The 109,799-nt window shown below is 68.4% G+C and carries 111 protein-coding genes and 1 other RNA gene (2 of these 112 cut by a window edge); 66 read left to right on the top strand and 46 right to left on the bottom strand.

Annotated features, from left to right (window positions below; all coding sequences use genetic code 11):
• Nucleotides 1-235, top strand: partial view of a GreA/GreB family elongation factor gene (locus tag AC1RLW_RS28080; protein WP_062471040.1) — the 3' end only. It extends 248 nt beyond the left edge of the window; the window shows 235 of its 483 coding nt (coding positions 249-483); its start codon lies beyond the left edge, outside the window; it ends in the stop codon at nucleotides 233-235.
• Between the two features lie 79 nt (nucleotides 236-314).
• Here the strand turns inward: AC1RLW_RS28080 and AC1RLW_RS28085 are convergent, their stop codons facing one another.
• Nucleotides 315-1,781, bottom strand: a complete 1,467-nt coding sequence (locus tag AC1RLW_RS28085) for an aminotransferase-like domain-containing protein (protein ID WP_493195879.1) — start codon at nucleotides 1,779-1,781, stop codon at nucleotides 315-317.
• Nucleotides 1,782-2,076: 295 nt separating this feature from the next.
• Here AC1RLW_RS28085 and AC1RLW_RS28090 point away from each other — a divergent pair, with 295 nt between their 5' ends.
• Entirely contained in the window at nucleotides 2,077-2,400 is a 324-nt protein-coding gene (locus AC1RLW_RS28090; RefSeq protein WP_143599117.1) for a hypothetical protein, read from the top strand.
• 106 nt (nucleotides 2,401-2,506) lie between these two features.
• Here AC1RLW_RS28090 and AC1RLW_RS28095 read toward each other — a convergent pair whose 3' ends face one another.
• Nucleotides 2,507-2,857, bottom strand: a complete 351-nt coding sequence (locus AC1RLW_RS28095; RefSeq protein WP_493195880.1) for an immunity 22 family protein — start codon at nucleotides 2,855-2,857, stop codon at nucleotides 2,507-2,509.
• 326 nt (nucleotides 2,858-3,183) lie between these two features.
• Here AC1RLW_RS28095 and AC1RLW_RS28100 point away from each other — a divergent pair, with 326 nt between their 5' ends.
• Nucleotides 3,184-3,747, top strand: a complete 564-nt coding sequence (locus AC1RLW_RS28100; protein WP_493195881.1) for a metal-independent carbonic anhydrase family protein — start codon at nucleotides 3,184-3,186, stop codon at nucleotides 3,745-3,747.
• A gap of 187 nt (nucleotides 3,748-3,934) precedes the next feature.
• On the opposite strand, the gene AC1RLW_RS28105 is transcribed toward AC1RLW_RS28100, so the two are convergent.
• From AC1RLW_RS28105 to AC1RLW_RS28185, 17 genes are all read right to left on the bottom strand, one after another.
• Entirely contained in the window at nucleotides 3,935-4,444 is a 510-nt protein-coding gene (locus AC1RLW_RS28105) for a DUF1993 domain-containing protein (RefSeq protein WP_062471023.1), read from the bottom strand.
• A 358-nt stretch (nucleotides 4,445-4,802) separates the two neighbouring features.
• Complete coding sequence (locus AC1RLW_RS28110) at nucleotides 4,803-5,138, bottom strand: DUF4288 domain-containing protein (protein ID WP_493195882.1); 336 nt, start codon at nucleotides 5,136-5,138, stop codon at nucleotides 4,803-4,805.
• Between the two features lie 115 nt (nucleotides 5,139-5,253).
• Nucleotides 5,254-5,619, bottom strand: coding sequence for a hypothetical protein (locus AC1RLW_RS28115; RefSeq protein WP_493195883.1), 366 nt, complete (start codon nucleotides 5,617-5,619; stop codon nucleotides 5,254-5,256).
• 99 nt (nucleotides 5,620-5,718) lie between these two features.
• On the bottom strand, nucleotides 5,719-6,120 hold the full coding sequence (locus AC1RLW_RS28120) for a hypothetical protein (protein ID WP_493195884.1): 402 nt from the start codon (nucleotides 6,118-6,120) through the stop codon (nucleotides 5,719-5,721).
• 277 nt (nucleotides 6,121-6,397) lie between these two features.
• Entirely contained in the window at nucleotides 6,398-6,667 is a 270-nt protein-coding gene (locus AC1RLW_RS28125) for a hypothetical protein (protein WP_493195885.1), read from the bottom strand.
• A 466-nt stretch (nucleotides 6,668-7,133) separates the two neighbouring features.
• Nucleotides 7,134-8,105, bottom strand: coding sequence for an NAD(P)H-dependent flavin oxidoreductase (locus AC1RLW_RS28130; protein WP_062470992.1), 972 nt, complete (start codon nucleotides 8,103-8,105; stop codon nucleotides 7,134-7,136).
• A 12-nt stretch (nucleotides 8,106-8,117) separates the two neighbouring features.
• Complete coding sequence (locus AC1RLW_RS28135) at nucleotides 8,118-9,050, bottom strand: electron transfer flavoprotein subunit alpha/FixB family protein (RefSeq protein WP_493195886.1); 933 nt, start codon at nucleotides 9,048-9,050, stop codon at nucleotides 8,118-8,120.
• A 13-nt stretch (nucleotides 9,051-9,063) separates the two neighbouring features.
• Entirely contained in the window at nucleotides 9,064-9,813 is a 750-nt protein-coding gene (locus AC1RLW_RS28140; RefSeq protein WP_070060185.1) for an electron transfer flavoprotein subunit beta/FixA family protein, read from the bottom strand.
• 37 nt (nucleotides 9,814-9,850) lie between these two features.
• Nucleotides 9,851-10,849: a Bug family tripartite tricarboxylate transporter substrate binding protein gene (locus tag AC1RLW_RS28145; protein ID WP_493195887.1), complete on the bottom strand. Its 999-nt coding sequence runs from the start codon at nucleotides 10,847-10,849 to the stop codon at nucleotides 9,851-9,853.
• Nucleotides 10,850-10,904: 55 nt separating this feature from the next.
• Nucleotides 10,905-12,860 carry an acyl-CoA synthetase gene (locus tag AC1RLW_RS28150; protein ID WP_493195888.1) on the bottom strand — a complete coding sequence of 652 codons (1,956 nt, stop codon included), beginning with the start codon at nucleotides 12,858-12,860 and terminating at the stop codon, nucleotides 10,905-10,907.
• A gap of 47 nt (nucleotides 12,861-12,907) precedes the next feature.
• Nucleotides 12,908-13,906, bottom strand: coding sequence for a Bug family tripartite tricarboxylate transporter substrate binding protein (locus AC1RLW_RS28155; protein WP_493195889.1), 999 nt, complete (start codon nucleotides 13,904-13,906; stop codon nucleotides 12,908-12,910).
• 44 nt (nucleotides 13,907-13,950) lie between these two features.
• Nucleotides 13,951-15,159: a CaiB/BaiF CoA transferase family protein gene (locus AC1RLW_RS28160; protein ID WP_095743559.1), complete on the bottom strand. Its 1,209-nt coding sequence runs from the start codon at nucleotides 15,157-15,159 to the stop codon at nucleotides 13,951-13,953.
• 73 nt (nucleotides 15,160-15,232) lie between these two features.
• Nucleotides 15,233-16,048: an oxepin-CoA hydrolase, alternative type gene (locus tag AC1RLW_RS28165; protein ID WP_493195890.1), complete on the bottom strand. Its 816-nt coding sequence runs from the start codon at nucleotides 16,046-16,048 to the stop codon at nucleotides 15,233-15,235.
• The gene (locus tag AC1RLW_RS28170) at nucleotides 16,045-17,187 is read right to left on the bottom strand and encodes an acyl-CoA dehydrogenase family protein (RefSeq protein WP_493195891.1); all 1,143 of its coding nucleotides are present in this window, start codon (nucleotides 17,185-17,187) and stop codon (nucleotides 16,045-16,047) included. Before AC1RLW_RS28170 ends, AC1RLW_RS28165 begins: the two co-directional genes overlap by 4 nt.
• 11 nt (nucleotides 17,188-17,198) lie before the next feature.
• A complete protein-coding gene (locus AC1RLW_RS28175) occupies nucleotides 17,199-18,407 on the bottom strand; it encodes an acyl-CoA dehydrogenase family protein (protein WP_493195892.1) in 1,209 nt (402 codons plus the stop codon).
• A gap of 140 nt (nucleotides 18,408-18,547) precedes the next feature.
• The gene (locus AC1RLW_RS28180) at nucleotides 18,548-19,738 is read right to left on the bottom strand and encodes an acetyl-CoA C-acyltransferase (protein WP_062478557.1); all 1,191 of its coding nucleotides are present in this window, start codon (nucleotides 19,736-19,738) and stop codon (nucleotides 18,548-18,550) included.
• 32 nt (nucleotides 19,739-19,770) lie between these two features.
• Nucleotides 19,771-21,906, bottom strand: a complete 2,136-nt coding sequence (locus AC1RLW_RS28185; protein WP_493195893.1) for a 3-hydroxyacyl-CoA dehydrogenase NAD-binding domain-containing protein — start codon at nucleotides 21,904-21,906, stop codon at nucleotides 19,771-19,773.
• A 157-nt stretch (nucleotides 21,907-22,063) separates the two neighbouring features.
• On the opposite strand from AC1RLW_RS28185, the gene AC1RLW_RS28190 reads away from it, so the two are divergent.
• A complete protein-coding gene (locus AC1RLW_RS28190; RefSeq protein ID WP_159273825.1) occupies nucleotides 22,064-22,957 on the top strand; it encodes a LysR family transcriptional regulator in 894 nt (297 codons plus the stop codon).
• Between the two features lie 13 nt (nucleotides 22,958-22,970).
• On the opposite strand, the gene AC1RLW_RS28195 is transcribed toward AC1RLW_RS28190, so the two are convergent.
• From AC1RLW_RS28195 to AC1RLW_RS28210, 4 genes are read right to left on the bottom strand one after another with little or no spacing between them, the layout of a single operon-like run.
• Nucleotides 22,971-23,471 (bottom strand): hypothetical protein, encoded by a 501-nt coding sequence (locus tag AC1RLW_RS28195; RefSeq protein WP_159273826.1) that lies wholly within the window; start codon nucleotides 23,469-23,471, stop codon nucleotides 22,971-22,973.
• 15 nt (nucleotides 23,472-23,486) lie between these two features.
• Nucleotides 23,487-24,056 (bottom strand): DUF4124 domain-containing protein, encoded by a 570-nt coding sequence (locus tag AC1RLW_RS28200; RefSeq protein WP_159273827.1) that lies wholly within the window; start codon nucleotides 24,054-24,056, stop codon nucleotides 23,487-23,489.
• Nucleotides 24,057-24,075: 19 nt separating this feature from the next.
• Nucleotides 24,076-24,318: a hypothetical protein gene (locus AC1RLW_RS28205; RefSeq protein ID WP_095948131.1), complete on the bottom strand. Its 243-nt coding sequence runs from the start codon at nucleotides 24,316-24,318 to the stop codon at nucleotides 24,076-24,078.
• Between the two features lie 47 nt (nucleotides 24,319-24,365).
• Nucleotides 24,366-24,704, bottom strand: a complete 339-nt coding sequence (locus AC1RLW_RS28210; RefSeq protein ID WP_070060176.1) for a Rieske (2Fe-2S) protein — start codon at nucleotides 24,702-24,704, stop codon at nucleotides 24,366-24,368.
• A gap of 176 nt (nucleotides 24,705-24,880) precedes the next feature.
• Here AC1RLW_RS28210 and AC1RLW_RS28215 point away from each other — a divergent pair, with 176 nt between their 5' ends.
• The 7 genes from AC1RLW_RS28215 (at nucleotide 24,881) to htpX (ending at nucleotide 30,152) form a co-directional block, all read left to right on the top strand.
• Nucleotides 24,881-25,624, top strand: coding sequence for a peptidoglycan-binding protein (locus tag AC1RLW_RS28215; RefSeq protein ID WP_493195894.1), 744 nt, complete (start codon nucleotides 24,881-24,883; stop codon nucleotides 25,622-25,624).
• A 148-nt stretch (nucleotides 25,625-25,772) separates the two neighbouring features.
• Entirely contained in the window at nucleotides 25,773-25,982 is a 210-nt protein-coding gene (locus tag AC1RLW_RS28220) for a YgaP family membrane protein (RefSeq protein ID WP_159278600.1), read from the top strand.
• A 3-nt stretch (nucleotides 25,983-25,985) separates the two neighbouring features.
• Nucleotides 25,986-26,507, top strand: a complete 522-nt coding sequence (locus tag AC1RLW_RS28225; protein WP_493195895.1) for an RNA polymerase sigma factor — start codon at nucleotides 25,986-25,988, stop codon at nucleotides 26,505-26,507.
• A 37-nt stretch (nucleotides 26,508-26,544) separates the two neighbouring features.
• A complete protein-coding gene (gene pyrC, locus AC1RLW_RS28230; RefSeq protein ID WP_070060172.1) occupies nucleotides 26,545-27,576 on the top strand; it encodes a dihydroorotase in 1,032 nt (343 codons plus the stop codon).
• Nucleotides 27,573-28,391: an NYN domain-containing protein gene (locus tag AC1RLW_RS28235; RefSeq protein WP_493195896.1), complete on the top strand. Its 819-nt coding sequence runs from the start codon at nucleotides 27,573-27,575 to the stop codon at nucleotides 28,389-28,391. Before pyrC ends, AC1RLW_RS28235 begins: the two co-directional genes overlap by 4 nt.
• Nucleotides 28,367-29,131 carry a DUF3025 domain-containing protein gene (locus tag AC1RLW_RS28240; protein ID WP_493195897.1) on the top strand — a complete coding sequence of 255 codons (765 nt, stop codon included), beginning with the start codon at nucleotides 28,367-28,369 and terminating at the stop codon, nucleotides 29,129-29,131. The genes AC1RLW_RS28235 and AC1RLW_RS28240 overlap by 25 nt, the downstream gene beginning before the upstream one ends.
• A 148-nt stretch (nucleotides 29,132-29,279) precedes the next feature.
• Nucleotides 29,280-30,152 carry a protease HtpX gene (gene htpX, locus AC1RLW_RS28245; RefSeq protein WP_056575841.1) on the top strand — a complete coding sequence of 291 codons (873 nt, stop codon included), beginning with the start codon at nucleotides 29,280-29,282 and terminating at the stop codon, nucleotides 30,150-30,152.
• Between the two features lie 91 nt (nucleotides 30,153-30,243).
• Here htpX and AC1RLW_RS28250 read toward each other — a convergent pair whose 3' ends face one another.
• The 5 genes from AC1RLW_RS28250 to hmpA all read right to left on the bottom strand — a co-directional run bounded on the left by AC1RLW_RS28250 (nucleotide 30,244) and on the right by hmpA (nucleotide 35,826).
• The gene (locus tag AC1RLW_RS28250) at nucleotides 30,244-31,245 is read right to left on the bottom strand and encodes a ProQ/FinO family protein (protein WP_493195898.1); all 1,002 of its coding nucleotides are present in this window, start codon (nucleotides 31,243-31,245) and stop codon (nucleotides 30,244-30,246) included.
• A gap of 110 nt (nucleotides 31,246-31,355) precedes the next feature.
• Nucleotides 31,356-31,904 carry a VUT family protein gene (locus tag AC1RLW_RS28255; protein ID WP_493195900.1) on the bottom strand — a complete coding sequence of 183 codons (549 nt, stop codon included), beginning with the start codon at nucleotides 31,902-31,904 and terminating at the stop codon, nucleotides 31,356-31,358.
• Nucleotides 31,905-31,906: 2 nt separating this feature from the next.
• Nucleotides 31,907-33,532 (bottom strand): NAD(P)/FAD-dependent oxidoreductase, encoded by a 1,626-nt coding sequence (locus AC1RLW_RS28260; protein WP_493195901.1) that lies wholly within the window; start codon nucleotides 33,530-33,532, stop codon nucleotides 31,907-31,909.
• A 73-nt stretch (nucleotides 33,533-33,605) separates the two neighbouring features.
• Nucleotides 33,606-34,526 carry a cysteine synthase A gene (gene cysK / locus AC1RLW_RS28265; protein ID WP_062478599.1) on the bottom strand — a complete coding sequence of 307 codons (921 nt, stop codon included), beginning with the start codon at nucleotides 34,524-34,526 and terminating at the stop codon, nucleotides 33,606-33,608.
• 115 nt (nucleotides 34,527-34,641) lie between these two features.
• Nucleotides 34,642-35,826, bottom strand: coding sequence for an NO-inducible flavohemoprotein (gene hmpA, locus AC1RLW_RS28270; protein WP_493195967.1), 1,185 nt, complete (start codon nucleotides 35,824-35,826; stop codon nucleotides 34,642-34,644).
• 135 nt (nucleotides 35,827-35,961) lie between these two features.
• On the opposite strand from hmpA, the gene norR reads away from it, so the two are divergent.
• The 7 genes from norR to AC1RLW_RS28305 all read left to right on the top strand — a co-directional run bounded on the left by norR (nucleotide 35,962) and on the right by AC1RLW_RS28305 (nucleotide 43,362).
• Nucleotides 35,962-37,560, top strand: a complete 1,599-nt coding sequence (gene norR, locus AC1RLW_RS28275; RefSeq protein WP_493195902.1) for a nitric oxide reductase transcriptional regulator NorR — start codon at nucleotides 35,962-35,964, stop codon at nucleotides 37,558-37,560.
• 59 nt (nucleotides 37,561-37,619) lie between these two features.
• Nucleotides 37,620-37,988, top strand: an RNA gene (gene rnpB, locus AC1RLW_RS28280) — RNase P RNA component class A.
• 158 nt (nucleotides 37,989-38,146) lie between these two features.
• The gene (locus tag AC1RLW_RS28285; RefSeq protein ID WP_139701559.1) at nucleotides 38,147-38,605 is read left to right on the top strand and encodes a MarR family winged helix-turn-helix transcriptional regulator; all 459 of its coding nucleotides are present in this window, start codon (nucleotides 38,147-38,149) and stop codon (nucleotides 38,603-38,605) included.
• Nucleotides 38,606-38,617: 12 nt separating this feature from the next.
• On the top strand, nucleotides 38,618-40,720 hold the full coding sequence (locus AC1RLW_RS28290; RefSeq protein ID WP_493195968.1) for an FUSC family protein: 2,103 nt from the start codon (nucleotides 38,618-38,620) through the stop codon (nucleotides 40,718-40,720).
• The gene (locus AC1RLW_RS28295; protein ID WP_099795029.1) at nucleotides 40,717-40,923 is read left to right on the top strand and encodes a DUF1656 domain-containing protein; all 207 of its coding nucleotides are present in this window, start codon (nucleotides 40,717-40,719) and stop codon (nucleotides 40,921-40,923) included. Before AC1RLW_RS28290 ends, AC1RLW_RS28295 begins: the two co-directional genes overlap by 4 nt.
• Before the next feature lie 37 nt (nucleotides 40,924-40,960).
• Nucleotides 40,961-41,884, top strand: coding sequence for an efflux RND transporter periplasmic adaptor subunit (locus AC1RLW_RS28300; RefSeq protein ID WP_493195903.1), 924 nt, complete (start codon nucleotides 40,961-40,963; stop codon nucleotides 41,882-41,884).
• Nucleotides 41,881-43,362 (top strand): efflux transporter outer membrane subunit, encoded by a 1,482-nt coding sequence (locus tag AC1RLW_RS28305; RefSeq protein ID WP_493195904.1) that lies wholly within the window; start codon nucleotides 41,881-41,883, stop codon nucleotides 43,360-43,362. The genes AC1RLW_RS28300 and AC1RLW_RS28305 overlap by 4 nt, the downstream gene beginning before the upstream one ends.
• 30 nt (nucleotides 43,363-43,392) lie before the next feature.
• Here the strand turns inward: AC1RLW_RS28305 and AC1RLW_RS28310 are convergent, their stop codons facing one another.
• From AC1RLW_RS28310 to AC1RLW_RS28320, 3 genes are all read right to left on the bottom strand, one after another.
• Nucleotides 43,393-43,962, bottom strand: a complete 570-nt coding sequence (locus tag AC1RLW_RS28310; protein WP_493195905.1) for a hypothetical protein — start codon at nucleotides 43,960-43,962, stop codon at nucleotides 43,393-43,395.
• Nucleotides 43,963-44,047: 85 nt separating this feature from the next.
• Nucleotides 44,048-44,776: an RNA pseudouridine synthase gene (locus AC1RLW_RS28315; protein WP_159278590.1), complete on the bottom strand. Its 729-nt coding sequence runs from the start codon at nucleotides 44,774-44,776 to the stop codon at nucleotides 44,048-44,050.
• Complete coding sequence (locus AC1RLW_RS28320) at nucleotides 44,773-46,455, bottom strand: MBL fold metallo-hydrolase (protein WP_493195906.1); 1,683 nt, start codon at nucleotides 46,453-46,455, stop codon at nucleotides 44,773-44,775. Before AC1RLW_RS28320 ends, AC1RLW_RS28315 begins: the two co-directional genes overlap by 4 nt.
• Nucleotides 46,456-46,565: 110 nt before the next feature.
• Between AC1RLW_RS28320 and AC1RLW_RS28325 the strand changes: the two genes are divergently transcribed.
• Nucleotides 46,566-47,570 (top strand): Bug family tripartite tricarboxylate transporter substrate binding protein, encoded by a 1,005-nt coding sequence (locus tag AC1RLW_RS28325; RefSeq protein WP_095743580.1) that lies wholly within the window; start codon nucleotides 46,566-46,568, stop codon nucleotides 47,568-47,570.
• Here the strand turns inward: AC1RLW_RS28325 and AC1RLW_RS28330 are convergent, their stop codons facing one another.
• From AC1RLW_RS28330 to AC1RLW_RS28340, 3 genes are all read right to left on the bottom strand, one after another.
• Nucleotides 47,571-48,401 carry a TorF family putative porin gene (locus tag AC1RLW_RS28330; RefSeq protein WP_493195907.1) on the bottom strand — a complete coding sequence of 277 codons (831 nt, stop codon included), beginning with the start codon at nucleotides 48,399-48,401 and terminating at the stop codon, nucleotides 47,571-47,573.
• A gap of 50 nt (nucleotides 48,402-48,451) precedes the next feature.
• Nucleotides 48,452-49,399 carry a DMT family transporter gene (locus AC1RLW_RS28335; protein ID WP_493195909.1) on the bottom strand — a complete coding sequence of 316 codons (948 nt, stop codon included), beginning with the start codon at nucleotides 49,397-49,399 and terminating at the stop codon, nucleotides 48,452-48,454.
• 68 nt (nucleotides 49,400-49,467) lie between these two features.
• Nucleotides 49,468-50,235: a GntR family transcriptional regulator gene (locus AC1RLW_RS28340; RefSeq protein ID WP_159273846.1), complete on the bottom strand. Its 768-nt coding sequence runs from the start codon at nucleotides 50,233-50,235 to the stop codon at nucleotides 49,468-49,470.
• A 167-nt stretch (nucleotides 50,236-50,402) separates the two neighbouring features.
• Between AC1RLW_RS28340 and AC1RLW_RS28345 the strand changes: the two genes are divergently transcribed.
• The 5 genes from AC1RLW_RS28345 to AC1RLW_RS28365 are packed head-to-tail and all read left to right on the top strand — an operon-like array spanning nucleotide 50,403 to nucleotide 55,168.
• Nucleotides 50,403-50,630 carry a DUF3311 domain-containing protein gene (locus AC1RLW_RS28345; RefSeq protein ID WP_307695628.1) on the top strand — a complete coding sequence of 76 codons (228 nt, stop codon included), beginning with the start codon at nucleotides 50,403-50,405 and terminating at the stop codon, nucleotides 50,628-50,630.
• Entirely contained in the window at nucleotides 50,627-52,102 is a 1,476-nt protein-coding gene (locus tag AC1RLW_RS28350; RefSeq protein ID WP_493195910.1) for a sodium:solute symporter family protein, read from the top strand. Before AC1RLW_RS28345 ends, AC1RLW_RS28350 begins: the two co-directional genes overlap by 4 nt.
• Nucleotides 52,103-52,140: 38 nt before the next feature.
• Nucleotides 52,141-53,343, top strand: coding sequence for an amidohydrolase family protein (locus AC1RLW_RS28355; RefSeq protein WP_493195911.1), 1,203 nt, complete (start codon nucleotides 52,141-52,143; stop codon nucleotides 53,341-53,343).
• Nucleotides 53,340-54,653, top strand: coding sequence for a cyanate transporter (locus AC1RLW_RS28360; RefSeq protein ID WP_493195912.1), 1,314 nt, complete (start codon nucleotides 53,340-53,342; stop codon nucleotides 54,651-54,653). Before AC1RLW_RS28355 ends, AC1RLW_RS28360 begins: the two co-directional genes overlap by 4 nt.
• A gap of 20 nt (nucleotides 54,654-54,673) precedes the next feature.
• Nucleotides 54,674-55,168 carry a nucleoside deaminase gene (locus tag AC1RLW_RS28365; protein WP_447741076.1) on the top strand — a complete coding sequence of 165 codons (495 nt, stop codon included), beginning with the start codon at nucleotides 54,674-54,676 and terminating at the stop codon, nucleotides 55,166-55,168.
• 4 nt (nucleotides 55,169-55,172) lie between these two features.
• Here the strand turns inward: AC1RLW_RS28365 and AC1RLW_RS28370 are convergent, their stop codons facing one another.
• Complete coding sequence (locus AC1RLW_RS28370) at nucleotides 55,173-56,033, bottom strand: DUF7822 domain-containing protein (RefSeq protein WP_493195913.1); 861 nt, start codon at nucleotides 56,031-56,033, stop codon at nucleotides 55,173-55,175.
• Nucleotides 56,034-56,173: 140 nt separating this feature from the next.
• Here AC1RLW_RS28370 and AC1RLW_RS28375 point away from each other — a divergent pair, with 140 nt between their 5' ends.
• Complete coding sequence (locus tag AC1RLW_RS28375) at nucleotides 56,174-56,557, top strand: hypothetical protein (protein WP_369631231.1); 384 nt, start codon at nucleotides 56,174-56,176, stop codon at nucleotides 56,555-56,557.
• Between the two features lie 25 nt (nucleotides 56,558-56,582).
• On the opposite strand, the gene AC1RLW_RS28380 is transcribed toward AC1RLW_RS28375, so the two are convergent.
• The 5 genes from AC1RLW_RS28380 to AC1RLW_RS28400 all read right to left on the bottom strand — a co-directional run bounded on the left by AC1RLW_RS28380 (nucleotide 56,583) and on the right by AC1RLW_RS28400 (nucleotide 60,867).
• Nucleotides 56,583-57,005, bottom strand: coding sequence for a PaaI family thioesterase (locus tag AC1RLW_RS28380; protein ID WP_493195914.1), 423 nt, complete (start codon nucleotides 57,003-57,005; stop codon nucleotides 56,583-56,585).
• A 100-nt stretch (nucleotides 57,006-57,105) separates the two neighbouring features.
• Nucleotides 57,106-57,516 (bottom strand): hypothetical protein, encoded by a 411-nt coding sequence (locus tag AC1RLW_RS28385; RefSeq protein ID WP_493195915.1) that lies wholly within the window; start codon nucleotides 57,514-57,516, stop codon nucleotides 57,106-57,108.
• A 107-nt stretch (nucleotides 57,517-57,623) separates the two neighbouring features.
• A complete protein-coding gene (locus AC1RLW_RS28390; RefSeq protein ID WP_493195916.1) occupies nucleotides 57,624-58,562 on the bottom strand; it encodes a M35 family metalloendopeptidase in 939 nt (312 codons plus the stop codon).
• A 222-nt stretch (nucleotides 58,563-58,784) separates the two neighbouring features.
• Complete coding sequence (gene dkgB, locus AC1RLW_RS28395) at nucleotides 58,785-59,606, bottom strand: 2,5-didehydrogluconate reductase DkgB (protein ID WP_493195918.1); 822 nt, start codon at nucleotides 59,604-59,606, stop codon at nucleotides 58,785-58,787.
• Between the two features lie 58 nt (nucleotides 59,607-59,664).
• Nucleotides 59,665-60,867, bottom strand: a complete 1,203-nt coding sequence (locus tag AC1RLW_RS28400) for an MFS transporter (protein ID WP_354345761.1) — start codon at nucleotides 60,865-60,867, stop codon at nucleotides 59,665-59,667.
• 259 nt (nucleotides 60,868-61,126) lie between these two features.
• Here AC1RLW_RS28400 and AC1RLW_RS28405 point away from each other — a divergent pair, with 259 nt between their 5' ends.
• The 3 genes from AC1RLW_RS28405 to AC1RLW_RS28415 all read left to right on the top strand — a co-directional run bounded on the left by AC1RLW_RS28405 (nucleotide 61,127) and on the right by AC1RLW_RS28415 (nucleotide 63,414).
• Nucleotides 61,127-62,695 (top strand): anti-phage dCTP deaminase, encoded by a 1,569-nt coding sequence (locus tag AC1RLW_RS28405; protein WP_493195919.1) that lies wholly within the window; start codon nucleotides 61,127-61,129, stop codon nucleotides 62,693-62,695.
• 9 nt (nucleotides 62,696-62,704) lie between these two features.
• Entirely contained in the window at nucleotides 62,705-62,929 is a 225-nt protein-coding gene (locus AC1RLW_RS28410) for a hypothetical protein (RefSeq protein WP_493195920.1), read from the top strand.
• Nucleotides 62,930-63,105: 176 nt separating this feature from the next.
• Nucleotides 63,106-63,414, top strand: coding sequence for a hypothetical protein (locus tag AC1RLW_RS28415; RefSeq protein ID WP_493195921.1), 309 nt, complete (start codon nucleotides 63,106-63,108; stop codon nucleotides 63,412-63,414).
• Between the two features lie 49 nt (nucleotides 63,415-63,463).
• Here the strand turns inward: AC1RLW_RS28415 and AC1RLW_RS28420 are convergent, their stop codons facing one another.
• Nucleotides 63,464-63,613 carry a hypothetical protein gene (locus AC1RLW_RS28420; RefSeq protein ID WP_493195922.1) on the bottom strand — a complete coding sequence of 50 codons (150 nt, stop codon included), beginning with the start codon at nucleotides 63,611-63,613 and terminating at the stop codon, nucleotides 63,464-63,466.
• A 43-nt stretch (nucleotides 63,614-63,656) separates the two neighbouring features.
• Between AC1RLW_RS28420 and AC1RLW_RS28425 the strand changes: the two genes are divergently transcribed.
• Nucleotides 63,657-64,619: an AraC family transcriptional regulator gene (locus tag AC1RLW_RS28425; RefSeq protein WP_493195923.1), complete on the top strand. Its 963-nt coding sequence runs from the start codon at nucleotides 63,657-63,659 to the stop codon at nucleotides 64,617-64,619.
• Between the two features lie 161 nt (nucleotides 64,620-64,780).
• Nucleotides 64,781-65,071 carry a putative quinol monooxygenase gene (locus tag AC1RLW_RS28430; RefSeq protein WP_070060294.1) on the top strand — a complete coding sequence of 97 codons (291 nt, stop codon included), beginning with the start codon at nucleotides 64,781-64,783 and terminating at the stop codon, nucleotides 65,069-65,071.
• A 24-nt stretch (nucleotides 65,072-65,095) separates the two neighbouring features.
• Here the strand turns inward: AC1RLW_RS28430 and AC1RLW_RS28435 are convergent, their stop codons facing one another.
• A complete protein-coding gene (locus AC1RLW_RS28435) occupies nucleotides 65,096-65,941 on the bottom strand; it encodes an alpha/beta hydrolase (RefSeq protein WP_307635897.1) in 846 nt (281 codons plus the stop codon).
• A 175-nt stretch (nucleotides 65,942-66,116) separates the two neighbouring features.
• Between AC1RLW_RS28435 and AC1RLW_RS28440 the strand changes: the two genes are divergently transcribed.
• Nucleotides 66,117-66,746: a 2-hydroxychromene-2-carboxylate isomerase gene (locus AC1RLW_RS28440; protein ID WP_070060143.1), complete on the top strand. Its 630-nt coding sequence runs from the start codon at nucleotides 66,117-66,119 to the stop codon at nucleotides 66,744-66,746.
• 27 nt (nucleotides 66,747-66,773) lie between these two features.
• Here AC1RLW_RS28440 and AC1RLW_RS28445 read toward each other — a convergent pair whose 3' ends face one another.
• Nucleotides 66,774-67,685 (bottom strand): LysR family transcriptional regulator, encoded by a 912-nt coding sequence (locus tag AC1RLW_RS28445; RefSeq protein ID WP_056575757.1) that lies wholly within the window; start codon nucleotides 67,683-67,685, stop codon nucleotides 66,774-66,776.
• A gap of 180 nt (nucleotides 67,686-67,865) precedes the next feature.
• Here AC1RLW_RS28445 and AC1RLW_RS28450 point away from each other — a divergent pair, with 180 nt between their 5' ends.
• The 12 genes from AC1RLW_RS28450 (at nucleotide 67,866) to AC1RLW_RS28505 (ending at nucleotide 79,382) form a co-directional block, all read left to right on the top strand.
• Nucleotides 67,866-68,519 (top strand): hydrolase, encoded by a 654-nt coding sequence (locus AC1RLW_RS28450; protein WP_062474264.1) that lies wholly within the window; start codon nucleotides 67,866-67,868, stop codon nucleotides 68,517-68,519.
• A 29-nt stretch (nucleotides 68,520-68,548) separates the two neighbouring features.
• Complete coding sequence (locus AC1RLW_RS28455) at nucleotides 68,549-68,845, top strand: DUF1427 family protein (RefSeq protein WP_493195924.1); 297 nt, start codon at nucleotides 68,549-68,551, stop codon at nucleotides 68,843-68,845.
• 80 nt (nucleotides 68,846-68,925) lie between these two features.
• Nucleotides 68,926-70,818, top strand: a complete 1,893-nt coding sequence (locus AC1RLW_RS28460; RefSeq protein ID WP_493195969.1) for an amidohydrolase — start codon at nucleotides 68,926-68,928, stop codon at nucleotides 70,816-70,818.
• Between the two features lie 8 nt (nucleotides 70,819-70,826).
• A complete protein-coding gene (locus AC1RLW_RS28465) occupies nucleotides 70,827-71,225 on the top strand; it encodes a DoxX family protein (RefSeq protein WP_493195925.1) in 399 nt (132 codons plus the stop codon).
• Complete coding sequence (locus tag AC1RLW_RS28470; RefSeq protein WP_493195926.1) at nucleotides 71,218-72,801, top strand: MFS transporter; 1,584 nt, start codon at nucleotides 71,218-71,220, stop codon at nucleotides 72,799-72,801. Before AC1RLW_RS28465 ends, AC1RLW_RS28470 begins: the two co-directional genes overlap by 8 nt.
• 60 nt (nucleotides 72,802-72,861) lie before the next feature.
• Nucleotides 72,862-73,683 (top strand): alpha/beta fold hydrolase, encoded by an 822-nt coding sequence (locus AC1RLW_RS28475; protein ID WP_493195927.1) that lies wholly within the window; start codon nucleotides 72,862-72,864, stop codon nucleotides 73,681-73,683.
• A 76-nt stretch (nucleotides 73,684-73,759) separates the two neighbouring features.
• The gene (gene dapF, locus AC1RLW_RS28480; RefSeq protein ID WP_489059356.1) at nucleotides 73,760-74,644 is read left to right on the top strand and encodes a diaminopimelate epimerase; all 885 of its coding nucleotides are present in this window, start codon (nucleotides 73,760-73,762) and stop codon (nucleotides 74,642-74,644) included.
• Nucleotides 74,641-75,336, top strand: a complete 696-nt coding sequence (locus tag AC1RLW_RS28485) for a DUF484 family protein (protein ID WP_095948166.1) — start codon at nucleotides 74,641-74,643, stop codon at nucleotides 75,334-75,336. The genes dapF and AC1RLW_RS28485 overlap by 4 nt, the downstream gene beginning before the upstream one ends.
• The gene (locus AC1RLW_RS28490) at nucleotides 75,333-75,989 is read left to right on the top strand and encodes a YdcF family protein (RefSeq protein ID WP_493195928.1); all 657 of its coding nucleotides are present in this window, start codon (nucleotides 75,333-75,335) and stop codon (nucleotides 75,987-75,989) included. The genes AC1RLW_RS28485 and AC1RLW_RS28490 overlap by 4 nt, the downstream gene beginning before the upstream one ends.
• Before the next feature lie 40 nt (nucleotides 75,990-76,029).
• Nucleotides 76,030-76,950, top strand: coding sequence for a tyrosine recombinase XerC (locus tag AC1RLW_RS28495; protein WP_493195929.1), 921 nt, complete (start codon nucleotides 76,030-76,032; stop codon nucleotides 76,948-76,950).
• 63 nt (nucleotides 76,951-77,013) lie between these two features.
• Nucleotides 77,014-78,228 (top strand): class I SAM-dependent rRNA methyltransferase, encoded by a 1,215-nt coding sequence (locus AC1RLW_RS28500; RefSeq protein ID WP_493195930.1) that lies wholly within the window; start codon nucleotides 77,014-77,016, stop codon nucleotides 78,226-78,228.
• A 101-nt stretch (nucleotides 78,229-78,329) separates the two neighbouring features.
• Complete coding sequence (locus tag AC1RLW_RS28505; RefSeq protein ID WP_062474247.1) at nucleotides 78,330-79,382, top strand: CobW family GTP-binding protein; 1,053 nt, start codon at nucleotides 78,330-78,332, stop codon at nucleotides 79,380-79,382.
• Between the two features lie 78 nt (nucleotides 79,383-79,460).
• On the opposite strand, the gene AC1RLW_RS28510 is transcribed toward AC1RLW_RS28505, so the two are convergent.
• Nucleotides 79,461-80,999, bottom strand: coding sequence for a YdgA family protein (locus AC1RLW_RS28510; RefSeq protein ID WP_493195931.1), 1,539 nt, complete (start codon nucleotides 80,997-80,999; stop codon nucleotides 79,461-79,463).
• A gap of 379 nt (nucleotides 81,000-81,378) precedes the next feature.
• Here AC1RLW_RS28510 and dksA point away from each other — a divergent pair, with 379 nt between their 5' ends.
• From dksA to AC1RLW_RS28615, 21 genes are all read left to right on the top strand, one after another.
• Entirely contained in the window at nucleotides 81,379-82,332 is a 954-nt protein-coding gene (gene dksA, locus AC1RLW_RS28515) for an RNA polymerase-binding protein DksA (protein ID WP_253252425.1), read from the top strand.
• A gap of 48 nt (nucleotides 82,333-82,380) precedes the next feature.
• On the top strand, nucleotides 82,381-84,030 hold the full coding sequence (locus AC1RLW_RS28520; protein WP_307695608.1) for an STAS domain-containing protein: 1,650 nt from the start codon (nucleotides 82,381-82,383) through the stop codon (nucleotides 84,028-84,030).
• 104 nt (nucleotides 84,031-84,134) lie between these two features.
• Nucleotides 84,135-84,680 (top strand): ATP-dependent protease subunit HslV, encoded by a 546-nt coding sequence (gene hslV / locus AC1RLW_RS28525; RefSeq protein WP_056508874.1) that lies wholly within the window; start codon nucleotides 84,135-84,137, stop codon nucleotides 84,678-84,680.
• Between the two features lie 2 nt (nucleotides 84,681-84,682).
• A complete protein-coding gene (gene hslU, locus AC1RLW_RS28530; protein ID WP_139702997.1) occupies nucleotides 84,683-86,011 on the top strand; it encodes an ATP-dependent protease ATPase subunit HslU in 1,329 nt (442 codons plus the stop codon).
• 273 nt (nucleotides 86,012-86,284) lie between these two features.
• Entirely contained in the window at nucleotides 86,285-86,713 is a 429-nt protein-coding gene (gene mraZ / locus AC1RLW_RS28535; protein ID WP_056576192.1) for a division/cell wall cluster transcriptional repressor MraZ, read from the top strand.
• 8 nt (nucleotides 86,714-86,721) lie between these two features.
• Nucleotides 86,722-87,645: a 16S rRNA (cytosine(1402)-N(4))-methyltransferase RsmH gene (rsmH, locus tag AC1RLW_RS28540; RefSeq protein WP_062474238.1), complete on the top strand. Its 924-nt coding sequence runs from the start codon at nucleotides 86,722-86,724 to the stop codon at nucleotides 87,643-87,645.
• Between the two features lie 2 nt (nucleotides 87,646-87,647).
• Nucleotides 87,648-87,989: a cell division protein FtsL gene (ftsL, locus tag AC1RLW_RS28545; protein ID WP_062474236.1), complete on the top strand. Its 342-nt coding sequence runs from the start codon at nucleotides 87,648-87,650 to the stop codon at nucleotides 87,987-87,989.
• Nucleotides 87,986-89,740 (top strand): peptidoglycan D,D-transpeptidase FtsI family protein, encoded by a 1,755-nt coding sequence (locus tag AC1RLW_RS28550; RefSeq protein WP_062474234.1) that lies wholly within the window; start codon nucleotides 87,986-87,988, stop codon nucleotides 89,738-89,740. Before ftsL ends, AC1RLW_RS28550 begins: the two co-directional genes overlap by 4 nt.
• 1 nt (nucleotide 89,741) lies before the next feature.
• The gene (locus AC1RLW_RS28555; RefSeq protein ID WP_493195932.1) at nucleotides 89,742-91,298 is read left to right on the top strand and encodes a UDP-N-acetylmuramoyl-L-alanyl-D-glutamate--2,6-diaminopimelate ligase; all 1,557 of its coding nucleotides are present in this window, start codon (nucleotides 89,742-89,744) and stop codon (nucleotides 91,296-91,298) included.
• 5 nt (nucleotides 91,299-91,303) lie between these two features.
• Nucleotides 91,304-92,743, top strand: coding sequence for a UDP-N-acetylmuramoyl-tripeptide--D-alanyl-D-alanine ligase (locus AC1RLW_RS28560; protein ID WP_493195971.1), 1,440 nt, complete (start codon nucleotides 91,304-91,306; stop codon nucleotides 92,741-92,743).
• Nucleotides 92,744-92,758: 15 nt separating this feature from the next.
• Complete coding sequence (mraY, locus tag AC1RLW_RS28565) at nucleotides 92,759-93,937, top strand: phospho-N-acetylmuramoyl-pentapeptide-transferase (protein WP_062474230.1); 1,179 nt, start codon at nucleotides 92,759-92,761, stop codon at nucleotides 93,935-93,937.
• Between the two features lie 10 nt (nucleotides 93,938-93,947).
• The gene (murD, locus tag AC1RLW_RS28570; RefSeq protein WP_493195933.1) at nucleotides 93,948-96,212 is read left to right on the top strand and encodes a UDP-N-acetylmuramoyl-L-alanine--D-glutamate ligase; all 2,265 of its coding nucleotides are present in this window, start codon (nucleotides 93,948-93,950) and stop codon (nucleotides 96,210-96,212) included.
• Nucleotides 96,209-97,504, top strand: a complete 1,296-nt coding sequence (gene ftsW, locus AC1RLW_RS28575; protein WP_062474228.1) for a putative lipid II flippase FtsW — start codon at nucleotides 96,209-96,211, stop codon at nucleotides 97,502-97,504. Before murD ends, ftsW begins: the two co-directional genes overlap by 4 nt.
• Nucleotides 97,501-98,562, top strand: coding sequence for an undecaprenyldiphospho-muramoylpentapeptide beta-N-acetylglucosaminyltransferase (gene murG, locus AC1RLW_RS28580; RefSeq protein ID WP_493195934.1), 1,062 nt, complete (start codon nucleotides 97,501-97,503; stop codon nucleotides 98,560-98,562). Before ftsW ends, murG begins: the two co-directional genes overlap by 4 nt.
• The gene (gene murC, locus AC1RLW_RS28585; protein WP_493195935.1) at nucleotides 98,559-100,022 is read left to right on the top strand and encodes a UDP-N-acetylmuramate--L-alanine ligase; all 1,464 of its coding nucleotides are present in this window, start codon (nucleotides 98,559-98,561) and stop codon (nucleotides 100,020-100,022) included. Before murG ends, murC begins: the two co-directional genes overlap by 4 nt.
• Nucleotides 100,019-100,990 (top strand): D-alanine--D-alanine ligase, encoded by a 972-nt coding sequence (locus tag AC1RLW_RS28590; protein WP_139703002.1) that lies wholly within the window; start codon nucleotides 100,019-100,021, stop codon nucleotides 100,988-100,990. The genes murC and AC1RLW_RS28590 overlap by 4 nt, the downstream gene beginning before the upstream one ends.
• 3 nt (nucleotides 100,991-100,993) lie before the next feature.
• Entirely contained in the window at nucleotides 100,994-101,782 is a 789-nt protein-coding gene (locus tag AC1RLW_RS28595) for a cell division protein FtsQ/DivIB (RefSeq protein WP_139703003.1), read from the top strand.
• Between the two features lie 20 nt (nucleotides 101,783-101,802).
• Nucleotides 101,803-103,032: a cell division protein FtsA gene (ftsA, locus tag AC1RLW_RS28600; RefSeq protein WP_056575685.1), complete on the top strand. Its 1,230-nt coding sequence runs from the start codon at nucleotides 101,803-101,805 to the stop codon at nucleotides 103,030-103,032.
• A gap of 170 nt (nucleotides 103,033-103,202) precedes the next feature.
• Nucleotides 103,203-104,417, top strand: a complete 1,215-nt coding sequence (ftsZ, locus tag AC1RLW_RS28605; RefSeq protein WP_062474218.1) for a cell division protein FtsZ — start codon at nucleotides 103,203-103,205, stop codon at nucleotides 104,415-104,417.
• Between the two features lie 225 nt (nucleotides 104,418-104,642).
• Nucleotides 104,643-105,566 (top strand): UDP-3-O-acyl-N-acetylglucosamine deacetylase, encoded by a 924-nt coding sequence (gene lpxC / locus AC1RLW_RS28610; protein WP_056575680.1) that lies wholly within the window; start codon nucleotides 104,643-104,645, stop codon nucleotides 105,564-105,566.
• A gap of 25 nt (nucleotides 105,567-105,591) precedes the next feature.
• Entirely contained in the window at nucleotides 105,592-105,768 is a 177-nt protein-coding gene (locus AC1RLW_RS28615; RefSeq protein WP_167394968.1) for a hypothetical protein, read from the top strand.
• Between the two features lie 10 nt (nucleotides 105,769-105,778).
• On the opposite strand, the gene AC1RLW_RS28620 is transcribed toward AC1RLW_RS28615, so the two are convergent.
• The gene (locus tag AC1RLW_RS28620) at nucleotides 105,779-106,726 is read right to left on the bottom strand and encodes a LysR family transcriptional regulator (protein ID WP_493195937.1); all 948 of its coding nucleotides are present in this window, start codon (nucleotides 106,724-106,726) and stop codon (nucleotides 105,779-105,781) included.
• 114 nt (nucleotides 106,727-106,840) lie between these two features.
• On the opposite strand from AC1RLW_RS28620, the gene AC1RLW_RS28625 reads away from it, so the two are divergent.
• Nucleotides 106,841-108,163 (top strand): alpha-methylserine aldolase, encoded by a 1,323-nt coding sequence (locus AC1RLW_RS28625; RefSeq protein WP_493195938.1) that lies wholly within the window; start codon nucleotides 106,841-106,843, stop codon nucleotides 108,161-108,163.
• Between the two features lie 7 nt (nucleotides 108,164-108,170).
• Here the strand turns inward: AC1RLW_RS28625 and ruvC are convergent, their stop codons facing one another.
• The gene (ruvC, locus tag AC1RLW_RS28630) at nucleotides 108,171-108,719 is read right to left on the bottom strand and encodes a crossover junction endodeoxyribonuclease RuvC (RefSeq protein ID WP_062474210.1); all 549 of its coding nucleotides are present in this window, start codon (nucleotides 108,717-108,719) and stop codon (nucleotides 108,171-108,173) included.
• A 148-nt stretch (nucleotides 108,720-108,867) separates the two neighbouring features.
• Here ruvC and AC1RLW_RS28635 point away from each other — a divergent pair, with 148 nt between their 5' ends.
• A protein-coding gene (locus tag AC1RLW_RS28635; protein WP_493195939.1) for a tetratricopeptide repeat protein crosses the window boundary here: on the top strand, nucleotides 108,868-109,799 show its 5' portion. 1,153 nt of this gene lie beyond the right edge of the window; only the first 932 of its 2,085 coding nucleotides appear in the window; its start codon is at nucleotides 108,868-108,870; its stop codon lies off the right edge, out of view.

The raw sequence follows: 109,799 nt of genomic DNA on the forward strand, positions 1-109,799 counted from the left end.
AGGAATACGGCTCGGGGCGTTGGTCTGCCTGGTCGATTCCGACGACAAGCAGCAACAGCTCTTTCTCGGCCCGGATGGGGGCAGCATGACGTTGGTCAGCGGCACTCAGCTTGTTCAGGTCATCAGCAGCGAAGCCCCTTTGGGTAGGGCAATGCTGGGCAAATGCGAGGGTGATGAGGTGTCGATACAGGTCGCGCCAATCCGACAGCAGTTTGAGGTGCTGCGGGTTCTTTAAGCCGCGACTGGACAGAAGCGGCGCGCGTGACGTTGAGAGTCAGTCGAAGGCGGCGGACCTCGACCTGCGTTGACGCTAACTAGGGTCTCGACGAACGTTCCTCGAAGATTGGCCCCGAATTTCCAGTTGTAGATTTCAGCTGCGCGTTGGCGAGATCTCCAAGACTCCTGATAGCCCCTTCCAAGCGCGGGTCGCCGAGATACCCGTAGTTGATGCGCAGGTGCCGGGTGTATCGGCGGTCGGCTGAAAACAAATGGCCCGGCGCTACGCCTATGCCGAGCCGAAGAGCGTCCTGGTGCAGTGCGAGCGAGTCGACACCTTCTGGCAGCGCGAGCCACAGGAAATAGCCACCCTCGGGGCGCGTGACCCGCGTTCCAGTTGGAAAGTATCGATCGATAAATCGCAAGCATGCAGCCTGCTGGCGGCTGAGCGAATGCCGCAGGGCGCGCAGGTGACGATCGAAACTCTTGTGTTGCAGGTACTCCTGCAACGCCAGTTGCGAGGGGAGTGCCGTCGCCAGCGAGCTCATCAACTTGTTCCGGCCCAAAGTGGCTGCAAAGCGACCGCCCGCTACCCAACCGATGCGATATCCGGGTGCCAGGGATTTCGAGAAAGAACTGCAGTGCAGCACCCAGCCATCCCGGTCCCAGGCCTTGGCTGGTGGCGGTCTCCGAGCCCCATGCGCGAGCTCGCCGTACACATCGTCTTCGATCAGCGGTATGGCGCGGGTGGTGAGCATGCTGACCAATTGCTCTTTGGCTGCGTCGCTCATGGTGCAGCCCATTGGATTCTGGAAGGTCGGCATGAACCAGCAGGCCTTCACCGGATGCTGGTCGATCACGCGAGCAAGAGAGTCGAGATCTACGCCTGTACGCGGGTGGGTCTCAACCTCGACCGCGCGAAGACCGCGCCGCTCCAGTGCCTGCAACGCACCATAAAAGGTTGGCGTTTCGATCGCCACGACGTCGCCTGGCTGCGTCACCGATTCGAGCGCAAGATTGAGTGCTTCCATCGCCCCGCTGGTGATGACCAGTTCAGACGCAGGAACATCCATCCCGACGCTGCCGTAACGCAGGGAGATCTGATGGCGCAATTGGGCGTTTCCTGGTGACAAATCTTCGACGGTCTGCCACGGATCCATCCGCTTGAGCGCTCGCGTCAGGCCGGCGGCAAGTTGTTCGAAGGGAAACAGCTCTGGCGACGGAAAGGCCGAGCCGAGCGGGACCATATCGCGCTCGCGAGCCTGCGCAAGGACCTGAAAGACAAGCGACGAGACGTCGACCGACATGGACCGCAGGACAGGCTCGCTGGCGGCGAGTTCGTTGGCCGGCATTTCCGCGCCCGCTCGAACGAAGTATCCCGACCGCTGCCGAGCTTCGACAAGCCCTTGCGCCTCCAGCAGGTAGTAAGCAGAGAACACGGTGGACGCACTGATGCCCATTTGCGACTTCAGTTCGCGCACGGAGGGAAGGCGATCGTTCGCCTTCAGGCTACCCGCGCGAATACGCTGAGCGATGTTGTCGGCAAGCTTCTCGTAGCGGTTCATGGGCATCTCTTTCTGATACGGTCGTTCTGGACCGCTCCAGAGATTGTCATATCAGACGTCGACCTGCCCCGGCGCGACTGCCGGCCTCCTTGCATCTGATACGAAAATTTTCAGCTGATCTGGTTCTGTACGTATCAGCCTGGACGATGAACACTCGACAGCACGATGAGAGTGCTTCTGTGGTGCAGGCAGACTGCTCCGCCTTTCGACCCATGTCTTGCGTGCCTTTCGACGCGCCTTGCGGACGCCCATTTAGCTCACCGCAACCGTTTCGTTAGGTTGATTGATTGATTGATTGAATTTCCGTTTCTTCATCGGTCTATTGAGCTACTCGCCGCACTCGGGCACTTCGCCGTCTGTCACCATTGATATCCCTTCAATCATGAATTCAATCCCTATCTCTTTTGTTATCTTCAAGGTTCTCGTGCTCAGCGTGGGCATGTATTTAGCCGTCAAGTGGCATTACGAACGGGGACAGAAGGACAAGAATCAGAAGACAGCTGCAGTGGTACTGACATCCATCAAGGTGGGCGGGGCGTTCGTCGCTTCTGCGTTCCTCGTGCTCTTCCTCACCTTTGAATTTTGCAATTGGATGGGTCTGGACCTGGCCATGCAGTGATTGGAAGTTTTCGGTCGATAGCCTGGAATTCGATGTCTGGAATTGGCCGACTGTAGCCGCGCAACCTGTCAGCGCAAAGAGCGCATTGCTGTGCGCGAAGAATCAGTCAGCCCTCGAATTCGTAGGCGCCCAAATACTGAATTGAGCTTCGTTCAGGAGTCGCAACGAGGTTCGGCGGGAAGATGCATACGGCGGCGCAGAACGAGGCCTCCGTACCAATGGCGTGAGCCCAGCTTCGACCGTATGAAACCCCGGAGAGTAAGTCAGAAATCTTGCTGGGTGTATCGGAAACCATGCACTCAATGCAGGCCGGCTCATAGGAGGAGAGACCAACTTCGTTTCCAAACCTCGAAGGAATTTCCTCCCCATCTGGGGTGTACGTTGGACCTACGAATCTAGTTAGGTCAGCCTCAGAGGCAAAGTTTTCCGTCGATGCAAAGACATGTACGAGTTTCATAGTTTCGGTTTCGCATCAAAGGCGAAGGCGGCGTGGATCCAGCGTATGGCCGTTTTTTGCCGATAGTACCCATTCGCGCGAGGCCGAGGGATGTCGGCTCCCGCTGCATAGCCGTCCTTCGCGTGCGCCCGCTTCAGACTGTTGCGAGACAGGCCTGCACGCCTGGCTATCTCGCGAATGCACAACCATTCATTTCATTTGCATCTTTTACTCAGAGCAAATCAGCCGGCGCATCATGCCTTGTGCATGTCGTCTTGATGCACTTTGGGTCTCGGCTCGACCCACCCGGCCGCTCCGGTATCCAACTACTTCAATTGGAGACCCAAATGAAAAAATTCATTCCCAGCGCCATCGCCAGCCTCCTGATCGCCGGGGCAATTTTGCCGGCCGCCGCCAAGGAGAAAGTCGTCGACCGGAGCATCACGGAAGCGGAAGTCCTGGGGGCCCAGCAGGCCTGGTGCAAGGCGCTGGTCGACATCAGCGCCGCGAATTCGAGCGGAGGGCAGCCGGCCGCCAGGGCGCTGGCCGAGAAGGTCATCGACAGCGCCTACGCCTATCAGCTGGGCGCAGTGCTGTTCAAGCCGACGCTCACGACATCGCCGCAGACCTTTCGCACCGCTCGCGACGGCGCACTGGCGTACTTCGTGGGCGGCAACCCTGCCTTTCCCAACGACACCGGCTTCGCCCTGAAGGGCTGGGCCAAATGCGAGATTGCCAACACTGCCGTGCTCATCCACGGCGACGTGGCCAGCACGCTGGGTAACGTGCTGTTCACCGACCCGGACGGCAAGGTCACCACGGTCGACAAGACCTGGACTTTCGTGAAGGACGGTGCCGGCAAGCTGCGCATCGTCGTGCATCACTCGTCGCTGCCGTACGCCGGCCGTTGAACACCGCGTTCGAGTGCCGGCAGGCCCAGGCTCTGGTGCGGCGCCTTCAAGGGGCCTTCATCGGGTGATGAAGGCCCCTCGGAGGACCGTCATTGGTGGCTCAAAGGCGCGAATCGGTGGCAGCACGCCGCACGCTTGCACTTCGAGCGGCAGTGGCCAGAGTGGCTGATCTCCTGTCTGTCTTGGGTCAGTAGGCACCCATGTAGTCGCGCTTGCCGATCTCCATGCCGTTGTGGCGCAAGATGGCATAGGTGGTGGTCACGTGGAAGAAAAACTGCGGCAGTCCATAGTGCAGAAGGTATGCGCTTGCGGTCAGCTTCTTTTCCTTTGGGGTGCCGGGGCGCAACACGATCTCGCGGCTCTCGCTGGAATCAAATTGCTCAGGCTTGAAGGAGCCGATATGGGCCAAAGCTTTGGCGATCAAGGCTTGCAGGTCGGCGAAGCTGACCTCAGTGTCGGGCCAGGACGGCACCTCGGCACCCGCCAGGCGGGAGGCAATGCCCTTGGAGAAGTCTGCGGCGATCTGTACCTGACGTACCAGCGGAAACATGTCAGGGAACAGCCGCGCCTGCAGCAGCGCATTGGGATCGATATTTTTCTGCGTCGCCTGGTCTTCGGCCTTCTTGAGCACGTCGGACAGGGCGCGCAGCATCTGCTGCATGACGGGAACGGAGGCGTTGTACAGCGGGCTGGTCATGGTGAGTTCACTTCTAAAAAATTGGGCGCGATGGCCGGAGTTGGCGTGGCAGAGGCCCTGCCTACCATGCAAGGCTAACAGCACAGGGCGAACTGAATCGCCCCGGCTTTTGTGGCCAGCTTTTCTTCCTGCTGGTAGTCGGCGCAGCCGCGTTGAAGGGCAGTTCACTGGCAAGAAGCGGACGTCAATTGCAGACGCACGACAGACCGCGATCGCTGCAAAGCAGTCGGTCGACCTCTCGCATCGAAGGACCGCATCGGGCCCTGAGCGGAAGTTCGTGGTTCCGGAAAGCCGCCGTTCGCGGTGCTCGAGAATGCTGCCACTGATCTACGACGCCCGAGGTTTGGATGATGCCGGGCTACTGCCGGAACGAGCCTTTGGGACGCACCATCATCTTCAGATTTTTGAGCTTTCGGGGAGCGCGCTCGGTCCACAAGATTTCTGCGCCGTCCTGAAGCTCTTCGTAGATCGGAAGAACGTCAGTGACGCCCACCAGCTTCCACTGAACCGGCACTCCTGACGGCCCGCCCTTGTATGGCTTGGCCGCTTCGCGGGCCATCTTCAATCCCCTTGCGTATGCTTCATCAAGGGTTTGAGCACGCACAAGGATGGAGTTCTCCCACGACAAAAATCGGGCTTCGTCGTTGTCCTTGTGTTCGTCGTTGAGTTCCACAAAGCGGAGCAGGTAGGACACCAAGTACCAGCCAACCGGAGAAACGTTCTAGTCGTAAGTCATGCAGTGATCGGGAAGGATGAGTGGCCGCTGTTGGCCGCCAGTCGTCCCTATTTGGGGTTGATGGACATCGTCTTTATGGAGCCATCGTCCCCGCATCCGCCTCATCGTCACGCTGCCACTGCTCGGTCTGCTCAATGCCAGCTTCACTTTCAACAAGAAAGTGATAGGAATGGTCGAATCTGAAGGCGTTCGATTGCTTCGCTGCTCTCCACGCAACGGGCGAGTCGGCGTACTCAAAAGGAACATCCTCGGGCCGCGCGAGTTGAGCGGTAGCACGGCGAAATATTTTGCCGGTCACCTGAACATTGAATTCAAGCACCGCTCCCAACGTCCTCGGTTCGTAGTAGTCGCCACAAGCAGCAACCGCATCGGCAAAGTCCGCAAACGGGCGCCTCGCAACAATTTCGCGTTTGTCTTGGAAGACAGAAAGAAAGTACATCTTTGGCGCGCAAGATCAGAATCAAGCTCACTGTAGTTGGGGGGCCGCGGCGTTAGTGGAGGGCGTTGGCGAAGGTCCGCTGTTGGCCGCATTCGGCCTTTAGCCCCCAGGCTGCGGTGACGGCTCAAATTTCTCGCGCATCTCAAAATATGCCTTCTTGCAATGCTCGAAGTACGCCCGCTCATCGTCCGCCATACGCTCAGCCTCTCGCCCCGAAATCACCGGGTCAGTGTGATCAGTCTCGAGAATGCGAATCGTCACTACATCTCCGATCTGCAAATCGGCACGCAGCCAGTCCAAATGCTCGTCCGCCGCGCCGTTCGCGCGTGCCGTTAGTCCTCCCAGGCGCAGGTCAATGTCGACGCTCCCATCATCACGACGTGGTTCTGCCTCAGGCCCGAGCTTTCCCGTCAGAGACAGGATGGCAGAGAGCACACACAGGTCGGTCGCGCCGCCTGTGACAGGCTCCCGTCCGTTGATTGAGATTTTCAAGGCGTACATGGACAGATTCTCAAAGATTGGAGACGGGCGCTGACGGTCCGCTACTGGCCGATAGTACCCATTCGCGCAAGGCCGAGGGATGTCGGCAATGGCTGCAAAGCGGATGCTCGCATTGTCTGCCGACGATCAGCATGGAGCGCATGGCTGCCACCGAGGCCTGCACCACAAGCACCTCAACCGAACCGAATTCCCTCCATCACAAGGGCTTCAGCCGTCGCACCCCAAAGAACCTGTTCACCAGGGCGAGCCGCGAAACACGCAGCCCGCAGACCAGCCGCTAACCGCCGGTCTCCAGCGCTGTGCGTCGCGCCTTCTCGCTCAGCTGAAACAGCTCCCCCGCCTTGCGAGCGAGATCAGCCGCAAGCCAGAGAAGGTTGTCCAGTCGCCGAGGCCCGTCACCGCTGCACCAGTCGATCTCTTCTCCGTGGCAGACCCACAGAAGAGCTTCGAGTTGCGAGAGGGTGTTTTCGAGAAGATCCGCCGGGTCTTGGGCGTTGTCTTCGGAAGCTACCGGCGCGCGAGGCCGGGCTATAGTCTTGGTAGCCATTTTTGTGCGTTCCTTCCAAGGCGATTGCACGAACTTGGTTAGACGGCTGGGGTGCTAGTAACACCTCGGCCGTCGCCTTTTGATACCTCGCATCTGCATCGCTGCTTTCGCACCGACGACCTGCCGCGAGGCAAGCAGCCTTCAAACATCTCGGTGGTGGGGGGTGGCGCCTTTCTTCTTCCCTTGGTGGGGTGTCGAGTGACAGGGGCATTCACTCTAGAGAAGAACCCGGCGAAGTGGCCGGTTCATGCGGCACGAAGTCTCGGCGAGCGCCAACAAATGCAGCTTCTGCGATGCGCCGCGCACGGACCTCGTGGGCCCGATGCCGCGCCAGTCCGAAGCGGCTCTGAACGCTCACGTCGATGGGGTGCCTTGCGCAGCGAAACCAAGGAGGAGGGGCGGAAGCCCGAAGCCCGGGGGACATTCGCGGAGCAAGGCGCCCCGTCGGCGGGAGCGCGGCAGAGCTTCAGTTCATCCAGCTGCGCGCCCGGTCCAGATGCTCGCGGCACTCGCGCACCATGCGCTCCAGCAGTTCCGCGCAGGTCGGGATGTCGTCGATCAGCCCGATGCACTGGCCGGCCGAGACCACGCCGTTGTGCACCTCGCCCGACTCCAGCGCCGCGCGGCCGCGTGCACCGGCCACCAGCGGGCGGATGTCCTCGAACTCGCAGCCGCCCGGGCGACGTTCGGTGGCCACCACTTCTTCGGAGATCGCGTTGCGGAACACGCGCGCCGTGTTGTGCAGCGTGCGGAACATCAGCTTGGTGTCGCGCTCGGTCGCGGCCACCAGCGCCTGCTTGATGTTGTCGTGGATCGGCGCCTCCTGGGTCACGCAGAAGCGCGTGCCCATGTTGATGCCCTCGGCGCCCAGCGCGAGCGCGGCGGCCATGCCGCGGCCGTCGGCGATGCCGCCCGAGGCGATGATCGGAATGCGCAGCTTGCGCGCCGCCACCGGCAGCAGCACGAGGCCGGGCACGTCGTCCTCGCCCGGGTGGCCCGCGCATTCAAAACCGTCCACCGACACCGCGTCGACGCCGTTGCGCTCGGCCGAGAGCGCGTGGCGCACCGAGGTGCACTTGTGGACGATCTTCACGTCATGGCGCTTCAGGGCCTCGATGAAGTCCTTCGGGCTGTTGCCCGCGGTCTCCACGATCTTCACGCCGCTGTCGATGATGGCCTGCACGTACTCGGCGTACGGCGGCGGCTTCACCGCCGGCAGGATCGTGAGGTTCACGCCGAAGGGCTTGTCGGTCATCGTGCGCGTGCGCGCGATCTCGTGGCGCAGGTCGTCGGGCGTGGGCTGCGTGAGCGCCGTGAGAATGCCCAGGCCGCCGGCGTTCGACACGGCCGCGGCCAGCTCGGCGCGGCCCACCCATTGCATGCCGCCCTGGATGATGGGGTAGCGGATGCCGAGCAGTTCGGTGATGCGGGTCTTCATCGTCGCAGCCGCTTACAGCGTGGTCACGAGTTCCGGCACGGCCGTGAACAGGTCGGCCACGAGGCCGTAGTCGGCCACCGAGAAGATCGGCGCTTCCTCGTCCTTGTTGATCGCGACGATGACCTTCGAGTCCTTCATGCCGGCCAAGTGCTGGATCGCGCCCGAGATGCCCGCTGCGATGTACAGCTGCGGCGCGACGATCTTGCCGGTCTGGCCCACTTGCCAGTCGTTCGGGGCGTAGCCTGCGTCCACTGCGGCGCGGCTGGCACCGAGGCCGGCGTTCAGCTTGTCGGCCAGCGGAGCCATCACTTCGGTGAACTTCTCGGCGCTGCCCAGGGCGCGGCCGCCCGAGACGATGATCTTGGCGGCGGTCAGTTCGGGGCGTTCGCTCTTCGTGACTTCACGGCCCACGAAGCTGCTCTTGCCGCTGTCTGCGACGCCTTCAGCGGTTTCGATCGCTGCACTGCCACCGGTGGCAGCGGCTGCGTCGAAGCCGGTCGTGCGCACGGTGATCACCTTGGTGGCGTCGGTGCTCTGCACGGTGGCAATGGCGTTGCCGGCGTAGATCGGACGCTCGAAGGTGTCGGGGCTGACAACCAGAGTGATGTCGCTGATCTGCGCCACATCGAGCTTGGCGGCCACGCGCGGTGCGACGTTCTTGCCGTTGGCGGTCGAGGGGAACAGGATGTGGCTGTAGTTGCCGGCGATCGCCAGCACTTGGGCTGCGACGTTCTCGGCGAGGTTCTCAGCCAGCGATGCGCTGTCGGCAGCGATCACCTTGGACACGCCGGCGATCTGCGCGGCGGCCTTGGCGGCTTCAGCGGCGTTGGCACCGGCCACGAGGACGTGGACGTCGCCACCGCAAGCCAGGGCTGCGGTCACGGTGTTGAGGGTGGCCGGCTTGATGCTGGCGTGGTCGTGTTCGGCAATGACGAGTGCGGTCATGTTCGTTTCTTCCTCAGATCACTTTGGCTTCGTTCTTGAGCTTGTCCACCAGGGTGGCCACGTCGGGCACCTTGATGCCTGCGCCACGCTTGGGCGGCTCGCTGACCTTGAGGGTCTTCAGGCGGGGCTTCACATCCACGCCCAGGTCTTCGGGCTTGAAGGTGTCCAGCTGCTTCTTCTTGGCCTTCATGATGTTGGGCAGCGTCACATAGCGCGGCTCGTTCAGGCGCAGGTCGGTCGTGATGACCGCGGGCAGCGTGAGCGTCAGCGTTTCCATGCCGCCGTCGACTTCGCGTGCGACGGTGACCTTGTCGGCTGCCAGGTCGACCTTCGAGGCGAAGGTGGCTTGGGGCAGGTCGGCCAAAGCAGCCAGCATCTGGCCCGTTTGATTGGCGTCGTCATCGATGGCTTGCTTGCCCAGGATGATCAGCTGGGGCTGTTCCTTGTCGACCAGTGCCTTGAGCAGCTTGGCCACGGCCAGCGGCTGCAGCTCTTCAGCGGTCTCGACCAGGATGCCGCGGTCGGCGCCGATGGCCATCGCGGTGCGCAGGGTTTCCTGGCACTTCGCATCGCCGCAGGAGACGGCGATGACTTCGGTCACGATGCCCTTTTCCTTCAGCCGCACCGCTTCTTCGACAGCGATTTCGTCGAAGGGGTTCATGCTCATCTTGACGTTGGCAATGTCCACCCCGGTGCCGTCGCTCTTGACGCGCACCTTCACGTTGTAATCGACGACCCGTTTGACAGGCACCAGAACTTTCATGGCTGTTCCTCTTGAATGACAAAAATGGGAAAAGGGGTTACTCGAGCTTGGCGCCCGACTGCTTGATCAGGCGCTCCCACACGGGGCGCTCCTGCTTCCAGGCCGCGGCAAAGAGCTCGGGTGAGCTGTCCTTGATCTCGAAGCCCATGGCCGCCACGCGCTCGCGCACGTCGGGCTGCTGCGTGGCCTTGCGCACTTCGTCGGCGATGCGGTCGACGATGGCCTTGGGCGTCTTGGCGGGCGCGGCAATGGCGAGCCAGCCGGTCACGCGGTAGGCCTCGTCCTTCAGGCCTTGCTCGGCCAGCGTGGGCACGTTGGGCAGCGTGCTCATGCGGCGCTCGCCGGTCACGCCGACGGCCTTGAGCTTGCCCGCGTCGATGTGCGGCTTGGCCGCGAGCGCGCTCGCGTAGGCCATCTGGATCTGGCCGCCGATGAGGTCTTGCACCATCGGCGCCTCGCCCTTGTAGGCGACGTGGTTCATGTCGGCCTGCTGCGTGAGGCTCATGTGCGCGCCGGCCAGGTGCGGGTAGGCGCCCACGCCGTACGAGCCGTAGGCCACCTTGCCCTTGTTTGCGGCCACGTACTTCAGCAGCTCGGGGCCGGTCTTGGCGGGCACGCTGGGGTGCACCACCAGCACCAGCGGCGCCATCGCGATCTGGTAGACCAGCGTGAGGTCGCGCTGCGTGTCGTAGGGCAGTTTCTCGTAGAGGAACTCGTTGGTCATGAGCGAGTTGCTCAGCGACAGCACGATGGTGTAGCCGTCGGGCGCGGCCTTGGCGACCGCGTCGGTGCCGATGATGCCGGCCGCGCCGGGCTTGTTGTCCACCACGATGGGCTGGCCCATGCTGGCCGACATCTTCTGGCCCAGCACGCGCGCCAGCACGTCGGTCGCGCCGCCGGCCTGGAAGGGCACGACGAGGCGGATCGGCTTGTTCGGGTAGGGCGCCTGCGCATGCGCGGGGGCCAGCGCGAACAGCGCGGCGGTCGATGCTGCCGCGCACAGCAGGGCGCGGCGGGTCGAGGGTTGATGGGTCATGGTTTGTCTCCCGTTCGGTTGCAGAAAATCGTGTCGAAGAAGAAGCAGATCAAGATCACTTCAGCGCGATGCGCGTCTTGAAGGGCAGGGGCTCCAGGGCCTTCTGCAGCCGCTCCTGCAATGCAGCGGCTTGTGCGCCCGCCGCGGCGGCGTCGATCTGCACATGCACGAGGCTTTCGCCTTCCGTGGTCACCGCAGGTTGAGCCGCATCGCCCACGCCGAGTGCGGCGCAGACCTCGGCGACCGTGGCCGCCACCACCTGCCGCGCGGCCATGGCGCGCAGCTCGGGCTTGTAGATCTTGCCGACGTTGGTCATCGGCATCGTGGCGATCACCGACACCCACTTGGGGCGCGCAGGCGCTTCGTCGACGCGCGAAGAAGTGAAGGCCAGCAGTTCCTCTTCGGTGGCCGAGGCGCCGGGCACCAGCGTCGCGAAGATCACGGGCAGCTCGCCCGCGTAGGCATCGGGGGCGCCGACGGCGGCGCACAGCTGCACGGCCGGGTGCGCGCCCAGCGCGTCCTCGATGGTCTTGGGGTCGATGTTGTGGCCGCTGCGGATGATCAGGTCCTTCGAGCGGCCCGTGAGGTGCAGCCGCTCTTCGGCGTCCATCCAGCCCAGGTCGCCGGTGGCGAGCCAGCCGTCGGCGGTGAAGGCCTTGGCGTTGTCGGCCGGATCGACGAAACCCGAGAACACATTGGGCGACTTGAACAGCACCATGCCGGTCTCGCCCTGTGCCACTTCGCGGTCGCTGGCGTTGCCGTTCTCGTCCAGCGCCACGATGCGCACCTGCGCGTACGGCAGGCGAAAGCCGACGCAGCCCGCGGGGCCGTTCACGCCGGGCGGCGTGATGGTCGAGATGCCGGCCATCTCGGTCATGCCCAGGCTCTCGTGCACGTGCAGGCCGAACAGGCGCTCGAAGCGCGCGGCCAGCTCGGGCGCGAGCACGGCGGCGCCGGTGCGGCAGTAGGTGATGGACGAGATGTCGGCGCCGTCCAGCGGCACATTGGCCAGCGCGGCGAGCACTGTGGGCACGGCCGACAGCGAGGTCGGGCGGTACTTCTCGACCAGCTTCCAGTAGTTGGCCAGCACCTCCTTGTTGCGCAGCAGCGAGGGCGTCGGAATGATCACCTCCACGCCCGCCGACAGCGATGAGAGCGAGGCCGGCAGCACGCCCGCCACATGGAACAGCGGGTAGCCGTTGATCGAGATGCCCTGTTCGTTCATGCCCGCAAGCTGCACGCTGGCCCAGGCGGTGAACACCTGCGCGCCGTGGCTGTGGCGCGCGAGCTTGGGCGCGCCCGTGGTGCCGCCGGTGTGGAAGTAGGCGGCGATGTCGGTGGGGGCGATGTCGCGGCCGCTCACGAGGCGGTCGGACGGTTGCGCGGCGCGCAGCACGTCGAACTCGGCCACGCCTTCGGGCAGCGTGCCGGCCGCGCCGGGTGCTTCGTCGTGCGGCGCCACGCGCAGCACGGTGGTGAGCGTGGGCACCTGGCCGCGCAGGCGCATCGCCTTCGACCACATGCCCGATTCGGTGTCGGAGCCGTAGGCGATGAGCACCTTGGCGCGGCCTGCGGTCATGAGCGCGACCAGCTTCTCGTCGGTGAGCAGCGGGTTGAGTGGCTGCACGATGCCGGCGGCCTCGCCGCCCCAGAGCGCGAGGTGGTACTCGAGGCAACCGGGCAGCAGCACCGCGACCGCATCGTCGGGGCCCACACCGAGCGTGTGCAGCAGGTTGGCCGTCTGGTGGATGCCCGCGAGCAGCTGCGCATACGACCAGCGGATGGGTTCATCCGCCGGGTTGCCGCTGCGCAGGAAGGTGAGCGCGGTCTTGTCGCCGAAGGCCGCGCCGGAATTGCGAAAGAGCTCGTAGGTGCTGCGCACCGTGAGCGCTTCTTCGAGCGGCGTCTCCTCCAGCCGCCGGATGTCGGCGAGACCGCGCACCGGGAACAGGGGGCGGAACGGCGCGCTGGCCGTTCCCGTGGGGTTGTTCTTGTCGTTGCCTGTTGTCATGTTGTCTCCTTGAGGGGGTCTTGCCGGCTGCGGACGGAGGCCGTGTCTTACTGGTTCGTGATCTTGTTGTCGCGAATGACCTTGCCCCAGCGCTCGAAGTCCTGGCGCATGCGCGTGGCGGTCTGTTCCGGCGTGCCGTAGGCCGCGAAGGAGCCCACGCTCTGCAGCTTCTCGCCGACTTCCTTGTCGGCCAGCGCCTTCTTCAGCTCGGCGCTCATGCGGTCGACCACGGCCTGTGGCGTGCCGGCCGGGGCCAGCAGCCCGCCCCACGAGGTGGCGTCGAAGCCGGGGAAGCCTTGCTCGGCCACGGTCTTCACGTCGGGCAGCAGGCTCACGCGCTTGCCGGAGCCCACGGCGACGGGGCGCAGCGTGCCGGCGCGGATGTGCGGGATCACGGCCACGAGGTCGGAGAACATCGCGGGCACCTGGCCGCCGATGAGGTCGGTCACGGCCGGGGCGCTGCCGCGGTAGGGCACGTGCTGCATCTCGAACTTGCCGATGTTCTTCAGCTGCTCGGTCGTCAGGTGGCCGAAGCTGCCGGCGCCGGCGGTCGTGTAGTTGAGCTTGCCGCCGTCGGCCTTGGCCTTGGCGATCAGGTCCTGCAGGCCGTTCACGCCGGGCAGCGCCTTCGGGTTCACCACCATCACGATCGGCAGGTCGTACACCGTGCCCACGGGCGTGAAGTTCTTGAAGATGTCGTAGGGCACGGTGCCGTACAGGTGCGAGGCCAGCAGCGTCGGCGTGGCCAGCATCACGAAGGTGTAGCCGTCGGGTGCGGCCTTGGCCGCAAAGGCCGCGCCGATGGTGCCCGAGGCGCCGCTGCGGTTGTCGACCAGGATGTTCTGCTTGAGCGACAGGGACATCTTCTGCGCCACGATGCGCGAGGCCACGTCGGTCGGGCCGCCGGGCGGGAAGGGCACGACCAGCGTGATCGGCTTGGTCGGCCAGGCTTGGGCGAAGGCGCTGCCGGCCAGCAGGGGAAGGGCCAGCGCGAGCAGGGCGCGGCGCACGGGGTTGCGGGGGGTACGGAGGAACGGGAAGGCCATGGATTTCTCTTCAGGGATGCGGGCGTTGTCTTCGCTGTGTGCGATCAGACGACGCCATTCGTTTTCAGCGCTGCCAGCTTTTCATCCGACAGGCCGAGCAGGGACTTCAGCACGTCGTGCGTGCCTTCTCCCAAAGTGGGCGGCGCGCTGCGCACGGGCAGGCGCTCGCCATCGAAACGGTAGGGCGGCGCCAGCACATTGACTTCGCCGGCCACCGGGTGCGGCTGCTTGGTGACCAGGCCGGCGTCGGTCGCGCGCGGGGAGTTCAATGCTTCCAGCAGGCCCAGCACCTCGCCGCAGGGAATGCCCGAGGCGTTGAGCTTTTCGAGCAGCGCGGCGCGCGGGCGCTTCGCGAGTTCGGCGGTCAGCTCGGGCAGCAGCGCGGCGCGGTTGGCCGAACGCAGGATGTTGGTCTTGAAGCGCTCGTCGGCCGCGAGGTCGGGGCGTTCGATCACTTCGGTGCAGAAGCGCATGAACTGCGCGTTGTTGCCCACGGTGATCACCAGCGGGCCGTCGGCCGCGTCGAACACGCCGTAGGGCACGATCGACGGGTGCGAGTTGCCGTAGCGCGGCGGGTCTTCGCCCATCAGCAGCGCTTCGAGGCCGTAGTAGGCGGTGATCATCAGGCCGCAGTCGAACAGCGCCATCTCGATGTGGCGGCCGGTGCCGGTCTTCTCGCGCTGGTAGAGCGCGGCCAGCACGGCCTGCGCCGAGTACATGCCGGTGAACAGGTCGACGGCGGCCACGCCGAACTTCAGCGGCGGCTGGTTGGCTTCGCCGTTGAGCGCCATCAGGCCGGCCTCGCCCTGCACCACGAGGTCGTAGCCGGGGCGCGCGGCCTCGGGGCCGGTGCGGTCGTAGCCCGAGATCGAGCAGTAGATGAGGCCCGGGTTGTCCTTGCGCAGCTGTTCGTAGCCCAGGCCCAGCTTGTCGATGCCGCCGAACTTGAAGTTCTGGATCACCACGTCGCACTGCTTGGCGAGGTCGCGCGCGATCTGCTGGCCTTCGGGCGTCTGCAGGTCGAGCGTGACGGAGCGCTTGTTGCGGTTCACGCTGTTGAAGTAGGCGGTCTCGGTCTTGCCCACGCGCAGGCCCCAGTCGCGCGTGTCGTCGCCGCGGCCCGGGTGCTCGACCTTGATCACCTCGGCGCCCATGTCGGCCAGCACCATGCCGCACCAGGGGCCGGCAAGGATGCGGGACAGATCGAGGACGCGCACGCCGGCGAGCGGCAGCGAGGAATTCAGCGAGGGCATGGGAACAACTCCAGGAAAACGAAAGACCCCCGCATCTGCATCGGCATGCACACGCGGGGAGGGGCGCGGCGCGTCAGGACGCGTCGGGCTGGGGTGCGTGGCGCAACGCGACGAAGTCGGCCTTGCGCTTGCCGAGGAAAGCGCCGATGCCTTCGGCGGCTTCGGCGTCGGCCTGCGACGTCACCATGTAGATCGCTTCGGCCTCGAGTTGTTCCTCGAGCGTTGCACGGTGGGCCTGGCGGCACAGCGTCTTGATGCGTGCGCTTGCGCGCTGCGGGCCGTTGGCCACCTTGGCGGCGAGTGCGATGGCCTCGGCCAGCGCGCCGCCCTTGTCGGTCAGGCGGTTCACCGCGCCCATCGCGTGCAGGCGCTCGGCCGTGAGGCGGTCGCCGGTGAGGCACAGCTCGGTGAGCAGCTGGCGCGAGACGAACTCCGCGAGGAAGGCCGTGGCGCCGCCGTCGGGCGTGAGGCCGACCTTGACGTAGGCCACCGTGTAGAACGCATCGCGCGCAGACACCAGCATGTCGCAGGCCAGCGCCATCGACAGGCCGGCGCCGGCCGCGCCGCCTTCCACGGCCGCGATCACGGGCTTGCCGCAGTCGCGGAGCGCGCGGATCAGGTCGTGCAGGCCTTCGAGCTTCTCGCGGCGTTCGGCCTCGGGCAGCTCGCGGCGCTTGGCCAGCAGGTTCAGGTCGCCGCCCGAGCAGAAGAAGTCGCCCGCGCCGGTGAAGACGATGGCGCCCACTTCGGGGTCGTTCTGCGCGTCGGTGAGCGCGGCGGAGAGTTCGGCGTACAGCGTCGGCGTGATCGCGTTGCGCGCGGCCGGGTTGCTGTTGGTCAGGATGCGGACGGCGCCTTCCTGCGAGATGAGGACGGTCTTGTCCGTCATGCCGCGACCTCTTTGCCCAGAGCGATGTAGCGCTGCAGGTGGTGGTCTTCGTCGCCGAGCTGGTGGTCGATCATCACGAGGCGCTTGGCGTAGTGGGGCAGCGACAGCTCCCAGGTCATGCCGATGCCGCCGTGCATCTGGATGCTTTCCTCGGCCACCAGCGCACCGATGCGGCCGATGCTGAACTTGGCGGCCGACAGCGCGCGCTCGCGCGCCACGCGGTCGCTGCCGTCGATGGCGGCGGCGGCGTTGATCACGGCCGAGCGGGCCTGTTCGATCTCGAGCAGCAGGTCGGCCATGCGATGTTGCAGGGCCTGGAAGCTGCCGATGAGGATGCCGAACTGCTTGCGCGTGCGCAGGTACTCGAGCGTGGCGGTCTTGGCGGCTTCCATCGCGCCCAGTGCTTCGGCGCACAGCGCGAGCACGCCGCGGCCGATGGCGCGTTCCAGCGTGGCGGCGCCCTGGCCTTCGGCGCCCAGCAGCGCGTCGGCGCCGAGCGTCACGCCGTCGAGCGTGAGTTCGGCCACGCGGCCGCCGTCGATGGCGGGGCAGCCGCGCACGGTGAGGCCGGCGGTCTTGGCGGGCACGAGGAAGAGGGAGATGCCGGCTTCGTCGTCGACGTTGCCCGAGGTGCGGGCCGAGACCAGGAACAGGTCGGCCTGCTCGCCTTGCGGCACCACGGCCTTGGCACCCTTGAGCACCCAGCCGTCGCCACGGCGTTCGGCGGTCGTGGCCACGCGCGTGCGTTCGTAGTGCGTGTCGGCTTCATCGTGCGCAAAGGCCGCCACGGTCACGCCGTTGACGATCTCGCCGATCTTCTCTTTCTGCGCGTCGCTGCCGGCGGCGCTGATCGCCTCGCCGACCATCACGGCGCCCAGCAGCGGCTCGACCACGAGGCCGCGGCCCAGCGCTTCGAAGACCACGGCGATGTCGAAGCCGCTGCCGCCGAAGCCGCCGTCGGCCTCGCTGAACAGCGCGCCGATCACGCCGAGCTCGGCGAAGTTCTGGAAGATCTCCTTGCTGAAACCGTGTGCCGACTTCGCGATGCGGTCGCGCGCATCGAAGGCGTACTGCTCGGCGATGAAGCGGTTCAGGCTGTCGGCGAGCATGCGCCGGTCTTCGGTGTGTTCGAAGTTCATTGCGTCTCTCCTTACAGGCCCAGGATCATCTTGGAGATGATGTTCTTCTGGATTTCGTTCGAGCCGCCGAAGATCGACAGCTTGCGGTTGTTGAAGTAGCGCGCGGCTGCGGCCGATGCGTAGGCGGGGCCGAAGGTCTCGCCGTCGAAGCCGTCGTGCAGCGCTTCCTCGACGAAGGGACGTCCGTACACGCCCATCGCACGGCGCGCGAGCGACGAAATCTCCTGGCGGATCTCGGTGCCGCGAATCTTCAGCATCGAGCTTTCCGCACCGGGCACGCCGCCGCCGGCCACCGCCGCGATCACGCGCAGGTTGGTGGTCTTCATGTTCTCCAGGTCGATCTCGACACGCGCCAGGCGTGCGGCAAAGGCCGGGTCGTCCGCCAGCGGCTTGCCGTTCTTGGTCTGCGACGCGGCGATGCCCTTGAGCTGTTCGAGCGCGGCCACCGAGAAGCCCACGCCCGCGATGTTGGTGCGCTCGTAGGTCAGCAGGTACTTGGCGCAGGTCCAGCCCTTGTTCTCTTCGCCCACGAGGTTCTCGGCGGGCACGCGCACGTCGGAGAAGAACACCTCGTTGACCTCATGCTCGCCGTCGAGCGTGATGATCGGACGCACTTCCACGCCGGGCGAGGTCATGTCGACCAAGAGGAAGCTGATGCCTTCCTGCTTCTTCGCCTCGCGGTTGGTGCGCACCAGGCAGAAGATCATGTTGGCGTGCTGGCCCAGCGTGGTCCAGGTCTTCTGGCCGTTCACGATGTAGTGGTCGCCCTGCGCGTCGATGCCGCGCACGGCCGTGGTCTTCACCGCGGCCAGGTCGGAGCCCGCGCCGGGTTCCGAGTAGCCCTGGCACCACCAGTCGGCGCCGCTCAGGATGCGCGGCAGCCAGTACTTCTTCTGCGCTTCGTTGCCGTACTTGATGAGCACCGGGCCCAGCATGTTGACGCCGAAGGGCACGATGCGCGGCGCGAAGGCCAGGGCGCACTCGTTCTCGAAGATGAACTTCTCGACCGCGGTCCAACCCGGGCCGCCGTATTGCTCGGGCCAGTGGTTGGCCAGCCAGCCGCGCTCGTTCAGGATGGCGTGCCATTCCTGCATGTCGGCCTTTTCCAGGATCTTGCCGCCGCGCACCTTGTCGGACAGCCGCGCAGGCAGCTTGTTCGCCAGGAAGGTGCGCACTTCGCTGCGGAAGGCTTCTTCTTCAGGGGTGAAGTTCAGGTCCATGTCTTATCTCTCGGATGGAGGGTTGACGTATTCAAGTGGAACCCCGCGGAACCGGCTTTGCCGGGCCGCAGGGGTTGCCCCCGGAAGGGGGTTGGAGAAGCGACACGAAGTGCGCGAAGCCTGGGGGAGAGCGAAGGCTGTCAATAAATTTCGAACAGGCCCGCGGCGCCCATGCCGCCGGCGATGCACATCGTGACCACGGCGTACTTGGCGCCGCGGCGCTTGCCTTCGAGCAGCACGTGGCCCGTGAGGCGCGCACCGGTCATGCCGAAGGGGTGGCCGATGGAGATCGCGCCGCCGTTCACGTTCAGGCGTTCCGACGGAATGCCCAGCTTTTCCTGGCAGTAGATCGACTGCGAGGCGAAGGCTTCGTTGAGTTCCCACAGGTCGATGTCCTGCACCTTCAGGCCGTGGCGCGCGAGCAGCTTGGGCACGGCGAAGACCGGGCCGATGCCCATCTCGTCGGGTTCGCAGCCGGCCAGCGCCAGGCCGCGGAACGCGCCCAGCGGCTTCAGGTTGGCGCGCTCGGCGTCCTTGGCTTCCATCATCACGCAGGCCGAAGCGCCGTCGGACAGCTGCGAGGCGTTGCCGGCGGTGATGAACTTGTCGTCGCCCATCACGGGCTTGAGCTTGGCCAGCGCTTCGTAGGTGGTGCCGCGGCGGTTGCAGTTGTCTTCCGTGGCGGTGACTTCGCGGTGGGTGACCTCCTTGGTCTCCTTGTCGGTCACGGCCATCGTGGTGGTGCAGGCCACGATCTCGTCCTTGTAGCGGCCGGCCAGTTGCGCTTCTTCGGTCTTGCGCTGGCTCTCGGCCGAGAAGCGGTCCTGCGCCTCGCGGCTGATGTTGTAGCGCTTGGCCACGATGTCGGCGGTGTCGATCATCGCCATGTACAGCTCGGGCTTGTGCTCGACGATCCACGGGTCCAGGCTGAGGTCGCCGCCGTCGCCGGGGCTGCGGCCGCGGATCTGCGAGATGCTTTCCACGCCGCCCGCGATCATGGCCGGCGCGCCGTCCACCACGATGCGGCCGGCGGCCATGGCAATCGCCTGCAGGCCCGAGGCGCAGAAGCGGTTCACGGTGGTGCCGGCGATGCTGATCGGCAGGCCCGAGCGGATGATCGACTGGCGCGCGATGTTGCGGCCGGTGGTGCCTTCGGGGTAGCCGCAGCCGAGGATCGCGTCCTCGATCAGGGCCGGGTCCAGGCCCGAGCGCTCGACCGCGGCCTTCACCGCGAACGAGGCCAGCGTGGCGCCGGAGGTGATGTTGAATTCGCCGCGGTGCGCCTTGGTGAGCGGGGTGCGGGCGGTAGAAACGATGACGGCTTCACGCATGGGGTTGTCTCCTGGACGGTGGGCTCTAACGGTTACTCGGATTGATTCAGGCTGGCGAAATCGGCGCCGCGTTCGACCAGCTCCACGAGCAGCGGCGACGGCTTCCAGAAGATCGGATCGGCCTTGGCGAACTCGCGGATGTCGGCGAGCACCTTGGGCAGGCCCACGGTGTCGGCGTACTTCATGGGGCCGCCGCGGTGGCGCGGGAAGCCGTAGCCATAGAGGAAGGTCACGTCCACGTCGAGCGGGCGCAGCGCGATGCGCTGGAGCACGACATTGGCGCCTTCGTTGACCATGGCGGCCATGTAGCGGCGCATGATTTCTTCTTCGGTGAAGGTGCGCGGCGTGATGCCGGCGCGCACGCGCTCGGCGTCGATGATGGCCAGCACCTCGGGGTCGGGCACGCCGGTGCGCGCGCCTTCGGGGTACAGGTAGTAGCCGCGCTGCGTCTTCTGGCCGAACCAGCCGCGCTCGCAGATGCGGTCGGCCACTTGCACGTAGCGCGCTTGCGGGTCGCGCGTGGCGGCCTTGCGCTTGCGCGTGGCCCAGCCGATGTCGCCGCCGGCCAGGTCGGACACCTGGAACGGGCCCATCGGGTAGCCGAAGTTGCGCACGGCCGCGTCGATGTCGTAGGGCGAGGCGCCGTCTTCCATCATGTGGTCGGCGGCCTGGCGGTACACGGCCAGGATGCGGTTGCCGATGAAGCCGTCGCACACGCCGGCGCGCACGGGCACCTTCTTGAGCTTCTTGGCCAGTTCGAAGCCGGTGGCGACCACGTCGGCGCTCACCTTGGCGGGCACCACGATCTCCAGCAGCTTCATGATGTTGGCCGGCGAGAAGAAGTGCAGGCCCACCACGTCCTGTGGGCGCGAGATGCTGGCGGCGATCTCGTCGATGTCCAGGTACGAGGTGTTGGTGGCGAGCACGGCGCCCTTCTTGCACACGCGGTCGAGTTCGGCGAACACGGCCTTCTTGACACCCATCTCCTCGAACACGGCCTCGACCACGATGTCGACGTTGGCGAAGGCGTCGTAGCTGGTCGAGCCCGAGAAGCGCGCCATCACGGCGGCCTTGGCTTCCGGCGTCATGCGGCCCTTGGCGATGAGGCCGTCGTACACCTTCTCGACGTGGGCACGGCCGCGCGCGAGGCTGGGCTCGTCGCGCTCGACCATGGTCACGGGCAGGCCCGCGTCGAGCATCGCCACGGCAATGCCCGCACCCATGGTGCCGCCGCCGACGATGCCGGCCGAGGTGAGCGCGCGCGGGCTGGCCGAGCGGGTCTCGGGGGCCTTCAGCACTTCGCGTTCGGCGAAGAAGGCGTGGATCAGGCCGGCGCGCTGCGGGCTGTCGATGCACTGCAGGAACAGCTTGCGCTCCAGCGCCATGCCTTCGTCGAAGGGCAGCGTGAGCGCGCCTTCGACGGCTTCGACGATCTTCATCGGCGAGAACAGGCCGCGGCTCTTCTTGGCGGTGTCGGCGCGTGCGGCCTCGAGGGCGGCACGGGCTGCGTCTTTGTCGGCCAGGCCGGCGGCTTCGCGCGTGCGGCGCACCGGGGCGTGGGCGGCGACGAGTTCCTGCGCGTAGGCGAGGCCTTCGGCGCGGGCGTCGGCTTCAGCGCCGAGGCGGTCGACGAGGCCGAGCGTCAGCGCTTCCTTGGCGCCCGCATGGCGGCCGCTGAGCATCAGTTCGAGCGCGGGCTTCACGCCGATGAGGCGCGGCGTGCGCTGCGTGCCGCCCGAGCCGGGCAGCAGGCCCAGCGCCACTTCGGGCAGGCCCAGCTTGGCGGTGGGCGCGGCGAGGCGGTAGTGCGCCGACAGGGCAATTTCCAGCCCGCCGCCGAGCGCGGCGCCGTGAATGGCGGCGACCACCGGCTTGGTGCAGTTCTCGATCTTCAGGCAGACCTCGGGCAGCGAGGGCTGCTGCGGCGCCTGGCCGAACTCGCGGATGTCCGCGCCGGCGATGAAGTTGCGGCCCGCGCCGACGATCAGCACCGCCTTGGCGCCGCTGTCGGCCTCGGCCGCGTCGATGGCGGCGGCTAGGCCGCGGCGCACGTCCACGCCCAGGGCGTTGACGGGCGGGTTGTCGATGGTCACCACGCACACGTCGCCTTGACGCTGGAAGGTGACGGGACCGTTGGACGTGGAAGGGCTGGGAGTGGGGGTGGCCATGTGCGTGTCGCTTGTCTCTTGCTTGCGTGGCAGGCCCTCGTGAAGTCTCGAGGGGTCCGGGGCTCTGGGGAGCCCTGCATTCTTGGCCGGCATCGCTGCTTTGACAATTGCATAGGTGGTTGACAGACTGTCAAAGAATTTTTGACACAATCCGCCCATGGACCTGCAATCGCTCACCCTGCTGGTGGAAATCCTTGACGCGGGCAACCTGAGCGCGGCGGCGCGCCGGCTCAAGATGACCCGTGCCAACGTCAGCTACCACCTGAACCAGCTGGAGCGCTCGGTGGGCGCGCAGCTGATCCGGCGCACCACCCGGCGCGCCGAGCCCACCGAGATCGGGCTGCGGCTGTACCAGCACGGCGTGGCCATCCAGGGCGAGCTGCTGGCGGCGCGCGAGTCGGTCACCGCGCTGGGCGAGGGCCTGCAGGGCCGCGTGCGCCTGAGCGTGCCCAGCGGCTACGGCCAGCTCGTGATGGCCGACTGGCTCATCGACTTCAAGCGCCAGTACCCCGGCATCGTGCTCGACGTGGTGTTCGAGAACCGCATCGAAGATTTGCTGCGCGACGAGGTCGACATTGCCATCCGCGTGATCCCCGAGCCGCCGCAGAACCTCGTGGCGCGCGAGATGGGGCCGGTGCGCTACGTGGCCTGCGCCACGCGCGCGTACGCCGAGCGCCACCCGCTGCCCGTGCAACTGGACGCGCTGCGCGCCACGCCGGTGGTCACGGCCGCGGTCATCGGACGGCAGCTGCGCATCTCGGCCTACCAGGGCGAGACGCGGCGCGAGGTGATCCTGGAGCCGACGCTGATCTCGGAGAACTTTCTGTTCCTGCGCCAGGCCATCCTCGCGGGCCTGGGCGTGGGCCTCGTGCCCGACTACGTGGTGCAGGAAGACGTGCGCCGCGGCGACGTGGTGACCACGCTGGACGACTGGCGCCTGTCGATCTTCGGCACCCAGATGTTCATGCTCTACATGCCGAACCGCCAGCACACGCGGGCGATCCGGACGTTCATCGATTTCATCCTGGCGCGGGTGCGGCTGGAGGAATGAGCCAGGTGCGGAATCAGGAGACGGCGTTTTCGACCTTTGCCTTCAAGGTGCGGCCGGCAGCCTGCACCAGTTCGCGCAACCGCTGCTTGTCGGCCGGATTTCCGAGGCCGAGTTGCACCTTCCAGCGGCCGGAGAGCGCGAAGAATTCGTCCCAGCTCATGCATTCGACGGCCCGGATCACGGCGCGCTGCTTGCCGCTTTTCATGTGATAGATCCGAGCGCCTAGGCGGACCTTGGGGCGCCAGCCGATGGGAAAGCCGGAAACATCCGTCCAACCGCCATGGCGGTGCTCCTCGATGGCGATGTCGACCGCGAAGTCGTCGTCACCCGGCACCGCCGTGCCGGTGGCCGGGGGATAGTCGAACACCTGCGCCAGCAGGTCGACCCAACTGTCGTCCGGCTTCCTGCTACCGAAATATCCGCCCTCCAGGTGTCGAAGGAAATCCTTGCGCGGCATGACCCGAACTTCGCCGAGATGAAGCCTGATCGGCGTCTTGCGAAAGAACGAGAACATTGAGGAGGCGGTGGCTCAGCGACAGGCCCGCATGTCGGCGATCTTCCTCTGCTTGTCGCGGCGCTGCGGCTCGGTCAGGCTGATGCTGTTGGCGGAGACCTCTTCGTTCTTGATGTCGAACTCGGAAGGGCAGGCGCGCGCCTGCTGCGAGGGAGCGCGCGCCATGGCCGCGGAGGTCTGGATCGAGCGCACGACACCGCTTTCCGTATAGACGTAGAACGTGCCGTTGTCGCGTTCGTAGATGCGCTGCTCGGTGAAACCGCCTGGGTAGTCGCCGGTGTTGATGCGCGTGGGGGCGCCCATGGCCGACTGCAGTTCCTTCAAGGTCATCCCGCGCACAGGATGGCCCTGGAGGATGGCGACATTGATGGCGCTGCGGTCCGCCGGCGATCGCATGTCCTGCGCGGTGGCAGGCGATGGCGACGGTGCGGCGAAGGTCCGCACGTCGCTTTGCTTTTCCGCGCTGGCGCAGGGCGTTTCCTGGAACGCGACTTTCCCGTCCGGCGATTGGCACTTGAAGACAGCGGCAGCCGGCAGCGACAAGAGCAGCAGGGGGAGCAGGACGATCGGCTTCATCGATGGCATGGGGCTTCCTGTTTTGCTGTCAGTCGCAGCGGTAGACGACTTCCCCCGCCGGCACACCCTGCGCCGGCACCTCCGACAGCGTGCTGCTCAGAAAGCGCATCGGCGCGCCGAAGTTGCGGCAGTAGTTCTCGGCGTCCTGCGCGGTGGGCGACTTGAACACGCCGTCGGCCAGGAAGGTGACGCGCGGCGCGGGTCGCGAGACGCAGCCCGCGATGACGAACAAGGCCGGAACGAGGACGGAGACAGCAGCGAATCGGCGCATGGGGCAGGGCGGAAAGAAGAGGTCGCGACTGTAGCCGCTCGGCGGCGTCAGTCGGCCAGCCACACGCTGCCGTCCGCCGCCTCGCGCAGCGCCAGCGGCGTGAGGCGCGCGCCGCGGCAGGGGCCGCCCACGCAGCGCCCGGTGTCGGGCTCGAAGATCGCGCCGTGCCGCGCGCACATCAGGTAGCGCCCGGAGCTTTCGAGGATCTGGCCTTCGAAATCGAGCGGGCCGCCGGCGTGCGGGCACTGGTTCAGGTAGCCGTGCACGGCGCCCTGCCAGCGCACCGCGAAGGCCGGCGCGCCGCCGGGCGCGGTGAACAGGGCCGCGAGGCCGCCGTCGGCGAGTTCGGTGGCGATGGGCTGGGCGGTCGGGGCGGGCGCGGTCATGGGGAGCGAGCCTACCAAGGTCCGCCACGGGGCTGGCGCCCCGGGGGACACCCCCGCGTCATCACATGTTTCGGCTATGTCATCCGACCAATAGACGCAGGGGCGTGCCGTTTTCACAATGCATCCGCTCGCTTTCCTTCGTCCGTGCATCCTTGTCTCAAGGGGGATCCCCACCGATGAGCACGCTGAAACAGGGCTGGCGCGGGGCCGATGTCCGTCGCCTGCAGGAGGCCCTGAACCGCAAATTGCAGCCCAGCCCCGGCCTCGCGCCCGACGGCGACTACGGCCCCGTCACCCGGGCGGCCGTGCTGCGCTTGCAGGCCGCGCACTGGCTGTGCGAAGACGGCGAGGCCGGCCCCTGCACCCGCAACGTGGCCTTCGACAACGAAACCCACGCCCCCCTGCTGCACCCCGTGGCGCTGATCCCGCAGCCCGCGCCCGCGCTGTGCTGGGCGGCCGCCACCGCGATGCTCACGCGCGCCACCGTGCAGACCGTGGTGGCGCGCACGCCCTCGGAGCTGATGGGCGCCGATGGTGCCTTGCGCCGCCGCGTGGACAGCGACCGCCATGCGCAGGGCAGCGGCGAAGAGGACGACGACAACCGCCGCTTCGCCGCCGCGCACGGCCTCACGCTGCGGCCCCACGGCCCGTGGACCGTCGCCGCGCTGCGCACCGCGCTGCACGCCGGGCCGCTGATGTTCGACCTGCGCTGGGGCGCCAAGGGCGGCGCGCCCGCCGGCCAGCCGGGCCACATGGTCGTGCTCGCGGGCATCCGCGGCGACAACGACCCCGGCGGGGGCGGCACCACGCTGCGCCTGTTCGACCCCTGGCCGCCGGGCCGGGGCGCGCGCAGCTCGACCAGCCATGTGCGCTGGATGCAGGCCGTGGCCGATCGCATCTGCGGGGTGTTCCAGCGGTAGTGGCGCCTGACTGCGGTGGCCGTTGGCACCGGTGCATGAAAAAATCCTGACTTTCCGCGAACCGTTTCGGCGGGTGGCCGCCTCTTTCCATGCGGGAGGGGCGTTCTGCTCCCCCGCATTCACACGTCACGGATCGAAGGAAACCACCATGCTCTACGTCAAGAATGTTCCCGGCTGGGAACGCGCCCTGCGCATAGCCCTGGGCCTCGCCGGCCTCGCCTTCGCCGCCATGAACTGGCCGGCGAATGCCCTGGCCGTCGCGGTCGGCCTCATGGGCGCGATGCTGGCCCTCACCGGGCTGGTCGGCTTCTGCCCGATGTGCGCGATGGTCGGGCGCACCCTCGACAAGGGCCGCTGACCCATGGCCCCCGCAGCGATCGACCGCACCTGCCCGATCCTGGCCGCGCAGACCGGCGACCCCGTCGCCCTCGAGGGCCTGCTGGCCGCCTGCCAGACCGACGCTCGACGCTACGCCCGCCGGCACTGCCAGGCCAGCGACGTGGACGACGCCGTGCAGGAGTCGCTGCTGGTGGTCGCACGCCGCGTGCGCGGGCTGCAGGCGGCCGCGGCGTTCTCGTCGTGGCTGTTCACCGTCATCCGGCGCGAATGCCTGCGCCTGCAGCGCGCGATGTTCCGCCACGACCCGCTCGACGAAGACACCGTCGAGCGCCAGCTCGCGGCCCGCAGCGACCACGCGCTGCGCATCGACCTGGCCCACGCGCTCGAATCGCTGCCGGCGCACTACCGCGAGGTCGTGCTGCTGCGCGACTTCGAGGAACTCACCATCGCCGAGATCGCCGAGCGCCTGGGCGAGCCGCCGGGCGCCGTGAAGAGCCGGCTGCACCGGGCGCGCCTGCTGGTGCGCGAGTACCTGCTGGGGTAGAGGCCGTTGCGGGGGGCGATGCGACAATCCCCCCGCCATGACAGACACCCTCACGATCACCCGCCCAGACGACTGGCACCTGCACGTGCGCGATGGCGCCGCCCTCGAAGCCGTCGTGCCCCACAGCGCCCGCCAGTTCGGCCGCGCGCTGATCATGCCGAACCTGCGTCCGCCCGTGACCACCGCCGCCCAGGCCGTGGCCTACCGCGACCGCATCCGCGCCGCCGTGCCCGCGGGCACGTCCTTCGAGCCCGTGATGTCGCTCTACCTGACCGACAAGCTGCCGCCCGAAGAAATCGCGCTGGCCGCTGAGGCCGGCGTGCGCGCGCTCAAGCTCTACCCGGCCGGCGCCACCACCAACAGCGATGCCGGCGTGACCGACATCCGCAAGACCTACAAGACGCTCGAGGCCATGCAGAAGCACGGCCTGCTGCTGCTGGTGCACGGCGAAGTGACCGACCCCGCCATCGACCTGTTCGACCGCGAAGCCGTGTTCGTCGACCGCGTGATGATCCCGCTGCGCCGCGATTTCCCGGAACTGAAGGTGGTGTTCGAGCACCTCACCACCAAGGAAGGCGCCCACTACGTGCGCGACGCCGATCGCTTCACGGCTGCCACCATCACGGCGCACCACCTGCTGTACAACCGCAACGCCATCTTCACCGGCGGCATCCGCCCGCACTACTACTGCCTGCCCGTGCTCAAGCGCGAGACGCACCGCGTCGCGCTGGTCGAGGCGGCCACCAGCGGCAGCGACCGCTTCTTCCTGGGCACCGACAGCGCGCCGCACCCCGCGCACCTGAAGGAACATGCACTGGGCTGCGCCGGCTGCTACACCGCGCTCACCGCCATCGAGCTGTACGCCGAGGCCTTCGACAGCGTGAACGCGCTCGACAAGCTCGAAGGTTTCGCCAGCTTCCACGGCCCCGACTTCTACGACCTGCCGCGCCACACCGACACCATCACGCTGAAGCGCGAAACCTGGACCCTGCCCGAGACCGTGCCCTACGGCGAAGCCACGCTCAAGCCGCTGCGCGGTGGCGAGACGGTGAACTGGAAGCTCGCATGACGGCGCCGGTGCCCCTGTCGTCGCTGCGCGTGATGCTGCTGATCGACGCCGACAACGTCTCGGCCGACGTGATCGAGCAGGCCGTGCAGCGCACGATGGAGGACTTCGGCGCCATCCATGTGCGCCGCGCCTACTGCAACGCCGAGATGGCCGTGAACCGCCAGGCGCTGTTCAAGCGGCTGTCGGTGCGGCCCATGGTGAACCTGTCGGCGGGCAAGAACAGCACCGACATCGCGCTGGCCGTCGACGCCATCGACCTCGTGATCGCCGAGCGGCCCGACGTGGTCGTGCTGGTGTCGTCCGACTCCGACTTCGCGCCGCTCGTGATTCGCCTCCGCGAAAAGGGCTGCCGCGTCTGCGGCATCGGCCAGCAGGGCAAGACCGGCGAAGAGACCGTCGGCATCTACGACAGCTTCATCGACCTCGCGCACCACGGCATCAAGCCGGCCGTGCGCACCGCGCCGGCCAAGAAGGTGGCGGCTGCGAAGAAGACGCCGGCCGCGAAGACCGCCCCCGCGAAGAAGGCTGCGGCCAAGACCGCGCGCAAGACGGCGGCAAAGACGGCCAAGCCGGTGGCACTGCCACCGCCGCAGCAGCCTGAAATTTCCGAAGCCGCCGAGTTCATCCTGCAGGCCGTGCCCGCGCTGCGCCGTGGCACCGACGTGCCGCTCAACGACGTGGCCAAGGCCCTGCGCACCGCCGGCCTGCTCAGCAAGAGCGGCAGCTCGCTCAAGCTGTTCGACAAGCTCACGGGCGAGTTCGCGGTGATGCAGCATCCCGACCGCATCCGATGGACGGGGGCGCCCGCGCCTTGACCCCGGGCCTGCCGGCGGTCGCGGCCATCGATTGGGCCGCACCCTGGCTGGCGCCCTACCGCGACCCCGGCGAAGCCGTGGCGCGGGCCGTCGCACACAGCGGCACCGTCGCCGCCGCGCTGCAGGCGGCCAAGCCACCCGCCGTGCCCGACTTCGTCACGCAGGACGCGCTGCCCGAGGGCCAAGCCTACGAGGCCCACATCTTCCGCACGCGCACCGTGCCCACGCGCGACAACCTGCACGACTTCTTCAACGGCCTGGTCTGGCTGGCCTTTCCCGAAACCAAGCGCCGGCTCAACGAACTGCAGGCCGCCGAGATCGCACGCGCCGGCGTCGGCGCCACGCGCGGGCCGCTGCGTGATGCGCTCACGCTGTTCGACGAGAACGGCGCGGTGCTCGATGCACCGCCTGCGCTGTGGGAGGCGCTGGTGGCGCGCGACTGGCAGGCGTTGTTCGTCACGCGGCGCGCGCTCTGGGCGCAGGCCCGGCTGCGCGTGTTCGGCCATGCGCTGCTCGAAAAGTTGGTGGTGCCGCGCAAGGCCGCGACCGCGCATGTGCTGCTGCTGCCTGCCGTCGCAGGCCCGCTCGGTGATGCGGCTTTGGCGCGCTGCCTCACGCCTGAACACATGGCACGCAAGCCCTTCGCACCGCTGCCGGTGCTCGGCGTGCCGGGGTGGTGCGGCGCCAACGAAACACCCGATTACTACGACGATCCGAAGGTCTTCCGGCCCCGTTCGTAGAACTTTTACTCCTATCATTGCTCTACCGCACGCCACCGCGCCGCGCCCGTCACAACCTACGACAACAGCGGTATTCCCGACCGGGCAGGCTTGAAGCGGGCCTTCTGGCCCTCATCTGGACGGCAGTGTTCCCCACGGAGAATTCAACTTGAAACGTATCCTTCTGTTCGTCCTGACCAACGTGATGGTCGTCGCGGTGCTCGGCGTGGTCGCCAGCCTGCTCGGCGTCAATCGCTTCCTCACGGCCAACGGCCTCAACCTGACGGCGCTGCTCGGCTTTGCGCTGGTCATGGGTTTCGGCGGCGCGATCATCTCGCTGCTCATCAGCAAGCCCATGGCCAAGTGGACAGCCGGCCTGCGCATGATCGACAACCCCCAGTCGCCCGATGAGGCCTGGATCGTCGGCACCGTGCGCAAGTTCGCCGACAAGGCCGGCATCGGCATGCCCGAGGTCGGCATCTTCGAAGGCGAGCCCAATGCCTTCGCCACCGGCGCGTTCAAGAACTCGTCGCTCGTGGCCGTGTCCACCGGCCTGCTGCAGGGCATGACGCGTGAAGAGGTCGAGGCCGTCATCGGCCACGAAGTCGCGCACATCGCCAACGGCGACATGGTCACGATGACGCTGATCCAGGGCGTGATGAACACCTTCGTCGTGTTCCTCTCGCGCGTGATTGGCTACGCGGTCGACAGCTTCCTGCGCCGCGGCGACGACCGCTCGTCGGGCCCCGGCATCGGCTACTACGTGAGCACCATCGTGCTGGACATCGTGCTCGGCTTCGCCGCCGCGATCGTGGTGGCCTGGTTCTCGCGCCAGCGCGAGTTCCGCGCCGACGCCGGCGCCGCCGCACTCATGGGCAACCGCCAGCCGATGATGAACGCACTCGCCCGCCTGGGCGGCCTGCCGGCCGGCGAACTGCCCAAGGCCGTGGAAGCCATGGGCATCACGGGCGCGATGGGCAAGCTGTTTGCCACGCACCCGCCGATCGAAGAGCGCATTGCGGCGCTGCAGAACGCGCGCTGAGCCCACTGCAGAAGGCGGCCAACGCCGTCGCGCATGAAAAAAGCCGCCACAGTGATGTGGCGGCTTTTTTCGTTGGGGCGGGCGTTCTGCGTCAGTCCGCGGCGGGCGCCTCGGGGGCGGCCGGGGCGGCTTCTGCTTCGGGCGCTGCCTGCGCTTCAGGCGCTGCTGCTGCCGCTTCAGCGGCCACCGCTGCGGCAGCGGCCGCAGCCTCGGCCCGCTTCTTGTCGTCCCGCACGCGCTGCAGCGTGCGCGTCACGTCGCCGGGCTTCATGCCGTACATGTCGGCGAACTCCTGTTCGCTGCGACCGCTGGCTTCGAAGGCGCGCAGCAGGGCTTCGCGCTTGGCGGCCTGCTGGGCGAGTTCGGCCAGGGCTTCGTCGACGACGGCGTTGTTGTTGGCGTCGCGCGAGCGCACCAGCACGGCATAGGCCTCGTGGTCGAGGCCCGAGGCCTCGATGGCCTTGGCGATGCGCGTCACCAGCTGCGGACGCAGGTCTTCGCCGGGGTTGCGGTGCGAACGGCGGCGGTGCAGCTCGAGGATGGCGTGGTGCACGTGCTCGGGGGCGACCGGGTCGAGCGCGTTGCCGTCGAGGTCGTGGCGCGCATGGCCGGCGGCCACGCTCTCGAGGTAGCGCGTGGAGCGCGCATGCTGGCCCATCGCGATCTTCAGGTCTTCGGCCTTGAAGTCTTCGGGATGGCGCGCGATCAGCTCTTCGTACACGCCGAGCTTCAGCGGCACGAAGCGTGCGCCGAAGAGCTGCGGGTAGAGCGCGAACAGGCGTTCCAGCACCGGGTTGACCTTGCGCGGTGCGCGCTGGGCTTCGGGCTGTTGTTGCTGTTGCGGCTGCTGTCCGCGCGGCTTGCGCCCTTGCTGCGGTTGCTGCTGCCCATGCGGGCGCTGTTGCTTGGCGCGCGGCGGCCGTTGTTGTTGCTGCTGTTGCGCGGGGGCGGTGGGCTGCGTTGCCGACGCGTCAGCGCCTGCGTCGGTGCCCGCGCCGGCCTTCAGCTGCTGCAGCTGCTCGGCCATGTCCGGGCGCTGGCGCCGTGCGTTGCGCGAGTTCGTGTTCGGGGCGGCGGTGGATGCGTCGGTCATACGGAAGGCTCGGCGATGGGCGCGAGGGATGGAAAGGGAAGAAAAAGAACAACCGGTCCCGCGCGGTCAGCGCGGCCGGAACATCCTGCGGGTATTGTCAGGGCGGATCGTCATGCGCGTGCAGTGCCTCGGTCAGCGGCTTGCCGCCCGATCAGCAGCCGGAACGGCAGCAGCATCAGCACGCCGACACCGAGCTTCACGCCCAGGTCGCCGAGCGCCCAGGTGAGCCAGGGGCCGTCGGTGCCTGCGAAGGCGATGCCCCAGAAGACGATGCTGTCGAGCACGGCTGCGATCACCGTGGCCACCAGCGGCGCGCGCCACCACAGGCCCCGGCGCAGGCGGTCGAACACGCGGATGTCGATCAGCTGCGAGGCGATGAAGGCCAGGCCCGAGGCGGCGGCGATGCGCGCCGGCGCCAGCAGCAGCGACACCGCCACGGCGACCGCGAAGCCGACCCACGCCACGCGCCGCGCCATGCCGGGGCCGAAGCGCCGGTTGACGAGGTCGCTCACGAGGTAGGCGACCGGGTAGGTGAAGGCGCCCCAGGTGAGCCAGTCGTTGATGGCGAACTGCACGAGAACGTTCGACGCGAGCACCACGGCGGCCATCGCCAGCGTGGCGACGGCCAGCTGGCCGGTGGTGGGACGGTGGAAGTGCATCGTCAAACGGCGCTGCCGAGCACGCTGCGCGCCACGGCCTCGGCCACCTTGATGCCGTCCACGCCGGCCGACAGGATGCCGCCCGCGTAGCTCGCGCCTTCGCCGGCCGGGTAGAGGCCGCGCACGTTGAGGCTCTGGAAGTCGTCGCCGCGCGTGATCTTGATCGGCGACGAGGTGCGCGTTTCCACGCCCGTGAGCACGGCGTCGTGCGTGTCGAAGCCCTTGATCTTGCGGCCGAAGGCCGGGAAGGCCTCGCGCATCGCCTCGATGGCGTAGGCGGGCAGGGCCTGGTGCAGGTCGGTCGGTGTCACGCCGGGCTTGTACGACGGGATGATGCTGCCGAGGGCGGTCGAGGGCTTGCCGGCGATGAAGTCGCCCACCAGCTGGCCCGGTGCGTGGTAGTTGCTGCCACCGAGCACGTAGGCGTTGCTTTCAAGCTGGCGCTGCAGCGCGATGCCTGCGAGCGCATCGCCCGGGAAGTCGCGCGGGTCGATGCCCACGACGATGCCCGCGTTGGCGTTGCGCTCGTTGCGCGAGTACTGGCTCATGCCGTTGGTGACCACGCGGCCCGGCTCGCTGGTGGCCGCGACCACGGTGCCGCCGGGGCACATGCAGAAGCTGTAGACCGAGCGGCCATTGCTGGCGTGATGCACCAGCTTGTAGTCGGCCGCGCCCAGCAGCGGATGGCCCGCGTGGCGGCCCCAGCGGGCGCGGTCGATCAGGCCCTGCGGGTGCTCGACGCGGAAGCCGATCGAGAAGGGCTTGGCCTCGATGTGCACGCCGCGTGCGTGCAGCATCTCGAAGGTGTCGCGCGAGCTGTGGCCCAGCGCCATCACGACGTGGTCGGCGCGCAGCTCGCTGCTCTGGCCGGTCGTCTGGTCGAGCACGGTGAGGCCGCGCAGGTGGCCGTCTTCGATGTGCACGTCGGTCACGCGCTGCTCGAAGCGGATCTCGCCGCCGAGCGCCACGATCTGCTCGCGGATGTTCTCCACCACCTTCACCAGCTTGAAGGTGCCGATGTGCGGATGCGCGACGTACAGGATTTCGGGCGGCGCGCCGGCCTTCACGAACTCTTCCATCACCTTGCGGCCGAGGAAGCGCGGGTCCTTGATCTGGCTGTAGAGCTTGCCGTCCGAGAAGGTGCCGGCGCCGCCTTCGCCGAACTGCACGTTCGACTCGGGGTTGAGCACGCTCTTGCGCCACAGGCCCCAGGTGTCGCGGGTGCGTTGGCGCACGGTCTTGCCGCGTTCGAGCACGATGGGCTTGAAGCCCATCTTCGCGAGCATCAGCGCCGCGAAGATGCCGCAGGGGCCGAAGCCGATCACCACGGGGCGCGTGGCGTCCGCGGGCGCCTGGCCCGGCGGCGTGTAGCGCATGTCGGGCGCGGGCTGGATGTGCGGGTGGGCGGCGTGCTTTGCCAGCAGCGCGGCTTCGAGCGCCGCGTCGGCCAGCTGCACGTCGCAGATGTAGACCGTGAGCAGGTCGACCTTGCGGGCGTCGAAGCTGCGCTTGTAGACGGTGTGGGAGGCGATCGCTTCGGGCGGAACGTCGAGCGTCCGGGCGATCAGGGTGGCCAGCGCCTCTGGGGCGTGGTCGAGCGGGAGTTTGAGTTCGGAGATTCGCAGCATGTCGTGGGGCTTGTGGTTATCAAGCAGACCGACGATTTTAAGCGCCCGAGGCGCTATGAAACTTGTAGCTGGATCAGGCGGGCAGGAAGCCTTCGACGGAGAGGTAGCGCTCGCCGGTGTCGTAGTTGAAGCCCAGCACCACCGCATCGGGCGCCAGCGAGGGCAGCTTCTGCGCAATGGCCGCGAGCGTCGCGCCCGACGAGATGCCGACCAGGATGCCTTCCTCGACCGCACAGCGGCGCGCCATTTCGCGCGCCGGCTCTGCGTCGACCTGCAGCACGCCGTCCAGCAGCGAGGTGTCCAGGTTCTTCGGGATGAAGCCCGCGCCGATGCCCTGGATGGGGTGGGGCGCCGGCGCGCCGCCCGAGATCACGGGCGAGGCCACGGGCTCCACCGCGAACACCTGCAGCTTGGGCCACTTCTTCTTCAGCACCTTCGCCACGCCGGTGATGTGGCCGCCCGTGCCCACGCCGGTGATGAGCACGTCGATGCCTTCGGGAAAGTCGGCCGCGATTTCTTCGGCCGTGGTGCGCACGTGCACGTCGACGTTGGCGGGGTTGTTGAACTGCTGCGGCATCCACGCGCCTGGCGTGCCGGCCACGATTTCCTCGGCGCGGGCGATGGAGCCCTTCATGCCGTTGGCGCGCGGCGTGAGGTCGAAGGTGGCGCCATAGGCCAGCATCAGGCGGCGGCGCTCCACCGACATGCTGTCGGGCATCACCAGGATCAGCTTGTAGCCCTTGACGGCCGCGACCATCGCCAGGCCGATGCCGGTGTTGCCCGAGGTGGGCTCGACGATGGTGCCGCCGGGCTTGAGCGCGCCGCTCTTCTCGGCGTCTTCCACCATCGACAGCGCGATGCGGTCCTTGATCGAGCCGCCGGGGTTGGCGCGCTCCGACTTGATCCAGACCTGCTGCTTCGCATGGCCGAACAGGCGGTTGATGCGGATGTGCGGCGTGTTGCCGATAGTCTGGAGGATGTTCTGGGCCTTCATGGAATCTCCTTGGGTGCGAGGGTCGGATGGTCAGCGCGCATTGTGGCGCCCCCTGGGCCGGGTTGCACCCGGCCCGCGACCGTTTCAGCACGACGGGATGGCAGGCCGTTCCGGCTCAGGCCTCCAGGGCTTCCAGCGGCCCGAAGAACTCGTAGCGAAGCTGCTGCTTCGGCACGCCGAGCGCCAGCCCGTTGGCATACACCGCCTGCATGAAGGGCTTCGGTCCCAGAAAGTACAGGTCGACATCGCGGTCTTCCGGCAGCAGCCCGGCCAGCAGCTCGCGGGTGACGAAGCCGGTCGCATGCGGCGTGTCGCTCTCGCGCGGCGCGTCGTAGACATACAGCGGCTTCACGTTCGCATGCCGCTGCGCCAGCGCGTCCACGCGGGCGCGGAACGCATGCGCGCCGCCGTGCCGCGCCGCATGGACGAAGTGCACCGGCCGGCCCGTGTGGGCCACCGATTCAAGCATGCTCATCGCAGGCGTGATGCCCACGCCGCCCGTCACCAGCACGAGGGGCCGCGCCTGTTCGCCCGCGGGCTGCAGCACGAAGTCGCCGCACGGCGCCTGCACCTGCAGCCGCGTGCCGACCGCGGCGGCCGCGTGCAGCCAGTTCGAGGCGCGGCCGCCTTCTTCCTTCTTCACGCTGATGCGGTACCACGGCTTGCCCGGCGCGTCGGACAGCGAGTAGTTGCGCCGCACCGGCTGGCCGTCGATCTCCAGCACCAGCGTGAGGTATTGCCCCGCCGAGAACGCCAGCAGCGCGCCGCCGTCCACGGGCTCCAGGTAGAACGAGGTGATGACTTCGCTCTCGTCCTCGCGCCGGGCCACGCGGAATTCGCGCGTGCCGCGCCACCCGCCGGGTTGCGCCGCATTGGCGCTGTAGACGGCTTCTTCCGCGGCGATGAGCAGGCCCGCCAGCGATTCGTAGGCCTCGCCCCAGGCGGCGATCACCTCGTCGGTCGCGGCATCGCCGAGCACCTCCTTCACGGCGCGCAGCAGGTAGTGGCCGACGATCGGGTAGTGCTCCGGCAGCACGCCCAGCGCGGCGTGCTTCTGGATGATGCGGGGCAGGGCGCCGGCGATCGCTTCGAGCCGGTCGATGTGCGCGCCATAGGCGATGACTGCGCCCGCCAGCGCGCGCGCCTGCGTGCCGGCGGCCTGGTGCGCTTCGTTGAAGAAGGCCTTCACCTGCGGATGGCCCTCGAACATGATCTTGTAGAAGTGGCTGGTGATGGCCTCGCCGTGGGCCTGGAGCGCGGGCACGGTGGACTTGACGATGGCGATGGTTTGCGGGTGCATGGTCTGGCGGTCCTTCGGTTGAGATGCGTTGGTCATCTCACGATCCGTGCCAGCCGGAAGCCCCCTGCAAGTGCTTGACACCATTGGGGATTTACCGGGCGTGGTCAAATTCGCAACAACTCCAGCGTTGTACTTATGACCACATTGCGTGTCGATTCGACCACCGAGGCCTCACCACCCGAGCCCGAGCCCGAGCCCGAAGCCGAGGCCGCCCGCTACCGATCGCTGCTCGCCGCCGCGCGCGGGCTGGTCCGCTGCGATGCTGCCGCGCTGCTGCAGCTCGACGTCGACGTGCTGAAGCCCGTCGCGGTCGACGGCCTGAGCGATGAGACCCTCGGGCGCCAGTTTCCCGTCGCCGCCCATCCGCGTTTCGCGCGCCTGCTCGACAGCGAACGGGGCCTGCGTTTCGCGCACGACTGCAACCTGCCCGACCCGTACGACGGCCTCGTAGCCGGCCAGCCGGGCATCCTGCCGGTGCACGACTGCATGGGCGCGCCGCTGCGCCTGCGCGGTGCCGTCTGGGGCCTGCTCACGCTGGACGCGCTGGAGCCGCACGCTTTCGACGCCGTGGGCCCGGCGCAGATGGAGGCACTGATCGCCCTCGTCGAAACCGGCATCGAGGCCGCCCACACGATCCGCGAAATGCAGGCGCGCGCCATGCGCGAGCAGGCCGTCGCGCAGGCGCTGCGCGCAGGGCGCGGCGCGCCGCGCGAGCTGCTGGGCAGCAGTCCGGCGATGAAGCAGCTGTGCCACGAGATCGACACGGTCGCCGTGTCCGACCTCACGGTGCTGCTGCTCGGCGAAACCGGTGTCGGCAAGGACCTGGTCGCGCAGCGCCTGCACGCGCGTTCGCGGCGCAGCGAGCAGCCGCTGGTGCAGGTCAACTGCGCGGCGCTGCCCGAGTCGCTGGCCGACAGCGAGCTCTTCGGCCACAAGCGCGGCGCGTTCACCGGCGCCGTGCAGGACCGCGACGGCAAGTTCGAGATCGCCGACGGCGGCACGCTCTTTCTCGACGAGGTCGGCGAACTGCCGCTGAGCGTGCAGGCCAAGCTGCTGCGCGTGCTGCAAAGCGGCGAGGTGCAGCGCCCCGGCAGCGACCGCATGCGCAAGGTCGACGTGCGTGTGATCGCGGCCACGAACCGCGACCTGCCCGCGGCGATCGCGCAGGGCCGGTTTCGCGCCGACCTGTACCACCGGCTGTCGGTCTATCCGCTCGTCGTCGCGCCGCTGCACGAACGGGGGCGCGACGTGCTCGTGCTCGCCGGCAGCTTTCTCGAGGAGAACCAGCACCGGCTGGGCGCGCGCAACCTGCGGCTCTCGCCGGCGTCGAAGGCCGCCATGCTGGCGCACGGCTGGCCGGGCAACGTGCGCGAGCTCGAGCATGTGATCAGCCGCGCCTCGCTGCGGGCGTTCCGGGAGCAGCCGCGCGGCTCGCGCTGGACGGCCATCGAACCGCATCACCTGGCGCTGTACAGCGCTGCCGTCGTGGGAAGCGCCGTGGCAGCGCCCGTGCAGGCCCTGGCGAACGAACACGCGGAGCCTGCCATCGCGGGCGGCACGTTGCGCGAGGCGACCGAGGCCTTCCAGCGGGCCTGGCTCTCGGAACTGCTCGCCCGCCACGGCGGCCGCGTGGCCAGCGCCGCGCGCGAGGCCGGCATCGACCGCAGCAACTTCCATCGGACGCTGCGCAAGCTGGGCCTGGTGCAGGCCGGCGACAGCGAAACGCCCGGTTGAAAGTCGGCGCGCGACACCGCTTGAAGGGTCATTGATGGGGCGGGCGATAATCGAGCGGTGAAGCACGCCAGACCGCCGCTGGTGCAAGCCCGAAAGGGACGATGCTCTGCCCTCGGGCAACAGCATCGGGTCGAAAGATCGCACTGGAGGAACGTCCGGACTGCACAGGACAGCGCAGGAGTTAACGACTCTCCACCGTGAGGTGAGGATCAGAGCAACAGAGACGAGCCGATTCAGTTCGGGTGAAACGGGCAATCTCTGCGCGCAGCAACACCAAGTAGGCCAGTATCGAGGTGGTTCCGCTGAGCTGGCGGGTAGGTGGCATCGAGCCGTTTGGCGACAAACGGCCCAGAGTAATGGCGGTCACGCCGGGGTCTTCGCAAGAGGGCTCCGGTGCACAGAATCCGGCTTATCGGCGAGCTTCACACTTTTCTTTCTCTCCCCCTTTTCCCTGGGCCGCGTGCCGGCGTCGTGCGCGGCTGCGTGCAAGACTCGGTAGAAACCCGTACAATTGTTAGCAAGCTAACTAATTGATAACGCCGTGGCCGATACCGAACCCATCTCCCCGTTGCGCGAACACGCGCTGATGCGGCTCGGCACCTCGCTGTCGGTGCTCCAGCGCGGCTACCGCGCGGCGGCCGACAAGGCGGTGGCGCACGTGGGCCTGTCGCAGACGCTGGCCTGGCCGGTCGTGGTGCTCGGGCGCATGGAAGACGGCGTGCGCCAGGGCACGGTGGCCGAGGCGCTGGGCATCGAAGGGCCGTCGCTGGTGCGCTCGCTGGACCAGCTGGTCGAGGCCGGCTTCGTCGAGCGCCGCGAAGACCCGGCCGACCGCCGCGCCAAGACGCTGCACCTCACGCCCGCCGGCCGCGCCGTGTGCGAGCCCATCGAGGCCGCGCTGCGCCAGATGCGCGCCGCGCTGTTCGAAGGCATTCCCGACGAGGACATCGCCGCCACCTTGCGCGTCTTCGGCGCGCTCGAGGCCAAGCTCGGCCGCAGTGCCGCCGGCATGCAGAGCCTGCAGCAGGAAGGGCGCGGCCAGTAGATGGCGATGTCGATGGCGCTGCCGCGCTTCACCCGCGCGGAAGTTCTCTTTTCCGTCAAGAGCTTCGCCGCCGCGATGCTGGCGATGTACCTGGCCAGCCGCGCCGGCCTGCCGCGCCCGTTCTGGGCGCTCATGACCACCTACGTCGTCGCCCATCCGCTGGCCGGCGCCGTGCGCTCCAAGGCGGTGTTCCGCTTCTGCGGCACGCTCATCGGCAGCGTCGCCACCGTGCTCATGGTGCCCGCGCTGTCCAACGCGCCCGAGCTGCTCACGCTGGTGCTTGCGCTGTGGGTCGGGCTGTGCCTGTATGTGTCGCTGCTCGACCGCACGCCGCGCTCGTACGTCTTCATGCTCGCGGGCTACACGGCGGCGCTGATCGGCTTTCCGTCGGTGCAGACGCCGCTCGTGCTGTTCGACACCGCCGTGGCGCGCGTGGAAGAGATCGGCCTGGGCATCTTCTGCGCCACGCTGGTCCACAGCCTCGTGTTGCCCGCGGGGCTCGCGCCCACCGTGCTGGGCCTGCTCGACCGCACGCTGAAAGACGCGCGCCAGTGGATCGGCGACCTGTTCCAGCCCGGCGACCGCAGCACCCCCAAGGACGCCGACCCCAAGCGTCTGGACGACGACCGCCGCCGCCTCGCCGGCGACATCACGCAGCTGCGCCTGCTCTCGACCCACGTGCCCTTCGACACCACGCACCTGCGCTGGACCGCCGGCGCGATCCGCGCCATGCAGGACCGCGTGGCGGCGCTCACGCCCGCGCTGTCGGCCGTCGAAGACCGGCTGCAGGCGCTGGCGCAAGCCGAAGGCCGCCTCGCGCCCGACGTCACCGCCGTGCTCGCGCTGGCCGCGCAGTGGCTGCGCGACGAAAGCGACCCGGCCGTCGACGCGTCGGCCCGCCTGCAGGCGCTGCGCCAGGCGATCGCCGCGCTGGGCAGCGGCGCGCAGGACGCGGGGTTCACGCCCTGGGCCCGCGCGCTGCGCATCGGCCTGGCGGGCCGGCTCGAAGAGCTGGTCGACGGCTGGACCGCCTGCGCCCAACTCCGCCGCGACATCGACGAAGGCCTGAAGGGCGGCGCGCCGCTGCGCCGCACGGCCGCGCTCGGCCAGCGCGCGATGCACCGCGACCACGGCATGGCGCTGCTGTCAGCGCTGGCCGCCGTCATCGCCATCTGCGTGTGCGGCGCGTTCTGGATCCTCACGGGCTGGACCATGGGCTCGGCCGCCACCATGATGGCCGCCGTCTTCTGCTGCTTCTTCGCCACCATGGACGACCCCGTGCCCGCGATGCACGGCTTCCTGAAGTGGACGCTGTGGTCCATTCCCATCTCGGCCGTCTACGTGCTCGTGCTCATGCCCACGGTGCAGGACTTCGGCATGCTCGCGCTGGTCTGCGCGCCGCTGTTCCTGGTGCTGGGGCTGTACCTGCCGCGCCCGACGCACTTCATGGCCGCGATGGCGCTGGTGTTCGGCGTGTCGGGCACGCTGGCGATGCACGACACCGCCAGCGCCGACCTCGTGAGCTTCATCAACAGCATGACCGGCCAGATCGTCGGCGTGGTGATGGCCGCGCGCGTCACGCGGTTGGTGCGCTCGGTGGGCGCCGACTGGAGCGCACGCCGCATCCAGCGCGCCACCTGGCGCGAACTCGGCGACATGGCCGCCTCCACCCAGCCGCAGTACGCGCAGAGCGACGCCTACGCCGTGCGCATGCTCGACCGCATCGGCCTGCTGGCGCCGCGCATCGCGCAGGCCGGCGGCACCGTGGAAGGCGTGGCCGCCAACGACGCGCTGCGCGACCTGCGCATGGGCGCCGACATCGCGGTGCTGCAGCGCGTGCGCGCCCAGCTGCCGATGGCCACCTCGGCCGCGCTGCTCGGCGGCATCGCGCGCTTCTTCCGCCAGCGCGGTGAAGGCCGCATGGCGCCGCGCCCGGCGGCGCTGCTGCCGCAGATCGATGAAGCGCTGGCGGCGGTGCTCGCAGCACGCGACACCTCCACCGCGTCGCGCGCCGCCGTCACCGCGCTGGTCGGCCTGCGCCGCAACCTGTTCCCCGACGCGCCGCCTTCGCTCGCGGCTGTGTCTTCCTCTTCACCGCAAGGAGCTTCCGCATGATCGGCGAAGCCAGTTTCTACGGGCTCTACGTGCCCTGGCTCATGCTGCTGGCCGCCGCCGCGCTGCTCGCCCTGTGGGGCGTGCGCCGGCTGCTCGCCGCCACCGGCCTGTACCGCTGGGTGTGGCACCCGGCGCTGTTCGACATGGCGCTGTACCTGCTGCTGCTGTACGGCCTGAGCCGCCTCACGGCGCACCTGCAATGACGCCCGCCACGACAACTCAAACAACACAGAGATTCCCATGAAAGCCAACCCCTTCGCAGACAACCCCCGGGCCCAGCGCCTGCTGCGCGTTCTTCTCACCGTGGCCGTGGTGGCCGCCGCCGTCTGGGCGGGCTTTCGCCTGTGGGACCACTACGAGCTCGCACCGTGGACGCGCGACGGCCGCGTGCGCGCCAACGTGGTCCAGATCGCGCCCGACGTGTCGGGCCTCGTCACGGCCGTGCCGATCCGGGACAACCAGCCGGTCGCCGCCGGCACGCTGCTGTTCGAGGTGGACCGCGCGCGCTACGACCTCGCCGTGCGCCAGGCGCAGGCCGCGCTTGCCGCGCAGCGCGCCGTGAGCGCCCAGGCCCAGCGCGAGAACGCGCGCAACACGGGGCTCGACGAGCTGGTGTCGAAAGAGTCGCGCGAACAGACCCGCGCCCGCGTCGAGCAGGCCCAGGCCGCCGTCGCGCAGGCCGAGGTGGCGCTCGATTCGGCGCGCCTGAACCTGCAGCGCGCCGAAGTGCGCGCGCCGGCCGACGGCCTCGTCACCAACCTCGACCTGCGCCAGGGCAGCTACGCCGCCGCCGGCCGGCCGGTGCTCGCGCTGGTCGATGCGCAGTCGTTCTACGTCGAGGGCTACTTCGAAGAAACCAAGCTGCCGCGCATCCACTTGGGCGACCGCGTGCGCGTGACGCCGATGGGCGGCGGCGCGGTGCTCGAAGGCGCGGTCGACAGCGTGGCCGCCGGCATCGCCGACCGCGACCGCTCCACCAGCGCCAACCTGCTGCCCAGCGTGAACCCGACCTTCAACTGGGTGCGGCTGGCGCAGCGCATCCCGGTGCGCGTGAAGCTCGACCCGCTGCCCGAGGGCGCGCGCCTCGTGGCCGGCCAGACGGTCACCGTGCAGGTCCTCGAACACGACGCGGCCCACGCGGCCGCCGCACCGAAGAAGGGATGACCGCCATGACCCGCTTCGCCTTTCGCATGGCTTCGCTCGCGGTCGCGGCCGGGCTCGCGGCCTGCGCGGCGGTCGGCCCCGACTACCGGCAACCGCCCGAGGCGCTGGCCAGCCAGCCCGCTGCCGGCAAGCCGTTCGCCGAAGCGCCGGCCCATGCCGCGCCGCTGCCCGCGCACTGGTGGCGCCTGTACCACGACCCGCTGCTCGACCGGCTCGTCACGCAAGCGCTCGCGCACAACACCGACCTGCGCCAGGCCGTCGCCAACCTCGAGCGCGAACGCGCCATCGAAACCGAAGTGGCCGGCGCCAAGTACCCGACCATCGGCGTGAACGGCGGGCCGTCCTTCGGCCACGTCTCGGGCCTGTCGCTGCTGCAAAAGGGCTACGAGCCGCCGAACACCTTCAACTACAGCGCGGGCGCGTCGCTGTCGTACCAGGTCGACCTGTTCGGCCAGATCCGCCGCGCCATCGAGGCCTCGGCCGCCAGCAGCCAGGCCGCCGAAGCCGCGCTCGACCTCGTGCGCGTGAACGTCGCGGCCGGCACCGCGCGCGCCTACGCCGAAGCCTGCTCGGCCGGCCTGCGGCTGCAGATCGCGCAGAAGTCGGTCGCGCTGCAGCAAGACGCCGTGAACGTCACCGAGCGCCTGCAACGCGCAGGCCGCGCCGGTGCCATCGACGCCGGCCGCGCGCGTGCCCAGCTCGCGCAGCTCGACGCCGCGCTGCCGCCGCTGAAGGCCCAGCGCCAGGGCGCGCTCTACCGCCTGGCCACGCTCACCGGCGCGCTGCCGCAAGACTTTCCGCGCGAAGTGGCCGACTGCACCACGCCGCCGCGCGTGGCCGGCGCGCTGCCGGTGGGCGACGGCGCCGCGCTGCTGCGCCGCCGCCCCGACATCCGCCAGGCCGAGCGCAGCCTCGCTGCCTCCACTGCGCGCATCGGCGTGGCCACGGCCGACCTCTACCCGAAGGTCACGCTGGGCCTGTCGGGCTCGTCGGCCGGCCATGCCACCGGCTTCGGCCGCCAGGACACGCTGGCCTGGAGCGTGGGCCCGCTGATCTCGTGGACCGTGCCCAACACCGGCGCCGCGCAGGCCCGCATCGCGCAGGCCGAGGCCGGCACGCGCGCCGCGCTCGCCAAGTTCGACGGCACCGTGCTGACGGCACTGCGCGAGACCGAGACCGCGCTCGGCACCTACGCCCGCGAGCTCGACCGCCGCGCCGCCCTGCAGGCCTCGCGCGACGAAAGCGCCAAGGTCGCCGCGCAGGCGCGCCAGCTGTACCGCAACGGCCGCACCGCCTACCTCGACGCGCTCGATGCCGAGCGCGCATTGGCCGGCGCCGATGCCGCCTTGGCCGCCAGCGAGGCGCAGCTGGCCGACGACCAGGTCGTGTTGTTCATGGCGCTCGGCGGCGGCTGGGAGCCGGCCGATGACGCGCTCGCACAAAGCCAACAAGGCAAGCCCGCCACGACCGTCCGCTGAGCGGCACGTGCCGCTCGCCGGCCACCACGCTCAGCGCGTGAACAGCCAGCCGCCCTTGGGCTGGCGCATGAGTTCGTGGCGCTTGACGGCGCGCTCCTCGCCGTCGTCGCCCACGTAGACCACCTCGAAGCGCAACAGCCGGGGCGACACCAGCTTCCAGTTCTGGATGCGCTGCACCGTCACGCAGGCGGTCTTGTCGTGGTACTGCATCTCGGCCATCGGCCCGCCCTGGAAGCCCGTGCCGTCGAACAGCCGGCCGGGCGCCGCGAAGGGGTTGAGCACCGCGCCGTTGCGCGCCGTGATGCAGCCTTCGGTACGCAAGAAGGATTCGATGGTCGGCGACGCGCTCCCCACCACCTTGCCCACCGCGGGGCTCGGGGGCTTGCCGCCGACGGCTTCGCGGATGCGATCCACCTGCACCGCGGTGATCGGCGCGAGGCCGTCTTTGGAAACCACGGCGGGTGGCGCGGCTGTTGTCGCTTCGGTCGGTGAACCGACCGGCGCGTCGGGGAACAGCAGGGCCGTGAGATAGCTGCAGCCCGCCAGCAGCGTCAGGGGCAGGGTGCAGGCCAGGGTGCGGATCGGTGTGCCGAACTTCATGGTGCTGGTATCTCCCGTGTGCGGCGCGGGGCCGCTGTCTTCAGGTGGCAGTTTGCGGTGCTGCCTCGTCGTCCTCAAGCCGCTTTCAAAAACGCTCGTTCGGCGCCAGGTAGCGCCACTGTCCCGGCTGCAGCCCGGCCAGCGACACGCGGCCCACGCGCAGGCGCCGCATGGCGACGATGCGCAGGTTCACGCCGTCACAAATGTGCGCGATCTGCCCGGGCCGCGCGCCCTTCAGCGCAAAGCGCAGGCCGGTCTGCTCGGGCGACTGCCGACCGATGCTCACGCGCGCGGGCGAACGCTCCAGCCGCGCCAGCACCTCGGGGCTCACCGGGCCGGCCACGTCGACCATCACTTCGTGTTCGAGGATGCCCGCGTCTTCCTGCAGTTTGCGCTCGATGCGCCATTCCTGCGTGTAGGCCACGAGGCCGCTGGCGCCGGTTTCGAGCGGCGTCATGCAGCGCTGGCCGCGCGCATGCGCCGGCAGAAAACGCTGGCCCTCGCGCTCGGGCTCGTGGTGGTTCGCGGCCACCAGCAGCTGGTGGGCGTTGTCGGTCGGCATGCCGGCGGGCTTGTAGAGCACCATCGTCACCGGCACCACGGGCTCGGGCCGCGCGCCGGCGGCGATCTCGACCTGCTGGTGCGGCTGCACGCGCGACTGCGGCAGCAGAGCGGGCACGCCGTCCACGCGCACCGCGCCGTTTTCGATGAGCAGCTCGGCCTCGCGGCGCGACACCTGGGCCATCGCGGCCACGCGCTTGGCCAGGCGCACGCCTTCGTCGTCGGGTGCCGAGGGGCGGTTCGAGCGGTTCATCGTGCGTCGGCCAGTTGACGGATGCGCGCCACGTGCGCCGCCAGCGAACGCGCCGCCACCGGCCACATGCGCTCGGGCACGTCGTCGTAGGCGAGCGGCAGCCACTGCTCGGGCGTGCCGTCGGGCAGCCGCTGCATCGCGGCGGCGATCTTGGCCTCGCGCTTGAGGCGGTGCGCCTTCAGGTGCGCGATGGCGGTGCGCGCAAAGCCGATCACGTAGCCGTGCGCCGGCAGGATGAAGTCGATGCCGCCGGCCGCGCAGGCCGCGTCGAGCTTGTCAAGCGAATCGAGGTACGCCGTCATGTCGCCGTCCGGCGGGTCGACCACCGTCGTGCTGCCGTTGAGGATGTGGTCGCCCGAGAACAGCAGGCCGTCTTCTTCGAGCACCAGGCACAGGTGGTTGGCCGCGTGGCCGGGCGTGTGGATGGCGCGCAGCGTGTGCGTGAGTGGCGTGCCGTCGGCCGCGGTGCCCGAGAGCACCAGCCGCTCGCCGTCGGCCAGTTCGCGCTCGGCGCTGAAGCGCGCGGTGGAACGGGCCGTGGGCGCGGACGACAGGCCCAGGATCGGCGGCTTGCGCTCTGCAGGACACAGCGCCTGCAGCGGCGCGGCGCCCGGCGAGTGGTCGGCGTGCGAGTGCGTGCAGACGATCAGGCGGATGTCGCCCTGCGTGGCTTCGATCAGTCGCGCCAGGTGCGTGGCGTCGTTCGGGCCCGGGTCGATCACGAGGTAGCCGGTGGCCGCGTCGCCCACGAGGTAGGTGTTGGTGCCCGGGCCGGTCATGGCGCTGGGGTTCGGCGCGGTGAGGCGCTGCACGTTCTTCAGCAGCGCCACGGGCTGCGTGCTCTGCCAGTCGAGCGCGTGCGCGATCTGGCCGTCGGGGCACACCAGCGCGAGCTCGCCGAAGGGCGACTCGTGTTCCATGTAGCGCGCGTCTTCGCCCTTGAGCAGGCCGGCGCGCGGGCAGCTGGTCCACAGCGGCTTCTCCTGGCCGTCGGCCCCGGGCGCGCAGGCCGCGAGCACCGCGTCGACCGTTGCGTAGGCCGCCATGCGCTGCAGCGTGCGGATGGTCGGGAAGATCATGAAGAAGCTGCCCGCCTCGTGGCGCGCCAGCGCGTCGGCCGGGCGCACCCAGCAGGGCTCGAACTGCTCGCTCTCGTCGGCCGTGGGCACCTGGCCCTCGGGCATGCGCGCCACCAGGAAGGGCACGTCGAAGCGCTTGGGCAGGTCGCGGTCGGTGATCCAGTGCGCGAAGGTGAAGACCTGGTCGGCCGACAGCACCAGGCCGCGCGCCGCGCACTGGTCGGCGAAGGCCGTGCCGGCGGTGGCGTTGCGGTCCATGGCGGCGACCTCGCCGGCGCTCACCGCGCGGCCGTCGGCGTGGCGGGCCAGCAGGATGCCGAGTTCTTCGAAGGCCTCGCGGATCGCGGCGATGGCCTGCGTGTGCTGCGTGTCGCTCTGCGTGGCGCGGCGTGCCGCGATGCGCGCGGCGGCGGCGTCGGCCGCGTCGATGTGGCCCCCCGGAAAGACGTAGGCACCGGGCGCGAAGCTCGCGGTGGCCGAGCGGCGGGTCATGAGGACCTCCAGGCCGGCGTCGGTGTCGCGCAGCAGCAGGACGGTGGCGGCGGCGCGCACGGGCACCGGTTCGCGATGGGTGTGGAGTTGTTGTGTGGGGCGGACCATGGAGCGATTATGGAGAGGCAAGGGGCGCGGTGCATAAGCACATGTGCAAACAGATATCAGCCGCGCGCCACAATCGGCGCCTGCACCGTCCGCCTCGAAGAAAGACCGACATGGCCCATTCTCCCTTCCCGCGTCGCGCCCTGCTGGCCGCTGGCGCCTTGCTCTGCACCGCTGCCGCATCGACCCTGGCGCTGGCCCAGCCCGACTGGCCGCAACAACCCGTCACACTGATCATGGGCTTCCCGGCCGGCTCGGGCGTCGACGTGGTGGCCCGCGCCATCCAGGAGCCGCTGTCGCGCCAGCTCGGCAAGCCGGTGATCATCGACTACAAGTCGGGCGCGGCCGGCAACATCGCCAGCGAGTACGTCGCCCACGCCAAGCCCGACGGCTACACGCTCTCGTTCGGCACCGCCGCCACGCACGGCAGCAATGCTGCGCTGTACAAGAAGCTGCCCTTCGACGTGGAGGCCGACTTCGTGCCTGTGGCACCCGTGCTCGACGTGTCGAACGTGCTCACCATCAACCCCGACGTGATCAACGTGCGCACGCTCAAGGAGTTCGTCGAGCTGGTGAAGGCCAACCCCGGCAAGTACAACTACGCCTCCACCGGCAACGGCGCGGGCACGCACATGGCCTTTGCCGAGTTCAACTCGCGCCTGGGCCTGAACATGGTCCACGTGCCCTACAAGGGCGGCCCCGAGGCCATCACCTCGGTGGTGCGCGGCGAGACCTGCTGCATCATGAACCAGGTGCAGACCGTGCTGCCGCACTACAAGGCCGGCAAGGTGCGCCTGCTGGGCGTGACCACCGCCACGGCGGTGCCGGCCGTGAAGGAGGTACCGACCATCGCCTCCAGCGGCCTGCCTGGCACCAAGGGCTTCGACAGCGCCATCTGGTTCGGCATCTTCGCGCCCAAGGGCACCGACGCGCACATCGTCGACAAGCTCAACGCCGCCGTGAAGACCGTGCTCGAGCAGCCCGAGATCCGCGAGCGCTTCGAGAGCCAGGGCAACACCGTGCGCATCGAGTCGCCCGCCCAGTTCAAGAAGACCGTGCACGCCAACCGCGTGAAGTGGGCCGAAGTCGCCAAGGCGGCGAACATCAGCATCGACTGATCAGAGCGTTTTCGTCAGCGTGAGGATGAAGCGCGCCTTGTTCGGCGAGTACGTCGTCTGGCCGACGGTGCCGAAGCCGTAGTCGAAGCCCGGGTTGGCCACCGAAACGTACGAACTCTTCTTGTTGGCGCCCTGCACCGAGCCGGTGAGCGTGAGGCCGCTGCCGAAGTCGTACGTGGCGCCGACGTTGTAGTCCACGTAGCTCCTGTAGCCCAGGCTGCGGATGTCGCTCGACATGTTCGTGTAGCCCACGGCCGCCTTCAGCGTGACCTTGGGCACGATCTCCTTGCTGTAGGCCAGGTTCAGGTAGCCGGTGTTGCGGCCCGTGCGGCCCGAGCCGGTCTTGGCGCCGGCATACCCGAAGTAGTCCTTCGACACCGTGTGCGAATACTTCAGCGTGAACGAACCGAGCGTGGCGTCGGTGTAGCCCGCGCTGGCGTACAGCTCCGTCGTGTTGCCCGTCGAATTGCCCGGGTACAGGTAGGTGAGAGCGCCCACGTCCATGTCGAGCGGGCCGGCCTTGAACTTGTAGCCGCCGTAGAGGTCGCTCTCGATGCTGTTGCCCTTGAGCCAGTTGACGCTCGAATTCCAGTTGCCGATGTAGAAGCCGCTGTCGCCGAAGGCGTAGTCGAAGCCGCCCTGCACGGCGGGCTTGAAGCCGCGGGTCTTGGCGTAGTCGTTCTTGCCCAGCATGTCCTGGTCCTGGCCGCGGAACTTGTAGTTCGTGGTCAGCGCCACGTTGCCCGTGAGCTGCGCATTGGCGAGCATCGGCAGGGCGAACAGGGTGGGAAGAACGAGCACCGGCAAGGCGGTGCGAAGGAGGTGTTTCATCGAAAGAATTCGCTAACGGATGGAGGAGCCGGCAGCGTAGAAGCGCGGGTCTAAAAGCCGCGTAAAAAACGAAGGCCCCGGCGCAAAAGTTGTGTGTCGGGCATCGTCATCGCGACCACGCCCACCACCACGCAGGCCAGCCCGATCCACGCCGTGGCCGCCAGCGTTTCGCCCAGGCACACCACGCCGATCGTCACGCCGATGGGCACGCGCAGGTAGGCCTGCGCCGAGGTCGACATCGGCCCCAGCGTCTTGATGAGCCGGAAGTAGATCGTGAAGGCCAGCGCCGTGGACAGCACCGCCAACGCCAGCACGGCGAGCACCGAGGCGGCGGAAGGGGCGAGCGTCCAGGGCCTGTCGATCGCCAGGCTCGCGGGCACGAGCAGGGCTGCGCCGCTCAACAGCGAGCCGGCCGCGGGCACCATCGGGTCCAGGCCCTTGAACACGCGGCCGAACATCGCGGCGCAGCCGTAGCAGACGGCGGCCACCACCAGCGCCAGCTGTGCCAGCAGCGAATGCCCCAGCCCCTGCAGTGCCTCGAAGCCCACGATCAGGCAGATGCCCGCCAGCCCCGCCCCCACGCCGGAGAGGCGCTGCAGCGTGGGCTTGCCCGAGCCGCCCAGGCCCCAGCCCAGCAGGAAGATGAAGATCGGCGAGGTCGAGTTGAGGATGGTCGCCAGCCCCGCATCCACGCTGCGTTCGGCCCACGCGATCAGCGTGAACGGCAGCACGCTGTTCAGGCCAGCCTGCAGCGCGAAGCGCCGCCACGTCGCGCCGTCTTTGGGCAAGCGCACGCCGCGCAGGCGCAGCACCGCGAGCAGCAGCAACCCGGCGATCAGGGTGCGTGCCGCGATCAGCGTGACCGGCGGGATCGTCGCCACGCCGATCTTGATGAAGGTGTACGAAGCGCCCCAGCAGGTCGCGAGCACCGCGAGCAGCGCCCATTCGAAGGCAGGGGCGTGGGGTCGGCTTGAAGCGGCGAGCGGGGTCGTTGGCATGGTGCGCCGATCTTCGCGAGACCGGCCCCTCGACACTTCGCTGACGGACGAAACGTGGGCGCGAAGCCTCAGTGATCGTGCCCGTGGCTTCGCGCCGGCGCAGCGCCGTTCAGCAGCGCTGCCAGATCCACTTCCTGCTCCGCCGCCGCCCCCGCGATCACGCGCTGCTCCAGCTCGTCCAGGTGCTCCAGCGCCACGGCCAGCGCGGCGTCGAGCGAGTCGCCCATGAGTGCTTCGATGATCTGTTCGTGCTCGCGCGGCGCGCAGCTCGCGGCCTCGGCCGAGTCGTACAGCGCCTTGTACAGCTCGGTGTTCGCAATCAGCCGCCGGATGTACGAGAGCAGCTCGTCGCTGCCCGCCATCTGCGCCAGCAGCAGGTGGAAATCGCCGGCCAGGCGGATCGCGTCCTCGCGCCGGCCTTCCTTGAACGCCTTCTGCTCCGCCTGCACGTGCTTGCGCAGCGCGGCCACCTGGTCGCGCGCCAGCCGGCCGAACAGCGTGGCGACCAGCCCGGCCTCCACGATGCGGCGCGCGCGGTAGATGCCGCGCATGTCGTCGATCGACGGGTTGGGCACGAAGGCGCCGCGGTTGTGCTCCAGCACCAGCCGCTTCTCGGAGCCCAGCCGCGCCAGCACCTTGCGCACCGCGCCGCGCGTGCAGCCCAGCGCCTCGGCCAGCGCGCGCTCGCGCAGCGGCGTGCCGGGGCGCAGCTTGCCGCTGAGCAGCGCCTTCGACACGGCGGCGTAGACGCGCTCGTCCACGTTCGCGTCGTCAGCGGACTCGATGGGTTCGGTCGAAGGGGCGGGCGCGGCGGATCGGCGGGTGGCGGCAGGCATGGGCCTGCGGATTATTGCCTGCACCTCGCCACCTCCGGGAAAGCCCCCGGATTGACGCGGCCCGCTTGGCTCCGTACCATTCGCGCCGTTTGGTTAACCAAAATATTTAAAATGGTTAACCAAAAGAAGATCGAATTTCCAACCACCCGAACACACAGAGGCATCCCATGAAACTCGCCAAATGGCTGGCCCTGCTGCCGGTCGCCGCCTTCTTCAGCGGGGGATGGCTGTCGTCCGTCGCGCCCACCTTCGTGCTCGGCATGCCTTTCCTGATGGTCTGGAACGTGAGCTGGCTGGTGCTGACCTCGCTGGTCATGGTGGTCATCGACCGCGCCGAAGGCGACCTCGACGCGCAAGATGCGCAGGCCGCCAAGGCCGCAGGAGACGCGCGATGAACGCCGCACTCGGCGTGATCGCGCTGTTCGTGGCCGGCGCCCTCGGCCTGGCCGTGCTCGCGCGCCGCGGGCGCACCATGAGCCTGGAGCAATGGGCGCTGGGCGGGCGCGGGCTGGGCACGATCATGGTGTTCCTGCTCATGGCGGGCGAGTCGTTCTCGACCTTCACCTTCCTGGGCGCCAGCGGCTGGTCGTACAGCAAGGGCTCGCCGGCCTTCTACATCCTGGCCTACGGCGGCCTGGCCTACCTCATGGCCTTCTGGATGCTGCCGGCCATCTGGCGTTACGCCACCGCGCACAAGCTGGTGTCGTTCTCCGACTTCTTCGCCCACAAGTACGACAGCCGCCCGCTCGGCGTGCTGGTGTCGGTGGTCGCGCTCATGGGCATGGTGGCGCTGCTCACCATCCAGCTGCGCGGGCTGGGCATCATCGTGTCGGAGGCCTCGTACGGCTCCATCGCGCCGCAGGTGGCGATCTGGATCGGCACGCTGGTGATGGTCAGCTACATCCTGTTCTCGGGCATCCACGGCTCGGCCAGCATCGCCATCGTGAAGGACATCCTGATCCTCGTGCTCGCCGTGTTCCTGGGCGTGTACCTGCCCTGGCACTACTACGGCGGCGTCACGCCGATGTTCAGCGCCATCCACGCGGCCAACCCCAGCTTCTTCGAGTTTCCGAAAGAGGGCCTGAACCTCACCTGGTACAACTCGACCATCCTGCTCACGGCGCTGGGCTACTACCTGTACCCGTTCAACCTGACCTCGGTGTATGCCGCGCGCAGCGCGAGCGCGGTGCGCCGCAACACCATCCTGATGCCGCTGTACCAGGTGGTCATCGCCTTCCTGTTCCTGGTGGGCTTCGCGGCCATCCTGCAGGTGCCGGGGCTCAAGGGCTCCGAGGTCGACCTGGCCCTGTTCGGCCTCGTGAAGCACACCTTCGACCCATGGTTCGTCGGCGTGATCGGCGGCACGGGCGTGCTCACCGCGCTGGTGCCGGGCTCGATGATTCTGCTCACCGCTTCCACCGTGATCGGCAAGAACGTCTACAAGGAAGGCTTCGCGCCGCACGCCACCGACAAGCAGGTCTCGCGCGTGGCGCGCGGTGTGCTGCCCCTGTTCGCGCTGGTGGCCGTGTACTTCGTGCTGCGCGGCGGCACCACCATCGTGGCCGTGGCCATCTTCGCGTCGAGCCTGCTCACGCAGCTGCTGCCTTCGCTGCTGTTCAGCCTCATGAAGAAACCCTTCGGCAGCAAGCACGCCGCCTTTGCGGGCATCCTCGCGGGCGGTGCGGTGCTGGCCTTCACGATGACCACCGGCGCGAACCTCGGCACGTTGTTCCCGGCGGCGCCCGTGGTCTTCAAGTCGCTCAACACCGGGCTGGTGGCGCTGGCGGTCAACGCGATGGTCTTCGTGGCGGTGGCGCTCGTCACGCCGCGCGTGCTGCCGCGCACCGTGGCGGCGCAACCCGCCTGACCGGTCTTCCTTTGCCTCTGACCCACGAACGAAACCGAATGACCCAGCTCCTGATCCGCAACGTGCGCCCCCTGGGTGCGTCTCCTGTCGATGTGCGCGTGCACGACGGCCACATCGCCGAGATCGGCGCGGCGCTGGCCGCGCCGGCCGGCGCCACCGTCGAAGAAGGCGAGGGCGCCTTGCTGCTGCCCGGCCTCGTCGAAGGCCACACCCACCTCGACAAGACCATGTGGGGCATGGACTGGTACCGCAACGAGGTCGGCACGAACCTCACCGACAAGATCGAGAACGAGCGCGCCTTCCGCCACGCCAGCGGGCACGACGCCTCCGCGCAGTCGCTGGTGCTGGCCAAGGCCTTTCTCGCGCTCGGCACCACGCGCCTGCGCACGCACGTCGACGTCGACACCCAGGCCGGCCTGCGCCACCTCGAAGGCACGCTGCGCACGCGCGAGACGCTGCGCGAGGTGCAGCAGATCCAGGTCGTCGCGTTTCCGCAGTCGGGCCTGCTCGGGCGCGCCGGCACGGCCGAGCTGCTCGACCAGTCGCTGGCCCTGGGCGCCGACGTGCTCGGCGGCCTCGACCCCTGCGCCATCGACGGCGACCCCGTGAAGTCGCTCGACGTGCTCTTCGGCATCGCCCACAAGCACCAGCGCCCCGTCGACATCCACCTGCACGAGCCCGGCGCCATGGGCGCCTTCTCGCTCGAGCTGATCCTGCAGCGCACCGAGGCGCTCGGCATGCAGGGCAAGGTCGCGATCAGCCACGGCTTCTGCCTGGGCGACGTGAGCGAACGCGAGCGCGACGCACTGCTCGCGCGCATGGCGAAGCTCGGCGTGGTGCTCGTCACCAGCGCGCCGGCCTCGCGCAACGTGCCGCCGCTCATGGCGTGCCGCGCCGCCGGCGTCACCGTGCTGGGTGGCAACGACGGCATCCGCGACACCTGGTCGCCCTACGGCAACCCCGACATGCTCGAGCGCGCCATGCTCATCGGCCTGCGCTACAACCTGCGCCGCGACGACGAGCTCGAAGTGGCGCTCGACACCGTCACCCACGCTGGCGCGCGCGGCTGCGGCTTCGCGGCCTACGGGCTCGACGTGGGCTGCCGCGCCGACCTCGTGCTGGTCGACGCGCAAACGCCCGCGCAGGCCGTGGTGAGCCGCCCCGTGCGCCAGCTCGTGGTGTCGGGTGGCCGCGTGGTCGCGCGCCACGGCACGCTCGTGCCCGGCGCCGTGCCCGCGTGAGCCGCGCCGCACGCCCTGCAACCGACAGCTCGCGCACCGGCGCGGGCCCGGTCTTCTTCGCCTGCGTGGTCGTGCTGGTGGCGCTCAACCTGCGCGCCTTTCTCACGTCGAGCAGCCCCTTGCTCGAACCGATCCGTGCCGCGACCGGCATCGGCTTTCACGCCGTCGCGTTGCTCACGGTGTTGCCGATGTTCGCGATGGGCGCGGTGTCGCTGTCGGGCGCAGCCGTGGGCCAGCGGCTGGGTGCGCGCGGCGGCATTGCGCTCGGGCTCGGCGCCATCGCGCTGGCCTGCGCCGGCCGCTACGTGGCGGGCGGCGCCGCGGCGCTGCTGTGGAGCGCCGCGCTCGCGGGGGCGGGCGTGGGGCTGGTGCAGGCGCTCATGCCCGGCGTGGTCAAGCAGGCCTACCCCGCGCGGCTCGGCCTCATGACCGGGCTCTACTCGGCCGCCATCATGGGCGGCGGCGGGCTCGGCGCCATGGCCAGCCCGTGGCTCGCGCGCGCCGTGGGCGGCGAGGCGCAACTCGACTGGCACGCCGGCCTCGCGATGTGGGCGGTGCTCGCGGTGGTGGCGCTGGTGGCGTGGCTGCGTGGTGCGCGGCAGCTGCCGTCCGCGTCGTCATCCGCACGCGCCGCCGACCCCTCGCTCGACCGCGCCTGGCTGCGCTGCTTCGGCCACCGCCGCGCGTGGCTGCTGGCGCTGTGCTTCGGCCTCATCAACGGCGGCTACACCAGCCTCGTCGCGTGGCTGCCGCATTACTTTCATGCCGAGCGCGGTTGGACGGCGCAGCAGGGCGGCGCCGTGCTCGCGCTCATGACGCTGGCGCAGGTCGTCGGCGCGCTCACGCTGCCGGCGCTCGCGCGGCGCGGCGGCCAGCGCGACCTGCGGCGCTGGCTGGTCGGTGCGCTGTTGGCGCAGCTGGCGGGCTTTGCGGCGCTCGGGCTCGCGCTGCCCGTGCCGGCGGCCGTCATCGCCGTCGTGCTCGGCGCCGGCCTGGGCGGTGCGTTCTCGCTGTGCATGGTGCTGGCGCTCGACCACCGGCCCGACCCCGCGCAGGCCGGCGCGCTCGCGGGCTTCATGCAGGGCGTGGGCTTCATGATCGCGGCGCTCGCGCCCTTCGTCACCGGCTGGGTGCGCGAGCAGACCGGTGGCTTCACCATGGCCTGGGCCTACCTGGCCGCCGTCACCGTGTTGCTGCTGCCCGCCGTGCTGCGTTTCGACCCGCGCCGCTACGCGAGTGCCACGGCCGGCCTGTTCGGCGCGCAGGCCGCATCCGCGCCGTCCCCCATCGACCAGGCCCGCAAGGCCTGAGACCCAAGGAGATCAGACCCATGTACAACGAACACTTCATGCAGCGCGCCCTGGCCCTTTCGGCCCGGGCACTCCAGGAGCCCGGCACCGAGCCCTTCGGCGCCGTCGTCGTCAAGAACGGCGAGGTGGTGGGCGAGGGCTTCAACCACTCCGTCGCGCACCACGACCCGACCTCGCATGGCGAGGTCGAGGCCATTCGCGATGCCTGCCGCCGGTTGGGCACCGTCGACCTGTCGGGCTGCGAGCTCTACACCTCGTGCGAGCCCTGCGCCATGTGCGTGGCGGCCATGCACATCGCGGGCATCGGCCAGCTGTACTACGCGGCCACGCTCGCGCAGTCGGGCGAGGCATTCAAAGGCGTGACCGTGGCGGCGCGCCACCCCATCGACGTCGACGTGCTGCGCACCGAAGCCGGCGCACCGCTGGCCGCGCGTGCGCAGCCGGCCGAACAGAAGATGGACGCCGAAGCCGTGCGCATCCTCTCGGCGTGGGCCGAGCCGCGACGCGGCGACTGAAGCGCTACGCAGCGGCAGCGTCGCCGCGCGTTGCGGCTTCGAACTCGGCGCGGTTGAGCAGGCCGAAGTACAGCACGTCGTACCACTGCAGCCCCAGCGGATATTCCGTGGCGCGGCTGCGCGTGCTGTCGCAGTCGTCGTCGAAGCGCAGCCCGAAGAACGCATCGAGCGGGGCCGCCTGCTTGGTCGCACCGGCTTCGCGCAGCAACTGCGCCGCCGCTGCGATGTCTTGCGGCAGCGCATCGAGCGCGGCGCCGGCCTGCTGGCAGCGGGCAAGCTCCTTCTCGACGCAGGCCCGCAGCGGGGCCTCTTCCGATTCGGTCATGGTGTCGAGCTCGACCGTCTCCAGCAGCAGGTGCTCGTTGCGGTGGGTTTCGAGAAAAGCCAGGGTCTCGTCCAGCCAGCCCGGCAGCTGCGTCGAGCCCGTCGCGGGTGTGGCCGCTGCGCGCGCGGCAGCCGCAGGCGGTGCCTTCGGTGCGGCGGGCGGCGAGAACCAGCCCTTGAGCCGGTCGACGAACGACGTGGCCTTCGGCGCGGCCACGACGGGCGCCGCTGCGGGTGCGGGCGCAGGCACCGGCGCCTGCGCCGCCAGGTACCGCATGATGTCGATGAGCCGCTTCACCCGCGCAAAGCCCGGCTCGAAGCGACCGCTGATCGCGTACAGCCTGACCTTCTCATCCCCTTCGTCGCTGTCGAGGCCATCGGAGATCAGCGACGCGCACAACTGCGGATCGCCCGACATCAGCAGCCGGTACATGAACGGAATGTCGTAGTTCCATTCGGAGAGGCCCGAGATGGTTTCGGGCCGGTCCGTGTACGCCGTGGGCCGGTTGGTGAGGCTGTAGAGGTAAGAGCGATTGGCCATGGATTGATGAAGTGTGAACGGCGGCTGTACTCTGAACGCGCCGCGGTGAACCAACAAAAAATGAAGAAGAGCCACCCCTCGCGAAGCGGCCTTCGGCCTGGTCGGCAGATTCTGCCTTCGCCAGATTTACACTTCGCCCCATGCAAGGAAAGCAAGGCAACGGCGACGTTCAGAGAGGTCTGCAGCCCGTGGTGGAGCTGCGGTCTGAAGGCGCGTCGTACCTGTATTCCGTGCGCGCGCCGCGCTCCAAGGGCGTGATCCCGCCCAGCTCGTACAGCCACACCGGCTTTGCCAGCGTGGCCGATTGCCTGCGCGACATTGCGCGCGCGCTCGGCGGCAACTTCAGTCGCATCTACGTGCGCCTCGAAGGCCACTGCGTCGGCGAGCGCGACATTGCCGAGCTGCGCAAGGCGCCCGACATCGTCGCGGCCGAGCTGCAGGCCCTGTGCCGCGCGGTGATCGCCGAGCAGCAGAAGCAGCAGCAACAACAAGAACAGAGCGAAGCCACCACGCCGCGCTGCTAGCCGCGCGAAGCGACGTGTCGTTCGTTCACTGCACGTTCACGATGGTCGCCTGCATCATCGCCACCACCTTGTAGTCCGTGTCGCCCGCCTTCGCGAAGGCACGCACTTCGCCCGTGCACACCGCGAGCAGCTTGCCCGAGCTTTGCACCCGGCCCACCGCCAGGAAGCGCTCGCCCAGCGCGGGCCGCATGAAGTTGATCTTGAACTCCGCCGTCACCACGTCGCAGCCCTGTGGCGCCTTCGTGAGCCCCGCGTAGCCGCAGGCGCTGTCGACGATGCTCGTCACCGCGCCCGCATGCACATAGCCGCGCTGCTGCGACAGCGCCTTCGAGAACGGCATCTCGATGTGCACCTCGCCGTCGCCCACATGCACCAGCCGCGCGCCGAGCGTGGCCATCAGGCCCTGTGCGTTGAAGCTGTCGGAGATGCGGGTGTGAAGGTCGGTCATGGCTGGCAAGCGAAAAGAAGCAGAAGAAAAAGGGCGCCCATGAGGGCGCCCCGAGGGGTCACTGCATTCTGCCGCGCGGCGTCATTTCTGTTTTCGGACCTCAGCCGCTCGCCCCGGTCGAGCGCCGCGGAGCCGGTGCCTTGTAGAGCGGGTCACCCATCTGGCAGGTGCATTCATGCGGACAGGCCGGCAAGAAGTCGAGCTGAACGCCGAGGGCCCGCTGGTTCTCTACCGACTTGTTCGCAGACGGCTCACGGCCGACAACGTGGCTGGTTTTCGGAAGATCGATCCTGGCGGTGAATTGCAGGTTCTCCCGAAGCACGCGGGTCACGTTGCGACCTCGTTCCAAACCCAGCCCGTGAGGGCGATGGTCACGCTCCTCGGGCTCGACCGAGGCTCCGACATAGATCGCCTCGTGGTTGGGATAGCGCATTCGAAGCTCTGTCATCCAGCTGCCAAGCCGCAGCACTTGATCGGCCGATACGGCCGCGGAGTCTCGGTCGAAGTACACGTAGAAGACCTTGATGGGACTGCATGCGAGTACGGCGGTCGGCCCGAGTGTTGCCAGAGCGAGAGCCACGCCCCTCAGAGATTTCAGATGCCTGATCACGATGTGCCTTAGCGGGTAACGCCAAGAATATAGGCCGCGAGGCTGTCTGCATTCAGCCGGGACTTGAATTCCTTCGCATGCTCTCTGGAGTTCGAGGTTCCGTACCAGGTGTCGTCCGAGCCAAAGGTGTCGTCGAAGTGGGTGACCTCATGGATCAGCGTGAGCAATCGCGAGTCACCGTCCAGCACGGCACCTGTGTCGAAGTTGGTCTTGTTGTCGAACCTGAAGTTGCAGAAGACAAGCGCGATCGCCACAGTGTGGGTGCCCGTGTCCGGCTTGCAGACTGCCGCGGCGGCGCCGTTCGCGCTGGGCAGAACGCAGGTCGCCACCTTGCCGTCTTCCGTGTATCGAATGAAGTTTTTCGCTTCCATGCCTTGAAGCACACGGATGCATGCGGACAGGCCTTTCTGCAGATGTTCGCGGATGCCTTGATCGGCCACGCCAAACCATTCGCTCACCCGGGCTTGGGCTCCCTTGTCCCATCGCTCCAGTTCAGGGAGCCGCTTTCTCGCAATGTAGTCGACCGCCATGTCGCGCAGCTTCATCACCAAGGCGGCGAACTCCTTGTTCGTCATGTTCGGGCAGATTCTTTCGGTCTGCTCCGCTTCGGGTGGATGCGTGACGCCTTCGTCCACCGCCTGCTTCAGGGCTGCCATCTCCGCTGAAGGCGCGGTGACTGCCGTCATCGCCGATGCCGCCAGATTCGTCAGCGCCGTAGCAGCCTGCCAAGCCCCGTCGTCGCAGGTCGATGTGTGCTGAAGTGTGGCAACCAGCGGCTGCGGCACCGGACAGTGGCAGACCACCACGTCTCCTTCCAGCGCAGCCTCCGAGATGAATCGAGGGCGCCGCGGCCCTCCGGCCTTGGCAATGATGCCGACGCTGTTGCAGCCCTCGCAATAGGCCCTGCCGCCGATCAGGGCGACCCGATGCCCGTGCAGGTCGAACATGGGTCCGCTGTAGGGAAGGATTCGACCACCAGGGACTGGTGGGTCTCCAACCACAAGAATCTTTCGCTCCATTCGATACGCTCCCGTTTGATGACGGGGCGTTGTATGTGGGCGAGCGCGCTAACACTGTTGTCTATCGTCAACCGGTTGGGAGCGCGTCATCGGCGCACGCGCGACCCGCGAATGCGGTCGCACAAAAGCGGCCGGGAATGGCCGGGGTGATCAATCCCACGCCGGCGACAGCCCTTGCGGATCGGTCAGCCGCGCGCTGCGGTCGAGCGCGGCGATCTGCGCCATCTCGGCCTCGGTCAGCGTGAGTTGCTGCGCCTTCAGGTTGCTTTCGAGGTTCGCGCGCTTGGTCGACGACGGAATCACCGCGTAGCCCAGCTGCATCGCCCAGGCCAGCACCACCTGCGCGGGCGTGGCGCCGTGCGCCGCGGCAATCGCGCCGATCACCGGGTCGTTCAGCACCTTGCCGTAGGCCAGCGTCATGTACGAGGTGATGCGGATGCCCTGGCTCTGCGCGAAGGCCGCCACCTTGCGGTTCTGCAGGTAGGGGTGCAGCTCGATCTGGTTCGTGGCGATGGCCGGCGCGCCCACGGCGGCAATGGCCTCCTGCATCAGCGCGATGTTGAAGTTCGACACGCCGATCTGCTTCGTGAGCCCCAGCGCCTTGGCCTCGGCCAGCGCGCCCATGAACTCCGCCACCGGCACCGCGTTGCCGGGCGAGGGCCAGTGGATCAGCGTCAGGTCCACATGGTCTGCGCGCAGCTTGGCCAGGCTGTCTTTCAGGCTGGGCACCAGCTTGTCTTTCGCGTAGTGGTCGGTCCAGATCTTGGTGGTGATGAAGAGCTCGTTGCGGGCCACGCCGCTTTCGGCAATGGCCTGGCCCACCTCGGCTTCGTTGCCGTAGATCTGCGCCGTGTCGATCGTGCGGTAGCCCAGGTCGAGGCCGTTCTTCACCGAGTCGATCACCACCTGGCCCTGCAGGCGGAAGGTGCCGAGGCCGAAGGCGGGAATGGGGGTGTGGTTGTTCGTGGTCATGGCGTGTGTGTTCCTTGTGTTCAAAGAAAGAAAGAAAAAGAAGAGAGGAGAGGAAAGCTCAGTGCCCGACCGGCACCGGCCCCGAGGCGCGCACCGGAATGCCGGCACGGCGGTCGAGCGAGCCGCTCCACTGCGTGAGGGCGAGCGACACCAGCACCACCAGCGCGCCGATCCAGGGCGTGTGCATCAGCCCGAGGTGCGTCACGATCAGGCCGCCGGCCCAGGCCGCGCCGGCAATGCCCAGGTTGAAGGCCGCGATGTTCAGGCCCGAGGCCACGTCCACCGCCTGCGGCGTGAAGCGTTCGGCCTGCTTCACCACGTACACCTGCAGTCCCGGCACGTTGCCGAACGCCACCGCGCCCCACATCAGCACCGCCACCAGCGCCAGCCACTTGTGCGGCGCCGCGAAGTTGAAGACCAGCAGCACGGCCGCCAGCAGCGCAAAGATGATCTTCAGCGCCGGAATCGGCCCCATGCGGTCGGCCAGCTTGCCGCCCCAGATGTTGCCCACCGCCACCGAGATGCCGTACACCAGCATCACCCAGCCCACCGCGCCGGCGCTGAAGCCCGACACCTCCGTGAGGATCGGCGCCAGGAACGTGAACGGAATGAACGAGCCGCCGTAGCCGATGGCCGTCTTGGCATATACCAGCAGCAGGCGCGGCTCGGCCAGCACCTTGGCTTGTTGCGCCAGCGAGGCCGGCGGCGTGTGGCGGATGTTGCCCGGCACGAAGATCCAGCTGCCGATGAAGGCGACCACGCCCAGCGCCGACACCGCCAGGAAGGTCTCGCGCCAGCCGAAGTGCTGCCCGATGAACGTGCCCAGCGGCACACCCGTGACCAGCGCCACCGTGAGGCCCGTGAACATGATCGCGATGGCGCTCGCCGCCTTTTCTTTCGGCACCAGGCCGGTGGCAATCGTCGAGCCGATCGAGAAGAACACCCCGTGCGCCAGCCCCGTGAGCACGCGGGCGGCAATCAGCGATTCATAGCTGGGCGCCTGCCACGCCAGCAGGTTGCCGACCGTGAACAGCGCCATCAGCCCGAGCAGCAGCGCCTTGCGCGGCAGCTTGCCCGTGAGGGCCGTGAGCACCGGCGCGCCAATGGCAACGCCCAGCGCATAGAGGCTGACCAGCAGGCCGGCCGAGGGAAGGCCGATGCCGAGGTCGGCAGCGACGGTGGGAATGAGGCCAACGATGACGAACTCGGTCGTTCCGATGGCGAAGGCGCTGAGGGTCAGCGCGAGTAAGGCGATTGGCATGAGAGCACTCCTTCTGGGATGAGGAGGAGTGTCTTGCGGTTACCTTTGCGGATAAATGGGGTTCCTGTCAGAAGATAGTTGCCTTGAATTCAATAATAAAAATCGAGCGTTTCTTCTGAAAAATGCAAATCAGGAAAAGTCGTGCAGCGGCCGTGTAGGAGGAAAAATCGAGATTGTTTGAGTTTTTCTGGGAGTAACCCGCGGCTCTCGTGGCAGATGATCGAATACATTCGAAACAATATTGTTACAAAGGCCTTGCATGAGCGCGATCTTGAAGCCGATTTCACTCCCGGTGAAGCCATTCAATACTCAAGGAAGTATTGATGGAACGCTAACGGACGAAATCGTGATTGCCCTTTGTGGGCCGATGGGAACGCCACTTCATTCAGTGGCTGAGGTGTTTCAACGGTTGCTTCGGGGTGAGGACTACAAGTACAAGAAAGTGGAGATCATCCGGTTGAGCGATCTCATTCGGAAAAACGCCAAGATCGAAGGCGAAGTGACCACTGAGAAATTGATCGAAGCGGGTAATGAACTGCGGAAAAATCATGGGACGGCCGTATTGGCGCAGTTAGCCGTCAAAGAAATTACGTTGGCTCGCCTAGCGCTCAAAGACCCCGTGAATGAAAAGCAAGTGGGCCTCTTCCCAGACAGCGCGAATGACGCCATAAATCCTGCCTACTCTGAGCGCAGTTGTCACATCATCGACTCCATAAAAACTTCTGGCGAACTGCGTCTGCTCCGATCTGTCTATGGAGACATGCTTCATGTTGTTGGTGTCTATGCTCCGATTGAACTGCGTGTCGAGAGATTGAGTAGAAAGAGCAAGCCTGAGGAGATTCACCATCTGATCGATCGTGACTCTGGCGAGGAGCATTCCCATGGGCAGCGTGTTCGAGAGACTTTTCCGCTCGCGGACTTTTTTCTACGAGCTGACACGAATACGGATTCGCAACTCGACGGGCGCGTGAAGCGTTTCCTCGATCTGATGCTCGGTGCGCGGATAGTCACTCCAACTGTCGCAGAGCGCGCGATGTACGCAGCCTATTCCGCAGCCAGAAACTCCGCATGCCTATCAAGACAAGTTGGTGCTGCGATCACAAACGAGGCCGGGGATGTTCTGGCGACTGGATGGAATGACGTTCCCAGAGCTTTCGGTGGCCTATATCAGTCGGAGGAGCCGACGACTGGAGCGGATGGTGATCATCGTTGCTGGAACAAGGACGGGGGGAAATGCTTCAACGATGAAGAGAAGTCCTTGATAGCTCAAGCCATTGTCGATCGCTTGGTGAAGGCGAAAGTCTTGACTAGTGAGCAACGCGCAACAGCTGAGGCAGCCGTCCTCAACGACACCCAGTTGAAGAGCCTGATTGAATTTTCGCGTGCAGTTCATGCTGAGATGCATGCGCTTCTGAACGCAGGAAGCACGCACGGGGCGGAAATCAAGGGCGGCAAATTGTTCGTCACAACATACCCTTGCCATTCGTGCGCGCGTCATCTTGTTGCAGCAGGGATTAGGGAGGTCTACTTTGTCGAACCGTACAGAAAGAGCCTCGCGACAAAGTTGCATGCGGATGCGATCACCGAGGCAGAAACAGATCACAAAAAGGTTCGGATCATTCCCTTTGATGGAGTCGCGCCATCTCGCTTCCTCAAGTTCTTCAGCGCGCCTGCCGACGGACGCAAAGACCCGGCAACGGGCAAGCTGAGAAAGCCGAGCGGACATCCTGTCACCGCAACAACGCTAGAGGCAATCGAGACGCTTGAGGGGCTCGCGGTGAAGGGACTAGAATCGAGCGGTCTGATACCTAATCCGCCGGCGAACTGAGGAGAAAGCATGCCAAGAGTTCCAGAGGAACAACTGCATCTGCGTTTCGCTCATTCATCGTTCTCGAGCGAAGAGTCGTTGCAGGAGGGCACCGATAGCCCGAAAGCCAAGCAGACTGGAGCGACCATTCTGGCGTTCCCACAGCGTCACAATGTGGACGCGAAAGCCACAGACGAACAGACTAGTCGCTTCGCTCTGATTCAGAAAGTCCTTGATCGCGTGAGCAAGTTCTGAGCGTTTGCTCGACACGCATCCATCTCGATGTGTGGCCAAGGGACAGAGGCGATTCGGGCGCCTAGGCGTTGAGAGCTATCGGTCGGCTCGTCTAGATATACTGCTTCGCGTCGTGCTGAGTGGCGCGGCCGGGTTTGGAAGCCTGATGAACCTCTGCGAATCTTGGAGTCCATCACATGGCTGAATCCGCTCGCGCCTGCGCGCAATCTCGCATTTCTTCCGCTGCCCTCGACGACCTCGCCCTGCAAGCCTGCGACGACGCCGACAACCTCAACGCGGTAATGCGTGCCTACACCGCGCTAGAAAAGCTCGTCGACACCAGCGCCCTGAACGACAGCGAAGAGCTCGCCCCCACCCGCACTGAACTGAGCGCCTTGCTGCGCCTGCTCAACGAAGCGTTGATGACGCGCATCGCCACCGTCAACGCAACAGCCGGCGCCGTCCGCGATGCGCTGCAAGCGCACCCCTCACTCAAGCCGGCCTAGCCCACAGCGGCCGGCGTGAAGCCTCTGCCTCACGACCGGCCCGCAACCCTCAAGCCGCCTTCGTCTCCGGCAACACCGCCGTCAACGCGAAGTCCACCAGCATCAGCCAGGCCTCTTCGCGCCCGGTGATGTTGTGGTGGTCCGAGTTCGACGCGGTCTGCACGCTCACGGACGCGCGCAGACCGGCTACGCTGCGCATCCCGTTCGCTTTCCAGCGTTCTCTCTTCTCCACGACCAAGCCGATGCCAGTTGCGCCCATTGCCGCCGACGACAGCAACAACAACAAACCCGAAGAGGCCACCTTCATTTCTGCCGCCTGGACCCGCCTGCGCGACATGGTCGCTGCGCGAACCCCCGTGGACGGCCGCACCGACGCGCTGTACCCGGGCCTGCGCTGCTACCGCTTCTCGCACCCGATCCGCTACGAGAAAACCCAGCGCCTCACGCCGGGCGTGGTGGTGGTCCTGCAGGGCCGCAAGACCGCGCATCTCGGCGGCGGCCGTTCGCTGGCCTACGGCGCCACGCAGTGCCTGGTGCTCGGGGCCGAGGTCGCGTGCCTCGGCGCGGTCGTCGGGGCGAGCGCCGCGGCGCCGTACCTGGCCATTCATCTGGACCTGCCGCCCGACGTGCTGGTCAAGTCGGTCCTCGCACTGGCCGAAGGCGGTGGCGCACGGCCGGCCGAGCCTGCCCGCGTGCGCGAGCACTTCACGGCCCCGGTGGGGCCGGAGGTGGTCGAGGCCTTCGCCCGCCTGCTGCTGGCGGCCGATGACCCGGTGGACCGCCGCACGCTCGCGCCGCTGGCCGTCGAGGAAATCGTGCTGCGGCTGCTGCGCTCCGAGGCGGCCGCCGCCATCCGCAGCGCGGGCGCCGTCACCAAGGCCGGCGCGCGCATACAGACGGCCATCGCCTTCATGCGCCGCCATCTGGGTCGGCCGCTGTCGGTGGCCGAGATCGCGGGCCACGTCCACATGAGCCCTTCGCACTTCGCGCACAGCTTTCGCGAGGTGGCCGGCGTCACGCCGATGCGTTGCATTCGCGACCTGCGCCTGGAAGAGGCGCGCTCGCTGATGCTGGGCGCCGGGCTGCGCCCCGGCGATGCGGCTGCCAAGGTGGGGTTCGAGAGCGCGGCGTATTTCAACCGCGCGTTTCGCAGACGGTTCGAGACGACGCCTGCGGAGTACGTGCGGCGCATGCAGGCGGCGTGATGCTTGGGTGATCCCGGCGTGGCTGCCTGCGTCCTTCGCAGCCATGGTCAATTTCTTCGCAGCTTCGTGCCTAGGCGCGGGGGAGGGGGCTGGCTAACCTGCCTGCTCTCTCTTTTCATTCATTCATTGAATCCACAAGCCAACGCGAAGAAGAAATGTCCATGGACCCGATCAACGTCATCATCACTTTCGAAGCCAAGCCCGAGCGCGCGTCTGCGTTCGCGGAACTCATGAACCAGGTCAAGCAGTCGCTGCCATCGGCGGATGGGTGCCGGGGCGTGCGGCTGTTCGGGCGCAGCGACAACGACTGCGTTTTCACGCTGGTCGAATCGTGGGCGTCGCAGGCGCACCACCAGGCGCACATCGCGGGCGCGGTGGCGTCGGGGGCCTGGGATGCGCTGGCGGGGGAGTTGGCGCGGGAGCCTGTCAGCTGCTATTGCAGGGAGCTTTGAAAGAGCCCTGGCCGCTTGCGCCCCCTACGCCGCCTTCGTCTCCGGCAACACCGCCGTCAACGCAAAGTCCACCAGCATCAGCCAGGTCTCTTCGAGCCCGGTGATGTTGTGGTGGTCCGAGTTCGACACGGTCTGCACGCTCACGGGCGTGGGCCAGGCGGCGATGAGTTTTTCGGAGCGTTCGTGGGGCACCACGTCGTCCTTCGCGGCGAGCAGCACCTGGGTCTTGGCGGCGACTTCCTTGCTGTGTTCGATGGAGTTGAAGCGGTGCCGCAGCAACAGCGACAGCGGCACGAGCGGAAAGCGCTTCTTGGCGACTTCGAGCAGCGAGTCGTAGGGGGTGATGAGCTGCAGGCTCGCAAACTCCTGCCGCGCCACGAGCTGGATGGCCACGCCGGTGCCCAGGCTGCGGCCCACCACGTGCAGGCGCGCTTGTGGAAAGGCGCGGCGCAGGTGGCTGGCGAACTGGGCGGCGTCGGCCACGGAGGCGATTTCAGACGGCGCGCCCTGCGAGTCGGCCACGCCCCGGTAGTTGAGGGCCGCAAAGCCGAAGCCCTCGGGCAGCCAGTGCAGCATCTGCGCGGTGGCGCGCACGTCTTCGCCGCGGCCGGCGAAGTAGATGAACAGGTCCTGCAGCGCGTCTTCGCCCTGCGGGTGGTACACGTAGCCGCGCACCATGCCGCCGGGCACGGGGTGCGAGTAGGTCGAGAAGTCGTCCGACAGATGCACCACGGGCAGCTTGCGGGCGTTGAAAAGAATGTGGCCCTGGCGCGTGGCGAGCAGGGTCCAGTAGGCGGCCAGGCTGCCAATGGCGGCGGCCGAGGCCGACAGGGCAATGCGGGCAATCTTGGCTTGGGTCTTCGGCTGCAAATCAGGGCTCCCGGAAAAGTGGCGGCGGCGCATCGCAAGGGCAGGGCCCGGCCGATGCACAACCACACAGCAACGCGCAAGGGGCGTAGTTTCACCGCGTTCGCGAGGCGGTGCGTTGCGAGGTGTATGGCCGTGGCGCGCGGCGCGCCGGCCGGGGGCTGAAGATAATCCCCGCATGATCGCCATCGACTGCTACTACAGCCTCTCCTCGCCCTGGGCCTACCTCGGCGGCCCGCAATTGCAAGACATCGTGCGCCGCCACCATGTGCAGCTCACGCTCAAGCCCTACGACTTCCAGGCGGTGGTGCCGCAGACCGGCGGCATTCCGCTGAAGACGCGCCCGGAGCCGCGCCGCACGTACCACGCGCTGGAGCTGTCGCGCTGGCGCGATTACCTCGGCATGCCGATGAACCTGGAGCCCGCGCACTACCCGAAGGGCGCGCCGACCGACCCGAACTGGAACAAGTACCCCGGCTGGATGGTGATCGCCGCCCAGCTGCAGGGGCTCGATGCGCAGCCGCTGTCGCACGCGCTGCTGCGCGCGCTGTGGGCCGAGGAGCGCGACACGGCGCAGGCTGCGGTGCGCATCGCGATCGCCGACGAAAACGGCTACGACGGCGCGGCGCTGCAGGCGCTGGAGCAGTCGGCCGAGGTGTTGGCCGTGTACCGCGCCAACAGCGCCGACGCGGTGGAAGCGGGCGTGTTCGGCGCGCCCACGTTCATCCTGAACGGCGAGCGCTTCTGGGGACAAGACCGGCTGGCGTTTCTCGACCGGGCGCTCGACAAGTTGCGCGCCGGCGGCTGAGCGACAACTTCTTTTTTCAGTCCTCTCTCAGAGGAACGAACGCGGCAGCAGCGCGGGCACGAGCGTGCGGTGCAGCCGCTCGCGCCACCAGCGCAGCGCCTGGCCCTGCGCGCCGGTCTTCCACGCGAGCCAGAAGGCTTCGGGCGCGCGCGGTTCCTCGGTTGGCAGCTCGACCAGCGTGCCGCGCGCCAGCTCGTCGGTGATGCAGGCACGCGGCAAGAAGCCGTGGCCCAGCCCGGCGACCTGGCAGGCGACCTTGGCGGCCATCGACGGCACGGTGATGCGCGGCTGGCCGGCCATGAGGCCGACGGTGCGGTCCGACAGGGTGCGCGCGGTGTCGCCGACGACGATGGCGTTGCAGTCGATGAGGTCGCCGCGCTGCACGGGGCGCTTCAGCCGCGTGAGCGGGTGGGTGGGCGCCACGCAGAAGGCGAACGCCAGGCTGCCCACGGCCACGGCCTGGTGGCCGCCGCCGGCCGGGCCTTCGCCCGCGGCCACGACGATGTCGGCGCGGCCCTCGCGCAGCGCCTCCCAGCTGCCGGTGAGCGCCTCGCAGCCGATGCGCAGCCGCGTGCCGCAGCGCAGGTCTTCGAAGGCGCGGATGTCGTCCATGAAGGCTTGTGTGGGAATGAGCGAGTCGTGCACCAGCCGCAGCTCTGATTCATAGCCGGTGGCAATCTGCCGCATGCGCGATTCGAGGTCGCTCGCGGCGCCGAGCAGCCAGCGGCCTTCCTTGAGCATTTCCTCTCCGGCGGCGGTGAGGGTCACGCGCGGGCCGTTGCGCTCGAACAGCAGCATGCCCAGCTGCTCTTCGAGCTTGCCCACGGCGTAGGAGATGGTGGAGGGCACCTTGTTCAGCCGCGCGGCGGCGGCGGCAAAGGAGCCGTGGCGCGCGATGGCGTCGACGACCTCGATGGCTTCCAGGGTGAGCTTGAGCACGGGGCGTTCCTCGCAGCAAAAAGGAATGATCGAAAACTTCGATCATTGATGGTGAAAAATTTCGTCGATGGGGCCCCGTGTGCACCGGATGATTCAGCCCACGCCAAGGAAATTCCCTCCGAAAGCGATTGTGAACCGAATCGAATATCCACGCACCCAACTTTGCCGAAGGAGCCTTTCATGACCGTCCAAGCCACCCCCACCGCCGGCGCCAAGCTGCTCACCCCCACCGACCACACGCTGGTGATGATCGACTTCCAGTCGCAGATGGCCTTTGCCACGCACTCGATCGACGCCGTGAACCTGCGCAACAACGCCGCGCTGGTGGCGCAGGCGGCGGCCGGCTTCAAGGTGTCGACCATCCTGACGACCGTGGCCGAGAAGAGCTTTTCGGGCCCGATGTTCAGCGAGATCACCGACGCCTTCCCCGGCCAGAAGATGCTCGACCGCACTTCGATGAACACCTGGGAAGACGCCGCCGTGATCGAGCGCGTGAACGCCATCGGCAAGCCGCGCATCGTGCTGGCCGGCCTGTGGACCAGCGTGTGCATCGTGGGCCCGGCGCTGTCGGCGCTGGACCAGGGCTTCGAGGTGTACGTGATTGCCGACGCCTGCGGCGACGTGTCCACCGAGGCGCACAACCGCGCGATGGAGCGCATGGTGCAGGCCGGCGCGCAGCCGATGACCTCGCTGCAGTACCTGCTGGAGCTGCAGCGCGACTGGGCGCGTGGCGACACCTACGAGTTGACGACCGGTATTGCGAAGAAGGTGGGCGGCGCCTACGGTCTGGGCGTGACGTACGCCAAGACGATGTTCGGCGCCCACGAGGGTTGAGCGCAGAGCACCCGGAAGGCCGCCCGACCATGAAGACCTATGTCGTTTCCCTCGCGCTCGGCCTGCTGGTCGGCGTGATCTACGCGCTCTTCCAGGTGCGCTCGCCGGCGCCGCCGGTGATCGCCCTGGTGGGCCTCTTGGGCATCCTGCTCGGCGAGCAGATCCCGCCGCTGGTGCGGCAGGTGTTCGACCGGCCGGCCGCCAGCTCGTGGCTGCATGACCAGGTCAAGCCGCACGTGTTCGGCGAGCTGCCGACCTGCGCGCAGCCCGGGGCGGTGAAGACCGCCGCCGCCGGCAGCCGCCCGTCCGAGCGGAGCGACGCATGAACGCCCCCGACCCGCAACGCCGCCACTTCCTGGGCGCCCTCGGCGCCTTTGCAGCCACCTCCCTCGCACCCGCATCCACCATGGCCACCACCCAGACCCCCGACCTCATTCTGCGCAACGGCCGCTTCACCACGCTGGACCGTGCCAACCCCACGGCCGACGCGGTGGCCATCAAGGACGGCCGCTTCACCCGCGTGGGCCGCGCCGAAGACGTGCTGCCGCTGGCCGGCAGCCAGACCCGCGTGATCGACCTGCAGGGCCAGCGCGTGCTGCCGGGCCTCATCGACAACCACCTGCACATCATTCGCGGCGGCCTGAACTACAACATGGAGCTGCGCTGGGACGGCGTGAAGAGCCTGGCCGATGCGATGGGCATGCTCAGGCGCCAGGTGGCGATCACGCCCGCGCCGCAGTGGGTGCGCGTGGTGGGCGGCTTCACCGAGCACCAGTTCGTCGAGAAGCGCCTGCCGACCCTGGCCGAGCTGAACGCGGTGGCGCCCGACACGCCGGTGTTCATCCTGCACCTGTACGACCGCGCGCTGCTCAACGGCGCCGCGCTGCGCGCCGTGGGCTACACCAAGGACACGCCCGCGCCGCCCGGCGGCGAGATCGTGCGCGACAGCGCCGGCAACCCCACGGGCCTGCTGCTGGCCAAGCCGAACGCGGCCATCCTGTACGCCACGCTGGCCAAGGGGCCGAAGCTGCCGTTCGACTACCAGCTCAATTCCACGCGCCACTTCATGCGCGAGCTCAACCGCCTGGGCGTGACCGGCGCCATCGACGCGGGCGGCGGCAACCAGAACTACCCCGACGACTATGAAGTGATCCAGAAGCTGCACGACGACGGGCAGCTCACGATCCGCCTGGCCTACAACCTCTTCACGCAGAAGCCCAAGGCCGAGAAGGACGACTTCCTCAACTGGACGGCCAACTCCAGGTACAAGCAGGGCGACGACTACTTCCGCCACAACGGCGCGGGCGAGATGCTGGTGTTCTCGGCGGCCGACTTCGAAGACTTCCGCCAGCCGCGCCCCGACATGGCGCCCGAGATGGAAGGCGACCTCGAAGGCGTGGTGCGCATCCTGGCGCAGAACCGCTGGCCCTGGCGCATGCACGCGACCTACGACGAAACCATCAGCCGCTCGCTCGACGTGTTCGAGAAGGTCAACAAGGACACGCCGCTGGCCGGCCTGAACTGGTTCTTCGACCATGCGGAGACGATTTCCGAGAAGTCGATGGAGCGCATCGCCGCGCTCGGCGGCGGCGTGGCGGTGCAGCACCGCATGGCCTACCAGGGCGAGTACTTCGTCGAGCGCTACGGCCCCGGCGCGGCCGAGGCCACGCCGCCGGTCAAGAAGATGCTGGAGCGCGGCCTGAAGGTGTCGGCCGGCACCGACGCGACGCGCGTGGCCTCGTACAACCCGTGGGTGTCGCTGTCGTGGCTGGTCACGGGCAAGACGGTGGGCGGCATGCAGTTGTACCCGCAGCGCAACTGCCTGGACCGCGAGGCCGCGCTGCGCATGTGGACCGAGAACGTCACCTGGTTCTCGAACGAGGAGGGCAAGAAGGGCCGCATCCAGGAAGGCCAGCTGGCCGACCTGGTGGTGCCCGACCGCGATTTCTTCGCCTGCGCCGAATCGGAGATTGCCGACACCACGGCGCTGCTCACGATGGTGGGCGGCAAGGTGGTCTACGGCGCCGGCCCGTTCGCCGCGCACGACGAAGGCGGCCTGCCGCCCGCCATGCCCGACTGGTCCCCCGCGCGCACCTTCGGCGGCTATGCCGGCTGGGCCGACACCGCCGAGGGCGCACCGCTGCAGAAGGTGATGCGCAACGCCGCGATGTCGTGCGCCTGCGCCAACGACTGCAACGTGCACGGCCACAGCCACGCGACGGCCTGGAGCAGCAAGCTGCCCATCGCCGACCTGAAGAGCTTCTGGGGCGCGCTGGGTTGCGCCTGCTGGGCGGTGTGATGAAGGCCATGCACTGGACCCTTTCGCCCGCCGTGCGCTGGATCGCCTTGCTGCTGCTGTGCGCGGCCTACCTGCAGGGCGGCCTGAACAAGGCGCTGGACTTCAACGCCGCCCTCGCCGAGATGAACCACTTCGGCCTGTCGCCGGCCGGCCCGCTGGCCGTGGCGGTGATCGTGCTGGAGCTGGGCGCCGCGGCGCTGATCCTCACCGGCTTCTGGCGCTGGCTCGGCGCGCTCGCGCTGGGTGGCTTCACGCTCATGGCCACCTTCGTCGCGCTGCGTTTCTGGGAGATGCCGCTGGGGCAGGAACGCTTCATGGCGGCCAACGCCTTCTTCGAACACCTGGGCCTGGTCGGCGGCTTCCTGCTCGTCGCCTGGCTCGACCTCAAGGAGCGCCACGATGACTGAGCCCCAAGCCAAAGCCGCCGGCGCCTTCGCGCCGCTGCGCCAGCCGGTCTTCGCCGTGCTGTGGGCCGCCACGGTGCTGGGCAACATCGGCAGCTTCATGCGCGACGTGGCCAGCTCGTGGCTGGTGACCGACCTGTCGGCCAGCCCGACGGCGGTGGCGCTGATCCAGACGGCGGCGACGCTGCCGATCTTCCTGCTGGCGATTCCGGCGGGCGTGCTGTCGGACATCCTCGACCGCCGGCGCTTCCTGATCTTCGTGCAGGTGCTGCTGGCCGCGGTGAGCGGCACGCTGCTGGTGCTGTCGCACACGGGCACGCTCACGGTCGAGTACCTGATCGCGCTGACCTTCGTGGGCGGCATCGGCGCGGCGCTCATGGGGCCGACCTGGCAGTCGATCGTGCCGGAGCTGGTGCCGCGCAGCGAGCTCAAGGGCGCGGTGGCGCTGAACTCGCTGGGCATCAACATCGCGCGCTCCATCGGGCCGGCGGCGGGCGGGCTGATCCTGGCGAGCTTCGGCGCGGCCGCCACCTACGGGCTCGACGTGCTGAGCTATGTGTTCGTGATCGCGGCGCTCCTGTGGTGGAAGCGCCCGGCGGCGGTCGACAGCGGGCTGTCCGAGAACTTCTTCGGCGCCTTCCGCGCCGGCCTGCGCTACACGCGGGCCAGCAAGGAGTTGCACGTGGTGCTGCTGCGCGCGGCGGTGTTCTTCCTGTTCGCCAGTTCGGTGTGGGCGCTGCTGCCGCTGGTGGCGCGCCAGATGCTGGGCGGCACGGCGAGCTTCTACGGCATCCTGCTGGGCGCCGTGGGCGCGGGCGCCATCGGCGGCGCGCTGGTGATGCCGCGGCTGCGCGCCCGGCTCGATGCCGACGGCATGCTGCTGCTGGCCTCGCTGCTCACGGCCGCGGTGATGGGCGCCCTGGTGTTCGCGCCGCCGCAGTGGCTGGCGGTGCCGATGCTGGGCGTGCTCGGGCTGGGCTGGATCATTGCGCTGACCACGCTCAACGGGGTGGCGCAGTCGATCCTGCCGAACTGGGTGCGGGGGCGCGGGCTGGCCGTGTACCTCACGGTGTTCAACGGCGCCATGGCCGCCGGCAGCCTGGGCTGGGGCCTGGTCGCGCAGCAGATCGGCGTGCCGGCCACGCTGGTGGCGGGCGCCGTGGGGCTGGTGGTGATGGGGCTGGTGTTCCACCGCGTGCGGCTGCCCGCCGGCGAGGCCGACCTGCAGGCCTCGAACCACTGGCCCGAGCCGCTCTTGGCCGAGCCGGTGGTGCACGACCGCGGGCCCGTGATGATCCAGGTCGAGTACCGCATCCGCAAGGAAGACCGGCCGGCGTTCCTCGATGCGATGAAGCGCCTGTCGCTCGAGCGCCGCCGCGACGGCGCCTACGCCTGGGGCGTGCACGAGCACACGGCCGACGCCGAGCGCGTGATGGAGTGGTTCCTCGTGGAGTCGTGGGCCGAGCACCTGCGCCAGCACCACCGCGTGTCGCACGCCGATGCCGACCTGCAGGCCGAGGCGCTGCGCTTTCACATCGGCCCGGGCAAGCCCGAGGTGCATCACTTCCTGGCGCTCTGAGCGGCGCGGATTCTGCTTTCTCTTTCCCTTTCACCCTCTCGCCAACCTCAAGGAAAAACCATGACCACACTGACCCTTCGCGACGGCACCGAGCTCTACTACAAGGACTGGGGCAGCGGCCAGCCCATTCTTTTCAGCCACGGCTGGCCGCTGAGCGCCGACATGTGGGACGCCCAGATGCTGTTCTTCGCCGAGCGCGGCTACCGCGTCATCGCGTTCGACCGCCGCGGTTTCGGCCGCTCGAGCCAGCCCTGGACCGGCTACGACTACGACACCTTCGCCGACGACATCGCCGAACTCATCGAGACGCTCGACCTGAAGGACGTGATCCTGGCGGGCTTCTCGATGGGCGGCGGCGACGTCACGCGCTACATCGCGCGCAAGGGCAGCGCGCGTGTGGCCAAGCTCGCGCTCATCAGCGCGGTGACGCCGCTGTTCATGAAGACGCCCGACCATCCCGTGGGCCCCGAGGCGTCGCTGTTCGCGGGCATCCGCGCCGGGCTGGCCGCCGACCGGCCGCAGTTCATCGACGACTTCAGCACGCTGTTCTACGGCACCAACCGCCCGGGCGCGAAGGTGTCGCAGGGCGTGTTCAAGCAGACGCTGCAGATCGCGCTGCAGGCCTCGATCAAGGCCACCATCGACTGCGTGACGGCGTTCTCCGAGACCGACTTCCGCCCCGACATGGCGAAGATCGACGTGCCCACGCTGGTGATCCACGGCGACGACGACCAGGTCGTGCCCTTCGAGGCCACGGGCAAGCTGGCGGCCGAAATGATCCAGGGTAGCCAGCTCAAGCTGTACGCCGGCGCGCCGCACGCCACCTGCACCACGCACGCGGCGCAGGTCAACGCCGACCTGCTGGCGTTCATCCAGGGCTGAGGCCGGGTGTGTCGAAAGGGCTGCGCCCGGCGGCCCTTCCGGCGCGAAGGGCGGCGCCGGTGGCGATAATCCGGCGATGCGAATCCGCTTTACCAAGATGCAGGGAGCCGGCAACGATTTCGTCGTGCTGGACGAAACGCGCGGCACGCTGGGCCTCACGGCCGCGCAGTACCGCTTCCTGGCCGACCGCCATTTCGGCGTCGGCGCCGACCAGATCCTCACGGTGCGCCCGTCGCCCGCCGCAGGCATCGACTTCCAGTACGTGATCCACAACGCCGACGGCGGCGAGGTGGAGCAGTGCGGCAACGGGGCGCGCTGTTTCATGCGCTTCGTGAGCGAGCACGGCCTGACCGAGAAGAAAGACGTGCGCGTGCAGACGCTGGCCGGCGTGATCGAGCCGCGCATGGGCGACGACGGCCGCGTGACGGTCGACATGGGCGCCCCGGTCTTCGAACCAGCGCGCGTGCCCTTCGACACGGCCGGGCTCGATCCGCAGCACGAAGGCGCGTGGCAGACCTGGCACCTGGCGCTGGGCACCCGGGCCGGCAGCGCTATCGTTTCGGTAGCGGTGCTGTCCATGGGCAACCCGCACGCGGTGCAGGTGGTCGACAACGTCGACACCGCGCCGGTGGCCGAGCAGGGCCCGCAGATCGAGCACCACCCGCGTTTTCCGCAGCGTGTGAACGCCGGTTTCATGCAGGTGGTCGACCGCACCCACATCAAGCTGCGCGTGTTCGAGCGCGGCGCCGGCGAAACGCTGGCCTGCGGCACGGGCGCCTGCGCGGCCGTGGTGGCGGGCATCCGCCTCGGGCTGCTGGACACCCGCGTCGACGTGCAGACGCACGGCGGCATTCTCACGATCGAGTGGCAGGGCGACGGCCGGCCGGTGCTCATGACAGGACCGGCCACGACGGTGTTCGAGGGCGAGATCGACGTGCCCGACATTTCGGAACAGCCATGACCCCATTCACCCACGACAACAACGCCATGAACCCGATCACCGAAGACGACATCGCGAACTACCTGTCGAACACCCCCGACTTCTTCGAACGCCACGCCCAGCTGCTGGCGCAGGTGCAGCTCACCAGCCCGCACGGCAACCGCGCCGTGAGCCTGCAGGAGCGCCAGGCCGAAATGCTGCGCGAGAAGATCAAGGCGCTGGAGCACCGCCTGATGGACATGGTGCGCCACGGCACCGAAAACGTCGTCATCGCCGACCGCCTGCAGCGCTGGACCAAGGGCCTCTTGACCACGCGTGACCCGCGCAGCCTGCCGTACCGCATCGCGGTCGACCTGCAGTCGCTGTTCCTGGTGCCGCAAACGGCCATCAAGGTGTGGGACTGCGGCACCGAGTACCTGAACGAAGCCTATGCCCAGTGGGTGAGTGACGACGTGAAGGCGCTGGCCACCTCGCTCACCTCGCCGTACTGCGGGCTCAACGCGGGCTTCGAGGCGGCCAACTGGCTGCCCGAGCCGCAGGGCGCCGCGTCGATCGCGCTGATTCCGCTGCGCCCCGACGCCGAGTCGCCGGCCTTCGGCCTGCTGGTGTTGGCCTCGCCGGACGCGCAGCGCTTCAACGCCGAAATGGGCACGGACTTTCTCGAGCGCATCGCCGAGCTGTCGTCGGGCGCGCTGTCGCGGCTGCGCCCTTGAGCCGTTCGAGCAGCCGCCCCGCGCAACGCGGGTGGCGCCGCCGGCCCTGGCTGACCGGCCTGTGCGTGGTCCTGCTGGCCGGTGCGCTCACCTATGCCGCCATCGCGGGCGTGATCTGGCAGCGTGCCGAGGCCGCCCTGGCCGGCCCGATGCCGCGCGCGGCCGACGTCGCGCTGGTGCTGGGCAACCGTGCCTACCTCGACGGCAAGCCGAACCCCTGCCTCACGGGCCGGGTCGACCAGGGCATCGTGCTGGCGCGCGCGGGTCGCGCGCAGACGCTGGTGTTCTCGGGCGGCGTCGACGTGGAAGACGGCCGCATCGAGGCCGAGGTGATGCGCGACCACGCCACGGCCGAGGGCTACACGGGGCCGATGGTGCTGGAGTCGGTGTCGTCGTCCACGCGCGCCAACCTGTCGCTGTCGCGCACGGTGCTCGAAGCCAACGGCGTGCGCAGCGTGATCATCGTGTCGGAGCCGTACCACCTGTGGCGCATCGAACGCCTGGTGCGTGCCAGCGGCTTCGACCAGGCCTTCGACGTGCAGTACGCCGCCGCGCCCACCTCGTGCTGGCGCCGCTGGGGCATGCTGTTCAAGGGCGCATTGCGCGAGCCCGCCGCCATCGTGAACAATGCATCGCTCGGTTATCTGTTCTAGCTAGCGCGGCCCCGCGCGGCGCACGGAGCACGACGACACCATGGAATGGATCGACAAATACCTCGAACACGTGCGCGTGGAGCGTCGGCTCGCGCCGCGCACGGTCGAGCTGTATGCCTTCCACCTGCGCGCGCTGACCGACCACGCCGCCGAGGCCGGCCTGCCGCTGGACCGCGTGCAGACGGCGCACATCCGCCGCTGGATGGCGCAGCTGCACAGCGCCGGGCGCGAGCCGCGCGGCATTGCGCTGGTGCTGTCGTGCTGGCGCAGTTTCTACCGCTGGCTCGGCCATGAAGGGCTGATCGGCTTCAACCCGGTGCAGGACGTGCACGCGCCCAAGGCGGGCCGGCCGCTGCCGAAGGCGCTGGGCGTGGACGACGCGGTGCGCCTGGCCGAGCTGTACGACCCCGAGGCCGACCCCTGGACCGAAGCGCGCGACGGCGCCATCGTCGAAATGCTCTACGGCTGCGGCCTGCGCGTGAGCGAGCTCACGGGGCTCGATGCGCAGGCCAGCGCCACGGCGCTCGGCTGGGTCGACCTCGATGCGATGGAAGCCCATGTGCTCGGCAAGGGCAGCAAGCGGCGCAGCGTGCCGGTGGGCAGCAAGGCGGCCGAGGCGCTGCGCGACTGGCTCGCGGTGCGCGGCGAGCGCCAGGAGCCGGCGCTGTTCGTCAGCGCGCGCGGCGCGCGCATGTCGTCGCAGGCGGTGTGGAAGCTGCTGCGCGAGCGCAGCCTGAAGGCCGGCCTGGCCGCGCCGGTGCATCCGCACATGCTGCGCCACTCGTTCGCGAGCCACGTGCTGCAGTCGAGCAGCGACCTGCGCGCGGTGCAGGAGCTGCTGGGCCATGCCAACATCGCGACCACGCAGGTCTACACGCGGCTGGACTTCCAGCACCTGGCCAAGGTCTACGACGCGGCGCATCCGCGCGCCAAGGCCCGGCCGGACAAGGACGGCAAGTAGCCGCCACACCCGTCGCCTGCATCGTTTTCTTTCGTCTTTCATTTCTTCTTTCATTCATCTCCCATGAAAACCCTCCGCCTCAAGCCGGGCAAGGAGCGCTCGCTCCAACGCCGCCATCCCTGGGTCTTCGAATCCGCCATTGCGCGCGGCGGCGCGGACTCGGGGGAAACGGTGCGCGTGGAGTCGCACGACGGCCACTTCCTCGCGTGGGCGGCCTTCGGCCCCACCTCCAAGATCCGGGCGCGGGCCTGGAGCTTTGACGAGAAGCAGCGCATCGACGCTGCTTTTTTTTCAACGGTCTGTGCGCGCGCGGTGCATGCGCGCGGCCTGTTCGACCTGCAGAGCGACGGCGTGCGGCTGGTGCACGGCGAAGCCGACGGCCTGCCGGGGCTGATCGTCGACCGCTATGGCGACACGTTGGTGGCGCAGTTCCTGTCGGCCGGCGTGGAGCGCTGGAAAGACGTGCTGGCCGATGCGCTGCTCAAGGCCACGGGGCTCACCAAGCTGTATGAGCGCTCCGATGCCAGCGGCCGCGAGCGCGAAGGCCTGAAGCCGGTCACGGGCTGGCTGCGCGGCGAGGGCCCCACCCAGATCATCATCCGCGAGCACGGCTGGCAGCTGTCGCTGGACATCGCGACCGGCCACAAGACCGGCTTCTATCTCGACCAGCGCGACAGCCGCCAACGCTTTGCCGAGCTGGCGCAGCACCGGCGTTTTCGCCGCGTGCTCAACTGCTTCTGCTACACAGGCGGCTTCACCGTGGCGGCGCTCGCGGGCCTGAAGGCCGCCGGGGCGCTCGAGGGTGCCTCGCTGGTGTCGGTCGATTCGTCGCAGCCCGCGCTCGAGCGGGCGCGCGCGCACCTGGCGCTCAACGGCTTCGAAGGGCAGGGCATTGCCACGGAGTTTCTCGACGCCAACGTGAACACGGTGCTGCGCGAGTTCATCGACCAGGGCCGCACCTTCGACGCCATCGTGCTCGACCCGCCCAAGTTCGCGCCCACGGTGGCGCACGCCGAGCGCGCCGCGCGCGCCTATAAAGACATTAACCGCCTCGCGCTCAAGCTGCTGGAGCCGGGCGGCGTGCTGCTCACGTTTTCCTGCTCGGGCGGCATCAGCGCCGACCTGTTCCACAAGATCGTGGCCTCGGCCGGGCTGGACGCCGGCGTGGACGGCTACATCGCCGAACGCCTGGGCGCCGCGCCCGACCACCCGATGACCATCGAGTTTCCGGAAGGGGAGTACCTGAAGGGGCTGGTGGTGGTGAGAAAGCCCCTGTGAACGGGGGCTTGACCCCGTCGGCAACGCAACTCAGTGGCATTGGCTAAACTGCCCGCCAATCCCCCGCCTTTTTCTGTTTTCCGTTTCCGGAGCACTTTTCCATGGCCCTCATTCCCGCGACCATCCTGACCGGCTTTCTCGGCTCGGGCAAAACCACGCTGCTCAAGCGCATCCTGACCGAGGCCCATGGCCAGAAGATCGCGGTCATCGAGAACGAGTTCGGTGAAGAGAACATCGACAGCGACATCCTTGTGACCGAGTCGAAGGAGCAGATCGTGCAGATGAGCAACGGCTGCGTCTGCTGCACCATCCGCGAAGACCTGCGCGAAGCGCTGCAGCTGCTGGCCGCCAAGAAGCGCCAGGGCCTGCTCGATTTCGACCGTGTGGTGATCGAGACCACCGGCCTGGCCGACCCCGGCCCCGTGGCGCAGACCTTCTTCATGGACGACGAGATCGCCGAGAGCTACCTGCTCGACTCGATCCTCACGCTGGTCGATGCCAAGCACGCGCCGCAGCAACTGAACGACCGCCAGGAAGCGCGCCGCCAGGTGGGCTTTGCCGACCAGATCTTCATCAGCAAGAGCGAGCTGGTGTCGGCCGAAGAGACCGATGCGCTCATCCACCGCCTGAAGCACATGAACCCGCGCGCGCCGCAGCAGAAGGCGCACTTCGGCGACGTGCCGCTGAAGGACATCTTCGACCTGCGCGGCTTCAACCTGAATGCCAAGCTGGACATCGACCCCGACTTCCTGAAGGAAGACGACCACGACCATCACGACCATGACCACGCGCATGGCGAGGCGTGCGACCACCCCTCGCACAAGCACGAGGGCCACGGCCACCATCACCACACGGACGACGACGTGAAGAGCTTCGTCTACAAGGCCGACCGCGCCTTCGACCCGGCCAAGCTCGAAGACTTCCTGGGCGCCATCGTGAACATCTACGGCCCGCGCATGCTGCGCTACAAGGGCGTGCTGAACATGAAGGGCACCGAGCGCAAGGTGATCTTCCAGGGCGTGCACCAGCTCATGGGCAGCGACCTGGGCCCGGAGTGGGGCAAGGACGAGGCGCGCCAGAGCCGCATGGTGTTCATCGGCATCGAGCTGCCGCGCGAGATCCTGGAGCAGGGTCTGGAGCAGTGCCTGGTCTGAGCACGTTCGCCTGAGTTGACGAAATAAAAACGGCGCTGGCCTTGCGGTCAGCGCCGTTTTTCATGGGGCGGGCCGTGCTTACTTGCCGAAATTCCCCATCGGCTTGCCCAGGAGCTTGAGCTGGCCTTCGCTGAACTCGACCTGGCTGACCAGGTCGTCGCCCGTGCGCTTCACGTAGCCGTTGGCTTCGCCCTGTTCGATCAGGCCCGCGAGCATTTCAGGCGGCGGCGTGCGGCCGCTCTCGGCGCCGGTTTCGGCCAGCTTCTCGATCCACTTCACGGGCAGGCGCGCGTTGGCCTTGAGCACGCCGCGCTTGAGCACCAGCGCGTTGCCGGGCAGCTGCAGGTCTTCGTCGGTCACGCCGGCGAGGGCCACCGAGTAGCTGAGCTCGGCGCTGTGGCCGCCGATCTCGACCAGCAGGCGGTCCAGGCCGGCTTCGGGGCTGTGCTTGGCCATGGCCTTGAGGTCGGGCGCGAGCTGTTCGATGAGCGCCTGCATCGCGTCCTTCTGGGCCTTGCTGCGCTGGCCGCAGCCGGCACCGGCGGTCGACTGCAGCCAGGCGTCGGCCAGCTTCTTGTAGCCGGCCGCCTGGATGCGGCGCGCGCTGCTGGCGATCTCGAACTTGTCGATGGCGGTCTCGTTGACCTTGCCCTTGCCCTTGAAGGCGCCTTCGGAGGCGTACAGGCCGTCCTTGATGGTGGCTTCGCCGGTCAGGTCGATGCTTTGCAGCAGCACCTTGATCGCCTTGGCGGGGGCGGCCTCGGTGCCCGCGCCCAGGCCCAGTCCCTTGGGCGCGTTCAGCTCGAAGCTGTCGAGGCGGCCTTCGGACTTGCCGGTGGCCAGCATCCAGCCGGCGCTGCCGTCCATGTCGGCCTTGGCGGTGAACTTGCCCATCTTCAGCTGCACGCCCTTGGAGGCGGTGCTGACGTCCAGGCCGGGCATCGTCATGTCGTAGCGCACGTGGGTGCGGGCCGCGTTCATGTCCAGGCGGGCCTGCGCGCCTTGCCAGGCGAACTCGCCCTTGCCTTCTTCGGCCAGCTTGGCGGGCGCGACGGTGAAGTCGCTGGTGAAGCCGCCGCCGAAGCCGACCTGGGTGCGCGCGGTCAGCGGCTTGGCCTTGCCGAACAGCTTCTCGGCCTCGGCCTGCGCCTTGGCGTCGAGCACCAGTTCGCTGTCGATGACGGCCGCGGCCAGCGTGGCGCCGGCGATCGGGCCGTGGCGGATGGTGTCGCGGATGGTGATGCGCACGGGCTTGGGCGGGGTGGCCGCGGCGTCGCTGTCGTCTTCGGCGGGTTCTTCTTCGTCGCCTTCGGTCGCGGCCTCGGCGACATCGGTCGTGGCGGCAGCCGGTGCGGCGGCGGGTGCCGACGCGGCAGGGGCGGTGGCGGCTTCGGCTTCGGCCGGGCAACCCAGTTCGAGCGTCACGGTGCTCACGGCGCCGAAGAAGTTGCGTTCGTAGCTGCGCTCGATCACGCGCACCAGCGCGGTCTGCTTGGGCAGTTCGCCCAGGGCGACGTCATAGCTCGATTTGATTTGCGTGCCGGCCCACCAGGTGCTGCCGCCGTAGGCGACGGCGATGGCCGCGGCCAGGACTCCCAATACTGCTTTTTTGCTCAAGATTATTTTCCGATCGGTTGTTTGAAGGGCCGCCGCGGTGTCTCCCCGACCCGCGGCGTGCCTGCGCCACCCCCTGTGGTGGCGCCGGGCGATGCTAACGGAGCAGGGCAGTGCGTCACCCGATGGCCTTGCGTTTCGAGTTCTCTATACAATCGCGCGCCTGTTCCGGGAGCCATGCTTCGTCCACAGGGGCGAGATATGACTTACGGCACGGGGCGCCAAGGGTTTTTGGCGGGCTTTCGGGGGTATAACCCCGGGGTTCACCACTTGAGGACGCCCCCGACAACGTGAGCCGACGCGGCCTGACACCCGCAACGGTTCCCTTGGGAGGAGACACCCAGTGAAAGCGCGTTCCAGTTCGTACAAGGAGCCAGTCACCGTGAAGAAACCCGCCGCCAAGGCCACGCCAGCCACCAAGCCCGCCGCAAAGAAGGCGACGGCTGTGAAGGCTGTACCCGCGACGAAGAAGGTTTCTGCCACCGCTGCTGCTGCCTCTGCCGCGAAAGAGAAAAGCGCTGCCAAGAAGCCTGCGGCAACCCCGGCCAAGACCGGGACCGCGGCTGCCAAGAAGTCCGCCAAGCCCGCAACCAAGTCCGCGGGCGCGGCGCCTACGTCATCCCAACCGGTCGGCCGTCCTGCGGCCGTCCTTTCTGCTCCCCCGACCCCCATGAAAAAAACGGCTGCCGCCTCTTCTTCCGCCCCGGCGACACCCTCGATCCCCGCTACGCCCGCTCCCGCTGCGCGTGGTGGCCGCGTGTCCCGGCTGTCGCAACTGACCGTGCCCTCGATGCCGCAATCCGTGGCCTCGACCGCCGCCAAATCCAGCTTCTCGCAGGCACCTTCCACCGCGCTGGTGCCGCCGCCGCCCCTGGCCGTCAAGAAAGACCCGAAGCTGGCCAACAACTGGAAGACCAAGACGCCCGCCGAGCTGAGCGACGCCGAGGTCATCGCGATGCCCGACGACGAGTACATGAACGACAAGCAGATGGCGTTCTTCCGCCTGAAGCTCGAAGAACTCAAGCGCGGCATCCTCGAGAACGCCGGTGAGACCACCGAGCACCTGCGCGAAGACACCGTGGTCGTGCCCGACCCGGCCGACCGCGCCACCATCGAGGAAGAGCACGCGCTCGAACTGCGCACGCGCGACCGCGAACGCAAGCTGCTCAAGAAGATCGAGCAGTCGATCCAGCGCATCGACGCCGGCGACTACGGCTACTGCGACGAGACCGGCGAGCCCATCGGCGTCGGCCGCCTGCTGGCCCGCCCGACCGCCACGCTCTCGCTCGAAGCGCAGCAGCGCCGCGAGCTGAAGCAGAAAATGTTCGGGGATTGAACGGCTGCACGGTAGAACGGAACCCGCGCTTTCGATAACCTTCTCTGAATGCCAAAGGAAGAGTCAGGCCGCCTTTTCTCGAAGGTGGCCAAGTTCGTTCGAAATCCCCTGAAAGACTGGTCGGAGCTGGACACGCCATCCTCCGACTCGTCGCTGCCCGAGCAGACCTACAGCCGCGAGATGCTGAAGGAAATGATCGAGCGGCGCCAGCGCAACGACTTCGTGCGCCGCCGCGAGTTCGACATGCTGCGCAAGCTGCGCCAGCGCGAGGCGGCGGCCCATGCCTTCGAGGCGACGGTCACGCCGTCGTCGTTCAACCTCAACAGCACCTCCGAAAAATCCGAAGGCCGCGCACTCACGCTCAAGAAGATCGACGAGATCGAAGAGCAGATGTCGCAGCAGTGGTGGAAGGGCCGCGGGCCGAACGGCGAGACGCTGGTCAATCCACCGCCCGACGCGGGCGCTGAAACGCTGCCGCCGGTCGACAGCGGCGGCGATCAGTTGCCGGCTGAGCCGGCTGCTTCTGCGTCCGTGGCCGCAGCGCCAGAGGTTGCTGCCACCGCAGCTGTCCCCGCGCCTCAGCCGTCCCGGCTCGCGCATGACGGCGCGCTCGAAGAAGCGGTGATCCGCTTCGCGCACGGCGACGACACCGGCGCCGAAGCCATCCTGCTGCAGGCGCTGGCCGCCGAAAGTGCGTTCGCCGCCGACGACGCGACCGCAGCCGTCACGCTGGAGCGCGACGACGCCCGCTGGCGCGCGCTGTTCGACCTGTACCGCGCCACCGGCGACGCCGCCAAGTTCGCGGCCGCCCGCATGCGCTATGCGCAGCGCATGAAGCGCATGGGTCCTGACTGGGTTTCGCTCGACGAACTCGCGCGCAGCGTGAAGGCCGTCACCGCCAGCGAGGACGCCGAAGCGGCCTCTGACACGACGGGCGCCGCCGACTGGGCCAGCCCCGCACACCTGACGCGCGAAGGGCTCATGGCACTCACGCGCGCGCTCTCGCAGGCCGGCATGGTCTGGACGCTCGACTGGCGCGCGCTGACCGAGATCGATCCGCCGGCCGCCGCGCCGCTGCGCATCCTGTTCGCGCACTGGTCCGATTCGCCAGTGCAGCTGCGCTTCTTCGGCGCCTCACAGCTCATGGCCGTGCTGGCCGCGGCCACGCCCAACAACGAGCGCCATCCCGACGACGCCTGGTGGCAGCTGCGCCTGGCGGCGCTGCGCATGATGCACCTGCCCGACGACTTCGAGCTGGTGGCGCTCAACTACTGCATCACCTACGAGGTGTCGCCGCCGTCCTGGCAGGACCCGAAGGGTGAGTGCACCTCGCTGGCCGCGCCGCCGGCGAGCCGGCCGAGCTCGGTGTGGTCGCTGCTGTCGGTCGGGGGCGATTCCGAGAGCTTCCCGTCCACCGACAGCGGCTTTGCCGCGCTGGCGGGCGACCTGCGCGGCGATTCGCTGTCGTGCTGGCAGCGCCTGGACCACGACCTGCGCCACACAACGGCGCCGGTCATCTCATGCGCGGCCCTGCTGCGCATGGACCTGACGGCGGCCGGCACGCTGCTGAGTTGGGTCCGCGAGCGCGATGCGAACGGCGAACGGGTGCAGTTCGTCGATGCGCACCGGCTGATTGCCGCGCTGTTCGGACTGATCGGCATCACCGACCACGCCACGGTCGCCGTCCGCAAGAACTGACCCCGTCACAGGGGTTTCTCGGCCCCTGCGCGGCCGTGTTTTCCGCCAGCAGTTTGTCCGACCGCAAGGGTTGCATTGGCGGGGCCCATCCCCAGATGGCTGCGATGGAACAGTTTCACGGCACCACCATCGTGAGCGTGCGCCGCAAGACCCCCCAAGGCGATCAGGTCGCCATCGGCGGGGACGGGCAGGTCACTCTCGGCAACATCGTCATCAAGGGCACGGCGCGCAAGGTGCGGCGGCTCTATCACGGCAAGGTCCTGGCGGGTTTCGCCGGCGCCACGGCCGATGCCTTCACGCTCTTCGAGCGTTTCGAGGCCAAGCTCGAGAAGCACCAGGGCCATCTGACCCGCGCAGCGGTCGAGCTCACCAAGGACTGGCGCACCGACCGCGTGCTGCGCAAGCTCGAGGCCATGCTGGCCGTGGCCGACGCCACGACTTCGCTCATCATCACCGGCAATGGCGACGTGTTGGAGCCTGAAGACGGCGTGATCGCCATCGGTTCGGGCGGCGCCTACGCCCAGTCGGCGGCCAAGGCGCTGATCGACAACACCGAGCTCTCGGCCGAGCAGATCGTGCGCAAATCGCTGGCGATCGCCGGAGAAATCTGCATTTACACGAACATGAACCACACGGTGGAAGCGCTCTGACCATGTCCATGACCCCCCAGGAAATCGTCTCCGAGCTGGACAACCACATCGTCGGCCAGCCCGCCGCCAAGCGCGCCGTGGCCATCGCGCTGCGCAACCGCTGGCGCCGCCAGAAGGTCGACGAGAAGCTGCGCCACGAGATCACGCCCAAGAACATCCTCATGATCGGCCCGACGGGTGTCGGCAAGACCGAAATCGCCCGCCGCCTGGCCCGCCTGGCCGACGCGCCGTTCATCAAGGTCGAGGCCACCAAGTTCACCGAGGTGGGCTACGTGGGCAAGGACGTCGACTCGATCATTCGCGACCTCGCCGAGATCGCCGTCAAGCAGACGCGCGAATCTGAAAGCGTGAAGGTGCGTGCGCGCGCCGAAGACGCGGCCGAGGAGCGCATCCTCGACGCGTTGCTGCCTCCGGCGCGCGGCGCCGATGGCGCTGCGCCCGCACTCGACAGCCCCAACCCGACGCGCCAGGCCTTCCGCAAGAAGCTGCGCGAGCACCAGCTCGACGACAAGGAAATCGAGCTCGACCTCGCCGAAACGCGTGCGCCGCTGGAGATCATGGGCCCGGCCGGCATGGAGGAAATGACCGAGCAACTGCGCGGCATGTTCGGCCAGCTCGGCGGCGGCAAGCGCAAGACGCGCAAGCTCAAGATCGCCGAGGCGATGCGCCTCTTGATCGACGAGGAGGCCGCCAAGCTGGTCAACGAGGACGAGATCCGCACGCAGGCCATCGCCAACGCCGAGCAGAACGGCATCGTGTTCATCGACGAGATCGACAAGGTCGCCACGCGCAGCGAAGCGCAGGGCTCCGATGTCTCGCGCCAGGGCGTGCAGCGCGACCTGCTGCCGCTGGTGGAGGGCACGGCCGTGTCCACCAAGTACGGCGTGGTGCGTACCGACCACATGCTGTTCATCGCGAGCGGCGCCTTCCACCTGAGCAAGCCGAGCGACCTCATTCCCGAGTTGCAGGGGCGCTTTCCGATCCGCGTCGAGCTGCAGTCGCTCTCGGTGTCGGACTTCGAGAGCATCCTCACGCAGACCCGCGCGTCGCTCGTGAAGCAGTACCAGGCGCTGCTGGCCACCGAAGGCGTGACGCTCGACTTCGCGCCCGACGGCATCACGCGGCTGGCGGCCATCGCCTTCGAGGTGAACGAGCGCACCGAGAACATCGGCGCACGCCGTTTGTCGACCGTGATGGAGCGCCTGCTCGATGAGGTAAGCTTCGATGCCACCCGCATCGAGGGCCAGACGGTCCGCATCGATGCCGCTTATGTCGACGAGCGCCTCGCGGCACTAAGTCACGACGAAGACCTTTCGCGCTTCATCCTCTGAAGCCGCCTCCCTCGGCCCCTGTAACGGGGTCGTCCTTCACGCATCACTTTCACTGCGTGAGCTAAGTACTTCATTTTCAACACAATTCGCCGATTTCCAGGTTTGGAAATCGGCGCTAAGTCGTTGATTCCATTACAAAAAATACCCCCGAGCCCCAGTTGCGTCGCAAGTGTTTCCTGCTACAGTGGAAAAAAGTGCAGTTAAGTGGGAAAAAGTGCGGGCAACGCCCCTTCCGGGTGTCGCGGCACCTCCCACCACAGGGGTTTCGTGGTCGTGTTTCAAGGCGCTTCATCGCTCAGTCTGGATGCCAAGGGGCGGCTCTCCGTGCCGACCCGGCATCGCGACGTCCTGAGCGCCACGGCAGGCGGCCAGCTCACGATCACCAAGCATCCGCACGGATGCCTGATGGTGTTCCCCCGTCCCGAATGGGAAAAATTCCGCGAACGCATTGCTGCGCTGCCGATGTCGGCGCAGTGGTGGAAGCGCGTCTTCCTCGGTAACGCGATGGACGTCGAGATGGACGGCACCGGCCGCGTGCTGGTGTCGCCCGAGCTGCGCGCCGCCACCGGCATCAACCGCGAGACGCTGCTGCTGGGCATGGGCAACCACTTCGAACTCTGGGACAAGGCGACCTACGAGGCCAAGGAGGCCGAGGCCACCCAGGGCGAGATGCCGGATGTGTTTCAGGACTTCGCGTTCTGAGGAGCCCCGTGAACACCCCCCTGACCCACACGACCGTCTTGTTGAACGAGGCGGTGGAAGCCCTTCTTTCCGGCAGCGCGGCAGCCACGGGCACGTACGTGGACGCCACCTTCGGCCGCGGAGGACATGCGCGCGCCATCCTCGCGCGGCTGGCGCCGGAAGGCAGGCTCATCGCATTCGACAAGGATGCAGAAGCGGTGGCCGAAGCAGCGCGCATCTCGGATGCGCGTTTTTCTATCCGCCACCAGGGATTCCGCTCGCTGGGGGAATTGCCCGACGCCAGCGTCAACGGCCTGTTGATGGACCTGGGCGTGAGTTCGCCGCAGATCGACAACCCGGTGCGCGGTTTCAGTTTCCGTTTCGACGGTCCGCTCGACATGCGCATGGACACCACGCGCGGCGAGAGCGTGGCCGAATGGCTGGCAACGGCCGAACTTCAACAAATTGCAGAGGTGATCCGTGACTATGGCGAAGAACGGTTTGCTGTTCAGATTGCAAAGGCGATTGTTGCTCGCAGACAAGAACGGGGCGCAATTTCAACCACCACCGAACTGGCCGAGCTCGTGGCTGGCACGGTCAAAACCCGCGAGCAGGGCCAGAACCCTGCAACGCGCACATTTCAGGCTTTTCGGATTTTCATCAACGCCGAGCTTGAGGAGCTGCAACAAGCGCTAGAAGCCAGCCTGTCGGTGCTCGCGCCCGGCGGCCGGCTCGCGGTGATCAGCTTCCATTCGCTCGAAGACCGCATCGTCAAGCAGTTCATCGCCAAGCACTCGAAGGAGGTCTACGACCGCCGCGCGCCCTTCGCCGCGCCCAAGGTGATGAAGCTGCACGCGCTGGAGCGCATCAAACCGTCCGAAGAAGAGGTGCGCGGCAACCCGCGCTCGCGCAGCGCCATCCTCCGGGTGGCCGAACGCACGGAGGCCGGGTAGCCATGGCGCGCATCAACCTGCTTCTTCTGCTGGCCGTCATTGCGACGGCTTTGTACCTTGTGCACACCCAGTACCAGTCGCGCCAGCTCTACACGGAGTTCGACCGCGCCCTGCAGGAGACGCGCAAGCTCGAAACCGAGCATGACCGCCTGCAGGTCGAGAAGCGCGCCCAGGCCACGCCGCTGCGCGTGGAGAAGCTGGCCAAGGAACAGCTGCAGATGCGCACGGCCTCGCCGGCCATCACGCAGTACGTGCGCCCCGACGGCTCGGTGATCCCGGCCGTCGCGCCGCTGCCGCCGACCACGCCGCCCAAGCCCGGCACCACCGCGAGGCCCGCCCGATGAGCCGCGGCAACCGCAGCGTGCGCTACACCACCAGCCCCTTGCTCGCGAGCAAGACGCCGGTGTGGCGCAGCAAGTTCATCGTCGCCGGCATCGCCTTCGGCTTCGTCATGCTGGCGGGCCGGGCTGCGTACGTGCAGGTCTTCAACAACAGCTTCTTCCAGCGCCAGGGCGAGGTGCGCTTCGCGCGCACGCTGGAGCTGCCGGCCAACCGCGGGCGCATCCTCGACCGCAACGGGCTCATCCTGGCGTCCAGCGTGGTGGCGCCCAGCATCTGGGCCATTCCCGAAGACGTGGAGCGCGACGACCCCGAGGTGCGCGCCAAGCTCAAGCAGGTGGCCAAGCTGCTGGGCATGCCGCAGAAGGACTTCGACAAGAAGCTCGAAGACGAAGACAAGACCTTCGTCTGGATCAAGCGCCAGGTCGACGAGCCCATCGCCAAGCAGATCGCCGCACTCAACCTCAAGGGCATCTACCAGCGCAAGGAATACAAGCGCCAGTACCCCGAGGGCGAGGCGGCCGCGCACGTGGTGGGCTTCACCAACGTGGAAGACAACGGCCAGGAAGGCATCGAGCTGGCGTTCAACAAGGAACTGGCCGGCAAGGCCGGCTCGCGCCGCGTCATCAAGGACCGGCTGGGCCGCGTGGTCGAGGGCGTGGGCGAGCAGGTGCCGCCGGTCGAGGGCCGCGACATCCAGCTCAGCGTCGACAGCAAGGTGCAGTTCTTCGCCTACCAGAAGCTGCGCGACGCCGTCACCGCGCGCCGTGCCAAGGCCGGCAGCGTGGTGGTGCTCGACAGCACCACTGGCGAGGTGCTGGCGCTGGCCAACTACCCGAGCTACGTGCCCGACAAGCGCCAGAACCTCACCGGCGAGCAGCTGCGCAACCGCGCGCTCACCGACACCTTCGAGCCCGGCTCGACCATGAAGCCCATCACCGTGGCGATGGCGCTGGAGGCCGGCCGCGTCAAGCCCTCGACCATCATCGACACCGCGCCCGGGCGCTACCAGCTGGGCGGCTTCACCATCAGCGACACCCACAACTACGGGGCGCTGACGGTGGAGGGCGTGATCCAGAAGTCGAGCAACGTGGGCGCGCTCAAGATCGCCCAGAAGATGACGCCCCACGAGATGTGGGACACCTACACCGCGCTGGGCTACGGCCAGAAGCCGCAGATCCAGTTCCCCGGCGCCGTGACGGGCCGGCTGCGTCCGTGGAAGACCTGGAAGCCGGTCGAGCAGGCCACCATGGCCTACGGCTACGGCCTGTCGGCCTCGCTGTTCCAGATGGCGCATTCGTACACCTCGTTCGCGCACGACGGCTCCATCATCCCGGTCACCATCCTGAAGAACACCGAGCCGCCGGTCGGCGTGCGGGTGTTCTCGCCCTCCAACGCGCTCGCGGTGCGCAAGATGCTGCAGATGGCCGCCGGCCCGGGCGGCACCGGTACGCGCGCGCAAACGGTGGGCTACTCGGTCGGCGGCAAGTCGGGCACGGCCCACAAGCAGGTCGGCAAGGGCTACGCCAGCAACAAGTACCGTGCCTGGTTCACCGGCATGGCGCCCATCGAGAAGCCGCGCATCATCGTCGCGGTGATGATCGACGAGCCGACCGACGGCCAGTATTTCGGCGGCCTCGCCGCGGCGCCCGTGTTCAGCGAAGTCGTGCAGCAGACCCTGCGCATGATGAACGTACCGCCCGATCTGGCGGTCAAACCCCTCGTGCAGACGCAAGACGTCCCCGAGAGCTTCTGACATGCTGACACTCACTTCCCCCACCACCGCCGCGTTCTGGCTGAAAGAGCGCGTGCAGGGCGTACTGCAGGCCGACAGCCGCGCGGTCGTCCCGGGCGATGCCTTCATCGCCTGGCCCGGCGCCGCCACCGACGGCCGCCAGCACGTGGCGGCCGCGCTGGCGCAGGGCGCCGTGGCCTGCCTGGTCGAGCACGAGGGCGTGGACGCCTTCGGCTTCGACGGCGACGAGCGCATCGTGAGCTACCCCGGCCTGAAGGCCGCCACCGGCCCGATCGCCGCCGCCTTCTACGACAACCCCTCGGCCCAGCTCGACCTGCTGGCCGTGACCGGCACCAACGGCAAGACCTCCACCGCGTGGTGGCTGGCCGAATCGCTGTCCACGCTGCGCGCGGCCGGCGGCGTGCGCGCCATGCGCCCCGACGGCACCACCGAGCGCGGCGCCCCGTCGCCCTGCGCCGTGGTCGGCACGCTGGGCATCGGCGTGCCACCCGCGCTCACCTACACCGGCCTGACCACGCCCGACCCCGTGATGCTGCAGCGCGCGCTGCGCGACTTCGTCACCGAAGGCTTCGGCGCCTGCGCGATCGAGGCTTCGTCGATCGGCATCGCAGAGCGCCGGCTCGACGGTTGCCGCATCGCGGTCGCTGTGTTCACCAATTTCACGCAGGACCACCTCGACTACCACGGCAGCATGGACGCCTACTGGCAGGCCAAGGCCGAGCTGTTCCGCTGGCCCGGCCTGCGCGCCGCGGTGATCAACATCGACGACATGCACGGCGCCAGCCTGTGCGCCAACCTGCTGGACGCCGGCATCGGCGCGCTCGACGTCTGGACCGTCTCGGCCGGCGGCAAGCCCGCGCGGCTGGTGGCGCGCGACATCGGCTACGACGCGCAGGGCCTGCAGTTCACCGTGGCCGAGCACGGCAGCACGGCACCGGCCGAACGGCTCGCGACCGGGCTCATCGGCCAGTACAACGTCGCCAACCTGCTCGGCGTGCTCGGCACCCTGCGCGCGCTGGGCCTCACGCTCGCGCAGGCCGTGGCCGCCTGCGCCCACCTCAGCAGCGTGCCGGGCCGCATGGACCGCGTGCAACCCACCGACGGCGCGCCGCTGGCCGTGGTCGACTACGCCCACACGCCCGACGCGCTCGACAAGGCCCTCGCGGGCCTGCGCCCGTTGGCCAAGCAACGCGGCGGCGCGCTCTGGTGCGTGTTCGGCTGCGGCGGCAACCGCGACCCGATCAAGCGCCCGCTGATGGCGGCTGTCGCCGAACGGCAGGCCGACCATGTGGTGCTCACCAGCGACAACCCGCGCAACGAGAACCCCGACGCGATCATCAGCCAGGCGCTGCGCGGCTTCACGCGCGTCGAGGCGGCCCGCGTGCAGGTCGACCGCGCGCGCGCCATCGCCGAAACCATCGCCCAGGCGGCACCGCAAGACGTGGTGCTGATCGCCGGCAAGGGCCACGAAGAGTGGCAGGAGATCGCGGGCCAGCGCCTGCCGTTCTCCGACAAGACCCACGCGCTCGACGCGCTCGCGAAGCGGGGTGCCGCATGACCGCCATGGCCACGCCCGTCTCCACCCCGCTCAACCTCACGCTGGCGCAGGCGCAGCAATGGGTGCCGGGTTCGCGCCTCGTGGGCGACCCGGCCACCGTGATCGCGCGCGTCCACACCGACACCCGCACCCTGGCCGCCGGCGACCTGTTCGTCGCGCTCAAGGGCGAGCGTTTCGACGCCAACGACTTCCTGGCCGACGCGAAGAAGCAGGGCGCCGTGGCCGCCATTGCGCACGGCGGCCTCGAAGCCGCGGGGCTCGCCGGCCTCGAGGTGCCCGATTCGCTCCTCGCGCTCGGTGCGTTGGGCGCCGGCTGGCGCGCGCAGTTCAGCCTGCCGCTGATCGCCGTCACCGGCAGCAACGGCAAGACCACGGTCACGCAGATGATCGCGTCCGTGCTCGCCGCCTTCCGCGCCGACCGCGCGCTGGCCACGGCCGGCAACTTCAACAACGAGATCGGCGTGCCGCTCACGCTGATGCGCCTGCGCGCGCAGCACCAGCTGGCGGTGCTCGAGCTGGGCATGAACCATCCGGGCGAGATCGCGCGGCTGGCCGCCATGTCGCGCCCGACCATCGCGCTGGTCAACAACGCGCAGCGCGAGCACCAGGAGTTCATGGCCAGCGTCGAGGCGGTCGCCATCGAGAACGCCGCCGTGTTCGCCGAACTGCCCGACGACGGCACGGCCGTGTTCCCCTACGGCGACACCTTCACTTCGCTGTGGACCGACCTGGCACGCCAGAGCGGTTCGCGTCGCTGCCTGACCTTCGGCGAGCACGCCGACGCCGACATCTCGCTCGACAGCGCCGAATGGCAGCAGGGCGCCTGGCGCGTGCGCGTGCGCACGCCGCTGGGCGCCTTCGATGCGCGCCTGCACATCGCGGGCCGCCACAACGTGGGCAACGCGCTCGCCGCCACCGCCTGCGCGCTGGCCGCCGGCGTGTCGCTCGACACCATCGCCGCGGGCCTGTCGGCCTTCGAGCCGGTCAAGGGCCGTTCGCGCGCCAGCGAGGTCGTGCTGCCCGGCGGGCACGCGCTCACGCTGGTCGACGACAGCTACAACGCCAACCCCGATTCCGTGATTGCCGCCATCGACGTGCTCACCGGCCTGCCCGCGCCGCGCCTGCTGGTGCTCGGCGAAATGGGCGAGGTCGGCGACCGCTCGCCGGAATTCCACGCCGAGGTCGGCGCCTGGGCGCGCCAGCGCGGCCTCGACGCCGTCTACACGCTGGGCGGCGAGACCGTGCATGCGGCAACGGCTTTCAACAACAACGATGGTGTCGATGGACGCCATTTCGACGATTTCGACACGCTCCGCGCGGCCGTGCTCGCCCGCCTGCCGCAGCTGGGCAGCGTGCTGGTCAAGGGGTCGCGCTTCATGAAGATGGAGCGCGTGGTGCAGGCGATCGAAGCACAACAACAAAAGGAGGCCGGTCATGACGCATGAGCCGCGCAACACACCATGCTGATGTCCCTGGCCCAATGGCTGCAGACGCTGTCGCCCGAGTTCGGGTTCTTGCGCGTTTTCAACTACCTCACGTTCCGCGCCCTGATGGCCGCGCTGACCGCGCTCGTGGTCGGCCTGGTGGCCGGCCCGTACGTCATTCGTCGCCTTGCCGCGCTCAAGATCGGCCAGCCGATCCGCGGCTACGGCATGGAAACGCACCTGACCAAGAGCGGCACGCCCACCATGGGCGGCGTGCTGGTGCTGTTCGCCATCGCCTTCGCCACCTTGCTGTGGTTCGACCTCTCGAACCGCTTCGTGTGGATCGTGCTGTGGGTCACGATGGGCTTCGGCGCCATCGGTTGGGTGGACGACTGGCGCAAGGTGGTGCGCAAGGACCCCGAGGGCATGCGCTCGCGCGAGAAGTATTTCTGGCAATCGCTGGTCGGCCTGCTCGCGGGCTTCTACCTGCTGTTCAGCATTTCCGAGAGCTCCAACTGGCGCGTGCTCGAGCTGTTCTACGCCTGGGTGCGCTCGGGCTTCGACCTCGACTTTCCGCCCAAGATCAACCTGCTGGTGCCTTTCTTCAAGGAAGTCAGCTACCCGCTGGGCGGCATCGGCTTCGTCATCCTCACGTACCTCGTGATCGTGGGCGCCAGCAACGCCGTGAACCTCACGGACGGCCTCGACGGCCTGGCGATCATGCCGGTGGTGATGGTGGGCTCGGCGCTGGGCGTGTTCGCCTACGTCACGGGCAGCGCGGTGTACTCCAAGTACCTGCTGTTCCCCAACATCCCCGGCTCGGGCGAGCTGCTGGTGTTCTGCTCGGCCATGGCCGGTGCGGGGCTGGCCTTTCTCTGGTTCAACACCCATCCGGCACAGGTCTTCATGGGCGACGTGGGCGCGCTCGCACTGGGCGGCGCGCTGGGCACCATCGCGGTCATCGTGCGCCAGGAGATCGTGTTCTTCATCATGGGCGGCATCTTCGTGGTCGAGGCGATCTCGGTGATGGCCCAGGTCACGTACTTCAAGTACACGAAGAAGCGCTTCGGCGAAGGCCGGCGCGTGCTCAAGATGGCGCCGCTGCACCACCACTTCGAGAAGAGCGGCTGGCGCGAGACGCAGGTCGTGGTGCGCTTCTGGATCATCACGATGCTGCTGTGCCTCATCGGCCTTTCCACGCTGAAGCTGCGGTAACAACACAACCATGCGGCACCTGAAAGACCTCCCCGTTCTCATCCTCGGCCTCGGCGCGTCCGGGCTGGCGATGGCGCGCTGGTGCGCGCGCCACGGCGCGGTCGTGACCGTGGCCGACACGCGCGAGGCACCGGCTTCGCTGGCGACGCTGCAGGCCGAGCTGCCCGATGCCACTTTCATCGGCGGGCCGTTCACGGCCGCGCTGGTCGAAGGCACGCCGATCCGCGCGGTGTACCGCTCGCCGGGCCTGTCGCCCGCGACGCTGGCGCCGGTCGTCGACGCCGCCAAGGCCGTGGGCCTCGTGGTCGGCGGCGAGCTGGACCTGTTCGCGCGCGCGCTGCTCGATCTGCAGACGGTCGAGGTGCCGGTGGTGGAGGCCGAGGCTGAAGTGCCGGTCGAAACCGCCGTGGTCGAGCCTGTCGTTGAAACGCCGGCCCAGGCCGAGCTGGCCTTGAGCGAAGAAGCCCCTGTGGCGGAGGCTGCGGTGGTCGAGACGCCGGAAGTGCCTGCACCGATGGCTGAGGGTGAGGCCGAAGCGGTTGCGCCCGCTGAAGCTGTTGAAGCGACTGACGCCGTGGCGCCCGAGCTGACGGCAGAATCGACCGAGGCCGCACTGCCGGTCGATGCGCTTGCCGCAGAAACCGAACCCGCCGCTTCCGTCGAACCGACCGAAGCCACCGAACCCACACCGCCCGCCATGGCCGAAGCCATGCCGCGCGATGCATCGCTGAGCGTGCCGGTGACGCCGCCCGCCGAAGAGGTCGTCGGCGAAGGCGCCGTGACGGAAGACGCCGCCACGGAAGATGGCGCCGCACCAGCCGCCGCCGAGACGCCTGCCGTGTCGCCCGCACCCGCCGCCACCATCTCCCGCCTCCCGACCCCCGGCAAGCCCTACGTGCCCACCGCGGCGCGCGAGGCCGCCGAGTTCGTCGCCAAGATCGCCGAGCTGTCCGCCACCAACCCGGCGTCGGCCGCGGTCGAGGAAGAGGCCACGCCGCAACTCGAACTCGTGCCCGAACCCGAGCCCGAAGCGCCCAAGGGCTACACGCCCGCCGTGCTCGCCATCACCGGCACCAACGGCAAGACCACCGTCACCTCGCTCACCGGCCAGCTGGTCGAACGCGCGGGCAAGACCGTGGCCGTGGCCGGCAACATCGGCCCGACGCTGCTCGACACGCTGGCCGGGCACCTCGACGCCGGCACGCTGCCCGACGTGTGGGTGCTCGAACTCTCGAGCTTCCAGCTCGACGGCGTGCAGGGCTTCGAGCCCACGGCCGCGACCGTGCTCAACCTCACGCAGGACCACCTCGACTGGCATGGCGACATGCCGGCCTACGCGGCCGCGAAGGCGCGCATCTTCGGCGCCAAGGGCCTGATGATCCTCAACCGCGACGACGCCGGCGTGATGGCCATGCTGCCGCCGCCGGTCAAGGTGCGGCTGCAGCGTCCGCAGATCCGCACCCACGTCACCTTCGGCGGCGCGATGCCGCTGCGCCCCGGCGACTACGGCATCGAACGCATCAACGGCGTGGCCTGGCTGGTGCGCGCGCTGGAAGCCGACGAAACGCAGAAGCGCAAGCGCGGCGCGGTGGTGGAAGAAGAGCTCTTCTTCCAGCGCCTCATGCCCGCCGACGCGCTGCGCATCCGCGGCCGCCACAACGCCATGAACGCGCTGGCCGCGCTCGCGCTCGCCAGTGCCGCCGACTGCCCGCTGGGCCCGATGCTCTACGGCCTGCGCGAGTACCGCGGTGAGCCGCACCGCGTCGAGCCGATCGCCATCGTGGACGAGGTCGAGTTCTTCGACGACAGCAAGGGCACCAACGTCGGCGCCACCGTGGCCGCACTGAGCGGCCTCGGCGAGGAGCGCCGCGTGGTCGTGATCCTCGGCGGCGAAGGCAAGGGCCAGGACTTCGAGCCGCTGGCCGACCCCGTGCGCCAGTACGCGCGCGCCGTCGTGCTCATCGGCCGCGACGCCCCGTTGATCGAGGCCGCGCTGGCCTCCACGGGCGTCTCGCTGAAGCACGCGGGTTCGATGGAAGAGGCCGTGAAGCTTGCCGCCGCGCGCGCCCACCCCGGCGATGCCGTGCTGCTGTCACCGGCCTGTGCGAGTTTCGACATGTTCAAGGACTACGCGCACCGCGCCGAAGTGTTCTGCGAGGCCGTCGAGGCCTACGCCGACAGCCCGCGCGAGGCCGTGGGTGGCGACGACGCGGTGGTGTCGTATGTGCCTGGCGCGTCGCTGTCCACCGCCGGATCGATGGAGGACCCGATTTGAACTCCGCAGCCGCAGGCCAGGAAACCAGCACCGGCAGCCGTTTCGGCGGCTGGTTCCGGCGCGCCCGCAGCGGCATGGATTCGCTGCCCGTGCACCTGCCCGTGCGGCTGGGCGGCGCCGGTGTCGCGCAGACCAAGGCCACGCCGATGCGCGTGCTGGGCTTCGACCAGGCGCTGGTCTGGGTCACGGTCGCGCTGATGACCTGGGGCCTGATCATGGTGTATTCGGCCTCGATCGCGCTGCCCGACAACCCGCGCTTCGCACGCGCCGGCTACAGCGCCTCGTACTTCCTCACGCGGCATGCGGCGTCGCTGGTCATCGCCTTCATCGCTGCGCTGCTGACCTTCCAGGTCCCGATGAAGACCTGGGAGCGCGCCGCGCCCTGGCTCTTCGTGGCTTCGCTGCTGCTGCTGGTGGCGGTGCTCATTCCGCACATCGGCATCAACGTGAACGGTGCGCGCCGCTGGCTGCCGATGGGCTTCATGCGCTTCCAGCCGTCGGAGCTGGCCAAGTTCGCGATGGTGCTCTACGCCGCCAGCTACATGGTGCGCAAGATGGAGATCAAGGAGCGGTTCTTCCGCGCCGTGCTGCCGATGGGCATCGCGGTGGTGGTGGTCGGCATGCTGGTGATGGCCGAGCCCGACATGGGCGCCTTCATGGTGATCGCCGTGATCGCCATGGGCATCCTGTTCCTGGGCGGCGTGAACGCGCGCATGTTCTTCGTGATCGCGACGCTGGTGGTGGTGGCCTTCGGCTCCATCGTGGCGAGCAGCCCGTGGCGCCGCGAGCGCATCTTTGCGTACCTCGATCCGTGGAGCGAAGAGCACGCGCTGGGCAAGGGCTACCAGCTGTCGCACTCGCTGATCGCCATCGGGCGCGGCGAGGTCTTCGGCGTGGGCCTGGGCGGCAGCGTCGAGAAGTTGCACTGGCTGCCCGAGGCGCACACCGACTTCCTGCTGGCCGTGATCGGCGAGGAGTTCGGCCTCATCGGCGTGCTGCTGATCATCGGCCTGTTCCTGTGGCTCACGCGCCGCATCATGCACATCGGCCGCCAGGCGATCGCGCTGGACCGCGTGTTCTCGGGCCTCGTGGCCCAGGGCGTGGGCGTGTGGATCGGCTTCCAGGCCTTCATCAACATGGGCGTGAACCTGGGCGCACTGCCGACCAAGGGCCTGACCTTGCCGCTGATGAGCTTCGGCGGCTCGGCGATCCTGATGAACCTCGTGGCGCTCGCCGTCGTGCTGCGCATCGACTACGAGAACCGCGTGCTGATGCGGGGAGGTCGCGTATGACGCGCACTGCGCTGGTCATGGCAGGCGGCACGGGCGGCCACATCTTCCCGGGCCTGGCCGTGGCCGAGGCCCTGCGCGAGCGCGGCTGGCGCGTGCACTGGCTGGGCGCGCCCGGCAGCATGGAAGAAAAGCTCGTGCCCCCGCGCGGCTTCGCCTTCGAGCCCGTGCAGTTCGGCGGCGTGCGCGGCAAGGGCCCGCTCACGCTGTTCCTGCTGCCGCTGAAGCTGCTGCGCGCCTTCTGGCAGAGCCTGGCCGTGGTGCGCCGCGTGAAGCCCGACGTGCTGGTGGGCCTGGGCGGCTACATCACCTTCCCGGGCGGGATGATGGGCGTGCTGATGGGCAAGCCGCTGGTGCTGCACGAGCAGAACTCGGTCGCCGGCCTCGCCAACAAGGTGCTGGCGGGCGTGGCCGACCGCGTGTTCACGGCCTTCCCGAACGTGCTGAAGAAGGCGCAGTGGGTGGGCAATCCGCTGCGCGCGGCGTTCACGTCGCAGCCCGATCCGGCCACGCGCTTCGCGGGCCGCACGGGGCCGCTCAAGTTGCTGGTGGTCGGCGGCAGCCTGGGCGCGCGTGCGCTCAACACCGTGGTGCCGCAGGCGCTGGCGCGCATCGCGCCCGACGCCCGCCCGCAGGTGCTGCACCAGAGCGGCGCCAAGCAGATCGACGAGCTGCGCGCCAACTATGCGGCGGCCGGCGTCGAGGGCGAACTCACGCCCTTCATCGACGACACCGCGCAGGCGTACGCCGAGGCCGACCTCATCGTCGCGCGCGCCGGCGCCAGCACCGTCACCGAAATCGCGGCCGTCGGCGCAGCAGCGCTGTTCGTGCCTTTCCCCTCGGCGGTCGACGACCACCAGACCACCAACGCGCGCTTCCTCGTGGACGCGGGCGGCGGCTGGCTGGTGCAACAGACCGACCTCACCCCTGAATTGCTGGCTGATTTGCTACAGAAAACCGAACGCGCGACCTTGATCGACAAGGCCACCAAGGCCAAGACCCTGCAGAAGACCGAAGCAGTGGACGCGGTTGTCCGCGCCTGCGAGGAGCTTGCGAAATGAAGCACGCGATCCGTCACATCCACTTCGTCGGCGTCGGCGGCTCGGGCATGAGCGGCATTGCCGAGGTGCTGCTGAACCTGGGCTACAAGATCACCGGCTCCGACCTGTCCGACAGCGCCACGCTGCGCCGCCTCGCGGGCCTGGGCATCGGCACCTTCGTGGGCCATGCCGCCGCGCACATCGACGGCGCCGACGCGGTCGTCACCTCCACCGCCGTGCAGTCGGACAACCCCGAGGTGCTGGCCGCGCGCGAAAAGCGCATTCCCGTCGTGCCGCGCGCGCTCATGCTCGCCGAGCTGATGCGCCTGAAGCAGGGCATCGCCATCGCCGGCACGCACGGCAAGACCACCACCACCAGCCTGGCCGCCAGCGTGCTCGAGGCCGCCGGGCTCGACCCGACCTTCGTGATCGGCGGGCGCCTGAACAGCGCCGGCGCCAACGCGCAGCTGGGCAGCGGCGACTACATCGTGGTCGAGGCCGACGAGTCGGACGCCTCGTTCCTGAACCTGCTGCCTGTGATGGCGGTGGTCACGAACATCGACGCCGACCACATGGAGACCTACGGGCACGACTTTGCGAAGCTGAAGAAGGCCTTCGTCGATTTCCTGCACCGCATGCCGTTCTACGGCGTGGCCATCCTGTGCACCGACGATCCGGCGGTGCGCGAGATCGTGGCCGACGTGACCTGCCCGGTCACCAGCTACGGCTTCGGCGAGGACGCCCAGGTGCGCGCCATCGACGTGCGCGCCGTCGGCGGCCAGATGCATTTCACCGCGCAGCGCCGCAACGGCGTGACGCTGCCCGACCTGCCCATCGTGCTGAACCTGCCGGGCGAGCACAACGTGCGCAACGCGCTGTCGGTGATCGCCATGGCGGTCGAGCTCGGCATTGCCGACGAAGCGGTGCAGCGTGGCCTGGCCGGCTTCAAGGGCGTGGGCCGCCGCTTCCAGAGCTACGGCGACGTGGCCGTGCCGAACGACACGGCCGGCGGGCGCTTCACCGTCATCGACGACTACGGCCACCACCCGGTCGAGATGGCGGCCACCATCGCGGCCGCGCGTGGCGCCTTCCCGGGGCGCCGACTGGTGCTGGCCTTCCAGCCGCACCGCTACACCCGCACGCGCGACTGCTTCGAGGACTTCGTGAAGGTCATCGGCACGGCCGACTCGGTGCTGCTGGGCGAGGTCTATGCCGCGGGCGAGGCGCCCATCGTGGCCGCCGACGGCCGCACGCTGGCGCGCGCGCTGCGCGTGGCCGGCAAGGTCGAGCCGGTGTTCGTGGACGACATCGTCGCCATGCCGCAGGCCATCCTGGACAACGCCCGCGCGGGCGACGTGGTGCTGTGCATGGGCGCGGGCTCCATCGGCGCGGTGCCGGGCAAGGTGGTCGAACTCGGCACGCCGCCCGCACCCTCATCAACAACTTCAGAGCGCGCTGCGCGCAAGGGGAGGGCCGCGTGAGCCTTCAGGATCCACAACTTTTCGGCAAGGTCGCCGTGCTGTTCGGCGGCAGTTCCGCCGAACGCGAGGTGTCGCTGATGTCCGGTGCCGGCGTGCTGCAGGCCCTGCGTTCGCGCGGCGTCGACGCGCATGCCTTCGACCCGTCGGAGCGCGAGCTGACCGACCTGAAGCGCGAAGGCTTCGCGCGCTGCTTCGTCGCACTGCACGGCCGCCACGGCGAAGACGGCACGGTGCAAGGCGCGCTCGAGCTGCTCGGCATTCCCTACACCGGCTCGGGCGTGATGGCCTCGAGCGTGGCCATGGACAAGGTCATGACCAAGCGCATCTGGCAGGCCGACGGCCTGCCCACGCCCAAGTACGTGCGCCTGGCCTTCGATCAGCAAAGCCGCGAGCAGATCATGGTGGTGCCCGACGTGCTCGGCCTGCCGCTGATCGTGAAGCCGCCGCGCGAGGGCTCGTCCATCGGCGTGACCAAGGTCGAGGGCTACTCGCAGATGCAGGACGCCGTGGCGCTGTCGGCCAAGTTCGACGCCGACGTGCTGTGCGAGGAGTTCATCGACGGCGAAGAAGTGACCTGCGCCGTGCTCGGCCAGGGCCTGGACGCGCGCGCGCTGCCGGTGGTGCGCATCGCCGCGCCCGAGGGCGCCTACGACTACCAGAACAAGTACTTCACCGACGACGTGAAGTACCAGTGCCCGAGCGGCCTGCCCGAAGCCGAGGAACGCGAGATCCAGCGCATCACGCTGGCCGCGTACCACACGCTCGGCTGCCGCGGCTGGGGCCGCGCCGACGTGATGATCCGCGCCAGCGACCGCAAGCCCTTCCTGCTCGAGATGAACACCTCGCCCGGCATGACCAGCCATTCGCTGGTGCCGATGTCGGCGCGCGCGGCGGGCATTCCCTACGAAGAGCTGTGCGTGCGCGTGCTGGCTTCGGCCGCACTCGATGCCAAGGGAGGCGCGAACTAAGCCATGGCCGACAGCATCCCCGCTCCCTTCGACGTCAAGCTGATGAACATCGTCGCGAACGTTGCGTTCGTGCTGGTGGCGCTCATGCTGCTGGCGGCGAGCGCGTGGTGGGTGCTGCGCCAGCCTTTCTTCCCGATCTCGGGCATCAAGGTGGACGGCGAGGTCACGCACAACAACGCGGTCACGCTGCGTGCCAACGTGGCGCCGCAACTGAAGGGCAACTTCTTCACCATCGACCTGGCGCGTGCGCGCACCGCTTTCGAGACGGTGCCGTGGGTGCGCAGCGCGGTGGTGCGGCGCGAGTTTCCGAACAAGCTGCGCGTGACGCTGACCGAGCAGGTGCCGGTGGCGGTGTGGGGCGACGAGGCCGGCTCCAAGCTGATCAACGGCTTCGGCGACGTGTTCGAGGCCAACGTGGCCGAGGTCGATGCCGACCTGCCGCGCCTGGACGGCCCGATCGAGCAGGCCGGGCAGGTGCTGGGCATGTACCGCGTGCTCGCACCGATGTTCGAGCCCTACGACTTCGACATCGCCGAGCTGCGGCTGTCCAGCCGCGGCAGCTGGAAGGTGCTGCTGGACAACGGGGCCGAGATCGAGCTCGGCCGCGGCCAGAGCGACGAGGTGTCGGCGCGCCTGCAGCGGTTCCTGAAGACCGTGACGCAGGTCGCGGGCCAGTACCGCCGCACGGTGGCCGACGTCGAACGCGCCGATCTGCGCCACAACGACGCGTATGCCCTGCGGCTGCGCGGCGTCACCACGGTCTCGCCCGAGGCCCCAAGAAAAATCAAGTAGCGAATACCGAGGACATCTACATGCCCAAAGAATACAAAGACCTGGTCGTAGGCCTGGACATCGGAACCGCCAAGGTGATGGTGGTCGTGGCCGAGGTGCTGCAAGGCGGCGAGCTCAAGCTGGCCGGCCTGGGCATCGCGCCCAGCAACGGCCTCAAGCGCGGCGTCGTGGTGAACATCGACGCCACCGTGCAGAGCATCCAGCAGGCGCTGAAAGAAGCCGAGCTGATGGCCGACTGCAAGATCAGCCGCGTCTACACCGGCATCACCGGCAGCCACATCCGCGGCATCAATTCGAGCGGCATGGTGGCGGTGAAGGACAAGGAAGTCACGCCCGCCGACGTGGCCCGCGTGGTCGAGACGGCGCGCGCCATCAACATCTCGAGCGACCAGCGCCTGCTGCTGGTGGAGCCGCAGGAGTTCGTGATCGACGGCCAGGACGTGAAGGAGCCGATCGGCATGAGCGGCATGCGCCTGGAGGCCAAGGTGCACATCGTGACCGGCGCGCAGAGCGCGGCCGAGAACATCATCAAGTGCGTGCGCCGCTGCGGCCTCGAGGTCGACCAGCTGATGCTGAACCCGCTGGCCTCCAGCCAGGCGGTGCTCACCGAAGACGAGCGCGAACTGGGCGTGGTGCTGGTCGACATCGGCGCGGGCACCACCGACGTGGCGATCTTCACCAACGGCGCGATCCGCCACACGGCCGTGATCCCGATCGCGGGCGACCTCATCACGAGCGACATCGCGATGGCCCTGCGCACGCCCACCAAGGACGCGGAGGACATCAAGGTCGAGCACGGCTATGCCAAGCAGCTGCTGGCCGACCCTGAATCGCAGGTCGAAGTCCCCGGCCTTGGCGATCGCGGCCCGCGCATGTTGAGCAAGCAGGCGCTTGCCGGCGTGATCGAGCCGCGCATCGAAGAAATCTTCTCGCTGGTGCAGCAGGTGGTGCGCGAGTCGGGCTACGAGGAAGTGCTGTCGTCGGGCGTGGTGCTCACGGGCGGCAGCGCCGTCATGCCCGGCATGGTCGAGCTGGGTGAAGACATCTTCCTCAAGCCCGTGCGCCGCGGCATTCCGAAGTACTCGAGCGCTCTCTCGGACATGGTGGCGCAGCCGCGCGCGGCCACCGTGATGGGCCTGCTCGAGGAAGCACGTTTTGCACGCATGCGTGGCTTCAAGGTCGCACAGAAGAACGGGTCCGTAAAGACTGCGTTCGGACGTTTCAAGGACTTCATCGTGGGGAACTTCTGACCATGAACCACTCCCCACTCTGGCTCGCACGCGCGGGCCCTCCGCTGCATTTCAACGAGCGATGGCGACGCACCGGTCCACCATCGCGACGGCGATCCCGTTGATCACGTCACGGCAAAAGAAATATTCATAGACACATAACGGCAACTGCAATATTCAAGGAGTTAGAAATGACCATCGAAATGATCGAAGTCGAAGAATTCAACCAGGGCACGCAGATCAAGGTGATCGGTGTCGGCGGCGGCGGTGGCAATGCGGTCGCCCACATGATGGAGCGTGGTGTGCAAGGCGTGCAGTTCGTTTGCGCCAACACCGACGCGCAAGCCCTGCAACGCAGCAACGCGCACAAGAACATCCAGCTGGGCATCAGCGGCCTGGGCGCCGGCAGCAAGCCCGAGAAGGGCCGTGACGCGGCCGAAGCTGCGGTGGACGACATCCGCGCTGCCATCGACGGCGCGCACATGCTGTTCATCACGGCCGGCATGGGCGGCGGCACCGGCACCGGCGCGGCGCCCGTGATCGCGCGCGTGGCCAAGGAAATGGGCATCCTGACGGTGGGCGTGGTGACCAAGCCCTTCGACTGGGAAGGCGGCCGTCGCATGACCAACGCCGACGCCGGCCTGGCCGAGCTCGAAGCCAACGTCGACTCGCTGATCGTGGTGCTCAACGAGAAGCTGCTGGACGTGCTCGGTGAAGACATCACCCAGGACGAAGCCTTCGCGCACGCCAACGACGTGCTGAAGAACGCCGTGGGCGGCATCTCGGAAATCATCAACGAGTACGGCGGCGTGAACGTCGACTTCGAAGACGTGCGCACCGTGATGGGCGAGCCCGGCAAGGCCATGATGGGCACCGCTGCCGCAGCAGGTCCGGACCGCGCGCGCATCGCCGCCGAACAGGCCGTGGCCTGCCCGCTGCTCGAAGGCATCGACCTCTCGGGCGCGAAGGGTGTGCTGGTGCTGGTGACGGCATCGAAGGGTTCGCTGAAGCTGAACGAGTCGAAGCTCGCGATGAACACCATCCGCGCCTACGCCTCGCCGGACGCGCACGTGATCTATGGCGCCGCCTACGACGAAAGCCTGGGCGACCAGATGCGCGTCACGGTGGTGGCCACGGGCCTGTCGCGCGCCGACGCACGCCGCCAGGCCCCGACGCTCGAAGTGATCCGCACCGGCACCGACAACATCCCGTTCACCGTGCCGACGCTCGGCGGCGTGGGCCACGCGGGTGGTGGTTCGGGCAGCCAGCCCAACTACGACGGCATGGCCGTGCCCAGCGTGTGGCGCACCAACCGCACGATGGCCGCTGCCAAGGTCGACGCACTGTCGTCGGGTGGCATGGACGACTTCGAGATCCCCGCATTCCTGCGCCGTCAAGCAGACTGACCGCAGGCCACCGAACGCAGAGGGCACGAGGGTTCGCAAGGGGACGGGGAAGACCTGAAAGGGACTGACCCCCGGCTCTAGGCGCTGCGTCCACCTCGTGCCCCTTGCGTCCATCGCCGGGGGCTCCCGGCTTTTTGTTTTTTCTTGTCTGACCGGTCCATGTCTATCGCGGCCATAGCGAAGGGAATAGGGCGTCACGGTCGTCGCCCGCCTAAAATATCGGGCGTGCTGCAACAACGAACCCTCAAGTCGATCAGCCGCGCCGTGGGCGTGGGGCTTCACAGCGGCCAACGCGTGGAGCTGACCCTGCGACCGGCCCCGGCCGACACGGGCATCGTGTTCCGCCGCGTCGACCTGCCCGAGCCGGTCGAGATTCGCATGACCGCCGAATCGGTCACCGACACGCGCCTGGCGTCCACCGTCTCCACGGGCGGCGCCAAGGTGCAGACCGTCGAGCACATCATGTCCGCCTGCGCGGGCCTGGGCATCGACAACCTCTACATCGACATCACGGCCGACGAAGTGCCGATCCTCGACGGGTCGGCCTCGTCCTTCGTGTTCCTGCTGCAAAGCGCGGGCATCGAGCTGCAGAAGGCGCCGCGCCGCTTCATCCGCGTGCTGCGCAAGGTCGAGGTGCGCGAAGGCGAGGGCGCCAACGAGAAGTGGGCGAGCCTGGAGCCGTACCACGGCTTCAAGCTGAGCTTCGAGATCGACTTCGACCACCGCGTCGTCAACTCCACCGGCCAGCGCGTGGAGTTCGACCTGGGCACCGACTCGTACAGCCGCGACATCGCACGCGCGCGCACCTTCGGCTTCACCAAAGAGGTCGAGTACATGCGCAGCAAGGGCCTCGCGCTCGGCGGTGGCCTGGACAACGCCATCGTCATGGACGACACCAAGGTGCTCAATGCCGGCGGCCTGCGCTACGACGACGAGTTCGTGAAGCACAAGATCCTCGACGCCATGGGCGACCTGTACATCATCGGCAAGCCGCTGCTGGCCGCGTACACCGCGTTCCGCTCGGGCCATGCGCTCAACAACAAGCTGCTGCGCGAGCTGCTCTCGCACAGCGACGCCTACGAGGTCGTGACCTTCGAGGACGAGAAGCGCGCACCGCGCGGCTTCGGCGAAGTGGCGCGGGCCTGGTAAGCCCGGCGCACGCCTTTTCTTCCCGATGCTTCTCTTTCGCTGGGCCATCCTGCTGCTTCTGCTGGTGGCGGGTGTGTCCTTCGCGTTCTACGCGGGCACAGGGCAGGTCAAGTACCGCCGCTTCGGCTGGATCGTGTTCAAGTGGACGGTGCTGGCGGCGCTCGGCTTCTTCGCCGTGCTCATCGCCGAGCGCGTCGCGTAGCGCGAGCCGTTCAATCGACCAGGGCCTGCAGCGCCTGCACCTGCTGCGCAAGCAGTGGCCCCTTGCGGTGCGCGGGCACCAGCAGCATCAACGTGTCTCCCAGCGCCTTCGGCCGCCCCCAGGGCGCGTGCAGCCGGCCTTTCTCCAGCAGCGGCGCCACCAGCCGCTCGCGCCCCATTAGCACCCCTTCACCGTCGAGCGCGGCCTGCAGCGCGAGGCTGTAGAGCGAGAAATCGGGGCCGGCGGCCAGCGCATCGGCCTCGGCCGCCGTGGTGCCGGGGCGCACGGCCTGCAGCCAGCGCGACCAGTCGTCGCGCCACACCGTGTCGTGCAGGCCGCCGCAGCGCGCGAGCACGTCGAGGAGGTCGTCGAGCGGGCGCGGGCGTGCGCTCTCCAGCGATGCGCGCACGCGCGGGCTGCACACGGGCACGAGACGGTCGCGCGCGAGCGGGATGCCCGCCGCGCCGACGGCGGCTTCGGCACCGCGTGCGTAGAACAGCCCGAGGTCGAAGGGCTCGCGCCGGAAGTTCGGTGGCTGCTCCAGCGCCGTCACCGACACCTGCACGCCGGGCAGCGCAGCCTTCAGCCGCGAGAGCCGCGGCGACAGCCACAGTTGCGCCATCGCCGGCAGAGCCGCCACCTGCAGCGTGCTGCGGCGCGCGGCGGTCTGCGTTTCCTGGCGCAGCGCCTGCACCGCGAGGCCGAGCTGGTCGACCGCCGCACTGAGCGCGGGCAGCGCGCGCCGGCCGTGCGCGCTGAGCCGGATGCCCTGGCTGTGCCGCTCGAACAGCGCACCGCCGGCCCAGGTCTCGAGCGCCTTGATCTGCTGCGCGACGGCGGCGGGCGTCACGAACAGTTCCTCGGCCGCCCGCGCGAAGCTGCCGTGGCGCGCCGCGGCCTCGAAGGCGCGCACGGCCGTGTGCGGCGGCAGGCGAGGGCGGGGTGGGGCGAGGGGCATGCGATGGAGGCCAAGTTTTTCTAGGGCTCGGGCCCAGTTTATCCGTGTTGCTGGTAGCGGCGCGGGGCGCGACCATGCGGTCCTTCCCTTTCACCACTCCCAGCGAGACACCGCATGCCCGCAGCCCTCCACCGCCGTTCCTGGGTCCCCGCCGCCAGCGAGGACCACGTGCTCGCCATTGCCGCCGATGCCGCCGCGCGCGACGCGGCGGGCGTGGCCGCCGAGATCGAACGCCTCGTGGCCGACAGCCACCGCATCCACGACGTCGACGGGCTGAACCTCAACCCGGCCACCAACGTGATGAACCCCGCCGCCGAGGCGCTGCTGTCGCGCGGGCTGGGTTCGCGCCCGTCGCTGGGCTACCCGGGCGACAAGTACGAGATGGGGCTGGAAGCCATCGAGCGCATCGAGGTCGTCGCCGCCGAGCTGGCGGCGGAGGTGTTCGGCGCGCGCTTTGCCGAGGTGCGCGTGAGCTCGGGCGCGCTGTCGAACCTCTACGTGTTCATGGCGACCTGCCAGCCCGGCGACACGATCATCGCGCCGCCGCCCGCCATCGGCGGCCATGTGACGCATCATGCGGCGGGCGCGGCCGGGCTCTACGGCCTGAAGACCGTGCCGGCGCCGGTCGATGCCGACGGCTACTCGGTCGACGTCGTGGCGCTGGCCAAGCTCGCGCGCGAGGTGAAGCCCAAGCTCATCACCATCGGCGGCAGCCTCAACCTGTTCCCGCACCCGGTGCCCGCGATCCGCGAGGTGGCCGACAGCGTGGGCGCCAAGGTGCTCTTCGATGCCGCGCACCTCTCGGGCATGGTGGCCGGCCAGGCCTGGCCGCAGCCGCTCGAAGAGGGCGCGCACGCGATCACCATGAGCACCTACAAGAGCCTGGGCGGCCCGGCCGGCGGGCTGATCGTGTCGAACGATGCGGCGCTGATGGAGCGCATCGACGCCATCGCCTACCCCGGCCTCACGGCCAACTCGGACGCGGGCCGCACGGCGGCGCTGGCGCGTGGCCTGCTCGACTGGAAGGTGCACGGCGTGGCCTATGCGGCGGCGATGCGCGACACCGCGAAGGCGCTGGCACGCGCGCTCGATGCGCAGGGCCTGCCGGTGTTCGCCAAGGCGCGCGGCTTCACGCAGTCGCACCAGTTCGCGCTCGAGGCTGCGCGCTGGGGCGGCGGGCAACGTGCAGCGAAACAGCTGGCCCAAGGCGGGTTGCTGGCCTGCGGCATCGGCCTGCCGATCGCGCCGGTCGACGGCGACATCAACGGCCTGCGCCTGGGCGTGCCCGAGATCGTGCGGCTGGGCTTCACGCCCGAGGACATGCCGCAGCTGGCCGGCTGGATCGCGCGGGCGCTGGCTGGCGATGCGTCCGCCGTGGCCGCCGAGGTGCGCGAACGCCGCCAGCGCCTGGGCGACCTGCGCTACATCGTGCGCTGAGGCGCCCTCAGCGCGAACGCCCTTGCCGGTAGGTGCCGGCGTGGGTCTTCGACAGCTCGGCCGCCTCCGCGAGCCGCGCCATCGAACGGCCGACCTGCGCGTGGGTGATCGCGATGCCCAGCGCGTCCGCCGCGTCGGCGCCCGGCAGGCCGGGCAGGTCGAGCAGGCGCTTCACCATCTCCTGCACCTGGGCCTTCGCGGCCTGGCCGTGCCCGGCCACGGCCTTCTTCATCTGCAGCGCCGTGTACTCGGCCACCGACAGGTTGTGGCTCACCAGCGCCGTCACGCAGGCGCCGCGCGCCTGGCCCAGCAGCAGCGTCGACTGCGGGTTGACGTTGACGAAGATGATTTCGACCGCCGACGCCTCGGGCTGGTAGCGCGCCGTGATCTCGCCGATGCCGTCGAACAGCACCTTCAGGCGCGCCGGCAGGTTGCCGCTGCCCAGGTGCCGGGTGCTGATGGTGCCGCTGGCCACGTAGCGCAGCGCATGGCCGTCCGCATCGACCACGCCGAAGCCGGTGGTCTGCAAACCGGGGTCGATGCCGAGGATCCGCATGAAAAGGAAGCGTAAAGGCCTAAGCCTGGGTGAGGAAGGTTGAAGAAGGTGCGAATTCGCGCGCGATGCGTGGGGGATCGCGGGCAGAATCCGCCGTTCTTGCATTCCGCCCCGCTCCGCGCGGGGCGCGCCACACAAGGAAGCGAAGGTGAATGTAGTCGAGTCCTCCGCGCAGCAGCAACCGAAGCCATCGAACGACGCCCCGGCCCTGCCCGCGCCCCTGCAGCAATCTCCCGCCGAACGCGCCGCCGCGAGCTTTCGCCAGGCGGAGCTGTTGAGCGACCTCGGCCGCCGCCGCGAGGCGATCGCCGCCTGCAGCCGGCTGATCGCCGAATTCGGCGCGCTGCCCGACGCCGCCGTGGTCGTGCCCTGTTGCCAGGCGCTGCGGCTGCTCGCGCACGTGCTGCGCCAGCTGCACCGCCCGGCCGACGCGCTGGCCACGCTCGACCGCCTCGTGGCTGCGCACGGCGGGCGCAGCGAGCCCGAGATCCGCGCGCACATCGCCCACGCGCTCTATCAGCGCACCTGGCTCATCGACGATGCGGCGGCGCGCTGCGAGGCCTGCGATTTCATGAGCGAACAGCTCGATGCGCAGGCCGATGCCGCGCTCGATGCATGGCGGCTCGACGCGCGCCTGCTCAAGGCCGAGATCGAACACCATCGCGGCCTGCCGCAGGACGCATTGGCCACGCTCGAAGCGGCCATCGAACGCTTCGAGGGCGGCGCCGAGGCCGGCGTGGTGCTGCGCGTGGCGCGGGCCCGGCTGGCCGCGGTGCTCAACCTGCGCGAGCTGGCGCAGCACACGCAGGCGCAGGTGCTGTGCCTGCAGGTGGCCGACCAGATCGAGACCGGGCTGGCCGATGCCGCGCCCGAGCTGCGGCTGGAAGGCGTGCGCGCGCTGGCCCTGTTCTTCGACGGCCTCGGGCTCGACGAGGCCGCGCGCCGCGCCGAACTGGTCGGCTGGCTGCTCGACCGCTACGGCCACGACGCCTCCGCGCAGGTGCGCCGCCTCGCGGCCGTGCGCGCCCACGAATGGGCCGTGGGGCTGCGCGACCAGGGCGACGGCGAGGCCGCGCTGGC

The sequence above is a fragment of the Variovorax sp. GW822-FHT04A09 genome (assembly GCF_058801005.1).

Coding starts and splice junctions, on each gene's coding strand:
- AC1RLW_RS28305 (WP_493195904.1), top strand. CDS start 41,881: ATGACCGCCATGACCCGCTTCGCCTTTCGCATGGCTTCGCTCGCGGTC.
- AC1RLW_RS28290 (WP_493195968.1), top strand. CDS start 38,618: ATGGCGCTGCCGCGCTTCACCCGCGCGGAAGTTCTCTTTTCCGTCAAG.
- AC1RLW_RS28310 (WP_493195905.1), bottom strand. CDS start 43,962: ATGAAGTTCGGCACACCGATCCGCACCCTGGCCTGCACCCTGCCCCTG.
- AC1RLW_RS28470 (WP_493195926.1), top strand. CDS start 71,218: ATGACTGAGCCCCAAGCCAAAGCCGCCGGCGCCTTCGCGCCGCTGCGC.
- AC1RLW_RS28100 (WP_493195881.1), top strand. CDS start 3,184: ATGAAAAAATTCATTCCCAGCGCCATCGCCAGCCTCCTGATCGCCGGG.
- AC1RLW_RS28250 (WP_493195898.1), bottom strand. CDS start 31,245: ATGACCGACGCATCCACCGCCGCCCCGAACACGAACTCGCGCAACGCA.
- AC1RLW_RS28375 (WP_369631231.1), top strand. CDS start 56,174: ATGCAAGGAAAGCAAGGCAACGGCGACGTTCAGAGAGGTCTGCAGCCC.
- AC1RLW_RS28455 (WP_493195924.1), top strand. CDS start 68,549: ATGAAGACCTATGTCGTTTCCCTCGCGCTCGGCCTGCTGGTCGGCGTG.
- AC1RLW_RS28175 (WP_493195892.1), bottom strand. CDS start 18,407: ATGGACCTGAACTTCACCCCTGAAGAAGAAGCCTTCCGCAGCGAAGTG.
- murD (WP_493195933.1), top strand. CDS start 93,948: ATGCGGCACCTGAAAGACCTCCCCGTTCTCATCCTCGGCCTCGGCGCG.
- norR (WP_493195902.1), top strand. CDS start 35,962: ATGACCACATTGCGTGTCGATTCGACCACCGAGGCCTCACCACCCGAG.
- AC1RLW_RS28140 (WP_070060185.1), bottom strand. CDS start 9,813: ATGAAAGTTCTGGTGCCTGTCAAACGGGTCGTCGATTACAACGTGAAG.
- AC1RLW_RS28165 (WP_493195890.1), bottom strand. CDS start 16,048: ATGACGGACAAGACCGTCCTCATCTCGCAGGAAGGCGCCGTCCGCATC.
- dkgB (WP_493195918.1), bottom strand. CDS start 59,606: ATGACCACGAACAACCACACCCCCATTCCCGCCTTCGGCCTCGGCACC.
- AC1RLW_RS28235 (WP_493195896.1), top strand. CDS start 27,573: ATGACGGCGCCGGTGCCCCTGTCGTCGCTGCGCGTGATGCTGCTGATC.
- AC1RLW_RS28095 (WP_493195880.1), bottom strand. CDS start 2,857: ATGAAACTCGTACATGTCTTTGCATCGACGGAAAACTTTGCCTCTGAG.
- AC1RLW_RS28210 (WP_070060176.1), bottom strand. CDS start 24,704: ATGACCGCGCCCGCCCCGACCGCCCAGCCCATCGCCACCGAACTCGCC.
- ftsA (WP_056575685.1), top strand. CDS start 101,803: ATGCCCAAAGAATACAAAGACCTGGTCGTAGGCCTGGACATCGGAACC.
- AC1RLW_RS28505 (WP_062474247.1), top strand. CDS start 78,330: ATGGCCCTCATTCCCGCGACCATCCTGACCGGCTTTCTCGGCTCGGGC.
- ftsZ (WP_062474218.1), top strand. CDS start 103,203: ATGACCATCGAAATGATCGAAGTCGAAGAATTCAACCAGGGCACGCAG.
- hslU (WP_139702997.1), top strand. CDS start 84,683: ATGTCCATGACCCCCCAGGAAATCGTCTCCGAGCTGGACAACCACATC.
- AC1RLW_RS28380 (WP_493195914.1), bottom strand. CDS start 57,005: ATGACCGACCTTCACACCCGCATCTCCGACAGCTTCAACGCACAGGGC.
- AC1RLW_RS28085 (WP_493195879.1), bottom strand. CDS start 1,781: ATGAACCGCTACGAGAAGCTTGCCGACAACATCGCTCAGCGTATTCGC.
- AC1RLW_RS28150 (WP_493195888.1), bottom strand. CDS start 12,860: ATGACAACAGGCAACGACAAGAACAACCCCACGGGAACGGCCAGCGCG.
- AC1RLW_RS28180 (WP_062478557.1), bottom strand. CDS start 19,738: ATGCGTGAAGCCGTCATCGTTTCTACCGCCCGCACCCCGCTCACCAAG.
- ruvC (WP_062474210.1), bottom strand. CDS start 108,719: ATGCGGATCCTCGGCATCGACCCCGGTTTGCAGACCACCGGCTTCGGC.
- AC1RLW_RS28195 (WP_159273826.1), bottom strand. CDS start 23,471: ATGTTCTCGTTCTTTCGCAAGACGCCGATCAGGCTTCATCTCGGCGAA.
- AC1RLW_RS28345 (WP_307695628.1), top strand. CDS start 50,403: ATGAAACTCGCCAAATGGCTGGCCCTGCTGCCGGTCGCCGCCTTCTTC.
- AC1RLW_RS28325 (WP_095743580.1), top strand. CDS start 46,566: ATGGCCCATTCTCCCTTCCCGCGTCGCGCCCTGCTGGCCGCTGGCGCC.
- AC1RLW_RS28205 (WP_095948131.1), bottom strand. CDS start 24,318: ATGCGCCGATTCGCTGCTGTCTCCGTCCTCGTTCCGGCCTTGTTCGTC.
- AC1RLW_RS28620 (WP_493195937.1), bottom strand. CDS start 106,726: ATGCCCCTCGCCCCACCCCGCCCTCGCCTGCCGCCGCACACGGCCGTG.
- mraY (WP_062474230.1), top strand. CDS start 92,759: ATGCTGATGTCCCTGGCCCAATGGCTGCAGACGCTGTCGCCCGAGTTC.
- AC1RLW_RS28625 (WP_493195938.1), top strand. CDS start 106,841: ATGCCCGCAGCCCTCCACCGCCGTTCCTGGGTCCCCGCCGCCAGCGAG.
- AC1RLW_RS28320 (WP_493195906.1), bottom strand. CDS start 46,455: ATGGTCCGCCCCACACAACAACTCCACACCCATCGCGAACCGGTGCCC.
- AC1RLW_RS28365 (WP_447741076.1), top strand. CDS start 54,674: ATGTACAACGAACACTTCATGCAGCGCGCCCTGGCCCTTTCGGCCCGG.
- AC1RLW_RS28340 (WP_159273846.1), bottom strand. CDS start 50,235: ATGCCTGCCGCCACCCGCCGATCCGCCGCGCCCGCCCCTTCGACCGAA.
- murG (WP_493195934.1), top strand. CDS start 97,501: ATGACGCGCACTGCGCTGGTCATGGCAGGCGGCACGGGCGGCCACATC.
- AC1RLW_RS28170 (WP_493195891.1), bottom strand. CDS start 17,187: ATGAACTTCGAACACACCGAAGACCGGCGCATGCTCGCCGACAGCCTG.
- hmpA (WP_493195967.1), bottom strand. CDS start 35,826: ATGCACCCGCAAACCATCGCCATCGTCAAGTCCACCGTGCCCGCGCTC.
- AC1RLW_RS28615 (WP_167394968.1), top strand. CDS start 105,592: ATGCTTCTCTTTCGCTGGGCCATCCTGCTGCTTCTGCTGGTGGCGGGT.
- AC1RLW_RS28225 (WP_493195895.1), top strand. CDS start 25,986: ATGGCCCCCGCAGCGATCGACCGCACCTGCCCGATCCTGGCCGCGCAG.
- AC1RLW_RS28115 (WP_493195883.1), bottom strand. CDS start 5,619: ATGTACTTTCTTTCTGTCTTCCAAGACAAACGCGAAATTGTTGCGAGG.
- AC1RLW_RS28215 (WP_493195894.1), top strand. CDS start 24,881: ATGAGCACGCTGAAACAGGGCTGGCGCGGGGCCGATGTCCGTCGCCTG.
- AC1RLW_RS28400 (WP_354345761.1), bottom strand. CDS start 60,867: ATGCCAATCGCCTTACTCGCGCTGACCCTCAGCGCCTTCGCCATCGGA.
- AC1RLW_RS28185 (WP_493195893.1), bottom strand. CDS start 21,906: ATGGCCACCCCCACTCCCAGCCCTTCCACGTCCAACGGTCCCGTCACC.
- AC1RLW_RS28465 (WP_493195925.1), top strand. CDS start 70,827: ATGCACTGGACCCTTTCGCCCGCCGTGCGCTGGATCGCCTTGCTGCTG.
- AC1RLW_RS28355 (WP_493195911.1), top strand. CDS start 52,141: ATGACCCAGCTCCTGATCCGCAACGTGCGCCCCCTGGGTGCGTCTCCT.
- AC1RLW_RS28390 (WP_493195916.1), bottom strand. CDS start 58,562: ATGTTCGACCTGCACGGGCATCGGGTCGCCCTGATCGGCGGCAGGGCC.
- AC1RLW_RS28260 (WP_493195901.1), bottom strand. CDS start 33,532: ATGCTGCGAATCTCCGAACTCAAACTCCCGCTCGACCACGCCCCAGAG.
- AC1RLW_RS28300 (WP_493195903.1), top strand. CDS start 40,961: ATGAAAGCCAACCCCTTCGCAGACAACCCCCGGGCCCAGCGCCTGCTG.
- dapF (WP_489059356.1), top strand. CDS start 73,760: ATGCGAATCCGCTTTACCAAGATGCAGGGAGCCGGCAACGATTTCGTC.
- AC1RLW_RS28430 (WP_070060294.1), top strand. CDS start 64,781: ATGGACCCGATCAACGTCATCATCACTTTCGAAGCCAAGCCCGAGCGC.
- AC1RLW_RS28295 (WP_099795029.1), top strand. CDS start 40,717: ATGATCGGCGAAGCCAGTTTCTACGGGCTCTACGTGCCCTGGCTCATG.
- AC1RLW_RS28350 (WP_493195910.1), top strand. CDS start 50,627: ATGAACGCCGCACTCGGCGTGATCGCGCTGTTCGTGGCCGGCGCCCTC.
- AC1RLW_RS28220 (WP_159278600.1), top strand. CDS start 25,773: ATGCTCTACGTCAAGAATGTTCCCGGCTGGGAACGCGCCCTGCGCATA.
- AC1RLW_RS28315 (WP_159278590.1), bottom strand. CDS start 44,776: ATGAACCGCTCGAACCGCCCCTCGGCACCCGACGACGAAGGCGTGCGC.
- AC1RLW_RS28460 (WP_493195969.1), top strand. CDS start 68,926: ATGGCCACCACCCAGACCCCCGACCTCATTCTGCGCAACGGCCGCTTC.
- AC1RLW_RS28105 (WP_062471023.1), bottom strand. CDS start 4,444: ATGACCAGCCCGCTGTACAACGCCTCCGTTCCCGTCATGCAGCAGATG.
- AC1RLW_RS28255 (WP_493195900.1), bottom strand. CDS start 31,904: ATGCACTTCCACCGTCCCACCACCGGCCAGCTGGCCGTCGCCACGCTG.
- hslV (WP_056508874.1), top strand. CDS start 84,135: ATGGAACAGTTTCACGGCACCACCATCGTGAGCGTGCGCCGCAAGACC.
- AC1RLW_RS28415 (WP_493195921.1), top strand. CDS start 63,106: ATGGCTGAATCCGCTCGCGCCTGCGCGCAATCTCGCATTTCTTCCGCT.
- AC1RLW_RS28330 (WP_493195907.1), bottom strand. CDS start 48,401: ATGAAACACCTCCTTCGCACCGCCTTGCCGGTGCTCGTTCTTCCCACC.
- AC1RLW_RS28370 (WP_493195913.1), bottom strand. CDS start 56,033: ATGGCCAATCGCTCTTACCTCTACAGCCTCACCAACCGGCCCACGGCG.
- AC1RLW_RS28440 (WP_070060143.1), top strand. CDS start 66,117: ATGATCGCCATCGACTGCTACTACAGCCTCTCCTCGCCCTGGGCCTAC.
- AC1RLW_RS28285 (WP_139701559.1), top strand. CDS start 38,147: ATGCGGCTCGGCACCTCGCTGTCGGTGCTCCAGCGCGGCTACCGCGCG.
- AC1RLW_RS28120 (WP_493195884.1), bottom strand. CDS start 6,120: ATGTACGCCTTGAAAATCTCAATCAACGGACGGGAGCCTGTCACAGGC.
- AC1RLW_RS28485 (WP_095948166.1), top strand. CDS start 74,641: ATGACCCCATTCACCCACGACAACAACGCCATGAACCCGATCACCGAA.
- AC1RLW_RS28405 (WP_493195919.1), top strand. CDS start 61,127: ATGAGCGCGATCTTGAAGCCGATTTCACTCCCGGTGAAGCCATTCAAT.
- ftsL (WP_062474236.1), top strand. CDS start 87,648: ATGGCGCGCATCAACCTGCTTCTTCTGCTGGCCGTCATTGCGACGGCT.
- murC (WP_493195935.1), top strand. CDS start 98,559: ATGAAGCACGCGATCCGTCACATCCACTTCGTCGGCGTCGGCGGCTCG.
- AC1RLW_RS28130 (WP_062470992.1), bottom strand. CDS start 8,105: ATGAAGACCCGCATCACCGAACTGCTCGGCATCCGCTACCCCATCATC.
- AC1RLW_RS28335 (WP_493195909.1), bottom strand. CDS start 49,399: ATGCCAACGACCCCGCTCGCCGCTTCAAGCCGACCCCACGCCCCTGCC.
- AC1RLW_RS28155 (WP_493195889.1), bottom strand. CDS start 13,906: ATGGCCTTCCCGTTCCTCCGTACCCCCCGCAACCCCGTGCGCCGCGCC.
- AC1RLW_RS28595 (WP_139703003.1), top strand. CDS start 100,994: ATGGCCGACAGCATCCCCGCTCCCTTCGACGTCAAGCTGATGAACATC.
- AC1RLW_RS28450 (WP_062474264.1), top strand. CDS start 67,866: ATGACCGTCCAAGCCACCCCCACCGCCGGCGCCAAGCTGCTCACCCCC.
- AC1RLW_RS28125 (WP_493195885.1), bottom strand. CDS start 6,667: ATGGCTACCAAGACTATAGCCCGGCCTCGCGCGCCGGTAGCTTCCGAA.
- AC1RLW_RS28200 (WP_159273827.1), bottom strand. CDS start 24,056: ATGCCATCGATGAAGCCGATCGTCCTGCTCCCCCTGCTGCTCTTGTCG.
- AC1RLW_RS28500 (WP_493195930.1), top strand. CDS start 77,014: ATGAAAACCCTCCGCCTCAAGCCGGGCAAGGAGCGCTCGCTCCAACGC.
- AC1RLW_RS28160 (WP_095743559.1), bottom strand. CDS start 15,159: ATGCCCTCGCTGAATTCCTCGCTGCCGCTCGCCGGCGTGCGCGTCCTC.
- AC1RLW_RS28145 (WP_493195887.1), bottom strand. CDS start 10,849: ATGACCCATCAACCCTCGACCCGCCGCGCCCTGCTGTGCGCGGCAGCA.
- AC1RLW_RS28410 (WP_493195920.1), top strand. CDS start 62,705: ATGCCAAGAGTTCCAGAGGAACAACTGCATCTGCGTTTCGCTCATTCA.
- AC1RLW_RS28420 (WP_493195922.1), bottom strand. CDS start 63,613: ATGCGCAGCGTAGCCGGTCTGCGCGCGTCCGTGAGCGTGCAGACCGCG.
- AC1RLW_RS28550 (WP_062474234.1), top strand. CDS start 87,986: ATGAGCCGCGGCAACCGCAGCGTGCGCTACACCACCAGCCCCTTGCTC.
- AC1RLW_RS28475 (WP_493195927.1), top strand. CDS start 72,862: ATGACCACACTGACCCTTCGCGACGGCACCGAGCTCTACTACAAGGAC.
- AC1RLW_RS28190 (WP_159273825.1), top strand. CDS start 22,064: ATGGACCTGCAATCGCTCACCCTGCTGGTGGAAATCCTTGACGCGGGC.
- AC1RLW_RS28495 (WP_493195929.1), top strand. CDS start 76,030: ATGGAATGGATCGACAAATACCTCGAACACGTGCGCGTGGAGCGTCGG.
- pyrC (WP_070060172.1), top strand. CDS start 26,545: ATGACAGACACCCTCACGATCACCCGCCCAGACGACTGGCACCTGCAC.
- AC1RLW_RS28555 (WP_493195932.1), top strand. CDS start 89,742: ATGCTGACACTCACTTCCCCCACCACCGCCGCGTTCTGGCTGAAAGAG.
- AC1RLW_RS28425 (WP_493195923.1), top strand. CDS start 63,657: ATGCCAGTTGCGCCCATTGCCGCCGACGACAGCAACAACAACAAACCC.
- AC1RLW_RS28560 (WP_493195971.1), top strand. CDS start 91,304: ATGGCCACGCCCGTCTCCACCCCGCTCAACCTCACGCTGGCGCAGGCG.
- AC1RLW_RS28135 (WP_493195886.1), bottom strand. CDS start 9,050: ATGACCGCACTCGTCATTGCCGAACACGACCACGCCAGCATCAAGCCG.
- AC1RLW_RS28240 (WP_493195897.1), top strand. CDS start 28,367: ATGGACGGGGGCGCCCGCGCCTTGACCCCGGGCCTGCCGGCGGTCGCG.
- AC1RLW_RS28520 (WP_307695608.1), top strand. CDS start 82,381: ATGCCAAAGGAAGAGTCAGGCCGCCTTTTCTCGAAGGTGGCCAAGTTC.
- cysK (WP_062478599.1), bottom strand. CDS start 34,526: ATGAAGGCCCAGAACATCCTCCAGACTATCGGCAACACGCCGCACATC.